Origin of the sequence: Halostella salina (genome assembly GCF_003675855.1) — an archaeon.
Lineage (GTDB): Archaea > Halobacteriota > Halobacteria > Halobacteriales > Natronoarchaeaceae > Halostella > Halostella salina.
The window spans coordinates 1-109,550 of the sequence record NZ_RCIH01000010.1; the positions used below are offsets into that span (position 1 = coordinate 1).

Annotated in this window: 115 protein-coding genes and 1 pseudogene; 56 read left to right on the forward strand and 60 right to left on the reverse strand. The window is 68.7% G+C overall.

Going from position 1 to position 109,550, the window contains the following annotated elements; translation table 11 throughout:
* From D8896_RS17225 to D8896_RS17260, 8 genes and pseudogenes are all read left to right on the forward strand, one after another.
* Positions 1-239 (forward strand): annotated as a pseudogene (locus D8896_RS17225) (IS6 family transposase); the annotation flags it as partial.
* Positions 240-753: 514 nt separating this feature from the next.
* A complete protein-coding gene (locus tag D8896_RS17230) occupies positions 754-1,938 on the forward strand; it encodes an orc1/cdc6 family replication initiation protein (RefSeq protein ID WP_121823347.1) in 1,185 nt (394 codons plus the stop codon).
* Positions 1,939-2,122: 184 nt separating this feature from the next.
* The gene (locus tag D8896_RS17235; RefSeq protein WP_121823348.1) at positions 2,123-2,746 is read left to right on the forward strand and encodes an RAD55 family ATPase; all 624 of its coding nucleotides are present in this window, start codon (positions 2,123-2,125) and stop codon (positions 2,744-2,746) included.
* Between the two features lie 117 nt (positions 2,747-2,863).
* Positions 2,864-3,061 (forward strand): glycine zipper 2TM domain-containing protein, encoded by a 198-nt coding sequence (locus tag D8896_RS17240; RefSeq protein WP_121823349.1) that lies wholly within the window; start codon positions 2,864-2,866, stop codon positions 3,059-3,061.
* A 118-nt stretch (positions 3,062-3,179) separates the two neighbouring features.
* On the forward strand, positions 3,180-4,256 hold the full coding sequence (gene gfo6 / locus D8896_RS17245; RefSeq protein WP_121823350.1) for a D-xylose 1-dehydrogenase Gfo6: 1,077 nt from the start codon (positions 3,180-3,182) through the stop codon (positions 4,254-4,256).
* A gap of 153 nt (positions 4,257-4,409) precedes the next feature.
* Positions 4,410-6,344 (forward strand): DUF1565 domain-containing protein, encoded by a 1,935-nt coding sequence (locus D8896_RS17250; protein WP_121823351.1) that lies wholly within the window; start codon positions 4,410-4,412, stop codon positions 6,342-6,344.
* A gap of 132 nt (positions 6,345-6,476) precedes the next feature.
* Positions 6,477-7,229 carry an SDR family oxidoreductase gene (locus D8896_RS17255; protein WP_121823352.1) on the forward strand — a complete coding sequence of 251 codons (753 nt, stop codon included), beginning with the start codon at positions 6,477-6,479 and terminating at the stop codon, positions 7,227-7,229.
* 656 nt (positions 7,230-7,885) lie between these two features.
* Complete coding sequence (locus D8896_RS17260; protein ID WP_121823353.1) at positions 7,886-9,193, forward strand: Cdc6/Cdc18 family protein; 1,308 nt, start codon at positions 7,886-7,888, stop codon at positions 9,191-9,193.
* 79 nt (positions 9,194-9,272) lie between these two features.
* Here the strand turns inward: D8896_RS17260 and D8896_RS17265 are convergent, their stop codons facing one another.
* Positions 9,273-10,457 carry an MFS transporter gene (locus D8896_RS17265; RefSeq protein WP_121823354.1) on the reverse strand — a complete coding sequence of 395 codons (1,185 nt, stop codon included), beginning with the start codon at positions 10,455-10,457 and terminating at the stop codon, positions 9,273-9,275.
* Between the two features lie 112 nt (positions 10,458-10,569).
* Positions 10,570-11,589: an aldo/keto reductase gene (locus D8896_RS17270; protein WP_121823355.1), complete on the reverse strand. Its 1,020-nt coding sequence runs from the start codon at positions 11,587-11,589 to the stop codon at positions 10,570-10,572.
* A gap of 331 nt (positions 11,590-11,920) precedes the next feature.
* Between D8896_RS17270 and D8896_RS17275 the strand changes: the two genes are divergently transcribed.
* Entirely contained in the window at positions 11,921-12,184 is a 264-nt protein-coding gene (locus tag D8896_RS17275; protein WP_121823356.1) for a hypothetical protein, read from the forward strand.
* 118 nt (positions 12,185-12,302) lie between these two features.
* Here the strand turns inward: D8896_RS17275 and D8896_RS17280 are convergent, their stop codons facing one another.
* Complete coding sequence (locus D8896_RS17280) at positions 12,303-12,557, reverse strand: glutaredoxin family protein (protein WP_121823357.1); 255 nt, start codon at positions 12,555-12,557, stop codon at positions 12,303-12,305.
* Between the two features lie 117 nt (positions 12,558-12,674).
* On the opposite strand from D8896_RS17280, the gene D8896_RS17285 reads away from it, so the two are divergent.
* The 4 genes from D8896_RS17285 to D8896_RS17300 all read left to right on the forward strand — a co-directional run bounded on the left by D8896_RS17285 (position 12,675) and on the right by D8896_RS17300 (position 14,930).
* Positions 12,675-13,160, forward strand: coding sequence for a hypothetical protein (locus tag D8896_RS17285; RefSeq protein WP_121823358.1), 486 nt, complete (start codon positions 12,675-12,677; stop codon positions 13,158-13,160).
* Positions 13,160-13,513 carry a hypothetical protein gene (locus D8896_RS17290; protein WP_121823359.1) on the forward strand — a complete coding sequence of 118 codons (354 nt, stop codon included), beginning with the start codon at positions 13,160-13,162 and terminating at the stop codon, positions 13,511-13,513. Before D8896_RS17285 ends, D8896_RS17290 begins: the two co-directional genes overlap by 1 nt.
* Before the next feature lie 47 nt (positions 13,514-13,560).
* Entirely contained in the window at positions 13,561-14,076 is a 516-nt protein-coding gene (locus tag D8896_RS17295) for a gamma carbonic anhydrase family protein (protein ID WP_121823360.1), read from the forward strand.
* 74 nt (positions 14,077-14,150) lie between these two features.
* Positions 14,151-14,930 carry a DUF502 domain-containing protein gene (locus D8896_RS17300; RefSeq protein WP_121823361.1) on the forward strand — a complete coding sequence of 260 codons (780 nt, stop codon included), beginning with the start codon at positions 14,151-14,153 and terminating at the stop codon, positions 14,928-14,930.
* Here the strand turns inward: D8896_RS17300 and D8896_RS17305 are convergent, their stop codons facing one another.
* Entirely contained in the window at positions 14,931-15,335 is a 405-nt protein-coding gene (locus D8896_RS17305) for an acyl-CoA thioesterase (RefSeq protein WP_121823362.1), read from the reverse strand.
* 41 nt (positions 15,336-15,376) lie between these two features.
* Complete coding sequence (locus D8896_RS17310; protein WP_121823363.1) at positions 15,377-15,571, reverse strand: DUF7501 family protein; 195 nt, start codon at positions 15,569-15,571, stop codon at positions 15,377-15,379.
* Positions 15,572-15,776: 205 nt separating this feature from the next.
* Here D8896_RS17310 and D8896_RS17315 point away from each other — a divergent pair, with 205 nt between their 5' ends.
* Both D8896_RS17315 and D8896_RS17320 read left to right on the forward strand, forming a co-directional pair.
* Entirely contained in the window at positions 15,777-16,364 is a 588-nt protein-coding gene (locus tag D8896_RS17315) for a DUF420 domain-containing protein (protein ID WP_121823364.1), read from the forward strand.
* 143 nt (positions 16,365-16,507) lie between these two features.
* A complete protein-coding gene (locus tag D8896_RS17320; RefSeq protein ID WP_121823365.1) occupies positions 16,508-16,729 on the forward strand; it encodes a winged helix-turn-helix transcriptional regulator in 222 nt (73 codons plus the stop codon).
* A 28-nt stretch (positions 16,730-16,757) separates the two neighbouring features.
* Here D8896_RS17320 and D8896_RS17325 read toward each other — a convergent pair whose 3' ends face one another.
* Positions 16,758-17,183, reverse strand: coding sequence for a hypothetical protein (locus D8896_RS17325; RefSeq protein WP_121823366.1), 426 nt, complete (start codon positions 17,181-17,183; stop codon positions 16,758-16,760).
* Between the two features lie 212 nt (positions 17,184-17,395).
* Here D8896_RS17325 and D8896_RS17330 point away from each other — a divergent pair, with 212 nt between their 5' ends.
* The 3 genes from D8896_RS17330 to D8896_RS17340 all read left to right on the forward strand — a co-directional run bounded on the left by D8896_RS17330 (position 17,396) and on the right by D8896_RS17340 (position 20,313).
* Positions 17,396-18,706 (forward strand): 5'-deoxyadenosine deaminase, encoded by a 1,311-nt coding sequence (locus D8896_RS17330; protein WP_121823367.1) that lies wholly within the window; start codon positions 17,396-17,398, stop codon positions 18,704-18,706.
* Between the two features lie 397 nt (positions 18,707-19,103).
* Positions 19,104-19,928: a ParA family protein gene (locus D8896_RS17335; protein ID WP_121823368.1), complete on the forward strand. Its 825-nt coding sequence runs from the start codon at positions 19,104-19,106 to the stop codon at positions 19,926-19,928.
* Positions 19,921-20,313 carry a hypothetical protein gene (locus D8896_RS17340; protein ID WP_121823369.1) on the forward strand — a complete coding sequence of 131 codons (393 nt, stop codon included), beginning with the start codon at positions 19,921-19,923 and terminating at the stop codon, positions 20,311-20,313. The genes D8896_RS17335 and D8896_RS17340 overlap by 8 nt, the downstream gene beginning before the upstream one ends.
* Here the strand turns inward: D8896_RS17340 and D8896_RS17345 are convergent, their stop codons facing one another.
* Positions 20,314-21,153, reverse strand: a complete 840-nt coding sequence (locus tag D8896_RS17345) for an aldo/keto reductase (RefSeq protein ID WP_121823370.1) — start codon at positions 21,151-21,153, stop codon at positions 20,314-20,316. It abuts the gene before it with no gap.
* A gap of 296 nt (positions 21,154-21,449) precedes the next feature.
* Here D8896_RS17345 and D8896_RS17350 point away from each other — a divergent pair, with 296 nt between their 5' ends.
* Complete coding sequence (locus D8896_RS17350; protein ID WP_162991638.1) at positions 21,450-23,123, forward strand: hypothetical protein; 1,674 nt, start codon at positions 21,450-21,452, stop codon at positions 23,121-23,123.
* A gap of 64 nt (positions 23,124-23,187) precedes the next feature.
* The gene (locus D8896_RS17355; protein WP_121823451.1) at positions 23,188-24,657 is read left to right on the forward strand and encodes a flippase; all 1,470 of its coding nucleotides are present in this window, start codon (positions 23,188-23,190) and stop codon (positions 24,655-24,657) included.
* A gap of 110 nt (positions 24,658-24,767) precedes the next feature.
* Here D8896_RS17355 and D8896_RS17360 read toward each other — a convergent pair whose 3' ends face one another.
* A complete protein-coding gene (locus D8896_RS17360) occupies positions 24,768-26,588 on the reverse strand; it encodes an asparagine synthase-related protein (RefSeq protein ID WP_121823372.1) in 1,821 nt (606 codons plus the stop codon).
* A 379-nt stretch (positions 26,589-26,967) separates the two neighbouring features.
* On the opposite strand from D8896_RS17360, the gene D8896_RS17365 reads away from it, so the two are divergent.
* Positions 26,968-29,277, forward strand: a complete 2,310-nt coding sequence (locus tag D8896_RS17365) for a right-handed parallel beta-helix repeat-containing protein (RefSeq protein ID WP_121823373.1) — start codon at positions 26,968-26,970, stop codon at positions 29,275-29,277.
* A gap of 154 nt (positions 29,278-29,431) precedes the next feature.
* On the opposite strand, the gene D8896_RS17370 is transcribed toward D8896_RS17365, so the two are convergent.
* Together D8896_RS17370 and D8896_RS20045 are read right to left on the reverse strand one after the other, a co-directional pair.
* Positions 29,432-29,734 (reverse strand): HalOD1 output domain-containing protein, encoded by a 303-nt coding sequence (locus D8896_RS17370; protein ID WP_121823374.1) that lies wholly within the window; start codon positions 29,732-29,734, stop codon positions 29,432-29,434.
* A gap of 160 nt (positions 29,735-29,894) precedes the next feature.
* A complete protein-coding gene (locus D8896_RS20045) occupies positions 29,895-30,026 on the reverse strand; it encodes a hypothetical protein (RefSeq protein WP_259372658.1) in 132 nt (43 codons plus the stop codon).
* 221 nt (positions 30,027-30,247) lie between these two features.
* Here D8896_RS20045 and D8896_RS17375 point away from each other — a divergent pair, with 221 nt between their 5' ends.
* Positions 30,248-31,063, forward strand: a complete 816-nt coding sequence (locus D8896_RS17375) for a hypothetical protein (RefSeq protein ID WP_121823375.1) — start codon at positions 30,248-30,250, stop codon at positions 31,061-31,063.
* 7 nt (positions 31,064-31,070) lie between these two features.
* Here the strand turns inward: D8896_RS17375 and D8896_RS17380 are convergent, their stop codons facing one another.
* From D8896_RS17380 to D8896_RS17390, 3 genes are all read right to left on the reverse strand, one after another.
* Positions 31,071-31,445, reverse strand: a complete 375-nt coding sequence (locus tag D8896_RS17380; RefSeq protein WP_121823376.1) for a DUF5789 family protein — start codon at positions 31,443-31,445, stop codon at positions 31,071-31,073.
* 241 nt (positions 31,446-31,686) lie between these two features.
* Positions 31,687-32,394 carry a hypothetical protein gene (locus tag D8896_RS17385; RefSeq protein WP_162991639.1) on the reverse strand — a complete coding sequence of 236 codons (708 nt, stop codon included), beginning with the start codon at positions 32,392-32,394 and terminating at the stop codon, positions 31,687-31,689.
* Positions 32,395-32,853: 459 nt separating this feature from the next.
* On the reverse strand, positions 32,854-33,027 hold the full coding sequence (locus D8896_RS17390) for a YHS domain-containing protein (RefSeq protein WP_121823378.1): 174 nt from the start codon (positions 33,025-33,027) through the stop codon (positions 32,854-32,856).
* A gap of 162 nt (positions 33,028-33,189) precedes the next feature.
* Here D8896_RS17390 and D8896_RS17395 point away from each other — a divergent pair, with 162 nt between their 5' ends.
* On the forward strand, positions 33,190-33,732 hold the full coding sequence (locus D8896_RS17395) for a hypothetical protein (protein ID WP_121823379.1): 543 nt from the start codon (positions 33,190-33,192) through the stop codon (positions 33,730-33,732).
* 47 nt (positions 33,733-33,779) lie between these two features.
* Entirely contained in the window at positions 33,780-34,388 is a 609-nt protein-coding gene (rdfA, locus tag D8896_RS17400; protein ID WP_121823452.1) for a rod-determining factor RdfA, read from the forward strand.
* 178 nt (positions 34,389-34,566) lie between these two features.
* On the opposite strand, the gene D8896_RS17405 is transcribed toward rdfA, so the two are convergent.
* Both D8896_RS17405 and D8896_RS17410 read right to left on the reverse strand, forming a co-directional pair.
* Complete coding sequence (locus tag D8896_RS17405; RefSeq protein ID WP_162991640.1) at positions 34,567-34,881, reverse strand: HalOD1 output domain-containing protein; 315 nt, start codon at positions 34,879-34,881, stop codon at positions 34,567-34,569.
* Between the two features lie 127 nt (positions 34,882-35,008).
* Entirely contained in the window at positions 35,009-35,383 is a 375-nt protein-coding gene (locus D8896_RS17410) for a DUF7344 domain-containing protein (RefSeq protein WP_121823380.1), read from the reverse strand.
* Positions 35,384-35,579: 196 nt separating this feature from the next.
* Between D8896_RS17410 and D8896_RS17415 the strand changes: the two genes are divergently transcribed.
* Together D8896_RS17415 and D8896_RS17420 are read left to right on the forward strand one after the other, a co-directional pair.
* Positions 35,580-36,029, forward strand: coding sequence for a hypothetical protein (locus D8896_RS17415; RefSeq protein ID WP_121823381.1), 450 nt, complete (start codon positions 35,580-35,582; stop codon positions 36,027-36,029).
* A 188-nt stretch (positions 36,030-36,217) separates the two neighbouring features.
* Positions 36,218-37,351 (forward strand): alpha-D-ribose 1-methylphosphonate 5-triphosphate diphosphatase, encoded by a 1,134-nt coding sequence (locus D8896_RS17420; protein WP_205596881.1) that lies wholly within the window; start codon positions 36,218-36,220, stop codon positions 37,349-37,351.
* Positions 37,352-37,422: 71 nt separating this feature from the next.
* Here D8896_RS17420 and D8896_RS20050 read toward each other — a convergent pair whose 3' ends face one another.
* A complete protein-coding gene (locus D8896_RS20050) occupies positions 37,423-37,548 on the reverse strand; it encodes a hypothetical protein (protein WP_259372659.1) in 126 nt (41 codons plus the stop codon).
* 473 nt (positions 37,549-38,021) lie between these two features.
* Between D8896_RS20050 and D8896_RS17425 the strand changes: the two genes are divergently transcribed.
* From D8896_RS17425 to D8896_RS17440, 4 genes are all read left to right on the forward strand, one after another.
* Positions 38,022-38,606 (forward strand): DUF7344 domain-containing protein, encoded by a 585-nt coding sequence (locus tag D8896_RS17425; protein WP_205596879.1) that lies wholly within the window; start codon positions 38,022-38,024, stop codon positions 38,604-38,606.
* Between the two features lie 222 nt (positions 38,607-38,828).
* Positions 38,829-40,682, forward strand: a complete 1,854-nt coding sequence (glmS, locus tag D8896_RS17430) for a glutamine--fructose-6-phosphate transaminase (isomerizing) (protein ID WP_121823383.1) — start codon at positions 38,829-38,831, stop codon at positions 40,680-40,682.
* Positions 40,683-40,695: 13 nt separating this feature from the next.
* A complete protein-coding gene (locus D8896_RS17435) occupies positions 40,696-40,983 on the forward strand; it encodes a hypothetical protein (protein WP_121823384.1) in 288 nt (95 codons plus the stop codon).
* Positions 40,984-41,074: 91 nt separating this feature from the next.
* Complete coding sequence (locus D8896_RS17440) at positions 41,075-42,487, forward strand: sulfatase (RefSeq protein ID WP_121823385.1); 1,413 nt, start codon at positions 41,075-41,077, stop codon at positions 42,485-42,487.
* 100 nt (positions 42,488-42,587) lie between these two features.
* On the opposite strand, the gene D8896_RS17445 is transcribed toward D8896_RS17440, so the two are convergent.
* Both D8896_RS17445 and D8896_RS17450 read right to left on the reverse strand, forming a co-directional pair.
* Complete coding sequence (locus tag D8896_RS17445; protein ID WP_121823386.1) at positions 42,588-44,381, reverse strand: hypothetical protein; 1,794 nt, start codon at positions 44,379-44,381, stop codon at positions 42,588-42,590.
* Complete coding sequence (locus D8896_RS17450) at positions 44,378-45,469, reverse strand: glycosyltransferase family 4 protein (RefSeq protein ID WP_121823387.1); 1,092 nt, start codon at positions 45,467-45,469, stop codon at positions 44,378-44,380. The genes D8896_RS17445 and D8896_RS17450 overlap by 4 nt, the downstream gene beginning before the upstream one ends.
* A gap of 163 nt (positions 45,470-45,632) precedes the next feature.
* Here D8896_RS17450 and D8896_RS17455 point away from each other — a divergent pair, with 163 nt between their 5' ends.
* Together D8896_RS17455 and D8896_RS17460 are read left to right on the forward strand one after the other, a co-directional pair.
* Complete coding sequence (locus D8896_RS17455; RefSeq protein ID WP_121823388.1) at positions 45,633-46,574, forward strand: hypothetical protein; 942 nt, start codon at positions 45,633-45,635, stop codon at positions 46,572-46,574.
* A gap of 3 nt (positions 46,575-46,577) precedes the next feature.
* Positions 46,578-47,921: a sulfatase-like hydrolase/transferase gene (locus D8896_RS17460; RefSeq protein WP_121823389.1), complete on the forward strand. Its 1,344-nt coding sequence runs from the start codon at positions 46,578-46,580 to the stop codon at positions 47,919-47,921.
* A 61-nt stretch (positions 47,922-47,982) separates the two neighbouring features.
* Here D8896_RS17460 and D8896_RS17465 read toward each other — a convergent pair whose 3' ends face one another.
* The 5 genes from D8896_RS17465 to D8896_RS17485 all read right to left on the reverse strand — a co-directional run bounded on the left by D8896_RS17465 (position 47,983) and on the right by D8896_RS17485 (position 54,651).
* The gene (locus D8896_RS17465; protein WP_240452079.1) at positions 47,983-48,255 is read right to left on the reverse strand and encodes a hypothetical protein; all 273 of its coding nucleotides are present in this window, start codon (positions 48,253-48,255) and stop codon (positions 47,983-47,985) included.
* A 2-nt stretch (positions 48,256-48,257) separates the two neighbouring features.
* On the reverse strand, positions 48,258-50,945 hold the full coding sequence (locus D8896_RS17470; RefSeq protein WP_121823390.1) for a right-handed parallel beta-helix repeat-containing protein: 2,688 nt from the start codon (positions 50,943-50,945) through the stop codon (positions 48,258-48,260).
* A 391-nt stretch (positions 50,946-51,336) separates the two neighbouring features.
* Entirely contained in the window at positions 51,337-52,998 is a 1,662-nt protein-coding gene (locus D8896_RS17475; RefSeq protein WP_121823391.1) for a hypothetical protein, read from the reverse strand.
* Between the two features lie 90 nt (positions 52,999-53,088).
* Positions 53,089-53,631, reverse strand: a complete 543-nt coding sequence (locus D8896_RS17480; RefSeq protein ID WP_121823392.1) for a metal-dependent hydrolase — start codon at positions 53,629-53,631, stop codon at positions 53,089-53,091.
* A gap of 3 nt (positions 53,632-53,634) precedes the next feature.
* Positions 53,635-54,651, reverse strand: a complete 1,017-nt coding sequence (locus D8896_RS17485) for a DUF1616 domain-containing protein (protein WP_121823393.1) — start codon at positions 54,649-54,651, stop codon at positions 53,635-53,637.
* Positions 54,652-55,228: 577 nt separating this feature from the next.
* On the opposite strand from D8896_RS17485, the gene D8896_RS17490 reads away from it, so the two are divergent.
* Positions 55,229-55,468, forward strand: a complete 240-nt coding sequence (locus D8896_RS17490) for a hypothetical protein (RefSeq protein ID WP_121823394.1) — start codon at positions 55,229-55,231, stop codon at positions 55,466-55,468.
* Between the two features lie 36 nt (positions 55,469-55,504).
* Here D8896_RS17490 and D8896_RS17495 read toward each other — a convergent pair whose 3' ends face one another.
* On the reverse strand, positions 55,505-56,770 hold the full coding sequence (locus D8896_RS17495) for a prenyltransferase/squalene oxidase repeat-containing protein (RefSeq protein WP_121823395.1): 1,266 nt from the start codon (positions 56,768-56,770) through the stop codon (positions 55,505-55,507).
* Between the two features lie 280 nt (positions 56,771-57,050).
* Here D8896_RS17495 and D8896_RS17500 point away from each other — a divergent pair, with 280 nt between their 5' ends.
* Positions 57,051-58,172 (forward strand): DUF354 domain-containing protein, encoded by a 1,122-nt coding sequence (locus tag D8896_RS17500; protein WP_121823396.1) that lies wholly within the window; start codon positions 57,051-57,053, stop codon positions 58,170-58,172.
* A 25-nt stretch (positions 58,173-58,197) separates the two neighbouring features.
* On the opposite strand, the gene D8896_RS17505 is transcribed toward D8896_RS17500, so the two are convergent.
* The 8 genes from D8896_RS17505 to D8896_RS17540 are packed head-to-tail and all read right to left on the reverse strand — an operon-like array spanning position 58,198 to position 66,236.
* Positions 58,198-59,199: a GNAT family N-acetyltransferase gene (locus tag D8896_RS17505; RefSeq protein ID WP_121823397.1), complete on the reverse strand. Its 1,002-nt coding sequence runs from the start codon at positions 59,197-59,199 to the stop codon at positions 58,198-58,200.
* A gap of 10 nt (positions 59,200-59,209) precedes the next feature.
* Entirely contained in the window at positions 59,210-60,181 is a 972-nt protein-coding gene (locus tag D8896_RS17510; protein ID WP_121823398.1) for a polysaccharide deacetylase family protein, read from the reverse strand.
* A complete protein-coding gene (wecB, locus tag D8896_RS17515) occupies positions 60,174-61,235 on the reverse strand; it encodes a non-hydrolyzing UDP-N-acetylglucosamine 2-epimerase (RefSeq protein ID WP_121823399.1) in 1,062 nt (353 codons plus the stop codon). The genes D8896_RS17510 and wecB overlap by 8 nt, the downstream gene beginning before the upstream one ends.
* A complete protein-coding gene (locus tag D8896_RS17520; protein WP_121823400.1) occupies positions 61,232-62,236 on the reverse strand; it encodes a glycosyltransferase family 2 protein in 1,005 nt (334 codons plus the stop codon). The genes wecB and D8896_RS17520 overlap by 4 nt, the downstream gene beginning before the upstream one ends.
* 2 nt (positions 62,237-62,238) lie before the next feature.
* Positions 62,239-63,603, reverse strand: coding sequence for a nucleotide sugar dehydrogenase (locus D8896_RS17525; protein WP_240452080.1), 1,365 nt, complete (start codon positions 63,601-63,603; stop codon positions 62,239-62,241).
* Entirely contained in the window at positions 63,600-64,577 is a 978-nt protein-coding gene (locus D8896_RS17530) for a Gfo/Idh/MocA family protein (protein ID WP_121823401.1), read from the reverse strand. Before D8896_RS17530 ends, D8896_RS17525 begins: the two co-directional genes overlap by 4 nt.
* Positions 64,570-65,655 (reverse strand): DegT/DnrJ/EryC1/StrS family aminotransferase, encoded by a 1,086-nt coding sequence (locus D8896_RS17535; RefSeq protein WP_121823402.1) that lies wholly within the window; start codon positions 65,653-65,655, stop codon positions 64,570-64,572. The genes D8896_RS17530 and D8896_RS17535 overlap by 8 nt, the downstream gene beginning before the upstream one ends.
* Positions 65,652-66,236, reverse strand: coding sequence for an acyltransferase (locus D8896_RS17540; protein ID WP_121823403.1), 585 nt, complete (start codon positions 66,234-66,236; stop codon positions 65,652-65,654). Before D8896_RS17540 ends, D8896_RS17535 begins: the two co-directional genes overlap by 4 nt.
* 390 nt (positions 66,237-66,626) lie before the next feature.
* Here D8896_RS17540 and D8896_RS17545 point away from each other — a divergent pair, with 390 nt between their 5' ends.
* The 4 genes from D8896_RS17545 to D8896_RS17560 all read left to right on the forward strand — a co-directional run bounded on the left by D8896_RS17545 (position 66,627) and on the right by D8896_RS17560 (position 70,448).
* Positions 66,627-67,178 (forward strand): DUF7344 domain-containing protein, encoded by a 552-nt coding sequence (locus tag D8896_RS17545; protein WP_121823404.1) that lies wholly within the window; start codon positions 66,627-66,629, stop codon positions 67,176-67,178.
* Between the two features lie 155 nt (positions 67,179-67,333).
* Positions 67,334-68,965 (forward strand): alkaline phosphatase family protein, encoded by a 1,632-nt coding sequence (locus tag D8896_RS17550; protein WP_121823405.1) that lies wholly within the window; start codon positions 67,334-67,336, stop codon positions 68,963-68,965.
* Complete coding sequence (locus D8896_RS17555) at positions 68,962-69,966, forward strand: lipid II:glycine glycyltransferase FemX (RefSeq protein ID WP_121823406.1); 1,005 nt, start codon at positions 68,962-68,964, stop codon at positions 69,964-69,966. Before D8896_RS17550 ends, D8896_RS17555 begins: the two co-directional genes overlap by 4 nt.
* Before the next feature lie 200 nt (positions 69,967-70,166).
* Positions 70,167-70,448 carry an ArsR family transcriptional regulator gene (locus D8896_RS17560; protein WP_121823407.1) on the forward strand — a complete coding sequence of 94 codons (282 nt, stop codon included), beginning with the start codon at positions 70,167-70,169 and terminating at the stop codon, positions 70,446-70,448.
* A 231-nt stretch (positions 70,449-70,679) separates the two neighbouring features.
* On the opposite strand, the gene D8896_RS20055 is transcribed toward D8896_RS17560, so the two are convergent.
* Together D8896_RS20055 and D8896_RS17565 are read right to left on the reverse strand one after the other, a co-directional pair.
* On the reverse strand, positions 70,680-70,802 hold the full coding sequence (locus tag D8896_RS20055) for a hypothetical protein (RefSeq protein ID WP_259372660.1): 123 nt from the start codon (positions 70,800-70,802) through the stop codon (positions 70,680-70,682).
* A gap of 255 nt (positions 70,803-71,057) precedes the next feature.
* Positions 71,058-71,378 carry a HalOD1 output domain-containing protein gene (locus D8896_RS17565; protein ID WP_240452082.1) on the reverse strand — a complete coding sequence of 107 codons (321 nt, stop codon included), beginning with the start codon at positions 71,376-71,378 and terminating at the stop codon, positions 71,058-71,060.
* A gap of 511 nt (positions 71,379-71,889) precedes the next feature.
* On the opposite strand from D8896_RS17565, the gene D8896_RS17570 reads away from it, so the two are divergent.
* Positions 71,890-72,504, forward strand: a complete 615-nt coding sequence (locus D8896_RS17570; RefSeq protein ID WP_121823409.1) for a hypothetical protein — start codon at positions 71,890-71,892, stop codon at positions 72,502-72,504.
* 106 nt (positions 72,505-72,610) lie between these two features.
* On the opposite strand, the gene nirK is transcribed toward D8896_RS17570, so the two are convergent.
* Positions 72,611-73,678, reverse strand: a complete 1,068-nt coding sequence (nirK, locus tag D8896_RS17575) for a copper-containing nitrite reductase (protein WP_121823410.1) — start codon at positions 73,676-73,678, stop codon at positions 72,611-72,613.
* 407 nt (positions 73,679-74,085) lie between these two features.
* Between nirK and D8896_RS17580 the strand changes: the two genes are divergently transcribed.
* Positions 74,086-75,291: a hypothetical protein gene (locus D8896_RS17580; RefSeq protein WP_121823411.1), complete on the forward strand. Its 1,206-nt coding sequence runs from the start codon at positions 74,086-74,088 to the stop codon at positions 75,289-75,291.
* Positions 75,292-75,328: 37 nt separating this feature from the next.
* Here D8896_RS17580 and D8896_RS17585 read toward each other — a convergent pair whose 3' ends face one another.
* The 11 genes from D8896_RS17585 to D8896_RS17635 form a co-directional block, all read right to left on the reverse strand.
* Complete coding sequence (locus tag D8896_RS17585) at positions 75,329-75,628, reverse strand: cupin domain-containing protein (protein ID WP_121823412.1); 300 nt, start codon at positions 75,626-75,628, stop codon at positions 75,329-75,331.
* Between the two features lie 52 nt (positions 75,629-75,680).
* Positions 75,681-77,087: a hypothetical protein gene (locus D8896_RS17590; protein ID WP_121823413.1), complete on the reverse strand. Its 1,407-nt coding sequence runs from the start codon at positions 77,085-77,087 to the stop codon at positions 75,681-75,683.
* A gap of 78 nt (positions 77,088-77,165) precedes the next feature.
* Positions 77,166-77,603, reverse strand: coding sequence for a hypothetical protein (locus D8896_RS17595; RefSeq protein ID WP_121823414.1), 438 nt, complete (start codon positions 77,601-77,603; stop codon positions 77,166-77,168).
* Positions 77,604-77,606: 3 nt separating this feature from the next.
* Entirely contained in the window at positions 77,607-78,161 is a 555-nt protein-coding gene (locus D8896_RS17600) for a DUF7342 family protein (protein WP_121823415.1), read from the reverse strand.
* 53 nt (positions 78,162-78,214) lie between these two features.
* Positions 78,215-79,498 (reverse strand): P-loop NTPase, encoded by a 1,284-nt coding sequence (locus D8896_RS17605; protein ID WP_121823416.1) that lies wholly within the window; start codon positions 79,496-79,498, stop codon positions 78,215-78,217.
* A gap of 1 nt (position 79,499) precedes the next feature.
* Positions 79,500-80,159 carry a hypothetical protein gene (locus D8896_RS17610; RefSeq protein ID WP_121823417.1) on the reverse strand — a complete coding sequence of 220 codons (660 nt, stop codon included), beginning with the start codon at positions 80,157-80,159 and terminating at the stop codon, positions 79,500-79,502.
* Positions 80,156-81,058, reverse strand: a complete 903-nt coding sequence (locus D8896_RS17615) for a HEAT repeat domain-containing protein (RefSeq protein WP_121823418.1) — start codon at positions 81,056-81,058, stop codon at positions 80,156-80,158. The genes D8896_RS17610 and D8896_RS17615 overlap by 4 nt, the downstream gene beginning before the upstream one ends.
* On the reverse strand, positions 81,055-82,014 hold the full coding sequence (locus tag D8896_RS17620) for an ethylbenzene dehydrogenase-related protein (RefSeq protein WP_121823419.1): 960 nt from the start codon (positions 82,012-82,014) through the stop codon (positions 81,055-81,057). Before D8896_RS17620 ends, D8896_RS17615 begins: the two co-directional genes overlap by 4 nt.
* An 80-nt stretch (positions 82,015-82,094) precedes the next feature.
* Positions 82,095-82,793 carry a TorD/DmsD family molecular chaperone gene (locus D8896_RS17625; RefSeq protein ID WP_121823420.1) on the reverse strand — a complete coding sequence of 233 codons (699 nt, stop codon included), beginning with the start codon at positions 82,791-82,793 and terminating at the stop codon, positions 82,095-82,097.
* A gap of 19 nt (positions 82,794-82,812) precedes the next feature.
* Entirely contained in the window at positions 82,813-83,994 is a 1,182-nt protein-coding gene (locus tag D8896_RS17630; protein ID WP_121823421.1) for a 4Fe-4S dicluster domain-containing protein, read from the reverse strand.
* Positions 83,994-87,173 carry a molybdopterin-containing oxidoreductase family protein gene (locus tag D8896_RS17635; protein ID WP_121823457.1) on the reverse strand — a complete coding sequence of 1,060 codons (3,180 nt, stop codon included), beginning with the start codon at positions 87,171-87,173 and terminating at the stop codon, positions 83,994-83,996. Before D8896_RS17635 ends, D8896_RS17630 begins: the two co-directional genes overlap by 1 nt.
* Positions 87,174-88,177: 1,004 nt before the next feature.
* On the opposite strand from D8896_RS17635, the gene D8896_RS17640 reads away from it, so the two are divergent.
* The 3 genes from D8896_RS17640 to D8896_RS17650 all read left to right on the forward strand — a co-directional run bounded on the left by D8896_RS17640 (position 88,178) and on the right by D8896_RS17650 (position 90,529).
* A complete protein-coding gene (locus D8896_RS17640; RefSeq protein WP_121823422.1) occupies positions 88,178-89,380 on the forward strand; it encodes an orc1/cdc6 family replication initiation protein in 1,203 nt (400 codons plus the stop codon).
* A gap of 251 nt (positions 89,381-89,631) precedes the next feature.
* Positions 89,632-90,186: a hypothetical protein gene (locus D8896_RS17645; protein WP_121823423.1), complete on the forward strand. Its 555-nt coding sequence runs from the start codon at positions 89,632-89,634 to the stop codon at positions 90,184-90,186.
* Positions 90,187-90,205: 19 nt separating this feature from the next.
* Positions 90,206-90,529, forward strand: coding sequence for a putative quinol monooxygenase (locus D8896_RS17650; protein WP_121823424.1), 324 nt, complete (start codon positions 90,206-90,208; stop codon positions 90,527-90,529).
* Positions 90,530-90,575: 46 nt separating this feature from the next.
* Here the strand turns inward: D8896_RS17650 and D8896_RS17655 are convergent, their stop codons facing one another.
* Both D8896_RS17655 and D8896_RS17660 read right to left on the reverse strand, forming a co-directional pair.
* On the reverse strand, positions 90,576-90,878 hold the full coding sequence (locus D8896_RS17655) for a DUF7521 family protein (protein ID WP_121823425.1): 303 nt from the start codon (positions 90,876-90,878) through the stop codon (positions 90,576-90,578).
* Positions 90,875-91,243 (reverse strand): winged helix-turn-helix domain-containing protein, encoded by a 369-nt coding sequence (locus D8896_RS17660; RefSeq protein WP_121823426.1) that lies wholly within the window; start codon positions 91,241-91,243, stop codon positions 90,875-90,877. Before D8896_RS17660 ends, D8896_RS17655 begins: the two co-directional genes overlap by 4 nt.
* A 199-nt stretch (positions 91,244-91,442) precedes the next feature.
* On the opposite strand from D8896_RS17660, the gene D8896_RS17665 reads away from it, so the two are divergent.
* Positions 91,443-92,372 carry a halocyanin domain-containing protein gene (locus tag D8896_RS17665; RefSeq protein ID WP_240452084.1) on the forward strand — a complete coding sequence of 310 codons (930 nt, stop codon included), beginning with the start codon at positions 91,443-91,445 and terminating at the stop codon, positions 92,370-92,372.
* Positions 92,373-92,644: 272 nt separating this feature from the next.
* Complete coding sequence (locus D8896_RS17670; protein WP_121823428.1) at positions 92,645-92,917, forward strand: hypothetical protein; 273 nt, start codon at positions 92,645-92,647, stop codon at positions 92,915-92,917.
* 36 nt (positions 92,918-92,953) lie between these two features.
* Here the strand turns inward: D8896_RS17670 and D8896_RS17675 are convergent, their stop codons facing one another.
* Complete coding sequence (locus D8896_RS17675) at positions 92,954-93,751, reverse strand: ZIP family metal transporter (RefSeq protein WP_121823429.1); 798 nt, start codon at positions 93,749-93,751, stop codon at positions 92,954-92,956.
* Between the two features lie 140 nt (positions 93,752-93,891).
* On the opposite strand from D8896_RS17675, the gene D8896_RS17680 reads away from it, so the two are divergent.
* Entirely contained in the window at positions 93,892-95,046 is a 1,155-nt protein-coding gene (locus D8896_RS17680) for a pyridoxal phosphate-dependent aminotransferase (protein ID WP_121823430.1), read from the forward strand.
* A 220-nt stretch (positions 95,047-95,266) separates the two neighbouring features.
* On the opposite strand, the gene D8896_RS17685 is transcribed toward D8896_RS17680, so the two are convergent.
* The 3 genes from D8896_RS17685 to D8896_RS17695 form a co-directional block, all read right to left on the reverse strand.
* On the reverse strand, positions 95,267-96,565 hold the full coding sequence (locus tag D8896_RS17685; protein WP_121823431.1) for an O-acetylhomoserine aminocarboxypropyltransferase/cysteine synthase family protein: 1,299 nt from the start codon (positions 96,563-96,565) through the stop codon (positions 95,267-95,269).
* A 92-nt stretch (positions 96,566-96,657) separates the two neighbouring features.
* A complete protein-coding gene (locus D8896_RS17690) occupies positions 96,658-97,116 on the reverse strand; it encodes a type II toxin-antitoxin system VapC family toxin (protein ID WP_121823432.1) in 459 nt (152 codons plus the stop codon).
* Complete coding sequence (locus D8896_RS17695; protein ID WP_121823433.1) at positions 97,113-97,394, reverse strand: AbrB/MazE/SpoVT family DNA-binding domain-containing protein; 282 nt, start codon at positions 97,392-97,394, stop codon at positions 97,113-97,115. The genes D8896_RS17690 and D8896_RS17695 overlap by 4 nt, the downstream gene beginning before the upstream one ends.
* 147 nt (positions 97,395-97,541) lie before the next feature.
* Here D8896_RS17695 and D8896_RS17700 point away from each other — a divergent pair, with 147 nt between their 5' ends.
* Both D8896_RS17700 and D8896_RS17705 read left to right on the forward strand, forming a co-directional pair.
* Positions 97,542-97,841 (forward strand): Htur_1727 family rSAM-partnered candidate RiPP, encoded by a 300-nt coding sequence (locus D8896_RS17700; protein WP_121823434.1) that lies wholly within the window; start codon positions 97,542-97,544, stop codon positions 97,839-97,841.
* Positions 97,838-99,043, forward strand: coding sequence for a TIGR04347 family pseudo-SAM/SPASM protein (locus D8896_RS17705; RefSeq protein WP_121823435.1), 1,206 nt, complete (start codon positions 97,838-97,840; stop codon positions 99,041-99,043). Before D8896_RS17700 ends, D8896_RS17705 begins: the two co-directional genes overlap by 4 nt.
* Before the next feature lie 131 nt (positions 99,044-99,174).
* Here D8896_RS17705 and D8896_RS17710 read toward each other — a convergent pair whose 3' ends face one another.
* From D8896_RS17710 to D8896_RS17725, 4 genes are all read right to left on the reverse strand, one after another.
* A complete protein-coding gene (locus D8896_RS17710) occupies positions 99,175-99,705 on the reverse strand; it encodes a halocyanin domain-containing protein (RefSeq protein ID WP_121823436.1) in 531 nt (176 codons plus the stop codon).
* A gap of 91 nt (positions 99,706-99,796) precedes the next feature.
* Positions 99,797-100,126 (reverse strand): hypothetical protein, encoded by a 330-nt coding sequence (locus D8896_RS17715; protein ID WP_162991641.1) that lies wholly within the window; start codon positions 100,124-100,126, stop codon positions 99,797-99,799.
* A 2-nt stretch (positions 100,127-100,128) separates the two neighbouring features.
* Positions 100,129-101,301, reverse strand: coding sequence for a TIGR04053 family radical SAM/SPASM domain-containing protein (locus D8896_RS17720; protein WP_121823438.1), 1,173 nt, complete (start codon positions 101,299-101,301; stop codon positions 100,129-100,131).
* A gap of 4 nt (positions 101,302-101,305) precedes the next feature.
* Positions 101,306-101,611, reverse strand: a complete 306-nt coding sequence (locus D8896_RS17725; protein WP_121823439.1) for a CGCGG family putative rSAM-modified RiPP protein — start codon at positions 101,609-101,611, stop codon at positions 101,306-101,308.
* Positions 101,612-101,699: 88 nt separating this feature from the next.
* On the opposite strand from D8896_RS17725, the gene D8896_RS17730 reads away from it, so the two are divergent.
* Positions 101,700-101,963 (forward strand): DUF2249 domain-containing protein, encoded by a 264-nt coding sequence (locus tag D8896_RS17730; protein WP_121823440.1) that lies wholly within the window; start codon positions 101,700-101,702, stop codon positions 101,961-101,963.
* 193 nt (positions 101,964-102,156) lie between these two features.
* Positions 102,157-103,500, forward strand: coding sequence for an RNA-guided endonuclease InsQ/TnpB family protein (locus D8896_RS17735; protein ID WP_121823458.1), 1,344 nt, complete (start codon positions 102,157-102,159; stop codon positions 103,498-103,500).
* A gap of 89 nt (positions 103,501-103,589) precedes the next feature.
* On the opposite strand, the gene D8896_RS17740 is transcribed toward D8896_RS17735, so the two are convergent.
* The gene (locus tag D8896_RS17740; protein WP_121823441.1) at positions 103,590-103,823 is read right to left on the reverse strand and encodes a DUF2249 domain-containing protein; all 234 of its coding nucleotides are present in this window, start codon (positions 103,821-103,823) and stop codon (positions 103,590-103,592) included.
* A 68-nt stretch (positions 103,824-103,891) separates the two neighbouring features.
* On the reverse strand, positions 103,892-104,119 hold the full coding sequence (locus D8896_RS17745; protein ID WP_121823459.1) for a DUF2249 domain-containing protein: 228 nt from the start codon (positions 104,117-104,119) through the stop codon (positions 103,892-103,894).
* A 133-nt stretch (positions 104,120-104,252) separates the two neighbouring features.
* Between D8896_RS17745 and D8896_RS17750 the strand changes: the two genes are divergently transcribed.
* The 3 genes from D8896_RS17750 to D8896_RS17760 are packed head-to-tail and all read left to right on the forward strand — an operon-like array spanning position 104,253 to position 105,581.
* Positions 104,253-104,888: a helix-turn-helix domain-containing protein gene (locus D8896_RS17750; RefSeq protein WP_121823442.1), complete on the forward strand. Its 636-nt coding sequence runs from the start codon at positions 104,253-104,255 to the stop codon at positions 104,886-104,888.
* Between the two features lie 46 nt (positions 104,889-104,934).
* Positions 104,935-105,312, forward strand: coding sequence for a winged helix-turn-helix domain-containing protein (locus tag D8896_RS17755; RefSeq protein WP_121823443.1), 378 nt, complete (start codon positions 104,935-104,937; stop codon positions 105,310-105,312).
* Positions 105,309-105,581, forward strand: a complete 273-nt coding sequence (locus D8896_RS17760) for a DUF7521 family protein (RefSeq protein WP_121823444.1) — start codon at positions 105,309-105,311, stop codon at positions 105,579-105,581. Before D8896_RS17755 ends, D8896_RS17760 begins: the two co-directional genes overlap by 4 nt.
* Here D8896_RS17760 and D8896_RS20200 read toward each other — a convergent pair.
* On the reverse strand, positions 105,560-105,790 hold the full coding sequence (locus D8896_RS20200) for a hypothetical protein (protein WP_162991642.1): 231 nt from the start codon (positions 105,788-105,790) through the stop codon (positions 105,560-105,562). The genes D8896_RS17760 and D8896_RS20200 overlap by 22 nt on opposite strands.
* Before the next feature lie 55 nt (positions 105,791-105,845).
* Here D8896_RS20200 and D8896_RS17765 point away from each other — a divergent pair, with 55 nt between their 5' ends.
* Positions 105,846-106,556, forward strand: a complete 711-nt coding sequence (locus D8896_RS17765; protein WP_121823445.1) for a halocyanin domain-containing protein — start codon at positions 105,846-105,848, stop codon at positions 106,554-106,556.
* Between the two features lie 67 nt (positions 106,557-106,623).
* Here D8896_RS17765 and D8896_RS17770 read toward each other — a convergent pair whose 3' ends face one another.
* The gene (locus D8896_RS17770; protein ID WP_121823446.1) at positions 106,624-107,049 is read right to left on the reverse strand and encodes an SRPBCC family protein; all 426 of its coding nucleotides are present in this window, start codon (positions 107,047-107,049) and stop codon (positions 106,624-106,626) included.
* Between the two features lie 113 nt (positions 107,050-107,162).
* On the opposite strand from D8896_RS17770, the gene D8896_RS17775 reads away from it, so the two are divergent.
* Complete coding sequence (locus tag D8896_RS17775; protein ID WP_121823447.1) at positions 107,163-107,489, forward strand: DUF7521 family protein; 327 nt, start codon at positions 107,163-107,165, stop codon at positions 107,487-107,489.
* A 76-nt stretch (positions 107,490-107,565) separates the two neighbouring features.
* Positions 107,566-109,506, forward strand: coding sequence for a DEAD/DEAH box helicase (locus tag D8896_RS17780; RefSeq protein ID WP_121823448.1), 1,941 nt, complete (start codon positions 107,566-107,568; stop codon positions 109,504-109,506).
* The last annotated feature ends 44 nt before the right edge of the window (positions 109,507-109,550 follow it).

Below are 109,550 nucleotides of genomic sequence, written 5' to 3' on the forward strand. Positions count from 1 at the left end.
ACGACGTTGACGACGCCGTGTTTCTCATCGATGGCTCACTCTCGCTGAAAGACGCCTGTTCACGACACGGCCTCGATTTCCGATACGAAAAACATGGAAATCGGAACAGTGTCGAACGTGTCTTTCGAGAAGTAAAACGACGAACATCTTCGTTTTCAAACTGTTTTAGCAATGCCGACGCAGACACAGCTGACGACTGGCTCAAATCGTTCAGCTTCGCATGGAATCAGCTAATCTGAACACTACCGATGAGTGTAGGGAAGTTTCACAGAGGACCGCTAGCGCTAGCGACACTGCTGAACAGCGGAAGCGGTGGTGTGTCTCCTGTAGCTTGAACTGCGCACCTGCTGTGGATGGAGTATCCTCACGCGTTCGTTCGCCGGAACGGAACCGACGGTGTGAGCTGGCCATCGCCACGTCGATCGTCGCTGAACAGCGGAAGTAGTGGTGTGTCTCTCTCGACTAACAGCGGAGCCTGTGGTATAAAGACCACTAGCCATGTCGGCTTGTTGCTGAACAGCGGAACCAGTGGTGTGGGGGAGTCATGGGGACAACGGAACCGTCAGTGTGTGGGACCGACCAGAGACAGCGGAAGTGGCGGTGTGTCCGCCGTGCTGAACAGCGGAAGTAGTGGTGTGAGTGGTGGTCGAGCAAAGACAGCGGAACCGGTGGTGTCCGGAATTTATAAATAAAACGGGACAACGGAATCAGCGGAACCAAAGGTTAAGACCGATGCCTGTCACCCTGTCCAGTATGGACGACGAATTCACGTTTGATCGGAAGGATTCGATCTTCCGCAATCGGAACGCGCTGACCGAGCATTGGACGCCGGACGAGCTGGTCGGACGCGACGCGGAACTTCGGGAGTATCACACCGCACTTCAGCCCGTGATTCAAAACGAGATCCCGAGTAACGTCTTTCTGTACGGGAAAAGCGGTGTCGGGAAAACGGCCGCGACACGGTTTCTCCTCCAACGGCTCGAACGGGACGCAGCCGACATCGAAGGATTGGATCTACACACAGTCGAGATCAACTGTGACGGGCTCAATTCCTCGTATCAGGCGGCGGTCCAACTCGTCAACGAACTCCGGGAGCCGGGCGAGCAAATTTCCGACACCGGGCATCCCCAGGCGGCGGTGTACCGATTTCTGTTCAACGAACTCGATGCGCTCGGCGGGACCGTACTGCTCGTCCTCGACGAGGTCGACCACATTGAGGACGACTCCTTGCTGTACAAGCTCCCGCGTGCGCTGTCGAACGGTGACGTGGAGGACGTGCAACTCGGTGTCATCGGGATCAGCAACGACCTGACGTTTCGGGAGCAACTGTCCTCGAAGGTTCGGTCGTCTCTGTGTGAAAAGGAGGTCTCGTTTTCGGCATACAATGCGACCGAACTCCAGCAGGTGTTGCGCCAGCGCGAAAAAGTAGCGTTCAAAGAAGGCGTTGTTGACGACGGCGTGATCGAGTTATGTGCCGCTTTCGGTGCGAAAGACTCCGGGGACGCCCGGCAGGCGCTTGACTTGTTGCTGGAAGCCGGCGACATCGCCCGTTCGGAGAACGCCGAGAACGTGACGGAACGTCACGTCGATCGCGCCCGGACGAAACTGGAGACCGATCAGGTTGAACAGGGAATTTCGAACCTCCCCGAACACGGGCAGTACGTTCTCTACGCGCTGACGCTGCTACACGAGGACGGCGACACGCCAGCCCGGACGAGGGACATCCACGACGTGTACGGGCTCGTCTGTGAGCGGGAAGGTGTCGAGCCCATATCGATGCGGTCCGTTCGCGAGCATCTCGCGGAGTTAATCCAACTCGGGATCGCTTCGTCGACGGTCAAAAACCGCGGTCAGGACGGCGGGAAGTTCAAAGAGCATACGCTGGACCAGTCGGTCGCCAGCGTTCAGGCCGGGCTGACGACGGTCCCCGAAGACTGATCCTCACACCACGGGTTCCGCTGTTCGACGGATCGGTAATCGCACACGGGATGGATGTATCCTATTCGATTCTCGTTCTTTTCGACTCCGTATTCTCCTCACGTCCAGTCGAAAAACGTACAGTCACCCCGACTACAGTCGAACCGTCGATACGATTATATCACAGGCGCGTCAACTGGAACCGATGGCAAAGCGGCTCTCGACCGGCGTCACCGCCATCGACCGGAACCTCGACGGCGGCGTGCGCGCCGGCAGCGTGGTCGCGCTGCTGGCTCCGCCCGATAGCCAGAGCGAGCCGCTGCTACACGAGTTCATGGAGGAACGTCCGACCGCCTACATCACGACGCTGCGGACCGAGCCGGCCGTTCGGGACGACCTGGAGCGCGTGCTCCGGACGGACGACTACTCGATCCAGTACGCCGGCATCGACACGCCGATCGACAACGCCGGCCGCGTCGTCCAGCAGGTCGACGGGCAGGCAAACGTCGTCGTCGACACGCTGAACCCGCTGGAGGAGACCGGCGAGCGCAACCGCTACGTCAACTTCCTCAACCAGTTCAAGACCCACCTCACCAACACGGGGGCGGTCGGCTTGCTCCACTGCACGGCGATGGACCCGCCGCCGCTGCGCGAGACGACGCTCACCATCGCGGACGTGGTGTGGGAGCTACAGACCGACGTGAAGGGGAACTCGATCGAGAACTTCCTCCAGGTGTCGAAGTTCCGCGGCGGTCGGCCCGCCGACGAGACGATCAAACTGGACCTCGGCGAGGAGGTCGCGGTCGACACGAGCCGCGACATCGCGTGACCGGCGGCCCTCGATCGATCTCCGGCTTCGCTTCGCGGTGATCTCCCCGGGACCACCGTGTGTCGACGTGCCCGGGGGAGTACGTTTATTCGTGCCGACAGTGTACCCGGACGTACCATGTCACGACTCAAACGCGCGCTGAGCCGGTCGCGCCACGCCGCGATCGGTGCCAGCATCGGGGCCGCCGTCGGCGGCCTGTTCAGCCGGAACGCCGCAAGCACCGGTGCGGCGGTCGGGGGACTCGTGGGAGCGATCATCGGCGAGAAGCGGGTGTCGGCCCGCACCCGGGTGGACGAGATGGTCGAGGAGACGTAGCCGCGACCAGCAGTTCTCCCGCGGTTCCAGTTCGCCGGCCACTGCTTCCCTCCCGACAGCGACGGCAGTCCTCGCGGAGTGCGGAATCACTATGGCGTCCCGGCTACCCGATCGTACCATGGAACTTGAGGGCTACTCCGACGAGTTCACGCGGCGCGACTGGGAAGCCGAGACCGACGACGGCCCGATCCGGTTTGCCATGATCGGCGTCGGCTGGTGGACACGGGACATGGCCATCCCGGCGGTACAGGAGTCGAAGTACTGCGAGACGACGACGCTGGTGAGCAGTTCGACCGAGAAGGCCGAGGACGCGGCCGAACTCGCCGACACGATCGAGCACGGGATCACCTACGAGGAGTTCCACGACGGGAAAGCCAGCGACGCGTACGACGCCATCTACGTCGTCACGCCGAACGCGCTCCACCTGCAGTACGTCGAGACCGCCGCCGAACTCGGCAAGGCGGTGCTGTGCGAGAAGCCGATGGAGGGCGACGTGGAGCGCGCCGAGCAACTGGTCGCCGCCTGCGACGAGGGCGACGTGCCGCTGATGATCGGCTACCGGATGCACACCGAGCCGGCGGTCCGCCGGATGAAGGAACTGATCGACGACGGGTTCATCGGCGACCCGGTGCAGGTCCACGGTCACATGTCCCAGCAGCTGCTGGAGATGATCCCGGACCCCGACCAGTGGCGGCTGAACGACGACCTCTCGGGCGGCGCGACGGTGATGGACATCGGGCTCTACCCCCTCAACACGACGCGGTTCGTCCTCGACGCCGACCCGGAGCGCGTGCTGGCGTCGACGATCTCGACCGACGAGGCCTTTGCCGACGTGCCCGACCAGTACGCCTCGTTCATCCTGGAGTTCCCGGACGACGTGCAGGCGGCCTGCACCGCCACGCAGAGCGGCTTCGAGACGGGCCACCTGCGCATCGTCGGCGAGCGCGGCGAACTGCTGCTCGAACCCGCGTTCTTCAACCGCGACGCCGCGTCGCTGACGCTCAAGCGCGGCGAGAGCGAGGCGTCGATCGAGTTCCCCGACGTGGACCAGATGGAGGAGGAGTTCGACTACTTCGCCAACCGCCTGCTCACCGACGGGGAGATCGAACCGGACGGGGAGCACGGGCTGGTCGACATGCGCGCGATGGACGCCATCTACGAGGCCGGCGAGACGGGGCGCGCCGTCGACCTGTAGCGTTGTGCTCGATCCGGGCGCGAGCTTCGGAACCCCACCACAGTTGCGAACCGGTTAGAATACACGGTTCCCAGAGATCACATGTTCTCACCGACATCGGTGACCGACTGACAGTGCCACAAACGATATGATAGTTCTTCACAAGGATGCGGTATGGCTCCGGACCGTTTACGCCGACGCGACCTGCTTGCAGGCGTGACTGGGGCAGTCACTGCGATCTCGGGGTGTTCCAGCACCGACTCCGACCAGCCGACGGAGACTGACACTGATTCCGCTCCGTCCACGGGAACTGCCACCGACGCCGACCCCTCCGAGACGACGGCGGAATCGGCCACGATCAGCCTCGATGCGACGATACAGAACGACAGCGTTCTCGTCGGCGAGACGGTCAGGGTCGGCGTCGTCGTCGAGAATCAGGGGACGGCGGCCAGCCAACGTACCCTCGTTCTCACGGAGGACGGCCTCGAGGCCGATACGGCGACCGTCACGGTGCAAGGCGGCGGCGAGGAGACGGCAACGCTGACGTTCGTCACACCGTCGGAGCCGGGCACGGTCTCGCTCGAACTCAACGGGGAACGTATCGGCGAGGTCACGGTCATCCACCGCACACGGCTCCACGTCGCTCCCGACGGTTCCGACGACGCCGTCGGAACCCCGGACGACCCGGTCAGAACGATCGGGAGGGCGCTCGAACGAGCACGCCCCGGTACCACGGTCCAACTCGCCCCCGGCGAGTACCGCGAACTGCTGCGGACCCGACGGGACGGCGAGCCCGACGCCCCGATCACGGTTACCGGTCCGCCGGAGGCGGTCATCCGACCCCCGCTGGGCGTCTACAACGCGGTCCGGATCGACCACAACCACTTCCACCTCCGCGGCGTCACGATCAACGGGTTAGTCGATCCGGAGCGCAAGTACGAGGACTACCGCGTCTGGATCCCCTGGTGCGTGTCCATCACGCCCCTGAGACGACGTGACGAGGGCCTCGAATACCTCCGGGACATCGTCGTCGAGCCGTCGAGAATCGGCAACAGTGCCCAGGGACTCATACAGGTCGAGCGTGTCCGGAACGCCTCGATCGGGAACTTCGAAGTCATCGGCCCCGCGGGGATGCAGTTCGATCCGCGGGTCGACAACCACGAGGTCGGCCACATCCGGGAGATCGTCTACGTCGGCAGCCCGGAGGTCCACCGCGGCGAGGACCACTACAAATACGAGACGCTGGACCGCAGCCGGGACATTCGTATCCACCACATCGACAACAGCGAGGGGTACGCACACAACGAACTCGTCGACGTGAAACTCGGGAGCAGCGACATCACCGTCGAGTACTGCACGGACCGGAACGCGGGACACAACTCCGAGGGCGTCGTGAACGCGGCTATCGACGTGAAGGGCAACGACTGTACGGTCCGCTGGAACGATATCGGGGAGTGTCCACTCCCCGTGAGCTTCGGCGCGTGGGCACCCTCGGAGGACGTCGACGGGGGCGACTGGAGTCGGAACAACGCGGTCTACGGGAACCACATTCACGACTTCATCGCGGGGCCGTTCCGCCTCCGGAACGAGGGTGACATCGGACCGGTCTCGTTCGATGACCAACGCACCCTCTGCGGAAACCGGATCGAACGCGGCGAGCTCGACGTCGAACCGTGGATGGCTGACGCAAACGGGTTCGACGGGCTCGTCGACCGACGCGGGACCGACGAAGTGACCGTCGAGGTGGGGACTGGACCCGACGGACGCGCACTCGACCCGGCTGCCGTTATCGTCGACCGGGGGACGACCATCACCTGGGACTGGGTCGACGGCAGCGGGAGCCATTACATCGTCGACCGCCTCCGTGTCGCTTCCGACCCCGAATCCGTCCCCGATCCGAGGCCCGCGCCGTACTCCGAGTCCAAGACGCTCGATCTGGTCGGAATGACGCGGTTTGCGTGCTACGCACACCATCAGGAGGGGATGATCGGGGCCGTCGTCGTGGCCGACGACCCGGACCGGTATGCCTTCGCGCAGGCGGCCTGCGACGGGGACGTGCCCGACGGTGACGGTGTCGGGCACGCCGGTGGCGACGGTCGCTGGTCGTAAGCCCGCGCTCCGACACGTGCGAAACCAGGTGGTCCGGCCGAACGTCACCAGTCCTGCAACGACCGCCGGCAGCCGTCACATCGGGACGGGGCAACCCCTATCATCTTAGCATCGGGCCGCGAAAGGCCGGGTATGCCACGCGACAACCCCCTCGACGGCGACGTTGCCATCGTCACCGGCGCGAGTTCCGGCATCGGCGCGGCGACCGCACACGAACTGGCGGCCGACGGCGCGAACGTCGTACTGGCCGCACGGAGTGCGGACCGCATCACAGAACTCGCCGACTCGATCGAGGCCGACCACGGCGTCCGTGCGGAGGCGGTACCGACCGACGTGACCGACGAGGACGCCGTCGACGCGCTCGTGGAGACGACCGTCGAGACGTTCGGCCGCCTCGACGCGGTCGTGGCGAACGCGGGCGTCGGTCGCTCCGGGTCGGTCGAGGGGATGGCGACCGAGACGTACCGGACGATGCTCGGCGTCAACGTCGACGGCGCGTTCTTCACCGCCCGCGCGGCGCTGCCCCACCTCCGGGAGACCGAGGGAACGCTCGTGTTCCTCGGCAGTTTCGCGGGGCAGTACCCCCGTCCCGGTAATCCCGTGTACGCCGCGACGAAGTGGTGGGTCCGAGGGTTCGCGCTCAGCCTCGCGGGGAGCGTCGGCGGCGACGGTGTCGGCGTCAGCGTCGTCAACCCGACCGAGGTGCGAACGGGGTTCCTCTCCGAGGACGAGGACGCCGAGGGGTTCGACGAGCGCTTCGCCCCCGGCGAGGTGACCGAGCCGTCGGAGGTGGCTGCCGCGATCGCGTTCGCCGTCCGGCAGGAGTCGCCAACTGCGACGACGGAGATCGACCTGTTCCGGCGGGACAAGTTCGAGCACTTCTGACTGGGTTACTCAACTTTAACCAATCCAAAACCTCGATCGAACACGTTGTCCTCTCCATTGAGACTGTTGAACCGTGGACAGGGCGAACGCCCCCACCCCACGTTTCCGCTGTAGATCGGTAAGGGTCTGACCCTCTTCGTGGCCCTTTCAGGTGGAACTCTTGGTGGCAAGGATGGACGAAGATACGGTGAGCTGGTCGCTCGAAGCTGCGCTTCTCGCTTTCTACTAACACGAAGAAGTGCAGTACGGAAACGTTCATAAGATAGGTATAAAAAGTTATCTATAGAATCAGGATAAGAACCTTCCATGTCCATCAGTAGCCAGTCGGTATCGTTCATCTACAGCGGAAATACGGGGTGGCCGGGACAGAGTTACCGATGTAAATAGACTGTACTGAATAATATCGGCATATTTACAGCGGAAACCTGGTCCATCCGGTGACGGTGAACGAGAAACTTGATGCCGATGATCGGGAAAATCGTTTGGCCGTGGACTTGGATGAGTGGTGTCATCTACAGCGGAAACAAGGTTGTTACATAAGATGTATTTCATTACGGTGGTATGCTCTCAAACGACTATTTCGAACCTATTTACAGCGGAAACGTGGGGTGGGTGTGGCCTTCATCTTTATATTCCATCGTTCCAATCCTCCGAATATGGACGATTCGCAGATCGACTCGTACGACGACGCCGACGACCAGAAGTCGGCACTAGCCGCGGCTGCTTCGGAGCTGTTTCCGGACGAGCATCCGATCTTTGCCGATAAACAACTCCTCCAGATCGGCCACATCCCGGATGGCGACCGGATCGTCGGGCGGGACAGTGAGATACGGTCACTTGCCGATCAACTCGTTGACGCAACCGACGGCAACTCTCCGGAGAACGTTATCATCTACGGCAAGCCCGGCACCGGCAAGTCACTCGTCTCGAAGTACGTTACGCAGTTGACCGAGGTCAAAGCTCGGACGAGCGGGCACGACGTGGCGACTGCCTACATCGAGTGCAACGAGGACAATACCGAAACCCAGGCCGTTGCAACGATCGGTCAGACACTCAATCGCGAGGGGTCAAGTGTGACCGTACCGGATACCGGGCTGTCGACGAGCCGGTACTACAAGCGCCTGTGGGACCTGCTTGACGCCGAGTACGAGACAGTCATCGTGATCCTTGACGAAGTCGACCTACTGGAGGACGACAGTGTCCTCATGGAACTGTCCCGCGCGGAGGAAGCCGAGAAGACGACCTGCAACATCGGGATCATCGCCATCTCGAATAAGACGAAGTTCGTGGAAAATCTCGGGCAGCGGACGACCTCGAGTTTGCAGGAGACTGAACTGTTCTTCCCCCCGTACGACGCCGAGCAGCTGCAGGCGATCCTGCGGAACCGAACTGATGCGTTCCGTGAGGGCGTGCTATCTGACGGCGTGGTTGAACTCTGTGCCGCGCTGGCCGCCCGGGAACACGGCGACGCCCGGAAGGCCCTGGATATACTTCGGAACGCCGGAAAGATCGCCTACGAGGAAGGTGATGATCGTGTAACCGAGGCTCATGTCCGTAACGCCCAGGAACGCGCCGAAATCGACCGATTTCGAGAGATGATCGCCGACTCGACGGTCCAGAGCCAGGCCGTCATCCTGTCGTTGGCGCTACTAACGCAGCACGGCGATGGTGACGTCTTCACGTCCGGCGATATCTATCCAGTATACGAGTTCGTATGTGAGCAATGTGATCTTGACTCCCTAACCGAACGCCGGATCCGGGACCTCCTCAAGGAACAGGATTTCCTCGATATCATCCAGTCGACGAAGCGCTCGCGGGGCCACGCTCGCGGGATCGGACGCGAGCATCGGCTGATCGACGATGCCACGATCGTCCGCGAAACGATCCTGTCCGAGCCCCGGTTCAGCGACCTGTTCGAAAGCGTGTCGGAATCGCAGTTCGCGACCGCGATCGCTCGATCCTGACGCTACCTCCCATGGCATCCGCTGATTAGCCGTGAAGTACCACTTCTGACCGTCCCCGGCCGGTCCCGTCACACCGACCTCACGTCCGGGCGCGCAACACCACCAGCACCCCGACCAGCGCCGCCGCGAGCGCCGCCTCGGCGTACATCGCCGTCCGCATCGTCGCGGCGGACGCGACCGCGCCGATCGCCGCCGGGAAGACGAAGAACCCGGCCTGCCCGGCGGTCATCGCGACGGCGTTGACCGGGCCGCTGTACTCCGGCACCCGGTCGGTCGCCCAGGCGAGCAGGGTGGGGAACATCCCGGACACCAGTAGCCCGGCGCAGAACGTCGCCGCGAACAGCGGGACCTCGCCGTCGACGGCGACGACCGCGTACAGCACGGGCACCGACAGCGCCGCGCCGGCGGTCACGATCCGGAGGTAGCCGAACCGCTCCGCGACCGCCCCGAACCCGAGGCGGCCGGGGACGTACGCTGCGAGGTAGACCGACAGCAGGAGGTTCGCCCGCGACCGCGGGAGGAAGCCGTTCGCGTAGTACGGGAGCCAGGTGAAGATCCCGCCCTCGATGCCGACGACTAGCATCATCGCGGCGCTCAGGCCGAGCATCGACGGTCTGCGCAGAAGTGCCCGCACGTCTGCAAGCGACAGCGACTGCTCGTTCTCGATCCCCTCCGGCGCGGGAAGCCGGGCGATGAAGCCGGCGACGACGAGGAAGAGCCCGGCCATGACCGCGTACGCGATCCGCCAGTCGCCCCAGCCGAGGACGAGCGTGGCGAACAGCGGGCCGGCCGTCGCGCCGACGGCCCACGCCATCGTCTGGAAGTTGAACACCCGCCCCCGGCTGGCCGGGTAGAGATGGCTGAGCACCGGCCGCCCGAGCGCGCGGAAGCCGCCGGTGGCGAACATCCGGACGAACACGAACGCGAGCAGCAGGAGGAACGTCGGCGCGAAGCCGACGCCGACGAGGCAGACGCCCGCGGCGGCCAGCCCGAGCGCGACGAACCGCTGGACACGGAGGCGGCCGACGACCATCCCGACGCCGAACAGCGTCAGCACGTAGCCCAGCGCCGACACCGGGGCGATCAGCCCCAGCTGGGCCTCGGTGAGGTCGAACGCCGTCCCGAAGCTCGGCAGCATCGCGCCCCGGACCTGCAGGGAGAGCCCGACGAGCGCGGAGAACGCGAAGATGGCCACGGTCCACCGCCGTCGCTCCGCGGGTCCCCGCCGTTCGCCCGTGTGCTCCCGTCCCGTCGGCTCCGACATGCCCCCGAGTTTCAGACCGGCGACCTAACCCGTGTCGATCACGTCCCGGGTCCCCGCGTCGCGGTCGGCGCGGTCGACGCCAGTCGGCAGCTCCGGGCCGACGCGACCGCGCTCACTCCCGGTGGCCCCAGCGCCGCCCCTCCTCGTCGTACCGGGCCTCGGCGATCCGGTCGTGCTGGTCGGCGGAGAGCGAGACCGTCGTCGCGCCGGCGTTCTCGTCCAGTTGCTCGGTCGTGCGCGCGCCGACGATGGGGACGCAGGTGAACTTCTCCTGCTCGATAAGCCAGCGCAGCGCGACCTGTGCTGGCGTGGCGTCGAGTTCGTCCGCGACGGCGCGGATCTCGTCCAGCACCTCCCACCCGCGGGCCGACACGTAGTACTCGTCGAACTGCGGGTCGATGGCTCCCCGGGAGTCCTCGGGGGCCTCGACGCCGTCGTCGGTGCGCTCGTACTTGCCGGTGAGGAAGCCGCCGGCCAGCGGCGAGTACGGGCAGACCGCCAGGTCCTGGTCGGCGCACACGTCGAGGTAGTCGACCACGTCGTCGCGGTAGGCGGCGTGGAACAGCGGTTGCGTCACCTTGAACCGCTCCAAGCCCTCCACGTCGCTCGTCCAGAGCGCCTTCGTCAGCTGCCAGGCGGCCATCGTGCTCGCGCCGAGGTGGTGAACCTTCCCCTCGCGGACGAGGTCGTTCAGCGTCCGCAGCGTCTCCTCGATCGGCGCGTCGTCGTCCCAGCGGTGGATGTAGTACAGGTCGAGGTAGTCCGTTCCGAGGCGGTCGAGCGTCCCCTCGATCTGGCGGCGGATGTGCTTGCGGCCGAGGCCGGAGTCGTTCGGGCCGGGCTCGCCCCAGCCGTCGAACGGGAAGTACACCTTCGAGGCGAGCACGAAGTCGTCGCGGTCGTGGTCCTCCAGCCACTCGCCGATGAAGCGCTCGCTCTTGCCGTTGGGCGTGCCGTACACGTTGGCGGTGTCGATGAAGTTGATCCCGCGGTCCCACGCCGCGTCGAGCAGTTCGTGGGCCTCCTCGCGGTCGGTCTCGACCACGCCGTTCGTCTCGCGGCCGAACCGCCACGTGCCGAAGCACAGTTCCGACACCGTCGTCCCGGTCGATCCGAGCGTCGTGTACTCCATGCTCCCATCTGCTCCGGGGAGGCGAATAAGGGTTGAGGCAGCGGAAAGCGACTGGCGGGTCGCGCGGCGGCGGCGCTCGCGCGGTTCCGCCGTCGGCTCGTTCGACTCGCGCCGTCGCGGCCGAACCGCTCGGATCTCTCTATATTTCTCCGGATCCCGGAGTTATCGGCTTAGAACTAGTTATAAAGTATTATCGGTTCTCTGCAACAGTCGTAAAACGTCACTCGTCTCGACATATCCGGCTAAAATCGTCCGAAATCGTCCGAAGCCTCGGCCCGTTATATGACCGTGTAGCCACAAGGGTGGAGTAGACTCACCGAGGTGTCAACCAATGTCTGCCCCCTCCGCACACAACGACGACATCGCCGACGGCGCGACCAGCGCCGCCTCGTCGATTCGAGCACAGCTCGACGACCACGCGCTCACGACGCCGTTCCAGATGGCCGGGTTCTGGATGGCCGTCGTCCTGCCGTTCCTGCACGTCCCGCTGCTGGCGACCGGCCTGTCGACCCCCTCTGAGACGATGACGTTCCTCGCGCTGCTCGCCCTGAACCTCGTGGGCCTGGTTGTCGGCCACACGTACAATCGCAACTGACCACGACACCCGGCGTACTGACGCGTCGCACGACCTTCCCGCCGTGTGGTGCGTCACGGTCCCCGCCGTGTGACACCCACCCCCGCCCCGCCTGCTCCCCGCTACACCGTCCTTCTCGCTACGCCGCCTCGATCATTTCCCGCAGCGCGTTCTCGTCCACCTCGAACTTGAACTTCGGCGCTCCGTCGACCAGCACGTACGGCACCCGGTCTCCGTAGCGCTCGCGCAGGTCAGGGTCCTCGTCCACGTCGACCACGTCCACGTCGACGGGCCGCGCCGCCGCGTCGCTCGCCCGGCGCACCGCCGCGATCGCGTCGTCACAGAGGTGACAGTCCTCGCGCGTGTACACCGTGACCGTCGTGGCCTCGCTCATGGGTCGTCGTTCGGCCCCGCCGCCCTTACCGCCGTCGGGTCGTCGGCGCGGCCGCGCGGCGCGGAACCTCGCCGCGCTCGGATAGTTTCATTACGGCCGAGCGTATCCACGGCGACCATGGAGAGCATCGACGTCACCGACGAGCAGTACGAGCGACTCGACGACATCCGGGAGTCGCTGGCCGAGGACGTGTCCTACGGCCACGTCCGCGCACGGGACGCCGTCCAGTACCTCCTCGACGAATACGACGGCGACGGGCCGGACGTCTCGGCCGATTCGACCGCCGTTGACGGGACGGACGACGATGATTCGGACGACGAACCGGAGGCGGACGAGAGCGGGAACGGCGACGGCGGCGATGACGACGGCGAAGACGACGACAGCGAAGACGACGCGGATGGTGACGATGCTGACGACGGTGACGATGCCGACGGTGACGACGACCGCCTCTCGGCGATGATGAACCTGCTCGACACGCACGACGACAAGTGGGAGCAGGCCGACTCCGAGGAGACCCGCTACGTGGTCGACCTGCCCGACGGCGGGACCGAGGAGGTCCAGACGAAAGACGACGTGAAGGCGATCCTGTTCAAGAACTACTGATGGGACTGCTCGCACGGGTCGCCGCCGCGGTTCGCTCGGTCTTCGGCGGATCGGCGGACGACGGCGACGCGAACGCCGACGACGGGGGCGCTGATGCGGACGCTGCTGGCCCCCACCCGGACGATCCGGACGCCCGATCGGCGGAGACAACCGACACGCCGTCCGGACCGGCGACGACCGACTGTTCCGTCTGTGGCACGACGTTCGAGGCTGACGACGACGCGTGTCCGCTCTGTGGCACCGCGCCGGGGGCCGACGATGGGGCCGACGCCCCCGGCCCCGAGACGACAGCGACGGACGGGACGGCGACCGACGACGCCGCGGACCGCCTCAGTGACCTCCGCGACGAGTAGCCGTGGTGTGAGTTAACACTTTGAGGCCGGCGGTCGAACGACCCGGTATGGACAGCAGACGCTACGGGTTCGAGGGGTCGACGCCGGCGATCCACGACGACGCGAGCGTCAGCCGGGAGGCGACGCTGGTCGGGGACGTCGAGGTCGGAGCCGACGCGAGCGTCTGGCCCGGGGTCGTTCTCCGGGGCGACGTCGCTCCGGTCCGGGTCGGGCGGCAGGCACACATCGGGGACACAGCCGTGCTCCACGCGAGCACGGCGGGGGAGCGCGCGATGGTCGGGCACGGGGCGGTGCTGAACGACGCGGTCGTCGAGGACGGCGCGCTCGTCGGGTTCAACGCGACGATAAACTCCGAGGTGCGGGTCGGGGAGGCGAGCATCGTCGCCTCGGGGACGACGGTGCCGGAGGGGTACGATATCCCGCCGGAGTCGTTCGTCCGGGGCGTGCCGGCGACCGTGACGGCGCTCTCGGAGACGACGATCGACCCGGCGGAGATATTCGACGCGCACTCCTCCGGGGCGTACACGGATCTGGCGGCGCGCCACGACGACCTCTTTCGGTAGATCGGACGGTCTCAACGCCCGGCTACCGGGTTCGAACCCCGGGAATCTTGGTCCCCCGCTGCGAACGATGGCGCATGTCTGGTTCGAAGGTCGGCGACGACGGACGCGGCTGGCTTCGGCGGGCGTTCGTCACAGGGACCGCGATCACCGTTCCGACGATCATCACCCTCATTCTGCTCGGCGCGGTGCTTGACTTCGTTTCGAACACGATCTCCCCTGCGGTGGCGGCTCTCGGACTGGTCCCGGGGACCGACAGCCTCCCCGAACCGGCGCTCGAACTCCTCACGGTCGGCGTCCTGCTCACGGTCGTGTTCGTCGTCGGGTTCGTGGCCGAGCGCAGCGGCGGGGGACCAAGCAACGATAGCACCGGCGGCTACACCCGCGAGTTCGACGAGTTCGTCGCCGCCATCCCCGGCGTCGGCACCGTCTACTCCAGCGTTCGCAAGATGAGCGACGTGTTGCTCGAGAGCGACACCGAGAGCTTTCAGGAGGTCAAACTCGTCGAGTTCCCCCATGACGAGACGTACATGCTCTGCTTTCTGACCTCCCATCCGCCGGACGCGATCCGGGAGACCGTCGGCGAGTCGGAGATGGAGACGCTGTTCCTCCCGCTCGCGCCGAACCCGGTGATGGGCGGGTTCCTCATCAACGTGCCCACGGAACGGGTCCACGACGTGGACCTGACCGTCGAGGAGGGCGTCAGGGCGATCGTCACCAGCGGCGTGGCCACGGGCGAGGAGGTCGACGACATCTCGCCGGACGGGTTCGACGACATCTCCCCGACGCAGTTCGGCGAGGCGATCGTCGACAAAGTCGCCGGCGCGGGTCCGGGCGACGACGACGCCAAGAAGTAGCTACTTCAGCCCCTCGTGGGCCGCGATGTCCGCCCGAACCCGGTCGGCGATGGGGCGGGTCTCCTTCGTCTTCGGGTCGACCGTCACCTGTACGGTCTCGGCCGTCGCGGCCACGTCGCCGTCGACCCGGATCTCGTACTCCATCGGCAGGCTCGACTCGCCGATCTCCGGCACGCCGAGCGCGACCGTGGGGTCGTGGTCGATCGTGATCGGCGTTCGGTAGTCGATCTCGACGTGCGCGAGCACGGAGTCGATGTCCGACAGCGGCACGTCGAGCACGTCCGAGAAGTAGTCGACCCGGGCCTCCTCCAGATACGTGGCGTACACCGCGTTGTTCACGTGCCCCATGAAATCGATGTCGTTGACTCGCACGTCCAGCGTCGTGGTGTAGGAGAACTCGTCCATCAGCGGTCCCTACCGGCCCGGCGTAGTTCGGTCTGTCGGAACTACCCGGCCCACTCGCCGCCGATGTCGCTGCTGACTCGGTCACGCCACAGCTCGAAGCTGGTCTCGCAGGCCTCGCTCGTCTGCAGGTGGTCGATAAAACCGGCTCCCGGGTCGGCGAGGTCGCCGTCGCAGAACGGACAGGTGTTCGGGTCGCTCCAGGTCGGGGCGCTCGGGGAGTGGTCACTCGGTACCATCGTGTCCGGTCGGACCACGGCCTCGGTGATAAAGGTGAGTCTATTATATATTGCTCGAATATAATGTGGTTAACCACCACTTCGACACGACCCTGGACGGACGGAAGTTTTCCCCGACTCGAACCGATCGCACGTTCATCCGGATCCCGGACGCGGTCCGCCACGGATCGAAAGCGCCTATCCGTCCCCGTCCGAAGAGGGAGACATGTCAACGGTGAACCCCCGGCAACGGGCCAGGGAACGGCCGCTCGCGGCGACCGTACTGCTCTCGGCGATCGGGTACGCCCTCGTCGTCGCTGCCTTCTCGGGCGCTGTCCCCATCTTCCCGGACATCGGTCGGGAGACGGTCGACCTGATCTCCCACGCCATCGCGGTCGTCAACACCCTCGCCACGATATCGCTCGCGCTCGGCTGGTACTGGATCCGGCAGGGCGAGGTGCGCAAACACCGGGCGGCGATGCTGACGGCGTTCGCCCTCATCCTCGTCTTCCTGCTCATGTACCTGCCGAAGGTCGGCGGCGGCGGCGAGAAGCATTTCGTCGGTCCCGAACTCGTCCGGATCGGCTACCTGATCATGCTCGCGATCCACATCGTACTGTCGGTCGTGGCCGTCCCCGTCGTGCTGTACGCCGTCGTGCTCGGCCTGACGCACACCCCCAGCGAACTCCGGAACACCGCCCACGCCCGGGTCGGTCGAATCGCAGCAGGGACGTGGATCCTCAGTCTCACGCTCGGCGTCGTCACGTACGTGATGCTCAACCACCTCTACGACTCGACGTTCGTTCCGGCCTGAGACGGGTCGCTGGTACTGGTTCCGTACGACCGTACGACACCGTACGGTCGGCTCGGACCCCACCCCAGCGACTCGGAACGGTCGTGTGCGCTCGCGGCACGTCCGCGGTAGTCGTTTGACCCGTCCGCACCTGTCTTCCCACAATGGCTCCTTCCGAACCGGTCGCCGACCTCGCGCCGAGCGCCAAACTCGTGTACAAGGTGCTGGAACACAACGGCCAGCTGACACAGCAACAGATCGCCGAGGAGTCCCTCCTCCCCGCCCGGACGGTCCGCCACGCGCTCTCGGAACTGGAGTCCGTCGACGCAATCGAGGAGCGGATCCACTTCCAGGACGCCCGGCAGCGACTGTACGACCTGCAGTAGTCCCGGCCCGGCGGTCCCACCGCCCCCCTCACCCGAGCGCCTTCACCGTCACGTCCCGACTCCCTTCCTCCCCCGGCAGTTCGACGCTGTCGACCAGCGACGAGCGCACCGTCGCCCGCCAGTCCTCGACCGCTTCGACGTGGCGCTCGCGGTGCCGGTCGGTGGTGTACTCCGCGTCCGCGGCGGCCCGGATCTCGTCCTCGGTCGTCGCCGGGTCCGGGTACGGTGGAACGGACTCGATCAGGTCGGCGGGGTCCAGATGGACCGGGTCGCCCTCGCCGACGAACTCGCCGGTCCCCATCTCGTGGAGGCGGGCGCGCATCCGACCGCTGAACGGGGGTGTCACTCTGAGCACGGTCCGGCCGTCGCTCCGCAGGTTCGACTCCAGCGCCGTCACCACGTCCTCCCGGGTCACCGCGACCGACCGGATCGCCGACGGGTCGTCCGACGCCATGCGATCCGATCCGGACCGCGGGGTGTTCAGCGTCACGGTCGGGTGGGAGTCGCTCGCTTGACCGGACCCTTCGCATGGCCCGTAGTGTCCACACACGACGCGTATCGAACACTTTCTACAAACTCTACACTGTCTACACATTCTACACATTGTAGATACCCGCGCTGGCGAATATCACGGGTTACTTGAGCGTTCACCGCGCACGGACGGGTATGCTACTTCGCGGAACCGTCGTCGCGGACGCGTCGACGGTGTACGAGGACGGCGCGGTCGTGGTCGACGGCTCCCGGATCGCGGCGGTCGGCGACGCGGCCGACCTGCTCGACCGGTACCCCGACCACGAGCGGCGCACGTACGACGTGTTGCTCCCGGGCCTCGTCGGTGCACACGTTCACTCCGTCCAGAGCCTCGGCCGTGGGATCGCCGACGACACGGCGCTGCTGGACTGGCTGTTCGACCACGTCCTCCCGATGGAGGCGTCGCTGACCGCCGACGAGATGGAGGTCGCGGCGAAGCTGGGCTATCTGGAATGCATCGAGAGCGGCACGACGACGGTCGTCGACCACCTCTCGGTCGCCCACGCCGACCGCGCCTTCGAGGCCGCCGGCGAGATGGGGATCCGCGGGATCCTCGGCAAGGTGCTGATGGACAAGGACTCGCCGCCGGGGCTGCTGGAGGACACCGACGCCGCCCTCGCCGAGACGGAGGACCTGATCGAGCGGTACCACGGCGCGTTCGACGACCGGATCCGGTACGCGGTCACCCCGCGCTTCGCCGTCAGCTGCACCGAGGAGTGTCTCCGCGGTGCACGCCGGATCGCGGACCGCCACGACGGCGTCCGGATCCACACCCACGCCAGCGAGAACCGCGACGAGATCGCACAGGTGGAGGAGGACACCGGCATGCGCAACGTCGAGTGGCTCCACGAGGTCGGCCTCACCGGCGAGGACGTGGTGCTCGCCCACTGCGTCTGGACGGACGACGCGGAGCGGGAACTGCTCGCCGAGACCGGCACCCACGTCACGCACTGCCCGTCCTCGAACATGAAACTCGCCAGCGGCGTCGCCCCGGTCGTCGACTACCTCGACCGCGGGATCAACGTCGCGCTCGGCAACGACGGGCCGCCCTGCAACAACACGCTCGACCCGTTCACGGAGATGCGGCAGGCCAGCCTGCTCCAGAAAGTCGAGGAGTTGGACCCCGAACTCGCCCCGGCCCGCGCCGTCTTCGAGATGGCGACGCGCAACGGCGCGAGGGCGGCCGGCTTCGACGACGTGGGGAAGATCCGCGAGGGGTGGCGCGCCGACGTGATCGGTCTCTCGACGGACCTCACCCGGGCGACGCCGCTGTACGACGTGCTCTCCCATCTCGTGTTCGCCGCCCGCGGCGACGACGTCGAGTTCACGATGGTCGACGGCGAGGTGCTGCAGGACGACGGCGAGGTGACCGTCGCCGACGCCGACGCCATCCGGACGCGCGCCGGCGAGATAGCGCGCGACCTGGACCTCGGCGCGGAAGCGTAGCGGTCTCTCTCCCCGAGCGGTTTTCAAACCGTTCACATGTTTCGAACCGTGAGCAGTGTTGGCACCGTGTAGAATGTCTACACATTCTACAAATTCTACGGCCACTTGGGATCTGGAGATTAAAAGACATTCTACACATTGTACGATGTGTGTACTTTTAGCCTTGATACGGGCGATATACAGCACCATCTGGATAGGTTGACTCCAAGAAATTCTACAATGTTTACAATGTTTAAAACTTTCAAACACTCTCGGCAGTTTGAAATACCTGGACTGTGAGGAAACGGCGTGTGAGCGTGCACAGTTCGAACTCTTCACACATTGTAGACATTGCAAGCATTCCGGGGAGTGTGGAACAGCCACACCGTTCGAACTGCTCGCGCGACGGAGGACACCCATGGTAGACACCAACGCAGTGAGCGTCGCCCTCCAGAAGGGCGGCGTCGGGAAGACGACGATAGCGATCAACCTGGCCGAACGGCTCGCGAACCGCGGCCACGAGGTGTTGCTGGTCGATCTGGACCAGCAGGGCAACGCGACGGAGGGTGTGGGACTGGCCGACGCCTACGAGGCCGAGACCCATCTCGGACACCTGCTGGACGACGACGACCCGACGACGCTCGCCGACGTGGTGCGCCCGGCCGGCCCGTTCGACCTCGTCCCGGCGAACGCGGACCTGGACGAGGTGGAGAACACGATCCGGAGCAACACGTTCGGCGCGCTGTGGATCCGCAACGAGGTGGTCGAACCGGCCGTCGGCGGCGACTACGACTACGTCGTCGTCGACTCCCCGCCGGATATGGGGCCGCTGTCGGACGCGTCGCTGATCGCCACCCAGAACGTCGTCGTCCCGATGCGGATGAGCGAACAGAGCGCCAGCGGCTTCGAGCGGATGTTCACCCAGCAGGTCGGCCCGATCCGCGAGGAGATGGACGTGGACGTGCTCGCGGTCGTGCCGAACGCGCTGGAGGGTGACAACGAGGAAAAGCGGATCATCGCGGACCTCGAAGCCTCCCGGTTCGGCGAGTTTCTGCCCGATTTCGCTGGCTCGGACCACTTCGACGACCCGGACTCGCCGGGTCCGGGGATCCGCAAGCGCGTGGCGCTGAAACGGGCGTGGCGCGACGGTCAGCCGCTCGCGGAGTACGACCCGGACAGCGACATGCTGGCCCGACTGGACGAACTCGCCGACATCGTCGAGGAGGGGACGACCGATGCCTGACGAGAACCGGTTTGCCGGTATCGGGGAGGCCGTCGAGGGCGACGGCGAGCCGTCGTCCGACGCGGATCCGGCGGACGAGACCCCCGCGGACGAGGACTCGACGAACGCCGACGAATCCGTTGACGAGGAGTCGGCGAACGACGCGACCGACTCGCCGGCCGAGGCGGCGTTCCCGTTCGACGACACCGTCCAGAAGTCGGTGTACGTCCGCCCGGAGACGTTCGAGGCGCTGGAGGACGCCGAGGCGCTGGTCGACGCCCGCCTGCGGACCGACCACGACCTGCGGGACCTCACCCGTCGGGAGTTCTTCGACGCCGTCTTCCGGGAGGCGGCCGCGGACACCGACCAGCTGGTCGAGCGCATCCGACGGATGCGCGAGGAGTAGCTACTCGGCGAGCCGGCGATACTGCTCGTCAGTCAGGTCGATCGCCGACGCGGCGACGTTCCCCTCCAGGTGATCGACGCTCGACGTACCGGGGATCGGGAGGATCACCGGTGAGTGGTTGAGCAGCCATGCCAGCGCGATCTGCTGGGGCGTGGCGTCGTGCGCGTCCGCGACCGACGCGACGGTCTCCGCCTTCTCCCCGAGGTCGCCCGCGCCCAGCGGGAACCACGGGATGAAGCCGATCCCGTACTCCTCGCAGGCCTCCAGCACGGCCTCGTCCTCGCGGTTGCCGACGTTGTACTCGTTCTGTACCGTGGCGACGTCGACGATCTCGCGGGCCGTATCGAGCTGTTCGACGCTGACGTTGCTGAGCCCGACGTGGCGAACCAGCCCGTCGTCCTGCAGTTCCGCGAGTGCGGTCACCGAGTCCTCGAACGGCGTGTCGGGGTCCGGCCGGTGGAGCTGGTAGAGGTCGATGGCGTCCGTCCGGAGTCGGTCGAGACTACAGAGCACCGCGTTCCGGAGGTAGTCCGGGTCGCCGTGTGGGAGCCAGTCCCCGTCTGCGTTCCGGAGCAGGCCCCCTTTCGTCGCGACCAGTACGTCGTCCGTGTCGCCCAGCGTCTCCCCGATCAGCCGCTCGCTGACGCCCGGGCCGTAGGAGTCGGCCGTGTCGATCAGGTCCACGCCGAGATCGATGGCCCGCTCCAGCAGGTCGCGGGCAGCTGCCTCGTCCGCGGGCGGGCCGACGATGTCGTCCCCCGTCAGCCGCATCGCGCCGTAGCCGAGCCGGTGGACCGTGTCCTCGCCGCCGAGTTCGAACGTGTCGCTCTCGTTGTGCACGTAGGGGAGAGGGCCCGGACGGCAAAAGGGCTAGGAGTAGCGGATCCCCCCGGTCGCAGTTTACTCGTGCTTACTGAGATAAGCACAAGTATCGCTTGCCACCGAGAACTGGGTTCTTTGGCGCTGAAACGCTCCATACCGGCGGAAACGGTATCGATATATCGAATATCGATATATAAATTTCGAAGGTCGTTCCGACGACGGTTCGGTCGGAGCGCCCTCCGCCCCCGTCCGCGCTGGCCGCGGCGGTCACAGTAGGCGGTCCATTCTTATTGGACAGATCGGGCAACTCCCTGGTGAGTGTGAATCGAAGGACGTATCTCGGGCTACTGGGGGGAGCGGTCGCAACCCTCGGCGGCTGTACCCATCGGGATACGAACGCACGGGGGAGCACCGTTCGCTCGACCACCGGGGACCGGAACCGAACGACCGACACGTCGACGGAGCGGACGGAGACGCCGGGCGACGACGCGGAACCCGACCCGCCGGCGCTCTCGTTCGACGAGCGCGTGAACGTCGTCGAGGCGTTCGACTGCGACCCGACGGGCGAGACTCCGTGTGACGAGCAGCTCCGGCAGGCAACCGCGGAAGGGCGGCTGCTGGTGTTTCCCGAGGGGGCGTACCGGCTCGACGAGCCGCTGACGATCACCGGCTACGACCGCGTCGGACTGCAGGGGGTCGGGGACGTCCGGCTCGTCCCCCCGTCGGGGTACAACGACGTCATCGTCGACGTCGATGTCGCCGAGTTCCTGCTCCAGAACGTCGATATCGACATCCGGGCGTCGAACACCAGCGCCGGGATCCAGGCGCTGACCGACACGACCCTGCACGTCGAGCGCGTCGAGTACCGCGGTCGCGGCCTGCACACCGGCTCGGCCGGCGTCCACGGGCTGGTACCGGTCGTCCGCGACCCGGACGGCGTGGCGACGATCAAAGAGTACGTCGCCGAGCGCGGCGCGGCGTGGGGCCACTACGGCTGGGGCAACGGCCGCGCCGGCATCTACGTCGGCCAGCTGAACCGGGGGACGGTCCGCATCGTCGACGCGCACCTGGAGGAGTTCGGCGGCTCCGGGATCTACGCGACGTCGACGCCGGGGGACGTCCACGTCCACGGCGGGACCTTCCGGAACAACAACGTCGCGTCGATCCGCATCGGCGGCGCGGGGAGTTTCGTCGAGGGCGCGACGGTCGAAGCGAGCCTGTCGGCGTACGAGGGACCCCGAACGCAGGAGGAGGGCGCGTTCCGTCTGCGTGGGATCGTGATCAACCAGAAGTCGGCGTACGTCGACAAGCCGCCGGGGGCCCGCGTGGCGGACTGCGACATCAGCATCGACGGCGACGTGCCGAGCCCCGGCCCCGGGATCACGATCCAGGGACCGGCGAAGACGGCAACGGTTCGGAACACCGCGATCCGCGTCGACGCGGACGACACGCCGGCGGTGTCCCGCGTCGGGAAGACGGCGTTCGGGAACCACCCGCCGTCGAGCGGCCCGCGCTGGGTGGAACTCGACGGCGTGCGGATCACCGGCAGCGGGTCGGGCGCGGCCGCAGTCGTGATCGAGGACGCGCCCGGGTCGACGCTCCGCGACGCGACCGTTCGGCTCACCGGACGGCGTCGCGACGGCGTCCGACTCGTTCGGTCGCCCGACGCCACCGTCGACGGCGGTTCGGTGGTTTCAAAGGGGTATCCGCTCGTCGTCGATGTCTCCGACGCCGGCGACGCCGGCGACGTGCTCGTGACCGTCGACGACCGCCCGATACTGCGACGGGTTCCGTGTGGACCCAGGGCCGAACTGCCCGAGGACGCGGCCGCCGGGACGATCCGGTCGTCGTTCCGGCCGTCGGGGAGCGCCGACGGCGACGCCGCTATCGTGCTCCCGGAGTCGGACGCCGACGACTTTCGCATCCTCGTCTCGGACCTGACCGCCGACCGGCTGACGGGCCGTATCGTCCGGGAGGGCGCGTCATGACGGCGATCCGGTGGCGAGCGACGGTGAGCCGTCGCCCGGTCGGCACGACCCGGGAGGTGAGCCGATGAGCGTCGGCAAGCGGATCGCGAAGGGCGCGTCCGCGCTCATGCTCGGGCAGGTCGCTCGCATGGCCGCACAGGGGGCGATCGTCTACCTGCTCGCCGGGCGATTTCTCACGGCCGACGAGTACGGCACGCTGTTCTACGCCGTCTCGATCCTCGGCATCGGCGTGCTCGTCGCGAGCATGGGCTTTGCGAAGTCGGCCGCCCGGTACGTCGCCGAGTACCGCGAGCTGGATCCGGCACAGATCCCGCATATCATGCGGTCCGCGCTGACCTACAACGTCGTCGGCGTCGTCGTGGTCGCGGCGGTGCTGGCGGCGTTTCACGACCGCCTCGCGGCCCTCCTCGGGCAGCCCGGGATCGGAACACTGCTGCTCGTGGGGGCGGCCTACGTCGCCGCGCGCTCGCTGCAGAAGGCGTCGACCCTCCTCCTGCAGGGGTTCAACCGGGTCGACCTGAGCGCGGTCGTCAGCGTCGTCGGGAACGTGAGCCTGCTGGCGTTCATCGTCGTCTTCCTCCTGCTCGGCTGGGGGCTTCCCGGCGCGATGCTCGGCTACACGGTCGGCTACGCGCTCGCCGCGCTGGTCGGTTTTGCCGTGCTGTACGTCCGGTTCTACCGCCCCCACGTCCAGGGGGAGCCGGCGGAGGAAGGGCTGTACCGGCGGGTGCTGGAGTACAGCGTTCCGCTGGCGGTGACGCGGGGGTCGAACGTCCTCGACAACCGGGTCGACACCATCCTCGTCGGCTACCTGCTGAACCCGGCGGCCGTGGCGTACTACACGCTGGGCAAGCAGATCAGCGAGTTCGTGATCGCCCCGGCCAGCTCGCTCGGCGTCGCCGTGTCGCCCACCTACGGCGAGCAGAACGCGAGCGATAGCCTCGACCGGGCCGCCCGCCTCTACGAGACGACGTTCGAGTACACGCTCGCGATGTACCTCCCGGCGACCGTCGGCGTGCTCCTCGTCGCCGACCCGGCGATCCGCGTCGTGTTCGGGCAGGAGTACCTCGGCGCGATCCCCGTCCTCGAAGTGCTGAGCGTGTTCGTCCTGGTCAAGGCGCTCGACAAGATCACCAGCGACGGCCTCGACTACCTGGGGCGGGCCAGGGCGCGGGCGCTCGCGAAAAGCGGCGCGTCGATCGGGAACTTCGTCCTCAATCTGCTGCTTATCCCCGCGATCGGCGTCGTCGGGGCCGCGCTGGCGACGGTCGTCACCCACTCGCTGATGCTCGCCGTGGAACTGGTCATCGTCTACCGCCAGCTCGGCCTCTCGCTGCCCCGTCTGCTCCGGGCGACCGGCGTCGTCCTCGCCATCACCGCCGGGATGGGGGTCGCGGTCGCGCCGCTCGTCGGCTACGTCACCGGGATCCCGTCGCTCGTCGCCGTCGTCGGCGCAGGCGTCGTCGTCTGGGCGGCGCTCGCGGTCACCACCGGGATCGTCGAGGTCGACCGCATCCGGGCGGTACTCACGTAGAAAACGGGACGGAGCGTCGCGCTCCGGTCATAGTGTTTGCTCTCACTGTTTATCGGTGGTCGACCACACCGTTACCGTCGACCACCGGCAATTGGCGAGAGCAAACACTATCAGTCCAGCGTCGCCCGCGCCGACGGCTCCGGCTTCGTCGTCCGGTCGTCGACGTGCCGCCGGAACCAGGATTCGAGCGTCGTCACCGGCGCGATCACGTCGATGTGGTTCCCCTCGCCGAGGTGGTGGGCGGCCTGTAGCTCCCGGAGGCGGTCGCCGTCGAACAGCTCCCGGTCGCACGCCGAGTCGATCAGGTCGTCGATCTTCGCGCGGAGCGCGTCGTTCTCCCGGTACCACTCGTCGATGAGCCCCCGTCCGCCGTACGTCGCCCGCGCCCGGAGCCGCGCGAGCGCCGTCGATCCGAGGAAGCCGGCCACCTGAACCGGCCACGGGTACTTCGGGGGCAGTCCGGTCCGCTCGTACCGGATCTCGGCGAGCTCCGGGTGGAGTTCCTGCAGGAGCCAGAACTTCGGCTTCGTCGTCCCGTACGGGATGCTGTTGTCGGTAAACGGGACCGTCCCCATCCGGTACTGCAGGGGGAGCTTCGCCGCGTGTTCGAGGAGGTCACCGTCCGCGTACGTGACGCGCGTCCCGACGCGCGCCCGGGGCACCTGGTTGCTCGCGTGGGCCATCCGAGAGAAGTAGTTCTGGAAGTGCGCGTCGAGGATCTTCCCGGCCTTGGTCGTCTCGTCGGTGAACGCGGTCTCCGCACGGAACGAGTCGAGGGGGTCGACGCTCGCAGTCAACACCTCCCTCACGGTGCCCACGTCGTTGACGGCCTCGCTCCGGTACATCGACTCCACGGGGGATGCGCAGTCGGTGAAGTGGTGGCGGCCGAGGTGGTGGCCGACCAGGGTCCCCTCTAACCCCTCCATGATGACCCCGGGCGGGTCCGCGACGTTGAACACCGCCGCGAGGTTCTTCGTCGTGTTCCAGCGGACCATCCCGTCCGTGAGGTCGATCACCTCCTCGAACCGGGGGGCGAACGTCTCGGCGGACAGTTCGACGAGTTCGTTCGGCACGCCGAGGGTCGCCGCCACGTCGCGGGCGGGTTCGACGTTCTCCCCCGGCGGGTTCGCGTCGTAGGTGTACGTTCGCAGGTCGAACGAGTCGTCCCGGACGGCGTTGCGCTGCAGTTCGGCCGCGGTCATGCGGCTGTCGAGGCCGCCGGAGAGCCAGAGTCCGGCCTCGCCGTCCAGCGTGGTGCTCACCCGGTCCATGGAGCGCTGGAAGCGCCGCTTCAGCTCCCGGAGGTAGGGCAGTCCGGGCTCGGCCGCCTCGTAGTCGGGCTTCCAGTAGCGTCGAACCGACGCCTCGCCGTCGGCGTACTCCAGGTAGGAGGCGGGGCGGAGCGCGCTCACCCGCTCGACCAGGGTCCGGTCGCCCCACATGTGTCCCATGAGCAGCATGTCGCTGACGCCCTGTCGGTCGATCCGGACCTCGTCGAGTTCGTCGAGCAGGGCGCTCACCTCGGAGCCGAACACGAGGCCGTCGTCGGTCGCGTAGTAGCACTGTCGGGTGCCGATCTTGTCCTGTGCCAGCACGACCCGGCGCTCGGCGGCGTCGACGGCGGCGATGGCGAACGACCCCTCCAGTTCGGGGAGGACCTCGTCGGGTCTGTCGAGGACGCCCTCGATCAGCTCGCGGTCGGAGAGCGACAGTTCGTCCCGGTTCGACACCGCGCCGTTGACGACGCCGAACCGGCTCCCGCCGTCCCACGACGTGTGGCCCGCGGGGTCCCGGTCGCCGTGGTGGTGGAAGCCAAGTCCAAACGGTCCGTGCGCGAACCGCTCCGTCTCGAACCACTCCTCGTGATGCAACTGCCCGAGCAGGCGCGGGAGCGCGTTGCCGTCGACGGTCCCGCCGATGATACCGGACATACTATGCCGGGGAGGACAGGACAGACGGTTATCAGTATGTGCTGGCTTACAGGTACCGGAACCGACCCGTCCGATCCCGGAGGGAGACGCTGCGACCGGCGTGTCGCGTCGCCGACCTGTCCGCGGTCCGTGGGCGCGCTCCAAGCGCCGAGTCCGGCGGTAAGATGGCCTTACTGGCGCGTCGCTGGCCGTTTTCGGCCGCCGATCGGGGCGGTGAACGGCGGTCCGAGGGTGTGGCCGGCGCTACCAAGCGGACGTTTTACAGTAGCAACCGAATACGGTGGTCGTAACGGTAGCGTAAAGATCTGGTAAGTAAGTGCCCACGAAAATTAACCAAGCGTGAAACACGCTTTTGAGGGTAAGGTTCACCTACCCGAGCATGGGAAACGACAAGCGATCCGAGAATACCGACACCGATGACTTTCCCGAGCGGGATCACGAGAAAGTGGATCTTACCGGAGACGAATCGGCCGGCAACGGGAGCGCGGCGGACAGCGTCGACCGGCGTTCGTTCCTGAAGGTCGCGGGGACGGCGACGGCCGCCGCTATCGGATTCTCCGGAAGCGCGGCCGCGGCGACGACGGTCGAGGGGATCGAGTTCGACCGCGTCGTGAACGGCGTCGAGGACCTCGGGATGGACCCCGAGGGGAACGACTACGTTCACACCGAGATCGAGGAGGCGCTTTCCCAGTCGGGGACGCTCCTCGAACTGCCGCCGGGGACGTACAGGGTGCCCGGCAACGGCCACACGCCGAGCGTCACCGTCTCGTCGAACCGCGTCGGTATTCGCGGCACCGGCGACGCGCGCGGCGACGTGCGGTTCGTCACCGACCAGGGGCAGTACGCGCGGTGGCTGAACTGGTCCGGCAGCGACTTCCTGCTGTCGAACCTCGTGTTCGACCAGTACGACTCGTTCGACACGATGCTCGGGGCGCTGCTCTCGCCGAACGGCGGGGCCTGCAAGATCGTCGGCTGCGGCCTCGAAGGGTCGGAACCGTCCCAGCGCTCGGTCGGCGGGTTCAGTCAGAACCGCGACCCGATGCTGTTCCAGTTCGTCAACAGCGGCGGTCACATCGTCGTGCAGGACTGGGTAGACCTGACGCCGGTGCAGTACGACGACTACCCGAACAACCGCGCGATGTTCTGGGGCGCGGCGGGAGCGACCGGGAGCGCCGAGTTCCGCGACATGTGGGTCCGGGGCGGCTCCGGCTCCGTGATCTACTTCGGGAAGGACCGGATGGCCCCTATCGAGGTGGCGAACTGCCACTTCCGGCACGTCCACGACAAGGCCGTCCGGGTGACCGGCAGCGAGACGACGATCCGCAACTGCACCTGGTGGTACGACGACACCCAGTGGCACCCCGACTCGCACGTCCGCGGCGGCGGCACGCCGTCGCAGGCGTCGACCCGCTCGCTCTGGGCGCAGACGAACTCGTCGTACGCCCGTGCCGGCCCGACGGTCGAGAACTGTCACGTGAAGGTCGACAACCTCCAGTGGGGGGACGGCGGCATGCACTGGAACCGGTACACAAGCGGCGGGACGGTCCGCAACAGTCGGTTCGAACTCAACGCCGGCGGGGCCGCGGTGCGTGCCGGCAGCGGGTCCAGCACCGTCACCGTGGAGAACTCCGCGTTCACCGGCAGCTCCGGGACCGTCGCCAGCGGCGGGGGCGTCGAGGTCCGCCGGGTCTGCAACTCGCTCGACGGCTCGGGGTCGGGCTGTGCCGCCCCGGAGATCCCCGAGGAGTTTCCGGGCGAGTCGGTGAGCAGCCCTGACTCCGGGTCCGGTTCCGAGGACGGATCAGGGAGCGACACCCTCGACCGGACGCTGACCGTCGAGAGCACGGGGGAGGCCCGCGCGTCCTACGAGTTCAGCGTCACCGAGGCGCTCGAAGCCGGGTCGAACGCCAACACGTCGAACGCCGAGTATCTCGACGCGGTCGACGGCACGACCGGCTCCGGCTCGGTCGCGCTGTACGGCACCGACGACTACCGGTTCGCCGGCGAACTGGAATCCGCCGTCGTCGACGGCCCGGCGAACGTGTTCGTCGACGGCGAGCAGGTCGAGACCGAAGCCCCGGAGCCGGAGCCGACGCCGAAGACGCTCGAACTGACGAGCACGGGCGAGGCCCGTGCCACCTACGAGGTCGCCGTGACCGGCGGGATCGAGGCGGGCGACCGCGCCAACACGTCGAACGCCGAGTATCTCGACGAGGTCGGCGATTCCACCGCGTCCGGCTCGGTCGCCGTGTTCGGCACCGACGACTACGAGTTCACCGGCGAACTGGAGTCCGTCGTCGTCGACGGGCCCGCGGCGGCGTACGTCGACGGCGAGCAGGTGGAGACGCAGGCACCGTCGGAGGAAACCGACGGCAGCGATGGTGACGGCGAGGAGTCGAACGACGACGGCCAAACGGCCGAGCCGACGAAGACGCTCGAGGTGTCGAGCACCGGTTCTGCCCGCGCCACCTACGAGTTCACCGTCACGGGCGAGATCGAGGCGGGCGACCGCGCCAACACGTCGAACGCCGACTTCCTCGACGAGATCAGCGGCTCCACCGCGTCCGGCTCGGTCGCGCTGTACGGCACCGACGACTACGAGTTCACCGGCGAACTCGACAGCATCGACGTCGACGGTCCCGCCGAGGTGTACGTCGACGGAACCATCACCGACACCGGGGGCGAGTAGCCCGCAAGCGCCGGCCGGCGGCGTCGGTCAGCAGTTGTCGGCGTGGCGTCGGCCGCCGCTGAAGCGGTCGCGGCGAACCGCCAGTCGGTGACGCGCTGACGGAGCCGTCGCTGGTCGGGGTGGGATCCTTCGAACCGTATCGAGCCCGCCTCGATCACTCCCCCGGAACGGGGGGTGCGGACGGCTCCGTGCCGGTGTCCGGAGCCTCACTGACGACCACGCGCCGGTCGTCGTACACGACGACGTCGCAGCCGGCGACCGAGAAGCCGATCCGGCCCTCGAAACTGTCCGAATCGAGGATGCGCTCCAGCGCGTCGGGGTCGATACTGTCGTACAGCGGAACGTCGATGTCGAGCGGGTCTACGTCTTTGGCTTCGGCGACCGCCCAGACGATCGCTTCGGTGATCGGTTCGTCCCGTGCGGTTCGTTCGACGGGGGATGTAGGGTACGCGCTCATCACTGTCTCCCCGTTACGCGCCCGGGGGTTTGTGTCGCGTGGCTACAGTCATACAGGGCGCCCGCTAGCGGGGGCTATATGTATACATACGCGTTCCGACGACCGACCTTCAACAGTCGGCTCGTCGGGAGGGCCGTGACCCGCGTCCGCTGGAACCCGGTCAGACGCTGGCGATCGGTGACTCCCCGCAGGCGATACAGACGTACTCGTCGCCCGTCGTCTCGACGACGGGGGCGTTACACTCGACACACTTCATGCGCGCGCTCCGCGCCGCGCGTGGATAGCGTCCCATGGTTCGACTGTCACTCCCCGGAGGCGTAAAACGGCCCGACCGTTGACGGCGGTTCACGGCCGTTGCTCGGCGTAACCCTCACCTTCCGGCCGGCGCGTCGAAGACGCTAGCCGGCCCCGTGACCAGGCCGCGCTTACCCCATCCGGAAGCGGTTCCTAACGGGTATCGGTGTTTGACAGGTAGCACAACACGTTAGCACGCCGGCGACGTGGCGGACGACGATGAGCACCCCGACCGTCACCGACGACGACATCGCCGTCCTGCGGGCGCTGTCTGACGGCCTCGCGGACCCGGACACCGTCACCGAGAGGGCGGGGGTCGACGACGCGCCGATCCGCCTCGACGCGCTGGCCGAGGCGGGACTCGTCCGGCCGACGGCCGACGGCTACGCGCTCACCGACAGCGGGGAACGGTTGCTCGCGTCGCCCGACGACCCGCCGGCCGACTCGCACCTCGACGCCCCGCCCGATGTGACAGCGGCCCTCGACCGGCTGGGGCTGCGACCGGACCACGAGGACGCGGTGCTGGCCGTGTACGCCTTCCTCAGTCACTGGGGCGAGGCGACCCGCGCCGAGGCCGTCGACGCCGTGTTCAGCGAACACCCGCTCGGCTACGTCGACGGCGACGACTGGTGGGACGAGACGATACGCGACGCGCTCGCGGCGCTCCCGGGGATCGAGCACGACGGCGACCGCTGGCGGCACGCCGGCGGCGGGATCGTCGACGAGACGGGGGACGGCCGCCGGCCGTTCGGCTCCGCCGACCGCGAGCGGTTCGGGAGCGTCAAGCACGCGCTGGAGTCGCTCGACGTCGACAGCCGGCAGCGGACGGCAGTGGTCGCGGCGTTCGAACTGCTCCGGTCCCCCGGCGGCGCGACGACGGCGGAACTGCGGGAGCGCGCCCACGACGCGGTGTCCGTCGAGGCGTCGGCCGGCACCTGGTGGCGTGACGGCGTCGAACCGGTGTTCGAACGGCTCCCCGGCGTCGAGCGTGGCGGGGACAGACGCTGGCGGTACGTCGGCGACCGGAGCGACTGACCGACGGTCACTCCGGCGGCCGCCCCGACGCCTCCTCGTCGTCCAGATCCGACAGCGCGCGCTCGTCGTTGTACTCCTCGGAGCCCGCCGCCTCCCCGGTCAGTTCGTTGAAGATCGCTTCCCGCGCCTCGTCGGCGGAGCCGAAGCGCTCGTCGACCAGCCGGTCCAGGGCGTCGCCGACGGACTCGGTCTCGTTGGCGAGGGCGATCTCACGGTCGCCGTACTCCGCGGCGAGTTCCTCGCTCGTCGCGGGATACTTGTGCTCGTCGAGGAAGGCCGCGCCCGCGTCGGCCGACATCCGCTCGACGCTCTCGGCCCGCTCCCGGCGGCGCTCCCCCGCGCGTTCGCTCACGTCCTCGGCGTCCGGCTGGTCCCGTGTCATGGTCGGCCGTACCGTCGTGACGCGGAAAAGGCTGGGTCCCGGTTGGTTGCCAGCTGGTGACGTCGACCGGTGCCGACCGGTGCCACGGGGGTGAACTCCATCCATGCGCCGTACCGGCCGTCGTCACAGTACCCCGGGAGGGCGTGGTACGTACTTCCGAGAACGATCTGGTACAGCGGCGAAAAGAAGCGGACACGGTCCAGGTGTCCGAGTATCCAGCCGGTCGTGCCGACAGGCTACGTTACCACTGCTGAGGCTGCTGCATGCCGCCCTGCTGTGGCTGCTGGGACTGCTGTTCCCGTGGCTGGTGTGACTGCTGACCGCCCTGCGGTTGCTGGTGTTGCTGCATCCCGCCCTGCTGCCCCTGCTGGCTCATCTGCCCGCCCTGACGGTCACCCTGAACTGCCGGGGCGGGCTGCTTGGTCCCCTGGAACTGCGCCTGTGCCTGCTGGAGTCCCTGCTGCACCTGTTGGATGAGCTGTGGCTCGCCGAAGGATTCCAGAAGCCGGTAGGTGCTGTCGATCGCCCGGTTCACCGCCGCCGCCGTCTCCTGACAGTGGGGGTTCCCGTGGCGCTGTATCTCCTCCAGACCGTCCTCGGCGACGGAGGCGAACAGCATCGCCGCCTCCAGCCCGTAGACGGAGTCGCGGGCGATCAGCCGGGCGTTCAGGTCCGCCAGTTCGCCGATGTCCTGGCAGACGCGGATGCAGGTCGCCATCCCCGGCCCCTGCTCGATCATCTGGTCCACGCACCACTCCGTGATGTCCGTGACCGTCTCGAAGTCCTCCAGCGCGGTGCGGAGTTCGCCCGTCAGGTCGCTCTCGAAGTCCCGGCCACGCTGCCGGAGCAGGTCGGCCTGCTGTCCGTGCTGGCTCATCTGCGTCGGCTGTCCGCCCTGTTGCATTCCTGTTCCCTGTGCGCCCGTCCCTGGCAGCTGTTGTTGTGACATTGGAATCACTCCTTGGTCGTTCGTCGCGGGCACCGGTCCCGCGAGGCGAACCGGGCTACATCGGTTCCGAGGATAAACCGGCCCGGTCGTTTCTCACGGTTCCCCCGGTAACGGGCCGTTTCCGCCGGAGCCGGCCGGGCACAGCCGACCCGACGGCGTCGTTTCAACCGGGCCAAAGCACGGCTTACTCGGGTCACCCGGCGGTCATCCGTCCCGGTTCCCGAGCGCTCTGCGGAGGTCGGCCGTGATCGCCGCCACCTTGCTCCGGTCGTACAGCGCCGCAGCGGGATGGAACGTCGGCCGGACGGTTCGCCCTGTGCGACCTCGTCACAGCCGGGAGCCTCGCCGACGAGCACCGCGTCGGCGTCGGACGAGCCGACATCGGGGACGAACCGCTCGCGGTCGAACTGCTCGTCCGGCACGGCCGCGAGTTCGCCGGCGAAGGCCCCGGGAAAGCCGTCACGCGTACTCCTCGGGCGACGCCTCGAACCGTCGCTTGCAGTCCTCGCTGCAGAACCGGTACGTCTCGCCGTCGTACTCGGCTTCGGCCGGCGCGAACGCCTCGTCCTCGTAGTCGGTCTCCGTCGGGTTCCGGGCCTCGATCCCCTGGCCGCAGACTGGACAGGTCTCCATAGACACGGTTCGACGGCGGCGAAGTAGAGTGTTGGTCTCTGCGATTCGACACACCGGGGGATCGCCGGCTCAGGGGAACCCCGGTTTTGAAGCCGATTTCCACCGTACTGATGATGGTGTACGACGCCCCGCGTTTATTGAACTCGGCGTCGTCGGTCGGCCATGGTCGAACGCAGCGATCGCGTCCTCGACGCCTTCGGGCACCGCGGCGACGCGCTGCTCGCCGACGAGTTCCTCTCGCTCATCGAACGCCACCACCCGACCGACGGCCCGGGCGTCGACTGGGCGGTGGTCGAGGCGTACGCGGAGACGCTCGACGAACGGGGCATGAGCCAGCTCGACGGCGACGTGGTGCTCGAACGGATCGACTCGAAGCGCACGGCCAGCGAGACGTGGGTGGACGACGGGGCCATCTACGACCTCGGCGACGGGCGCGTGAGCAAGTACCCCGCCGAGTGGCACGACCGACTCGGCGGCTCGACGGACCTCGTCGCGGTCGTCGAGTTCCTCGCCGACGCCGAGGCGTCGATCGGGCAGGGCGGGGCCGGGAGCGGCGTGCCCGAGGAGTTCCTGCTCGACACCGTCGCCGTCGTTGGCGGCCTCGACCGCGAGGACGCGAAGGCGCGGCTGGAGGAGCTACGGCGGTCCGGCCCGCTCGCCGAGGACGCCGACCAGCACCCGAACCCGCGGGTGCGGCTGGAGTGATCCCGAACGAGGAAGGTTTAAGCGACTGAGAACCCATCATGAACACGATGAGTCGGACCGAGACGGTGACCGTCGACTGCAACTGCAAGGTCGGCCGCGTCGTCGACCGGTACGGAGTGCCGGATCTACACGAGGAACTCGCCGAACGCTGGGGGGAGGAGAGCCTCCGCGAACTGGAGCGCTACGTCAACGAGCGACTGCTCGGCGCGGCGATGCGCGACGCCGGGATGGAACTGCTCGACGGCGAGGTGGAGAACTTCTACGACCTGCTGGTCGACGACGACACGAGCGAGGGCGTCCGGGTCGAGGTCCGGAAACGGCTTGAGCGCGCCGACGTGGACGTCGAGGCGGTCAGGGACGACTTCGTCTCCCACCAGTCCGTCCACAGCCACCTCCGCGACTGCCTCGACACGACCTACGAGGACCAGCGCGACGACGAGGACCGGATCGAGTCGGCGGAGAACACCGTGTTCGCGCTCCAGAACCGGACGGCGGCGGTCACCGAGGGGACGCTCTCGCAGCTCCGGGACGCGGACGCCGTCGCGCTCGGGGAGTTCGACGTGTTCGTCGACGTGAACGTGACCTGCCGCGAGTGTGGCCGCCATCTCGACATCGGAACCCTGCTGGAGCGAGGCGGCTGCGAATGTCAGCAGTAGATTACACACATAGGAGTGTAAGTTATGCGGGATGCCAGCCCCGACGGCGCGAGAACTGAAAATAAATTGAACATTTAAAACGAGTGAAAGTCGTTCGAGAAAACCGGGCGGAGCCAGCGTCGAGCGTTCGAACTGCCGACCGAACTCGGATCGGTAAATCCGTGACCCATTTCTCCGCTCACGGGCGGACGACGATCTCCCCGTCGGGGTAGACGGTGACGCGGTAGCCGGCAACCGCGAGTTCGAGACGGCCGACGTTCGCGCGCCGGATCCCGGGGTGCGGTCGGAACAGGTCGTCGAGCGCGTCCGGGTCGACGTACGAGTCGAGCGGGTCCATGTCCGTCGGGTCGCTGTCGGAGACTTCGGCGAGCGCCGCGACGAGCGTGACGCTCAGCGACGCGTTCCGATCCCAGTCGTGTTCGGCGTAGTAGGCGTCGGCTTCGGGGTCGTACGTGACCGTATCGTCGGGTTGAGAAATCCCCGACCGGGTCATCGTCCCCCTCCCGAAGCGCTCGACCCGTTCCCCCGTACACGATGTGTACTTACAGACATCAGTAATCGGACGTGTGCGGGACCACTAAAAGGATCAGGAACGGGACGGTACTTTCCGGTAGCAGCGGTCAACGCTCCAGTTCCGCGGCGCGGGTGAGAAACCGGTCGACGACCGGGTCCCCGACGTACGAGACGCTGCTGTCGGCGCGGTCGTAGTCCACGACGTCGGCGTCGGCGAGTTTCGGGAGGTGGACCTGTCCGAGCGAGATGACGACCCGCTCGCGGTGGCGCTCCGGATCGGCCGGCGACGTGCTCCCCCGGTCGATGACCGCGTCCGCGAGGTCGGACACCGACACCGACCCGTCGCGTCCACGGAGGCAGTACAGCGCGTGACGCCGCCGTTCCACCGACAGAAGGTCGAACGCCGTATCGATCGCACCCGGTGTGACGTGGTCGTCGTCGGCCACCGTGCGACCGTCGCCGGGCGTCCAGTCCTCGTCCATCGAGAACGAAAGGGACAGCCGTTCGGATAAGTATAGTCTCGTTACGGACCGGTACGCATCGTTTACGCGTGACAGGGGCAGGGGGTTGGGCCGTCAGCCGTCGGGTGCTGTGCGTAACCACCAATCCGACGGTAGACGGGGTGAAACCGGAGTATCGGACGGCTACTTAACTCCGCCGTCGTGGTAGCCGGACCGGATGAACGGGACGACGGGCGACGGACCGGACGCCGACGTCCGGCGGTTCGGGCCGGCGTACACGGCGGCGCTCGCCGGCTGTCTCGTCAGCTCGGTGCTGACGTTCGCCTACGTCGGCGGGCCGGCGCGCGAACTCAACCCGGTGTTGCGGGCAGTCATCGACGTGATCGGGCTCGAACTGATGGTGCCGCTCCGGGTCGCCGTGGCCGCGGTCGGCTACTGGGCGTACTTCGTCGTCGCCCAGGTCTCGGACACGGGGCGGGCGGCGGTGGCGCTCGGCTGGCTGACGGCGCTCGTGTACGTCGGGGACGGCCTCCACGACCTGCGGGTCGCGGCCGCGGCGGGGCCGCCCGACCCGGGCGTGGCCGCCGTCGGTGGACTGTTGCTCGTGGTCGCGGCGGCGCTCGGCGTCGCTCTCCGCCCGCCGACCGTCGTCCGCGGTAGCGCCTGAACGTCGTTGACCGTCGGGCCTCCGGAAACGACGCGACCGGTGTGAAACCGTTGCAGGCGCTACTATAGGTGGGGTATTACAAAGCGTTCGACTGCCGTCCGATAGGGAACACCGGACAGCCGTATGCAACGTACGCAACCACCAACCATTGCCCGCCCGCACCGACCCGCGCGGCGCGCTCCGTGACGATGGCCACCGTCATCGCGAACGCGCGGATAGTGACCCCGACCGCCGTCGAGCGCGGCAGCGTCGTCGTCGAGGGCGACCGGATCACCGCCGTCGCTCCGTCGGACCCCCCCGAGCACCCGGAGCGCCGGATCGACGCCGACGGAAACTACCTGCTACCCGGTCTCATCGACCTCCACGGCGACGACGTGGAGCGGCACGTCTTCCCGCGCCCCGAGGCGCGGGTGCCGACCGACGAGGCGCTCGCCGCGTGCGACAGGGCGACGGTCGCCGCCGGCATCACGACGAAGTTCCACGCCGTGGCGTTCGAGGAGACGCCCGACGAGAACCGGTCGCTGCATCTGGCCCGGGAGCTTCGGGACCGGATCGCCGACGCCGACGGGCAGCTCGCGCGCCACCGCTGCCACGCGCGCTGCGAGGTGAGCGACGCGGACTGCGTCGAGACCGTCCTGCGGGCCGTCGACGGCGGGGACGTGTCGCTCGTGTCGCTGATGAACCACGCCCCGGGCGGGGCGCAGTTCGACGACGTGGACTCGTTCGAGCGGCGGTACGCCGACGGCAGCGGGACGGCCGACTGGGACGTCGACGCGTTCGCCGAGCGGCGCGACTGCGACGAGTCGGTCCGCCGCGAGCGGACGAAGCGCGTGGTCGAACGCGCGCGGGCGGCGGGGATCCCGGTGGCGTCCCACGACGACGAGACCGCCGAGGACGTGGAGCGCGTCCACCGACACGGCGTGGCGATAAGCGAGTTCCCCACCACGGCCGCCGCGGCCGAACGGGCGTCGGACCTCGGAATGACGACCGCGATGGGCGCGCCGAACCTCGTGCGGGGCGGGAGCCTCTGGGACAACCTGGACGCGAGGACGGCGGCGGCGGCGGACGCTCTCGACGTGCTCTGTAGCGACTACCGGCCCGAGTCGCTGGTGAGCGCGGCGTTCGTCGACACGGGCGAACCGCTACCGGAGCGCGTCGCCCGGGTGACGGCCGCCCCGGCGGACGCCGTCGGACTCGACGACAGGGGACGTGTCGAACCGGGGACGCTGGCCGACCTCGTGCTGGTCGACCCGACGCCGCGGCCCACCGTCCGGCGCGTGTTCGTCGGCGGACGGGAGGTGTATCGCATCGGGAGTCGGTGATCCGGACGAAAGCGTCCCTTACCCGGACGTTACGACATGAAACCCGCCCGAACAGTAACGCCGTTTTATTCCTATTTCGTCCGATGGATCGCTCGCTGGTGGCGGCTCGCGACGGCGGCGGGGACCGCGGCGACCGACCCGTGGACGCGGCGTGCGACGGCCCCGCCGTGCCGGCTGGGGACCGGCGTGGCAGCCACACACCGGCCGCGACCGGGGGACGCGGCCGGCGGGACCCCGCCACCAGCCCGGGGCAGCGTGCCGATGGACGGATGTCCATATAAAGGTCGATACCTGATCGACGGGCGGCGTGGACATCTGACGGACCGGATCGAGAGCACCGTCTTTTATCCGTAGTTTGTCTCGGGAAAATAGCACGACTGGTCCGCGGACGACCGCAAGCCGATCCTACTCCGATCACAGGTTCCGCCTGTCGAACATATATCCTCAGGTACATGTATAATTATATATTAGTTAACTTTATACAATGCGGTGTCATCTATTGCGTTGAATCGACACGAAGAACCGTACGGGCCCCGGAAGGGTGGGGGACCGACTCATGACCGCCGCAACACCGCACACGCATGTCACGAACTGGGGAACACGATAGCCGGGGAGGATCGTCGACGAACGAGCAGTCCGGGGAGAGCGAACCGACGGAGGTGACGCGACCGTGAGCGTCTCGCAACCGGTCGGCGAGGGGGAGCAGGTAGAGGAGGTGTCACAGGAGTCGACCCCCGACGAGCAGGAGCAGACGGAGTCGGAGACCGAACTGTCGCTGGACGTGATGTTCGAGATCCTCAAAAACGAGCGGCGGCGGTTCGTCCTGCAGTACTTCGAGGACCGCGAGGGCCCGGTCGCGCTGGGGGACCTGGCCGAGCACGTCGCGGCCAGGGAAAACGACAAGCCCGAGCGCGAACTCACGTCCGGGGAGCGAAAGCGCGTGTACGTCGGGCTGTACCAGTGCCACCTGCCCAAGATGAACGACGCCGGCATCGTCGACTTCAACCGGGACCGGGGGCGGATCGAACTGGGTGAGAACGCCGACCTGCTGACGGAGTACCTCGACACGGACGAGACGACCGAACGGCCCTGGCCGCAGTACTACCTCGGCATCGCCGCCGCCGGCGGGACGCTGTTCGGGCTGGGCCAGTTCGGCCTGTACCCGGTCCCCTGGCTGACGACGGTGGTGGCCGCCGTCGTCATCGTCGCCTTCGCCGCCTGCGCGCTGGTCCACGACCGGGCGGTGGCCGAGTAACGTCGCCGCCGAAGTGCCCTCCTACCGGAACTAAGTTCGTTCTGCTACCGCGCCAACAACTCAATAACAAAGGGTTGCCCCGGGCAACCCCGTGTTACTACGTGACACTTCGGCCCCCGAGGCCGAACGGACAGCACGGGTAACCGACATGAAAGACGCAACTGACATCGGGGGAGCGAGTCGCGGGTGGACCGCGACCGCGCCCCGCGAACCTGACCAGCTATGTGTGGAATAACCGCTCACGTCGGCAGCGACGAGGCCGTCGAGGACCTGCTCACCGGACTGGAGAACCTGGAGTACCGCGGCTACGACTCCGCGGGGGTCGCGGTGAAAAACGGCGTCGGCATCGACGTGTGCAAACGCCAGGGCGAGATCTCGAAGCTCAAGGAGCGCATCCGGGGCGAGGTCGACGGCGGCGGCAACGTCGGGATCGGCCACACGCGGTGGAGCACTCACGGGCCGCCGACCGACGAGAACGCCCATCCCCACACGGACTGCACCGGCGACGTGGCCGTCGTCCACAACGGGATCATCGAGAACTACGAGGGGCTCAAGCGCGAACTGGAGCGGGACGGCCACGAGTTCGACAGCGACACCGACACGGAGGTCGTCCCCCATCTCGTCGAGGCGTACCGCGATGAGGGGCTGTCGCCGGAGGCGGCGTTCCGGCGCACGGTCGGCCGGTTGGAGGGCAGCTACGCGGTCGCCATGGTCGTCGAGGGCGTCGACGGCGTGTACGCCACGCGGAACGGCTCCCCGCTCGTGCTGGGCGTGGCCGACGACCGGCGGTATCTGGCCAGCGACGCGCCGGCGTTCCTGAAGTTCACCGACCGCGTCGTCTACCTCGAAGACGGGGACGTGGTCGCGCTCGAACCCGGTGACCACCGGATCACCGACCTCGACGGCAACCCGGTGGAGCGCCCGCCCGAAACCGTCGACTGGGTCGCCGAGGACGCGGAGAAGGGCGGCTACGACCACTACATGCTGAAGGAGATCCACGAGCAGCCGACCGCCCTCGCCCAGACGCTCCAGGGACGGATCGGCGGCGGACAGGGTGCCGACGGCGCGTCACCCCCCGCGGGGAACGACGCGGTCGAACTCGAGGAGTTCCCGCCGGGGGCGTTCGGCGGCGTCGAGTCGGTCCAGTTCGTCGCCTGTGGCACCTCCTACCACGCCGCGCTGTACGCCACGCGCGTCCTCGCCAGCCGCGGGGTCGAGGCGTCGGCGTACCGCGCCGGCGAGTACGCCACCAGCCCGGCACCCATCGGTGACGGGACGCTCGTCGTCGCCGTCACGCAGAGCGGGGAGACGGCCGACACGCTCGAATCGCTCCGCGTGGCGAACGAGCAGGGTGCCCGGACGCTCGCCGTGACAAACGTCGTCGGGAGCACGGCCGCCCGCGAGAGCGACGACGCGCTGTTCATCCGGGCCGGTCCGGAGATCGGCGTCGCGGCGACGAAGACGTTCTCCTCGCAGGTGGCGACCCTGACGCTGCTCGGCGAGCGGATCGTCCGCGACCTGACGGGGCTGGCCAGCGAGGGCGTCGGCGACCTGCTCGACTCGCTGGCCGCGCTCGGCGGGAACGTCCAGCGCGTCGTCGACGAGAGCCGGGCACAGGCGGTCGCGGAGACGTACGCCGACCGGCCGTCGTACTTCTTCATCGGCCGGGACGTGGGCTACCCCGTCGCGCTGGAGGGCGCGCTGAAGTTCAAGGAGATCACCTACGAGCACGCCGAGGGGTTCGCCGCGGGCGAACTCAAGCACGGCCCGCTGGCGCTCGTGACCGAGGAGACGCCGGTGTTCGCCGTGTTCACCGGCCGCCACGACGGGAAGACGCTGAGCAACGTCGAGCAGGTACAGGCCCGCGGCGCGCCGGTCATCGCCGTCGCGAGCGAGGACCACGACGCCGCGCTCGACGTCGCCGACGAGACGCTGACCTACCCCGAGGCGGCCCCGGAGGCGGCGGCGGTCCTCGCGAACGTCCAGCTCCAGCTGGTCTCCTACCACGTCGCGAAGGGGTTAGACAGGGCGATCGACAAGCCGCGGAACCTCGCAAAGAGCGTGACCGTCGAGTGATGGTGGTGTGACGATGTCGAACCGCACCGACGACGGGCCGGACGAGCCGAACGAGGTACGCGTCGACTGGTACAGCGGCGGCTCCGAGGACCGGATCGCGGTCGGGATCGACGCCGGGGACGTGCGGCTGGCGGTCACGTTCCCGGTGACGGCGTCGCGTGCGGAGCTGGAGAGCGTGTTCGCGGAGCGCGACCGGGAGCTGGACCACTACTTCGAGTCGCTGGCACGGGTCCGCAGCGAGTCCCGGCAGCGAACGGTCGAGGTCGACGGCGGGGACACCACGACCGTCGAGGAGCGATGATCCGCGGTTCCAGCCGATTCGGAGCAAGCGCCCGGCGGCCGGCGGCGTAGGCCGGGCATTACTAACCCCCGATACGGCGACGGGCAACGGGATGGCAGACCGGCCGAACATCATCTGGCTCACGATAGAGAGTACGCGAGCCGACCACACGTCGCTCCACGGGTACGAGCGGGATACCACCCCGGAGCTTCGTCGGATCGCAAGCGGCCCGGACGGGCGGGCGTTCGGGGAGTGTTTCGCGCACGGCGTCTGGACGCTCGCGTCCAGCGCCTCGATCCTGTCGGGGACGTACCCGTCGCGACACGACACCGGGATGGAGAGCGACGCGTTTCCCGAGGAACTGGACACCGCCCCCGAGCGCCTCCGGGACGCAGGCTACCACACCGCCTGCCTCTCGCCGAACTCCCACCTGAGTTCGGCGACGGACCTGGACCGCGGGTTCGAGCAGTTCGAGTGGCTGAGCAAGTCGTCGCTGTACGACGTGGCCGGCCCGCGGACGCTGGCGAAGTACGCCGCGAACCTGTGGCGGCACAGCGCCGGGCTGACGACCGACACGGCGAAACACAGCACCGGCTACGTGATCACCGACGTGGTCAAGCGCTGGCTGCGCTCGTTTGCGGGCGACGACGAGCCCTTCTTTCTCTACGCCCACTACGGCGACCCGCACCACGCTTACTACCCGCCGCTGCCGTACCACGACGCCTTCACCGACGACATCGAGTTCAGTTCCGGCGAGGCCGCCGAACTGGCGCTCGACCACCACGACGACCTGAACGAACTGATCGCCCGTGGCTGTCCCTTCTCGGACGACGAGTGGGAAGCGCTGCTGGCGATGTACGACGCGGAGATCGCCTACACCGACCGGCTGATCGGCCACGTGTTCGACTACGCGACCGACCGGCTGGACCTGGACGACACGGTGTTCGTGATCACCGCGGACCACGGCGAGCTGTTCGGCGAGGGAGGGATGCTCGCGCACAAGGTCGTCGTCGACGACGCCGTCACGCACGTCCCCGCCGTCGTCCACGGGATGGACGCGCTGACCGACCACGACGGCGAGCTGTTGCAGCACGCGGACCTGATGGAGACGATCCTCCGCGAGGTGGGAGCCGACACGGACGGGATGCAGGGGATCGACATGCGGTCGGAGACCCGCGACCACGCCGTCCTCCAGCGCGGGTGGAAGCGAGCGAAAAAAAACGTCGAGACGTTCCGCGAGTTCGACCCCGAGTTCGACGCCGACCGGTACCACACCGGGCAACTGCACGCGCTCCGCACGGCCCGGTTCAAGTACCAGCGCGGCGACGACGGCGGGGAGCTGCTCCGGCTCCCGGACGAGGAGCGGGACGTGACCGCCGAGCATCCCGAGGTCGCCGCCGAGATGGAGGCGACGCTCTCGGAGTGGCTGGAGACGGTCGGCCAGCCGGTCTCGGACGAGCAGCGCGAAGGGTCGTTCTCCGACGAGATGCGCGACCAGCTCGCCGACCTGGGCTACATCGAGTGAGAGTGTGTATTCTCACTGTTTACCGGTGCTCGCCGGGACCATACGGGCGAGCACCGGTAAACAGTGAGAATACACACTATGACCGGCCGCGCCGGGCGCGTCAGCTGTCGCCGATGTAGTACAGGTCGACCTCGCCGTTCGAGCGGACGCGGTGGACGCCGTCGTACGCCTCGAACCGGGCCAGGTCGCGCTCGCTGTACTGGATGCCGCGGTACGCGACCGTCTCGCGCTGCCGGTCGTACTCGGTCAGCACGACGTGGCGGCCGTCGCCGTAGTGGGTCGTGAGGTTGGTCCGGAGGACGGGCTGTGAGACGGTCGCGCCGCTCCAGTTCACGCCCGTCGGGCCGTAGACGGCGTGGCGGTACCGCCACGTGTCGTAGCCGACGCCGAGCACGTCGGCGTCCGACTCGACGGTCTCGAACGTCGCCTCGTACCCCTCCATCTGCATCGCCGTCTTCTGCTCGCTGGGCTGGTAGATGAAGGGCGAGGCGAACAGCGTCGCGCCGGACAGCGCGAGCAGGACCAGTATCGCGAGCCCGACGGCCGCGAACCGGCGGCCGGAGAGCACCTCCCGTCGCCCGCTCAGTCGGGTGATCTGGACCGCCCCGAGCACCGAGGCGGCGACCATGATCATCGCGAAGTACCGGAAGAACAGCGACGAGAGGTTGCCGACGAAATGCAACCCGCCGAACACGCCGAGCGTGAGCAGCCCCGCGAACAGGTACCGCACCGCGCGGTCGACGGACGGGCGGTCGATCCGTCCAGCGAGCATCGCGAGGAAGAGCAGACCGGCCAGCGCCGACACCACCGCGCTGACGAAGAACAGCTTGACGAAGATCTCGCCGATCCCCGACCCGACCGAGGTGAGCGACGCCCCGCGGTCGCCGACGACGGCCCCGACGGACTGGTCGCTCGTGCCGAGGAGGAACCCGCCGATCCGGGTGGCGATCGACCGCATCTGTCTGGTGATCGCGCCGTGGAACGGGAGCCACACGGCAAACGCCGTCGCGGCGACCATCGTCTGCCCGAGCAGCGGCCGCCCGGGGTCGGCGTCGCGGTACCGGCCCCGGACGAACTGCAGGGCGGCGACCGTCGCGAAAAAGAGCACGACGACCGCGGACTGCTGTGGGTGGTACAGGACGACGCCGACGGAGGTGAGCGCGAGCAGCGCGCCGACGCCGGCGAACGTGCCCCGGTCGGCGCTGCCGAGCGCGTACTTCGCAAGCAGGAACAGGACGAGCGCGAAGAACATGCTCGCCTGCGTTATCGGGTGGGGGTTCAGCCCCGTGACGATGTGGTTGATCGGGAGCAGGAAGAACGCCGTGAAGCCGCCGAGGACGGCACCGACGGTCGTGTCGGTGAGCAGTCTGACGGTGAGCGTGACGAAGACGAGATACAGCAGGGCGAAGACGAGCACGACGAGCATCAGCGAGTGCGTGACCTCGAAGCCAGCCACCTCCGTCAGGAGCACGCCGAACGTGTGGATCCCGGGGTAGATGATCTCCAGCGGGCTCAGGTCGCCGGCCAGGACTTCGCGGGTCCAGCCGAGGTGGGTCAGCGAGTCCGCCCCGCCGTAGAAATGGTAGCCGCGCACGACCGGCAGCCCCGCAAGCAGCGTCGTCGTGCCGACGCCGAGCGCGATCGCCGCACCCCGCAACCGCCCTGCGCCGGCGAGGAGCGCGACGACCAGGGCGACCGCGAACGCCACCTCGATCCCGATCCAGACGGCGGTCGGTGTCCCCGCGTAGACGGACTGCTCGTACCCGGTCGCCGGGGTCCGGTGCGCGACCAGCGCGGCGGCCGCGAGCGCGAGAAACCCGACCGCGAGCGCCGACTTCAGGAGGATCCGGTCGTCCCCCCGACGAGCGTCCGCGGCCCGTGCGGCCGCCGTCATCCGTCGCCCTCCCCGGGGATCGCCGCCCGGTACGTCTCGGTCAGCCGGTCGACCGCGGCGGGCCAGGAGTACCGCTCCCGGACGGCCTCGCGGTTCGTCCGGCCCATCGCCGCCGCCCTCTCGGGGTTCGCGACGAGCTCCCCGATCGCGTCGGCGAGGTCGTCGCTGTCGCCGGGGTCGACCAGCAGGCCGTTCGTCTCGCCGACGACCTCCGGGATGCTCCCGACGCCGGTCGTCACGACCGCGTTGCCGCCCGCCATCCCCTCCAGCAGGGCGATCGGCAGCCCCTCGCCGTGCGTCGGGAGGGCGTATATCGACGCCGAGTCGATGAGCTCGCGCTTCTCGGTCTCGGAGACGTAGCCGAGGTAGTCGACGCCGTCGTGGCGCGCCGCCAGGTCCTCGGCCCGGTCGGAGAGCGGGCCGTCCCCGGCGATGCTCACGCGGAACTCGGGCGCGCCGTCCCGTTTCAGGTCGTCGACCGCGTCGGCGAGTTCGCCGATCCCCTTGCGTTCGACGTGGTTCGAGACGAAGACGACGTGCGGGTCGGCGTCGAACTCGGGGCGGTACTCGTCGGCGTCGACCGCGTTCGGGACGACGACGAGCTTCTCCGGCGACGCCCGGTGTGCGAGCACGTCGCGCCAGTACGCCGAAAGGACGATGATCCGGTCGCAGGCGTCGAACACGGCCGACTGGAGCAGGCGGACGGGGAGCGAGGCGTCGACGACGAAGTCGTCGAACGAGGAGCCGTGGATGTGGAGAACCACGGGGCGTTGCCAGACCAGCGCGGCGAACAGCACGTAGAACGACGCCCGATAGAAGGCAAAGCCGTGTGAGGAGTGAACGTGTACCGCGTCCGGGCGGGAGCGGAACGGGAACAGCACCGCTGCCCGCAGGGAGACCAGCAGGGCGGCGAGGAACCACCGCAGCCCCTCGCCCCGCGGCGTTCCGACGTCGTACACCCGGGGGTCGACATCGTCCGGGAGTCGCGCCCGCTGTTCGGTGACGTACCGGGCGACCCCACCGGTCGCGCGGCTCTCCGGCCCGACGACGAGCAGGTCGATCGTGTCGGCGTTCGCTTCGGCATCCATGCGTTGTGCCCCGTTGGCCGGGGGTGGACTTATTAAAAAACAGCCTACTCCGGCCCCCGACAGGTCAGGTCGTCCCGGCCGCGGCTCCGGCGGGCGCGACCACGCCCCGGGTCGGCGTTAACTACACATTTACAATGACGACGGTGCCCCAACGGGACCACTGATGTACTCGCTCTCGCAGGTGCGGCGAGGGGTTCGACGCGGGCTCTCGAACCCGTCGTTTTTCGGACGGGAACTGAACCGGCTGTACCATCGTCGACTGTATCAACGCCCGTACAACACCGACGGCGTCGACGTCGTCGCCGAGGACTGGGACACGCTGCTCGTGCTCGACGCCTGTCGGTACGACATGTTCGAGCGGCTCCACGACCTGCCCGGCCGGCTGGAGCGCCGGGAGTCGCGGGGGTCACACACCTCGGAGTTCCTCATCGCCAACTTCGGCGGGCGGACGCTCCGGGACACCGTCTACGTCACCGCGAGCCCGCAGCTGTACAACTGGCGCGACGAGATGGACGCCGAGTTCCACGCGGTCGTCGACGTCTGGCGCGAGGCGGGCTGGGACGACGAACACGGGACGGTGACGCCGGAGACGATGGCCGACCACGTCCGCCGCGCCGTCGAGGAGTACCCGGAAAAGCGGATCGTCGGCCACTTCCTCCAGCCACACTACCCCTTCATCGACGGCGACGACCGGCTCAACGCCCGCACGTTCGACGGCGACGACGAAACGGAGTCGCCCGACGTGTGGGCCCAGCTGATGCGCGGCCGGCTCGACGCCTCGACGGACGCCGTGTGGCGTGCGTACCTCCGGAACCTGAACGCCGTCCTGCCGGAGATAGCGGCGCTGCTCGACGAACTCGGCGGCCGAACCGTCGTCACGTCGGACCACGGGAACATGGTCGGGGAGCGGGCCGCGCCGGTGCCGATCCGCGAGTGGGGCCACCCGCCGGGGATGTACACGGACCAGCTCGTCACCGTGCCGTGGCTCGTACACGAGAACGGTCCGAGACGGAAGATAACCGAGGGGGAGCCGGACGCCGCCCCCGACGCCGTCGCCGACGACGTGGTCGAGGACCGCCTGCGGCAGCTGGGGTACGCCGACTGACCGATGCCCCGAAACACCGACGCACCCACGGCCGGCGGGACCGACCGGGCCGCGACGAGCGCCAGCGGGACCGCGACCGACGACGCGCGGGACGTGGTACTGGTCACGATCGACTGCTGGCGGCACGACGCGCCGGCGCGGATGCCGGCGCTCGACGCGCTGACCGACGGGTACGAGCGCCGGGACGCGGTCTGTCAGGCACCGGCGACGCGGGGGGCGTTCCCGGCGCTGCTCGCGAGCAAGTACTACCCGCAGGCGTACACCGGGTTCGACGCGGTGGACGACGACGTGCGCTCGCTCCCCGCCGTGCTGTCGGACGCGGGCTACGCGACCTGCGGGATCGTCGGGTCGAACCCGTTCCTGAGCACCTGGGCCGACGACTTCGACCGCTTCTGGAACGACGGGATGGACGCCGAGTCCGACGGGTCGGAGCTCCGGGAGTCGGTCCGCGCCGGGGCGTCGACGCTCCGGCACGCGCTGAACTACGTTCGGCTCCGGAGTCGCGTGCCGGCGTCCGAGGTAGCCTCGCGCGCGAGAGAGTGGTACGAGCGCGAGTCCGGCCCGCGGTTCCTCTGGATGCACCTGATGGACGTACACGTCCCCTTCTTCCCGGGGCTGCGGAAGGGGGTCGACGAGGGGCTGCTCGACGGCTACCGCTCGCACCTGCGGTTCATGCGGGACCCCGAGTCGCTCTCCCCCGCGGAGTACGAGACGCTGGAACGCTTCTACTGGCGCTCGGTCGAGCGGCTGGACGAGCAGCTTTCGGACGTGCTCGGCTTCCTCGACGACGACGCGCTGGTCGTGCTCACCGGCGACCACGGCGAGGAGTTCGACCACGGCGAGTTCGGCCACGCGCGCCCGTACGACGAGTGCGTCCGGGTGCCGTTGCTCTCCAGCCCCGGACTGTCGGCCTCGTTCGGCGACCACGGGGTGCTCCGCCACCTCGACGTGCCCGCCTCGATCCTCGACGCCGTCGGCTGTTCGGTGCCGGCGGGGTGGGAGGGGTCGCCCGGCCGCGAGGCGGAGCCGTTCCCGGCGTTCACGCTGAACCACTCCCCGCAGTTCGGGCGCACGTACGGCAGCATCCGGACGGAGCGGCACAAGCTGTTCAAGGCGTTCGACGAGGACACCGACGCCGTCGTCGCCACGGAGGCGTACGACCTCGAATCGGACCCGGGGGAGACGCGGAACCTGTACGACGGGGACCCGCCGACGAGAGTCCGGACGCTCGAACGCCAGCTCGACGAGTTCCTGTCGCGCGACGACATCCGGGGCGGCGTCCACGAGGACCCGCGGGACGCGCCCGAGGTGGTCGAGGACAGACTGCAGGCGCTCGGGTACAAGTAGCGCGGCGGGGTACGGAAAAGCGAAACGTGGAGGGAGAAGCGTCAGCGGGGCGGTCGCGCCGTCAGCACCAGTCGCTCACGTCACACACCGTCTCGGCGTCCGCGACGACGAAGGCGTCCTCCTTCAGCAGGTCCTCGTCCGCCGGCAGGAGAAGCACGTCGCCGGAGCCGTTGTTCGTGCGGACCACGTCGAGTTCGATCAGTTCGTAGCCGAGGTCGGCGTCCAGGTCGGGGTCGGCGTCGAGGGACTTCAGCTCCGACGCCGAGGGGTCCGGAGCCGTCTCCCGGCCCCGGACGTTCGTCGACCGGTTTCGTTCGTCGCCGTTCTCCGACATGGCTACTCCCCGTTCTCGAAGTCGACGGCCGCGGTTCCGGAGAGCAGGAACGACGTGATGTCGCCGGAGAACCGGTAGGCGTCGACGCCGCCGACCACCTGCCCGGTCGCGGAGCGGTCCGAGACCACGTCGTCGGATTCGACCGAGCCGGTGTCGGGCGCTTTCTCCAGGTCGCCGCTGACCGTGAAGGAGTACTCGGTCGTCGCGTCCGCGCCCTCGCCGTCGATGACCAGCAGGTTCGGGTACGTGGCGTCGCCCGAACCGCCGGTGTCGTCGAACTGGGCGGGGTCGACCTGCTCGCCGTCGACGAACACGTCGGCCGGCCCGTCGACGGTGAACGCGGTGATCTCGCCGGCGAACCGGTAGTCGTCGCTCCCGTACACCGCGACCGAGCCGGACGCAGTCGTCCCCTCGACCGCGTCGGGGTACTCCGCGCCGGAGAGGTTGGCGCTGTCGCCGGGTTCGACGACGTCGGTGACGGCGAACTCGTAGTTCGCGCGGTCCTCGCCCGTGCTCTCGACGGTGACAGTCCGGGACGGCTCGGGCGACCCGTCGTCGGGTTCGGACACGTAGTCGGCGGGGTCGACCTGCTCGCCGTCGACGAACACGTCGGCCGGGCCGTCGACCGCGAGCGCGGTGACCTCGCCCGCGAAGGCGTAGGTGTCCGCCCCGTAGAGCGCGACGGAGCCGGAGCCGTCGGTCCCGTCGACCGCGTCCGGGTAGTCGGCGCCGGAGAGGTTCGCGCGGTCGCCCGGCTCCAGCGCCTCGCTGACGCTGAACTCGTAGCTCGCGCGGTCCTCGCCCGTGCTCTCGATCCGGAGCATCCGCGAGGGATCGGGCGACTCGGAGCCGTCACTCGTCGAGTCGTCACCGGAGCCGTCCCCGCTGGAACCGTCGCCGCCGGAGCCGTCGTCCGAACCGCCGTCGGACCCGGAGTCGAACTGCGCGAGGTCTATCGCCTCGCCGTTGACCAGCACGTCGGCCGGGCCGTCGACGGCGAAGTCGGTGATCTCGCCGGCGAACCGGTAGTTGTCGCTCCCGTACTGGGCGACGGAGCCGGTACCGGTCGTCCCCTCGACCGCGTCGGGGTACTCCGCGCCCGAGAGGTTGGCGTCCAGGCCGGCCTCTAGCGTCTCGCTGACGCTGAACTCGTAGCTCGCGCGCTCGGTGCCCGTGCTTTCCACCGTGACGGTGTTGTCGAGGTCCGACCCCCAGGACCCCTCATTCGGATTTCCCGAACCACCGTCCAGGGACGGTGCCGGGCAGGAGTCGCCGTTCGTGATGTTCGCCGTCTCGACGCCGCTGCTGCTCACGTCGACCGCCTCCCCGGAGACGTTGATGTTGCAGTCGCGGACCGTGCTGCCGTCGGAGCCGCTCAGGACGACGCCGCTGCGGTTGGAGCCGGACTGCTCGATACAGCAGTTCCGGACGACGGAGTCCGGGGAGTTGGAGGCGTTGACCGCCGCGCCGCCGCTGGCGTTGCCGGTGATGCTGACGCCCTCCAGCTCGATCGGGTGGCCGTTCGGTTCGCTCCGGACGGCCGCCATGCTGTCGAGGTCGTGCTGGATCCGCGTGTTGCGGACGGCGAGCGAGGTGGAGTTGTCGGACACCCGGATCGCGCTGTTCGGGGCGGGGTGGTCGCGCACGACGATGTCGCAGTCGCGGACCTCAGCGCCCGGCTGCTTGTCGAACTTCCGGCCGTTGATCCAGACGGCGCGCATGCCGAACGCGTTGCGCTCGTGGCTGTCCTCGCGCGGGCCGTCGTACTTCTCGGGGTCGATCTCGATGGTCGCGCCCTCGACGTAGTTGCCCTGGCCGCTGATGCGGACGCTGGCGACGTTGTTGTTCCGGAACGTGCCGCCCTCGATCTGGACCTTGCCGCTGTGCCGGGAGGCGTACATCCCGTTGTTCCCGAACTCCTCTAGCTGGCAGTCGATGACTTTCAGCGTCCCCGAGTGGGGCTGGAACACGCCGATACCGATGCGGCCGTCGCCGCTCTTGTACCGGGCCCAGCTGGACCCCTGCGTGGCGACGACGTTCCTGACGACGCCGGTGGCGTCGGCGTTGCTGATCGTGACGGTCAGCGCGTTGGCCACGCTCCCGCTGGAGTGCGTGCCGCGGCCGACGTACTCGACGTCCTCGACGTGGACGCCGTTCTGCGTGTTGAACCGCAGGCCGGTGACCGTGTTGTCCGGGCGGATGTCGAAGTCGATGCCCTTGAACAGCACCTGGTTCGCCGGGCTGCCGACGCCGCTGGCGAACATGCTGAAGTTCGACCCCTGAGGCGGGGCGAACACGACCTCGCCCTCGCCGACGAAGCCGATGTTCGCGCCGCTCGGCAGCCGGTGGCTGTTCGCGATCTTGTACGTCCCCTCCGGGAACCGGATGAGGGTCCCGCCGCTCATCGCCTCGTTCAGTTCCCCGTCGATGGCCTGGCTGCCGGAGTTGTCCGCGCCCAGGTCCTCGACGATGTCGACGGTCCGGTCGAAGGAGATGCCGTCGACGGAAGTCTGTGCACCCGCGCTGCCCGCGGCCGCTGCCGTACCGAGCGCCGCCGCGGCGGCGCTGCCGGTAAGCTTGAGATACGAGCGTCGGTCGAGCGTGCCGCGACCGGTAACGCTCCCTTTCTCGGCGTCGGTCCCGGTAACGTCGTCTTTCGCTCCACGGTCGGCGTCGTTGTCTGGTGCCATCGACGGGTAAGCGGCAGGTAACCTGATTAAGGGTTCCGACCGATTGTACTCCAGTCGACTCCACTAGCGTTGCGATGCTCCCCCCGTTGCTACCGGTTACTTGCCATCGGCGGCAACACTGTCCTACTCTGCGGTAATACACCCTTACCGAGAGCGAGCACGCAAACGGAGCATGTGTCAGAGTCCCACACCCTCCGGTTCGCGCGGTCGATCCAGCCGGGACGGGAAGTAAGGCCTGCTTACGCGGCGGATAGCGGACAGTGAGAGAACACCGGTGCGGATAACGGCGGCCTACCGAGTTGGCCGCGTCACCACAGCGTAGCGATCGCTCGGGAGTTCGTGCTGGTCGTACCGCGAGCGTGCGCCCCGGGTGAGAAGCGGTCCCGGGGGGTTACGAGTCGAGCGAGCGGCGCGAGATGACCTCCTTCAGCACGTCGCCGCCGCGGATGTCGGTCAGCGCGATGACGGGGTCGGTCACCCCGCCCATGTCCGCGTAGTCGGGGTCGACACACAGCGTGCGGGAGCCGCCGAGGTCGACCGGGAGCCGCCGGAGGAGGTCCTCGATGTCACCCGTCGTGCCGAGGAACTCCGTGGTGTCGAGTCTGACCAGACAGTCGCCGGTCGGCTCCTCGGTCGGCTGGAGCAAGACCGGATACCGGCCGGTCAGGAGCGAGCAGTCGCTGACCGTGCAGTTCGGGGACCGCGACAGGTACAGGCCGTCGCGGCGCTCGCCCGCCTGGTCGACCCGGAGGTTCTCGAACGTGGTGTCGCCCCGTCCGATGACCCAGACCGCGTGGCCGGTCGCGGACTCGCCGAGGATCCGGACGTCGGTGATGGTGCCGCTGTGTGGCTTCGGCGGCGGGTCGTAATGCTGGCCCCCGGTCGGGGCCTTCGCGAGGATCCCCGTGCTTCCGTCGGCGTCGACGCGGACCCGCGTGGATTCGATCGTGAAGTCGCCGCCGTTGGTCCCGACGGCGATCCCCGGCGATGCGGGCGCGGCGAACATCCTGACGTCGGCGTCCCGGACCGTGACCCCGCCGGGCGAGCGCCCCGCGTTGGATCCGGCCCGGCCACTCTCGATCCGTATGCCCCGGGGGTTGAGGTAGTCGGCCGGAGCGTTCGGCCCGCCCACGTCCTCGATGTCGACCTCGACGGTCGTCCCCTCCACCACGCTGCCCTCGCTCCCGAGCCGGACCTGGGAGATGTCGTTGTTCCGGAACGTGCCGCCCTCGACGTGGACGACGCCGGTGGTCCGGCTCGCGTAGACGCCGTTGTTCGGGAACTCCGCGACGTGGCAGTCGACGAGGCGGAGCGTCCCGGCGTGGCTCGGCCCGACGTAGATACCGACGCGCCCGTCGCCGTGGTTGTACGTCCCGATCCGGCCGCCCTCCTGTGCGACGAACCGCCTGACGACGCCCTCGCCGTCCGGCGACCGGACGATGGGGAGCAGCGCGTTCCCGACGGGGACGTTCCCCCCTTCGCCCTCGGGCGCGCTCCCGTCGCGGGTGCCGCGGCCGACGACCCGCACGTCCCGGACGTCCAGCCCGTCCTCGACGCCGAGCTGGAGCGTCGGCGCGCAGTTGTCGGCCGACGCGTCGACCGTCACGTTCCGGAACAGCAGGTCCCGGCCGCCGTCGATCACGATCCACTTGTCGTTGTGGCCGGCCGGTGCCTCGAACGTCACGTCGCCGTCGCCGACGACGCCCAGGTTCGTCAGCCCGGAGAGGCGGTTCGTCCGCTCGAACCGGTAGGTTCCGGCGGGGAACCGGAGCAGCGTGTCGGCGGCGGCGGCGTCGCGGAAGGCGGCGTCGCACGGCTCGTCGCCGTCCGGGTCACAGCCCGCGTCCGCGACCATGTCGACGACGGTCCCGTACTCGTCGGCGAGTTCCTCGGTATCCGGGTCCTCCGGAGGAGGTGGCGTCTCGGGCGGCCGGCGGGTTGGGGCGTCCGTCGTCCTGCGGGGGCCGTCGCCGTCCGGACCGTCCCAGCAGCCGGCGAGGGCCGCGAGCGCGCCGGTTCCGGCGAGCGACTGCAGATACCTGCGACGGTTCATCTGTGGCTATACGACAACTAATCGGCTTGCGCGTCATTGTTATGTTGGGTGTTCCCCGGGTAACGCAACACTTCCCCGGGCCGTCCGGCGCTATCGCCGAACGCCCGGAACGCCGTCGGCGACCCACAGCGCGAGCGCCAGCGCGAGGACGGCGGCCTCGACCAGCAGGTAGAGCCGGCCGACCGGCGTCCCGAGGAACAGCCGGAACGACCCCCACAGCTCCGCGACGCGGGCGAGCAGCGCCGTCCCGCCGTCGCTCGCCCGGGAGACCGCCGGCCAGAAGAGGAACCCGACCCGGAGCGTCCCGCCGAGCGAGTTGAAGATCACGTCGCCGAGGAGATGCGAGAGGTAGCCGACGCCGAACGCGACGCCGACCCCGGGGACGCCGGCACGGCTCGTGAGCGCCAGGGCCGCGGCGACCGCGGGGACGGCGAAAAACACCGAGTGGCCGAGCGAGAGCCCGCTCGGGAGCACGCCCAGCCACCAGGCCAGCGGCTTGTCGATCAGGTCGGGGAGCTGCGTCGCGACGGCGAGCACCGCGGCCTCGACGCCGGTCGGCGTCCGGGCCGCGGACAGCCGGACGGTCGGGGAGAACAGCAGGTAGCCGACGGCGAGGTGTTCCCAGGGCCACACGCGTCACGCCCCCCTGTTCACGTCGACCGAGAGGTACGCGCTCCGGTAGGCGGTGTCGGCGTTCACCGCCTCGGGAACGTCGCCGCGGTAGAGGTAGTAGTGGAGGCGAATGCGGTCCCCGACCAGGTCCGGCACTGCCGCGTGGGTCCGCCGCCACGTCTCCCCGGGTCCGACGGCCGCCTCGAACCGGTCGAGTTCCCGCTGTTCGAGCACTCTGACCCCGTCGGCGGCCGGTTCGACCCGCTGGACGACGGCGACAACGGTGTAGTTCGTCTCGGCGCCCTCGTTGTTCTCCACGCTGACGACCAGTTCGGCGGGGTCGCCGGCCGTGAGGTTGGTCGGGTAGTCGGTCGCCTCGAGTTCGCCGGACTCGTTCTCCGTGAGGAGGGCGATGGAGCTGTACGACTCGCCGTCCTGTGGCACCGCGAGCGCGTACCCCATCGTCGCCGTCGCGAGGAGCACGCTGACGACCAGTGCGGCGTTGACGAGCCCGGCGTACCGCCGGTCGGTGCCGAACAGGCCGGCACGGAGGTCTGCGACCCAGCGCCCAACCGGCACGCGATATCGGCGGTGTCGGGCGAGCCGTGCCCGGCGCACCGCCGCGGTCACCGCGCCGACGCAGATCAGGCCCACGAAGGCGGCGACGACTACGGGACGGGAGAGCGGGAACGGCGACGCGGCGACGGCGACCGCCACCACCGGCAACAGCGCCACGCTCATCCCGAAGGAGAGCGCCGCGCGCTCGACGCCGTCGACGGTCGCCGCCGGGTCGTCCGGCGACGGGTCGAACGGCTGGTCGGACGCGGCCGTGTCGGCCGACCCGGGGAACGCCACCGCGACGACGACGTACCCCGGCAGGAACAGGAGAAGCGGCACGCCGACCGCCGCGCGGAGCAGCGAACCGTCCCAGATGAACAGCACGACGGTCCCCGCGAGCGCGAAGGCAACCGCGGCGGCGAGGTCGAACGGGAAGAACGCGAGCCGGCTCCGCCGGGAGCCGTTTGACTGCTCGTACTTCATCCGGCCCCGGTCGTCGACAGCGAGCGGTAGCGGAGCTGTACGGGCGCTTCGGCGACGTGTCCCGGCATACTGTACTCGTGTCCGCTTGCGCCGTCGTTCCCTTTGTTATACTGACCCTACACTCGCCCGACAACTGCGCCAGTCTCGATCCCGGGCGGGCGCGCAGCGGGGTCGGCCGACCCGGCAACGGCCGCGACCGTGCCACGGCAGTCCGGGGCCGCTCCGTCGGTAGGACGGCGTTACCGGCGACCGTCGGTCCGACCGCAGGCTACAACGTCGCCTTACTGCCGGCCCGTCGGGGGTGTGCCGCGAAGCGATAGGGACGGAACGAGTAAGCCGATCTTAGCGAATGTTGGTAACTACTCGAAACGTATTCGCAGGTATCCGGCTATGAACTGGCTATGATGCCGACCGTCGTGGATGGTACTCGGTCGCAAACGTTATTCAGGTAAGGTGCCCCTGCCGTAGACGTGATGGGAACGCTCGGGCGCGACGGACCGGGGAACGAGGGTCCGACCGAACGGTACAATGAGCTTACTGACCGCGGCGCAGCCGGACGAACCGGGGTGGCGCGCTGATGTCGAAGCGCGCCGCGGGCGAGGAGGAATCGGTGCGGGTCGAGTGGGCACAGCAGGACGCCGACCCCGACCTGACGGGGGACCTCGACTACCGGCTGGACGACTGGGAGGTCGTCGACGCGCGCTCGGCGGGCAACGAGCAGCTGATGTTTCTGCCGAACGACGAGGACCTGATCAAGGAGGAGGCGTTCATCGTCGCCGAGCCGGACGCGGTCCGGAACCTCGGCGACAGCGTGTGATCGGGTCGCGGGACCCGGCCGACAGTGCGCCGCGGCCTACAGCTCCGACACCGGCGCGCCGGAGAGCCGCTGGGCGGTGAGATACTCCGACATCGCGTAGGCCATCCACGCCTGACACCAGCGCATGAGCGTGATCCGCTTCGTGTAGAACCGCCCCTTCCGGAAGTAGAACCGGCCGTCGCCGGCGTAGAGGTTGTCCAGCGTCCACCGGAGGATCCGCTCGGCGACGTCCAGGTCGCCCGAGTAGGTGAACACGAGGATCCCCTGGGCGGCGGCGTGGATGTCCCGGGGGTAGGCGTTCGCCTCGTCGAAGCGCGGCGCGCCGTCGGACTCGAACAGCCCGCGATAGAACGACAGCGCGCGGTCGAGCGTGTCGCCGTAGCGCGCCGAGCCGACCAGCGAGTGGTACTGCTGGAACGCCTCGACGACGAACCCGTTGTGGTGGCTGTCCATCGAGAGATGGGAGGCGTCCGCCGGGTCGCGGTAGTGCCAGCCCCCGAGGTCGGTCTGCAGGCGCGCGATGTGGTCCAGTATCTTCGTCGCGCGGTCCAGCAACACCTGCTCGCCGAAGAAGTCGTACAGTTCGACGAGGATGCGAGCGCCGAGCGCGCCGGCGTTGATCGTGTAGTAGTCGTCCGAGTGGTTCATGTGGTAGTCGATGACCGCGCCGTCGCCGCCGTCGACCTCGCGGTAGTCGAGGTCCTCGGTCACGAACGCCGCGGCGGTGCGGGCCATCTCCGGGTAGCGGGAGTCGAGATCCGCGCCGGCGAGCAGGGCCTTGACCGCGTAGGAGGTCGACACCACGTCCGGGTCGTTCGGCACGCCGCGGCCGTCGAGGTGCTGGATCTCGTGGTTGTGGCCGCCGCAGAAGCCGCTGTACCCGGTCGACCGCTCCTCGACGAGCCAGTCGAGCAGGTCGCGCGCCTCCGACAGGTAGTCGGTCCCGTCCTCGGGGTCGTAGTCGATGTCGGTCGTGAGGCGGTGGAAGTTCAGGTTCGTCATGGCGAACAGCGCCGTCCCCTTGTAGTTGCGGCGCTGCTCGACGAGGAACAGCGGGCGGACGTTGACCGGGGCGCGCTTGATCGTCTCCTGGAAGGCGATGTTCACCCACTTGTTGTCGAACGGGAGCGCCCGCCGGATCCGGCTCGACATCCCGTCGCCGTAGTCCCAGCCGGTGTAGTCGCGCCGACGCGCGTACGTCAGCGTGTCCCGGAGGACGCGGAGGACGGTCGGCCCGTTCTCCAGCGGCCGGTCGGCCGCGCGATGCTGGTCTGCCGTGGCGTTGGGGGATTGCAGAGTCATATACGGTGGAGGGTGTGGCCGTTCAGGGGACCGTCCGTCCGAAATCCGGGTCTCATGACGGTTCCCTACGGCAGCAACCGGGTTTGTAATGGACCTCTTAGCTGCCGCGACGCGCTCCAGCGCCGAACGCGACCGGGACGGCGGCGCGCCGGCCCCGGCGGGAGGCGGCACCGACGGCTCGGACCCGCCGTCTGTTTCGGGCGTTATCCGGTCCGAACCGGTGCGGGGCAGCGGCACAAGTTCCGGCTAACAAAGGGTCGAGACGGCGGACGTACCACCGATGAAACAGCTGTTTTTTACGAACACCCCGGCGCACGTCCACCTGTACAAACACGCCGTCCGGCGGCTCCGCGAGGCGGGCCACGACGCGCGGATCCTCGCGCGGGACTACGGCTGTACGATCCCGCTGCTGGAGTGGTACGACCTGCCCTACGAGACGTACGGCTACTGCGGGACGAGCAAGTTCTCGCTCCTGCGCAACGTCGTCGACCACTACCGGAACATCCTCTCCTCCGCCGTCCGGTTCGACCCCGACCTCGTGTTCGGGATGGGCGCGTACGCGGCCCACGCCGGGGCGGTGACGCGGACGCCGGTCGTCCTCCTGCTCGACTCCGAACCGACGACGCTCGACCACCGGATCTCCGCGCCCTTTGCCGACGCCATGCTGACCCCCTCGGCCTTCCGGAAGGACCTGGGAGAGAAGCACTACGAGTTCCCCGGCTTCAAGGAGTCGGCGTACCTCCACCCCGACGCCTACGAGCCGGCCGGCGACGTGCGGGCGCGCCTCGGCCTCGCCGACGACGAGCGGTTCGTCCTCCTGCGGTTCAACGCCTTCGGGTCCCACCACGACGTGGGGAAAGGTGGGTTCAGCCCGGCACAGCGCCGGGAACTGGTCAAGACGCTGGCCGCGGAGGCGACGGTGCTGCTCTCCGACGAGGGCGACGCGGTCGACGTGGCGACGCTCCCGGCCCGCGAGTTCGACTGCCACCCGGCGCTGCTCCACGACGCGCTGGCCGAGGCCGACCTGCTGGTCGCGGACACCCAGACGATGGTGACGGAGGCGGCGCTGCTCGGCACGCCCGCGATCCGGTCGAACTCGTGGGTCGGCGAGGACGACATGGGGAACTTCCTCGAACTCGAACGGCGCGGCCTCGTCCGCAACCTGCGGTCGTTCGACGACGTGCTCGACGCGGCAACTGAACTGCTGGCCGACGAGGACGCGCCAGCGCGCTGGGCCGAGCGCCGCGAGCGGTTCATGGCCGAGACGGTGAACCTCACCGACGTGATCGTCGACGTGGCGACCGACCCCGAATCGATCGACGCCGTCCCCGGACTGTCGCGCCGGCTGTCGACCGACCGGACGGAACTCGCCGACGCCGAGGCGGGCGCGACGCGGCCGTGAGTACGGCCCGGACGCGGCGGCCAGTTTAGCTGACGAGGTTGTACGCGCTCTTGGCGAGGCGCATCCCGGTCCCGCCCGACTCGACGACGTAGTAGGGCCGCAGGTCCGCGCCGAACTTCGCCTTGTAGCGACAGAGCCGCTCGGTGTTCGCGCCGACCAGGTCGTACTGGTGGACCGAGTCGAGCGCCGGGTCCTCGACGATGTCCCGGATGATCCCCCAGTGAAGCAGCCCGTTGACGCCGGTGCCGTCGTACTCGGCGCGCGTGCCGCCCTGCCAGAAGTAGGCCGAGTCGTTCGAGTAGAGCGCGACGATGCCGCTCAGGAACTCCCCGTCGGGGGCGCGGGCGACGTACACGCGACAGCGGTCGCCGAGCCGGTCGACGAGGTCGCGCACGAACGGCCACGAGACGGGGAGCGACGAGTCGGTGTCGTCGTAGCGCTCGGCGGTGCGCTCGAACACGCGTTTGGCCGCCGTCCGCCCCTCGACGGCGAGTTCGGCGTCGGACGCCTGCGCGTCGCGGATCTCCCGCCGGAGGCTGCTGCTGAAGGAGCCGAGCACGTCGTCGAGCGAGCGGCCGTCGAGCGGGAGCCGGTACGTGAAGGAGGGGTCGACCGAGAGGTCCGACCAGTCGAACGGCCGCGGGTCGTCGTAGTCGGGGGTCGTGACCGTCCGGAACAGGGTGTTCGAGGCGGTCGCGTCCAGTTCGTCGACGACCCCCTCGGCGAAGCGCCGGTTCAGCTTCTCCCGCTTGCGTCGCTTGGGCGAGTTCGGCATCAGGATCGGCCCCATGTGAGGGACGCTCATCGACGGCGGCGGGGAGGTGACGACGCGGCCGATGGAGCCGTCGCGGACGAACGCGGGGAACAGCGCGACCGCCTGCTGGCCCTTGAACCCGCCGAGCAGCCGGAGGTCCGCGACGGTGTGGTCGTCGAGCGCGCGAAGCGCCTCCGGCGTGTGAAACACGTCGAACCCGGCGGACGGCAGTGCGTCCCCCCAGTCGTCGAGGGAGAGGTGTTCGATGTTCATTCGGTGTCCGTCACTCGTCGGACCGGGGCTTTGTTATCCGCCGTATACCCTCGTCGGGGGGCGCGGCGTCGCCGTCCGCCGGAGCGAGGGTTCGGTACAGCTGGCCGGGCGGACCGACCCACCCGGACAGCTCCTGCGCTCGCTCTATCAGCCGGCGGTACAGCCGACAGTAGCCGGGGAACTCGTCCTCGTTGAAAAACCGGGGGTGCCAGAGGACGGTCATGACCGCGTCGTTGGCCGCCGCCTCGAACAGCAGGTCCTCGCAGGCGTCGAACGCGCGGTCGAACGACCGGCCGGGGTCCGGGAGCGCGACCTCCATCGCGGTCAGCGGGAAGACGACGAACTCGTCGTCGAACGGCCGGACCGGGTCGTAGCCGTGCCGGAAGCCGTACTCGCTGGCCGACCCGAGGCTGGCGTCGTACCGGAGTCCGGCCTCGGTGTGGTGCCGCCAGGTGTCGGGGACGTCGAGGTTGAGGTAGTGCTGTCGCCCGCCGACGACGGGGTGACCGAGCACGTCCTCCAGCACCGCCTTCTCGTGGCGGAGCCGTTCCGGGTCGCGGTACGACCCGTAGGAGCCGTGCAGGCCGACCTCCCAGCCGTCCCCGTCAAGCCCTCTGATCGCGTCGGCGATCGCCGGCGACTCGATATCGTACCGCCCGAGGTGCTGGATCCACCGCTCCGGCCGGAGCCACTCGCGGGGCGGCTGGTCGCGGAACAGGTGTGGCTCGTTCAGGAAGTAAAACGCCGACCGCACCCCCAGATCCGACTCCAGGTCCCGGATCTCGTCGAACTGCCAGTACGGGTTCCGACCGGGGAGCGCGGTCCGCAGGTGGTAGCCCGGGCGCTCCTGGAGCGCGTAGTAGATCGACTGGTACGTCTTGTACGGCCGGTCCACGTCGTGGGTGAGACAGAGCGCGAACTCGTGGCCGTCGGGGACCGCGTCGCCGTCTCCGCCGTCCGGCCCGGCGTTCCCGTCAGGCACCGTCCAGCACCTCCCGGACCGTCTCGGCCGCGGTCCCGTCGCCGTACAGCGGCGGCCGGTCGGGCGGGGCGAAGTCCGCGGCGAGCGCCTCCCGGATCGCCGACTCGGCCGCCCCGACGAGCACGTTCCAGCCGCAGTCGACCGTCTCGGTCCACTCCGTCTCGTCCCGGAGCGTCACGCAGGGCGTGTCGAGGTAGAACGCCTCCTTCTGGACGCCGCCGGAGTCCGTGGCGACGCGCTCGGCCCCGTCGAGCAGGCGGACGAAATCGAGGTAGCCGACCGGCTCGATCAGCCGGACCTCGTCGGCGTACGTCTCCCAGAGGCCGTGCTCCTCCAGTGCGCCGACGGTCCGGGGGTGGACCGGGAACACGACCGGCCGCGGCGCGGCGGCCAGCCCGGACATGATCGCGTCGAGGCGGTCGGGGTCGTCGGTGTTCCCGGCGCGGTGGACCGTCGCGAGGACGTAGCCGCCGTCGTCGACGCCGAGCTCGTCGAGAATAGACGACTCCGCGGCGGCTCGCTCCCGGGCGTGGAGGATCGCGTCCTGCATCACGTCGCCGGTGACGGTGACCCCGTCGGTGAGCCCCTCCGCGCGGAGGTTCGCCGCCGCGTCCTCGCTGGGCGCGAACAGCAGGTCGGCGGCGTGGTCGGTGAGCACGCGGTTGACCTCCTCCGGCATCGCCCAGTTGCCGCTCCGGAGACCGGCCTCGACGTGGGCGACGGTCGCGTCCTCCTTCGCCGCGACGACCGCCCCGGCCAGCGTGGAGTTGGTGTCGCCGTAGAGCAACACGGCGTCGGGCTCCTCGGCGTCGACCAGCCGCTCGATCCCGGTCATCATCTCGGCGGTCTGGGTGGCGTGGGAAGCCGAGCCGACGCCGAGGTGGTGGTCCGGCTCCGGGATGTCGAGTTCCTCGAAGAACACGTCCGAGAGGCCCTCGTCGTAGTGCTGACCGGTGTGGACGAGCACCTCGTCGTGGCCGTCCCGGAGCGCACGCGAGACGGGGAACGCCTTCACGAACTGGGGGCGCGCGCCGACGACGGTGAGCACCTTCATCGCCCGTCACCCCACGCGCCGCGTTCGAGGCTCTCGTTGTGTCGTTTGTCGAAGATCATCGCCAGCGTGCAGAGCGTCCCGCCGAGCAGCAGGAACAGCAGCCCGACCGCGCCGCCGACGAGTCCCGCGCCGGCGGTCACCGCGGCCCCCGCGAGCGCGAGCCCCGAGACCCCCCCGAACACGCCGAGCGCGTACAGGAACACGAGGGGGTGGAAGTCGTACACGAGGTATCTGGTCTTGAGCCGCCAGAGGAACCCGGAGAGCAGCAGCGCCGACAGCCGGGGCACGAACTCGGTGTACCGGATGCCGCTCTGCTCGTCGCCGTACACAGCCTCCATCGGCACGTCCGCGACGCGCAGCCCCCGCGTGTTGAGCTTCACGAGGATGTCGTTGCAGAAGCCGTACCGGTCGTAGAGGTTGTCGAAGTCGAGCCGCTCCAGCGCCCGCAGGGAAACCGCCGTGTAGCCGTTCTGCGGGTCGACCATCCGCCAGTAGCCGCTCGCCACCTTCGTGAGGAAGGTGAGCACCGAGTTGCCGAACAGCCGCCAGCGGCTCATCCCGTCCCAGTGCTCCGGCGAGATGAGCCGGTTCCCCTTCGCGTAGTCGGCCTCGCCCGAGACCACCGGCTCGATGATCCGGTGGAGGATGTCCGGGTCCATCTGCCCGTCGCCGTTCATCACGGCGGTCACGTCGAGCCCGTCCTCCCGGGCGCGCTCGTAGCCGGTCTTTATCGCCGCGCCGACGCCGCGGTTCTCCTCGTGGCGGATCGGCACCACCCGCGGAGTGAAGGCGACGCCGCCGTCCGCGACCGGCGGGTCCGCCGGCCGGGCGTTCGCCGTCGCGGCGTGTCGCCGGATCTCCGCCCACGTGTCGTCCGTCGAACGGTCGTCGACGACGTACGCGCGGTCGACGAAGGCCGGGAGCGTGTCGATCACCTCGCCGACGAACCCCGCCTCGTTGTACGCCGGCACGACGACGCCGACAGTTTTGCCCCGGTACATCGTTATCCGCTCCCGACGGTGTAGACGTGGTGGTCGGTGTCCTCAAGGTCGAGCGCGTCGCGGCCGTCGACCACGACGAGGTCGTCGTCGAACGCCGTCCAGTCGATCCCCTCGAACTCCTCGTGGTCGGTGACCAGGACGGCGGCGTCGAGGTCGAGTTCGGTGAGCGAGTCGACCGACGCGCCGTAGGCGTCGAACTCCGAGAAGTCCTCGATCATCGGGTCGGCCGCGACGACCGTCGCGCCGAACTGGTTCAGCTTCTCGGCGATCGGCCTGGCGGGCGTCTTCCGCGTCTCCTTGACGCCCGGGCGGTAGGTGACGCCGAGGACCAGCACCGCCGCGTCCTCGACGTGCGTGCCGACGCGCTGCAGCCCCTCGACGAGCTTGCGGACGGCGAAGGTCGGCATCCCGTCGTTGACCTCGCGGGCCGTCCGGAGCAGCGGCGCGTCGCTCGCCAGCTCCCGGATCAGGAAGTACGGGTAGTAGGGGATGCAGTGGCCGCCGACGCCGACGCCGGGGTCGTGGATCTCGCAGAACGGCTGCGTGTTCGCCACCTCGATGGCCTCGTTGACGTCGATCCCCAGTTCGTCCGTGAACGTCGCCAGCTCGTTGGCCAGCGCGATGTTGACGTCGCGGTAGACCCCCTCGAACACCTTCACGCACTCGGCGGTCGTCGCGTCGCTCACCGGCACCACGTCGTTGACCGTGAGTTCGCCGTAGACGGTTTCGGCGACCGCGGTGCTCTCGGCGTCGGTCCCGCCGACCACCTTCGGGTACGCGCCGCGGATGTCCTTCAGCGCGCGGCCGCTGGAGGTCCGCTCCGGGCAGAACGCCAGCCCGAACTGGTCGGCCGCGAGGCCGCTCTCCTCGACCAGCACCGGTTCGACCACGTCCTCGCAGGTGCCCGGCGGCACGGTCGATTCGACGAACACGGCGTCGCCCGCCTCCAGCCCGCTGGCGATGTCGCGCACGGCGGTCCGGAGGTTCGAGAGGTCCGGATGCTGGTCCTCGCGGAGCGTCGTCGGCACGATGACGACGTGGACGCTGGCCTCGCTCGCGGCCGCCGGAGGGTCGGCCGAGGCGCGGAACGCCCCGGCGTTGACCGCCGCGGAGGTGAGTTCGGGCAGCCGGGGTTCGCCCTCGACGTGGCAGTCGCCGTCGTTGATCCGCGCGACGACCTCCTCGTCCACGTCGACGCCGACCACGTTGCTCGTGACGCCCGCGTACACGACCGCCAGCGGCAGGCCCATCTTGCCCAGCCCGTACACCGCGACCGGCACGTCGCCGTCGACAAAGGCGTCGCGGCGCTCCGCGAGCGACGAGCCGACGCCGTACAGCTTCGCCGCCCCGTCCTCCCTGAGCTTCACGCCTGACGCACCTCCTGTTGCCGCTCGACCCGGTCAGCGGCGGTCCCGTCGATGCGGTTGGCGATAGACAGCGCCCGGAGCCCGTCCTCGCCGGTGACGACCGGCTCCCCGCCCGTCTCGACCGACTCGGCGAACGCCGCCAGCTCCTTCTTCAGCGGCTCGCCGTTGTCGACGGTCGGGCGCTCGATGACCGTCTCGTTGCGGTAGCGCACGTCGCCGTCGCGTTCGACGTACTCGGGGAGCGAGTGGCGGTGGATGCCGACGGTCTGTTTCATGTAGTCGACGTTCACCTGACACTCCCGGGCGGTGATCGAGAGCTGTCGGACCCGCTCCTGCGTGACGCGGCTGGCCGTCAGCGTGCCGACGACGCCGCCGTCGAACTGGAGCGAGGCGGTCACGTAGGGGTCGTCGGGCGACCGGAACGCCTCGACGGTCGAGAGGTCGTCGTCGACCAGCGACAGCACCACGTCGATGTCGTGGATCATGAGGTCGAGGACGGCGCTGTCGCCGATCTCGCGGTCGACCGGCGGCCCGAGGCGACGCGCGTCGACGGCGAGCACGTCGAGGTCCGGGACGATGTCCTGCAGCGTCCGGACCGCCGGATTGAACCGCTCGACGTGGCCGACCTGCAGCGTCAGGCCGGCCGCCCGGGCGGTCTCGATGAGGTCCCGACCCGCTTCGGGGTCCTCGACGAACGGTTTCTCGACGAGGACGTGGGTGCCGCGGTCCATCGCGTCCTTCGCGACCGCGTAGTGGTACTCCGTGGGGACGGTCACCGAGACGGCGTCGACGGCGGTCAGCACGCCCTCAGTCGAGAGGACGCGGGCGTCGTAGTCCTCGGCGACCGCCTCGGCACGCTCCGTGTCCTGGTCGGCGACGGCGAACAGTTCGACGTTCGGTAGCTCGCGATACACCCGGGCGTGGTGGCGTCCCATACTGCCGACGCCGATGACTCCGGCTCTGATCTCAGACATTGTCGTAGGTGTGGAGGCTGTCGGTGATCCGGCGCAGGTCGCTCCCGTCCAGCCCCTGGTGGACGGGCAGCGACAGCACTGTCTCGGCGGCGCGCTCGGCGTTCGGGGCGTCCGCGTCGGCGTCCGCGTACGCCGGCTGGTCGTGGATCGGTCGGGGGTAGTACACCGCGGTGTCGACGCCGCGGTCGTCGAGGTGGCTCCGCAGCGCGTCGCGGTCGGCCGTCCGAACCGTGTACTGGTGGAACGCGTGCGTCCGGCCGTCGGGTTCGACGGGTGCGGTCACCCCCTCCACCTCGCGGACCGCGTCGGTCAGCGTCGCCGCGTTGGCTCGCCGCGCCTCGACGTTGTCCGGCAACTTCGTCAGCTGTGCCCGGCCGATGGCCGCGGCGATGCTGGTCATCCGGAAGTTGTGGCCCACCTCGGCGTGCTCGTACGTGTCGGTTCGGCCGTGGTTGACGAAGCGGGCGGCGCGCTCGGCCACGTCCTCTCGGTCGGTCGTGATCATGCCGCCCTCCCCCGTGGTCATGTTCTTGGTCGGGTAGAACGAGAAGCAGGCGGCGTCCGCGAGCGAGCCGACGGGGTCGCCGCGGTACTCAGCCCCGTGTGCCTGCGCGGCGTCCTCGACCAGCGCGAGGTCGTGCTCGTCGGCGATCCCGCGGAGGCGGTCCATCTCAGCGGGGAGGCCGTACAGGTGGACCGCGAGGACCGCGTCGACGTCGCCTTCGCGGGCGATCCGCTCGACTGCGTCGGGGTCGAGGTTGTACGTCCGGGGGTCGACGTCGGCGAACACCGGCTCCGCGCCGGCGAAGCGAACGGCGTTCGCGCTCGCGATGAAGGAAAACGGCGTCGTGACGACGCGGTCGCCCTCGCCGATCCCGAGCGCCTCGAACGCCGCGTGGAGCGCGGTCGTCCCGTTCGAGGTGGCGACCGCCCGGTCCGCGCCGCAGTACTGGGCGAACTCGGACTCGAACTGCCGGACGAGGGGGCCGTCCGCGACGTAGCCGTCGTCCAGCACGTCGGCGACGCGCCGCTTCTCCTCCTCGCCGATGTCGGGGGCTGCGATGGGGATCGAACTCATGCTATCGCGTTCCCCTCCTGCAACGGCTCGGGTAGCGGCCCGAACTCCACCGGGACGCCCATCGCCAGCGTGTCGGGCGGGACGTTCCGGTCGACGACCGCGCCGGCGGCGACGAACGACCCCTCGCCGACGGTGACGCCGGGCAGGATCGTCGCGTTCGCCCCGACGGAGACGCCGTCCTCGATCGTCGGCCCCTCCAGCTCCGTCGTCCCCCGAACCGGGTAAGCGTCGTTCGTGAGGACGGCCCGCGGCCCGAGGAACACGTTGTCCCCGACCGTCGTCTCCGGGGGCACGTACACGCCCGTCTGGACGCTGACGTGTGACCCGACCGTGACCCGGCCGTCGACGACGGTGTCGGTGCCGACGACCACGTCGTCGCCGAACGTCGAGTCCTCGCGCACGAGGACGCCGTGGCCGGTGACGAACTCGTCGCCGGCCTCCACGTCGCCGTACACGATCGACCCGTGACGGACGACCGAGTCGTCGCCGAGCACCGTCGGCCCGGGGTCGTCGCAGTAGTCGTAGCCGACGGTCGCGCCGTCGTCGATCCGCGTGCCGTCGCCGGTCACGACCGACGCCACGGGATCACCTCCGGCGACGGTTCCCGACCCGCCGGTGGCGGGCGCTGTTCGGACGGTCCGTTGCTGGTTGATGACGTATGCCGGGCAGTACGCCCCCGGACACCCTGTGCAAGCGGCATGAAAGGCTACTCCCTGCTTATCAGGCGGTCACCTTTGTTATTGAGCGCCTTTCCAACAGGTATGAGCGCCCTTCACGCCGCCCGTGGCGGTGCGCGGCGCGAGCGACGCCCTTCCGGCCGTTCGGTCGACTGCCGGGGTACACTGGCGTATAGCATTGTTACCGTGACTGTAACCGGTATGTAACAAAGTGGTGATACCCGGATACCACGCTCTAGGAGTCGTCCGAACGGGCATGTGGCAAGATCAGCGACGACAGACCGCGTCCAATTAATGTCTCAATCCGACACCAGCGAACTATCGCAGGACATCGTGTTCGACCTTCTCAGCAGCCCCAGACGCAGGTTCGTGCTGTACTACCTGCGGCAGGAGGGCGAGCCGGTCGAACTCCGGCAACTGGCCGACGAGGTGGCCGCCTGGGAAAACGACATGCGCGTCGAGGAGCTCACGAGCCAGCAGCGAAAGCGAGTGTACGTCTCGCTGTACCAGACGCACGTCCCGAAACTCGACGAGGCGGGGATCATCGAGTACGACCAGGACAGCGGCATGGTCGCGCTCGCCGCACGCGCGGACGAGCTGGGAAGCTACCTCGGCACGGACGAGTCCGAGGTCCCGTGGCAGATGTACTACCTGGCGGTCGCCGTCGTCGGCGCGCTGCTGTACACGCTCGTCGCGTTCGACGTGTCCGTCTTCGCCGCGGTGCCGGAGAACGTCGCGTTCGTGGCGATCATCGTCGCGTTCGGGCTCTCGGCGGTCGCACACTACCTCTACAATCGGTTCCGCGAACCGGACATCGACGCCGACCTCGTGAACGTCAACCGGTAGGCCGGCCGGGACGACCGCCGCCTCCGTACGGTCACCGTGCCGTCGGCCGCGATCGACTGGGTCGGCGGTTCGGTGCCGGTATCGGCGGCTTAACCGCCGGCTCGGCGCGACCTATACGCGACATAACAAAGGGAACATCGGGGGACATCCCGGGTATGGAGAGCCGGGAGCGGACCGGACCGTCGACGGTGCTGGTCGGGATCGACGCCGCGTGCCGCGGCGTCCTCGACCCGCTCGTGGACGCCGGTGCCGTACCGAACATCGCTGAGCTGCTCGAGGGCGCGAGCGGGCCGCTCGAATCGCAGGTCCCGCCGTGGACGCCGAGCGCGTGGCCGTCGCTGTACACCGGGACGAACCCCGGAAAACACGGCGTGTTCGACTTCCTCGCGTTCGACGGCTACGACTGGGACGTGGTCAACGCGACCCACGTCGACGAGCGGCCGCTGTGGAGCCACCTCGACCGGACCGGTCGGTCGAGCGTCGTCGTGAACGTCCCCGTCACGCACCCGCCCGACGAGTTCGACGGCGCGCTGGTGCCGGGGTACGTCGCGCCGGAGGACCCCGACTGCCACCCGCCGGGACTGCTCAGGGAACTCCGCGACGCGGTCGGGGAGTACCGCGTCTATCCGGAGACGGTCGACGGCGACGCGGCACAGCGGCGGGCGTACGCGCGGACCGCGCGGTCCCGCGGCGAGGCGTTCCGGTATCTCGTCGACCGGCTCGACCCCGACTTCGGCTTCGTCCAGTTCCAGGTCACCGACACCGTGTTCCACGAGCGCCCGGGCGACCGCGAGGCGGTCCGGGCGGTGTACGAGGCGGTCGACGAACAGGTCGGCGCGATCCGGCGGGAGTGTGACCCCGACACGGTCGTCCTCGCCAGCGACCACGGGATGGGCCGGTACCGGGGTCACGAGTTCCGCGTCAACGAGTTCCTCCGGAAGTCGGGCGACGTGCGCGCAGTCAGGGGCGGCGACGGGATGCCGACGTGGGCAACCGTCCGGGACGGACAGTTGAAGGCGGGGGAGGCGGAAGTGGAACGCGAATCCACCGCGGCCGACGGCGTGGCGGCCGCCGCGATGGCGGGGCTGGCGAAGGTCGGCCTCACCAGCCAGCGGATCGAGCGCGCGCTCGACGCGGTCGGACTCGCCGACGCGGTCGCCGAGCGCGTTCCGTCGGCGGTCGCCAGCGCCGGCACGGAGCAGGTCGACTTCCCGGCCTCGCGGGCGTACGTCCGCTCGCGTATCGAGTGCGGCGTCCGGATCAACTTGCAGGGCCGTGAGCCGTCCGGCGTCGTCCCGCCCGACGAGTACGAGGCCGTCCGCGACGACCTGATCGAGCGGCTGTCGGCCGTCCGGACGCCCGACGGCGAACCGGTGTTCGAGGACGTGGCGCGCCGCGAGGCGTACTACGAGGGGCCCCACGTCGACAGCGCGGTCGACGTGGTCACCGTGCCGGCGGCGTTCGACCACTTCCTGTCGGCCCGGCTGGCCGGGTCGCAGTTCGGCGAGCCGTCGGAGCCGTGGAACCACAAGCGCGACGGGGTCGTCGCCATCGCGGGCGACGGCGTCGACGAGTCGGCGTCGCTTTCGGACGCCCACCTGTTCGACGTCGCGCCGACGGTGCTGGCGACGATGGGCGTCCCGGCAGCCGACCGGATGGACGGGTCGGTCCTCCCGGCCGTCGACCCCGTCGGGGACCGGAGCTACCCGGACTACGGCAGGCGGACGGCAACCACCGCGGACGACGCAGTCAAGGAACGCCTCGCGAACCTGGGGTACATGGAATGAGCATCGACATCCGCACCGTCGACGACGAGGAGGAGTGGAACCGCTACGTCGAACGATCCGACGGGACGACCCCGTTTCACCGCTACGGCGCGCTCGCCGTGCAGGCGGAGTACGCCGAGGCGACGCTGTACCCCTTCGCGGGGTTCAAGGGACAGGAGGCGGTCGGCCTGTTCCCCGTCTTCGAGATCCGGAAGGGGCCGGTGTCGACGGCGTTCTCGCCGCCGCCCGACATCCGGGTCCCCTATCTCGGGCCGGCGACCCTGAACGTGGACAAGTTGAAGCGGCGCAAGCGCGACCGCCGCGTGAAGCGGTTCGTCGAGGGCTGTCTCGACCGGGTCGAGGAGGAGATCGGGCCGAAGTACGCGCATTTCCGCACCGACGGCCGGTTCGAGGACCTGCGCCCGTTCGGCTGGAACGACCACGACGTGACGCCGGAGTACACGTACCTCGTCGACCTGACCGCCGACGAGGAGACTGTCAAGAGCCGGTTCAGCAGCGACGCCCGCAGCAACATCCGGGACGGCGAGGACGCCGACTACACCGTCGAGGAGGGCGGTCGCCCCGCGATAGAGCGCATCGTCGAGCAGGTCCGGAGTCGGTACGAGGCACAGGACGTGTCCTTTCACCTGCCGACCGCGTTCGTCGCCGACCTGTTCGACCGCCTGCCGGCCGGGAGCATCCGACCGTACGCCCTCCGCGTCGACGGCGAGTTCGTCGGCGGGATCCTCGTCGTCGACGACGGTGACCGCGTCTACCGGTGGCAGGGCGGCGTCCGGCCGGACGCCGAGGTCGACGTGGCCCCGAACGACCTGCTCGACTGGCGGGTCATGCGCGACGCGATGGCGCGCGGCCGGTCGGCGTACGACCTGGTGGGCGCGGACTCGCCGCGGATCAACCGGTACAAGGCGAAGTTCGGGCCGAACCTCGAACCGTACTACAGCGTCGAGCAGGGGACGCCGGTGATGAACACGATGGCGCACCTCTACCGGAAGTTCCGCTGACCGCCGGTCCCGGCCGTGCTCGACGCCGGGCGACGGCCGGTACCCCGGTGCGCACGGCGGAGCGAGTGGTAACTGGGACACAACGGTCTGGTAGTTGCGTGGCCGTACCCGACAACGCTCCCGCGCGAAACTGAACGGAATCGGGTAATTCAAACACGACTATAAACACGAGTTAAGGTCGTCAACGTCGTACGGTGGATATGACCGAGGTGTGGGACGAGATCGGGTTCGTCATCAGCTCGCGGTACCGGGTCGCCGTCCTGAAGCGACTGGCCGAGGGACCGGCGACCCCGTCACAGATCGCGACCGACTCGGAGCTCTCGATAGCGCATATCTCCAGGAGCCTCCGCAGGCTCCGCGACCGCGACCTCGTCGAACTGCTCGTCTCCGAGGACCGGAAGAAAGGCCGGGTGTACGGGATCACCGACCGCGGCGAACAGATCTGGGGCCAGATACAGGCCGAGAACATGCTGGAGGAGTAGGCCCGGCCGTCGCGGTCACTGCGGGGTTCCGGCCCGAGTGAGCAACCGCTGCGTCGAACGGAACGGCGCTGCTCCCGAGCGGAGCGACCCCAGTTCCGAACTCCCGGTGGTCGCCGGTACCGGTGCGGGCGACCACCGAAAACGGTGAGATCAACTACCCGCAGTAAAGTTGATGTTTCTAGGAGTTAGCCCCGATGTCGTCGTCGCAGAGCGTCCGAGGCGGGCGGGAGATCACTCCGACTCCTCGTCATCGTCGTTCCCCGGTATCAGCATCTCCGGCTCCCGGTCGTAGGTGGGCGTCTCGGCGAACTGTCGAATGCGTTTCCAGTCGTCTCCTGACAGTCGTCCCGTCATTAGCTCCCGATTTCGCCGCTGTAGATAAAAAGGGCCGCGGTGGTTCACCGAAGTAAGAGCAACAAACCGGTCGCAGGTGTCGGCTACTCCCTCGAAGAGACGGTGTGCGGTCGGTCCGTCGCTTCGGCCAGACGCGTCAGGCACGGTCCGCTCGCTCCGTCGGCCGCCAGCTTTCGCAGTCGGGACTCTACCGCCAGCTCCGGCGCTCGCCGACCCGGCGTCGGCGCGGATCGGTCCACGGCTACGAATGTGGTCTCACTCGTCCGGAGTGACGTGCACTCGACCGCCGTCGAAGACGGTTATCGAACAGCCCCACTCGGAGAACTGAACCGCCACGTCCGAGGGGTCGGAAGCTGAGGCGAAAAGGGAGTCGAGCGCGTCGGGGTCGACGACGTCGAACAGCGCCGGCGACAGGTCCACCGGGTCCGCGTCGAGCGCCTCCGCGACCGCCAGTACGATCGTCGTGCTCAGTTGTTCGTTCGCGGTCGCCGTCCGGGAGACGGTCGTCCGTCGAAGGTCGGGTTGCTGTCCGGTAGCAGACGTCGGCATCATAGTGCTGTTAGTGTCGCTAGTCATGGCTGGGTCGTGTCCAACTCAAGCCGACTACACCGGACCCGAGTAATAAACCTTGTCGTCGATCGATCTGGCACCGAGCCGAGTAGTCGTGAGCGCCGATACGTTCGGGACGAAACAGTCCGAAATCAGTCCGAATGGGTGTTCGAGGCGTGACAGCGGGACGGAGCCGAAAACGGTAGGTACCGATTACTTCGGGAAACCTCGGCTTACTACCAGCGAAACGGAGGCAACTGACGGTAGCCCCGCCGGAACGACTCCACGGCGAACCGTCCCCGGCCCGAAGCCGACGTGCCGGCGACGCCCGATTACAGCGATACGAGTGTAAAGACCAGCCCCGTCGTCCGGTCCTCGCCCACGGCCGACGAACCGCGACGGAAGCGCCCGGAACCGACCCGAACGCTGGAGAACCGTGTGGAACCCGGATGCGAGGGCCGGGCTCACACCCATCACTGCCAGCTACGCCGAACACGTTCGGGAACACGGCGAGGTGGGGCGGGACCGTAGCGCCGATATGCCCGGAATCCCCTCGCCGTTCTCGGACGACGGCGACGACGGCGGCGACACGTTCGACGAGTACGACGAGTTCGTCCCCGACCATCTGCCCGAACCCGGCGCGTTCCTCGACGGCCACGACGTGCTCGCGGGCGACGACCACCTTGCGTTCCACGACATCACGCGGGAACTGTTCGAGGAACGGGGCGTGTACGACATGACGTTCGGCTACAACCTCGCACGGCTGAACCTCGACAGCCGTCACCCGTCGGCGGGGTACCGGTACGCCGAGGAGGCGGCCGACGCCGCGGGACCCGCCGCCGACGGCGACACGGTTCTCCGCGCCGAGTTCACGCCGACGACGGAGTTCTGCCCGCAGAGCGACACGCTCGCCCGCGGGTCGTTCCGGGCGTGGAACGGCCTCGCCGACCGCCACGACTACGACCTCGTTCGGGTGCGCGTCGACGGGATGCACCACAACAGCGAGGAGATAAACGAGGACATGCGAAAGCTGGAGGAGACGTTCGTCGAGACCGACTCCGTGACGCGGGTCTCGGACGACTCCGGCGGCGACGGCACCGACACCGGAACGGGTTCGGCGGGCGGCGGCCGCGGCCCGACCTCACCGTTCTGAGCGGTCGCACCGCCGTCGAGTCGGGACAGCGAAAACGAGTTCGGAGTGGGGATGACAGATCGGATCGGCGGTCGCCGGGGACGGGCCGTCGGTTACCGGGCGCCCGTCACTGCGGCTCCGGGTCGAACACCTCGGGGTTCTCCTCGCCCTCGGCAGTGACGACGCTCATGCAGCCGCGCCGCACGACACGGCTGAGCGCGTGGTCGACCAGTTTGTAGTTCCCGGGCACCGGGAAGTCCATCGTCGCGATGGCGGTGCTGCCCGGCGCGACCGGCTTCGTCTGGATGTGGGTCTGCGGGTCGGTCGTCAGCGACCCCTCGGGGTAGAGCCTCTCCCAGACGTTGCCGATGGGGTGGTAGCTGCTGGTCATGTTCGGGCCGCCGGTGACGAAGTACGTCCGGACGGTCTGGCCCGTCTCGACCGTCGCGGCCGCCCCGTACCTGTCGGGGGTCGTCGCGTACGCCTCGCCGTTCATCACCACGTAGGTCGGCTCCTCGTCGGCCATCGACGCCATGTCGAACTTGTGGTGGCCCTCGGTGCCGGCCTCCTTGTCGGTGTAGATCTCGTGCTGGCCGAGGTACACCTCCTCGTCGACCTCGGGCATGCCGCCCTCCGGTTCGACCAGGATGATCCCGAACATGCCCGCGCTGATGTGCATGTCCATGTTCGGGACGGCGCAGTGGTAGATGTACGCGCCGGGGTACGTCGCCTTGAACCGCAGGTGCGCCGTCTCGCCGGGCGCGGTCATCGTCGCCTCAGCGCCGCCGCCGGGGCCGGCACACGCGTGGAAGTCCACGTTGTGCGGCATCGTGTTCTCCTCGGGGTTCCGGAACGTGACGTTGACCGTGTCACCCCGCCGCACCCGGATGAACGGCCCGGGGACCTGCCCGTTGTAGGTCATGTAGTCGAAGGTGACGCCGCCTTCGATCTCCGCGGTCACCTCGCGGGGGACGAGCTCCACGTCGACCTCGGCGGGCTCGTCGCGGTCGATCGGCCCCGGAATGTCCGTCGGGTCAGCGGCGACCCGGTCGACCTCCGGCGTCGCCGCCTGCTCCATCCGTTCGCGCTGTTCCGTGCGGTCCTGGGCGGTGGGCGCGTTCGCACAGCCGGCCACGGCCGTCGCGCCGCCGATACCCATCGCCTGGAGCACGCGCCGCCGGGAAGTGTCGAACATTGGTGGGTGCCTCCTTGCAGGTGAACGTAGTGGCCGGGACATTAACAAGCGGTTCTACGGTTCTCAGCCCACGAGAACGCGTTTCAGCTCCTGGGAAACCGGGCGAACAGGTACGGGGGCTGTTTTTTTAAGCGGCCGCGGTCCCGTCGAACCGATCCCCGACCAACCGTCTCAGACCGCCTCGACCGTCTCCCGGTACGCCTGCAGGTGGCATCGCGCTCGGGCGACGTGTCGCGCCCGCGGCTCTCGCACCCGCGAGAGCAGTTGCGGCAGGGAGTGCTGGACGCGGGCCGTTCGCCGCGGGGGCGTCGGAACGCATACGGCGGCGTTGGACCGGGGACGCGAAACAGACACTGCCGAACGTGTTCGCATCAACGGCTACCGCGACGGCGGTCGGAAGGGTACACATGAGCACGTCGGGACACGCTTCGACGGCGTCACGGGGGTCGCGCCGGTTCGTCGCCGTCGGGGTCTGCGGGCTCGTCGTCTGGCAGGCCGCGGTGCTCGCGGGCGTTCCGCGCCGGACGAGCGTCGCGCTCGGCGCGCTCGGGTTCGTCCTCCACGTCGTGTTCGGGAAGGCGTACGCCCTCCTGCCGTCGTACTTCGACCGGCGGCTCGCCGCGCCGCGCGCGCCGGCGGTCCACCTCCCGCTCTCGGTCGCCGGCGTCGCCGGCCTCGCGATCGCGCCGCTAGCGGGCGTTCCCGGCGTCGTGGGCGCGGTCGGCGCGACCTGCTGGAGTCTCGGCGTGGCGGTCTTCGTCGGCGTCCTCGCCGTCACGGTCCGGGACAACCCCATCGGAGCCGAGACCGGCACGGGCGAGGCGAACGCCCACCGACGGGGCGTCGACCGCGCGGCGAACGCCGCGCTCCCGGTCGCCGTCCTCTACCTCGCCGCCGGAGCGTACGGGACCGCCGCCGCTGCCGGGGTCGTTCCCGTCCCCGCGGCCCTGCCCGCGCTCGGCCTCGCGGCGACCGCGTCACACCTGCTCGCCGCTGGCGGCGCGGCGCTGGTGCTGTTCGCCGTCGGCTTCCGCCTCCTCCCCCGGCTGCTCGGCGCGTCGCCGCCGCGGCCGCTGGTCGCAGTCGTCCTCCCTGCCGGCGCGCTCGGGCCGGCGCTGGTCGCCGCCGGCGTCGGCGGCGCGGGCACGCTGCGGGCCGGCGCGGCACTGCTCGGCGTCGCAGTCGTCGGGTTCGCGGCGGCCGTCATCGTGCTCGCGGCGACGGCCGACCGACGCCGGGTCGGGGTCGGCGCGGTCGTCGCCGGGCCGGGATTCGGCGTCGTCGGCGTGACGCTCGGCGCTGGCTTCGCGTTCGGCTTCGGCGACGCCGCCCTCGTGCCGGCGCACCTGCGGCTGAACCTGCTCGGCTTCCTCGGGCTGACGGTCGTCGGCGTCACGTACCACTTCTACCCGCCGGCCGTCGGCCGGCTCCCCGGCGTCGGCGAGCGCGTCGCGCGGGCCGCCGCGGCCGGGATCGCCGGCGGGCTGCTGGTCGAGGTGGCGGGACTGTGGACGCGCTGGCCCGCTGCTGTCGTCGCCGGCCGGACGGCTGGGCTGTTCGGCGCGCTGATGTACGCGTGGGTCGTCCTCGGGCTGTTCCACGAGCGAGGGTGACGCGGGGGTCCGTGGAGAAGGGTGGTTCCGTACCCGGCTACTCGGCCGGCGCGAACACGACCAGCGCCTCGGCGTCCTCGACCGCCGCCGGCGAGATCTCCCGCTCGCCGCTGAACTGGACGGCGTCGCCGGACGACACCGCGTACGTCTCGTCGTCGAGCGTCAGTTCGATCTCGCCCGCGATCCCGTACAGCACGATGTCGTGGTCCGGGTGGTGATGGCCCGGCACCGACTCCCCGGCGTCGAGGGCCAGTCGGACGGTCCGGGGCTGCTGCTCCGAGAACACTTCGGCGTGTGGCGATTCCGTCAGGTCGTCGACGCGTGTCAGTTCGGCCATCGGTCGACGGTACGCGGCCGTCGGGTGTGGGGATTGGGGCGAACGTGTTCGGCTACCGGTCCGCGGGCTCCGGGTCGTCGCTTGGGGGAACGCCGACGTCGTCGCCGGCGTCCTCGGCCGTGTCGGCTCCGCCGCCGAGCGACCCGAAAAGCACCGCCGGGAGGGACTGCCGGCCGTGTCGCCGCAGGACGAGCAGCAGGTTGGCGGCGAAGGCGACGCTCCCGGCGAGCCACAACGTCCCGCCGACGGCCCACAGGAACCCCGGCTGGACCGGGAGCGCGCCGGCCACGACGGGGAGTTGTCCCGCGACGATCAGCGTCGCACCGCCGACGAGCGCGGCGAAGTCGGCCGCCGCGAGGCGGTCGTCGTACAGGTCGTCGATCATCGGCACCGGCTCGTAGCCCAGCAGGTCGCTGTACCGGTGGACCCAGACGATGAAGGGGACGACGTGGTACAGCGTCCCGAGCACGACGAAGCCGACGACGCCGAGCGCGAGCAGATGGACGGTGCCGGGCGCGCCGAAGCGCGCATCGACGGCGAGCGGGTCGGCCAGCCACGCCGGGAGGGTCAGCGCGACCCACCCCGCCATCGCCGCGCTGGCGACGGCGTAGCGCGACAGCATCGGCGTCCACTCGACCGCCGTCTCAAGCAGCCGCCGGGCGAGGATGGCAGCGACGGCGAGGACGCTGGCGACGACGAGCACGCCACCGGCGCGGGCGATCAGGGGATCCCGGAGCAGGCGGCCACCGGCGAGCGCGACGACGCCGACCGGGTAGCCGATTTCCTCGACGCCGCGGAGGTAGCGGTCGACGCCGCCCAGTTCCGTCTGCGTGAACATCGTCGCGAGCTGGTAGAGCGCGCCGAACACGGTCGTCAACACCGCGCCGAAAACCGCGAGCGTGGCGTGGGCCGCCACGACGTCGATTCGCGTCACCGGGAGGTCGAGAAAGAGGGGGTTCGTGAACCCGACCGCGAGCGACACGCCGAGGACGGTGAGTGCGAGGAAGTACGCGAGCGCCAGCGCGAAGTGGCGCTCGGTCACGTCGAGCGGCCGGGCCGTCGCCAGCGTCCGGCCGATGTTGTACGCGAACGTCCAGAAGCCGGCCAGCAGCAGGCCGCCGGCGTAGGGCAGCAGGTCGTATCGCTCCGTCAGCAGCGCGGCGGCGAAGCCGGTCAGTCCCGCGGTCACGAGCCATAGCTGTGCCGTCGCGAGCCGCCGCGAGTGGAGTTCGGTGCCGGACCACACCGGGACGAACTGCGTCATCGCGCCCATGATCGTGACACAGACCCACCCCGCCAGCAGCAGGTGGGTCTGTGCGAGGCCGGCCAGCGGCGCGTCGACCGCCACCCCGACCGCGCCGCCGGCGACGAGGAAGCCGAGCGCGACGACGAAGTGGCGGAGCGGCACCGCCATGGGCGGCTGTGCGTCCGTCTCTACCTCCCCCGGAACGACGCTCATGGGCGTGGCTACGTCGCCGCGTTCCCTCGGCGTCTCCCCGAATATGTTCGCCAGGAGGGGGGGGAAGCTACGTCCCGGTCAGGGTCCGTCGTGTAGCTCCTCGACCCGCTCCGCGACCCAGTCGAGAACAGTGAAGCACACGTCGAGATGATGCGGGTCGAGCGGCGACGGCGTCGCCTCCCCGGCGTCCGGCGGCGGGTGGAAGTGGGTCCGCGGCGCGGACGCCTTCGGATGACGGTCCCAGCGACACTCGTATCGACCGCCGTCCTGCGACTCGACGTAGTGGACGGAGTAGTCGTCGGTGACGAACCAGCGGACGTCCAGCCGTGCGGCCTCGACGCTGGGCGGATACGCGTTCCCGTCGAGTTCGATCCGGAGAAGCCGCGGCGACGCGCCGGATGGGTCGAACACCCAGCGCTCGACAAGCGGATGGCTGCCGGCGCGTCCGGCGACGGTCTCCAGCGTCGGAACGTCGAGCGGCCCCGTCGGCGTTGGGTCGCCCGAACCGTCGGTCATCGGTCAGACCGACGCGCCGTCGCGCGTCCCGCGCTCGTCCCGGCCCGCGGCGCGATGGGCCGCCCGCTGGAGGACCCGCAGGTCGCGGCGGACGCTCCGCCACTGCGTCAGCGCCTCCCAGCGGTCGTGAACCGCGGACCGGTCGCCGCCGTCGAACGCTCCCGGGGAGACGGCGTCGGGGTCAGGTACACCGAACCGCTTCTGGAGCGCCTCGTCCTCCTCGACGAGCGCGTCGACCCGTTCGCGGAGCTCGGCCGCCGTGTGCTCTTCGGCCAGCCGCTCGACCCGTTTCCACCGGAAGTACGCGTCGTTCCGTCGGTACGTCGCCGGGCGGCCGTCGCGCTTCTCCGCGACCCCCATCTCGACGAGCTGTTCGAGCGCCGAACGAGCGCCGTCGGCGGAGCAGTCGGCGCGGTCGCCTATCTCGTCGGCGGTCGCCGGCTCCGTCGTCCCCGTCACCACGTCGTAGACGCGCTGGAACGTGGTTCTGTCCGCCCGCCAGCGCGACCGGGCGTCGCCTCCGTCCGCGGGGACGGGGCCGCGCGGTTCCTCGCTCATGGAGCGTCCTTGCACCGCCAGGAGGATATATTTTCGGTGTAGAGTAGATATGTCTACACGGGCACGGCGGGTCGGGACACCGCCAGCACCCACTCGTCGGGGGCCTGCCGGCGCACGTCGTAGCGCTCGAACGCCTCGTCGGGCGACTCAGCGTCGCCGACCACCTCGGCGAGCATCGCGGCCAGCGGCGACGGGTCGTGGTCGTTGACGAGGTAGAACGTCTCGCCCGGCTCCAGCGCCCTGAACTCCTCGACGGCCTGCTCGTGGCGGACCTGCGGCGGGAGGCCGCGGACGTCGAGCGCGTGGTCGGGCACGTCCACGTCGTGTACGTCGTCGAGCCGGGCGGTCACGCGCCCCGCGAGCGCCCCGAACGCCTCGGGGACGGGACCGTCGACCGCGCGGACGCGCTCGTCGAACGGCAGGTCCGCGAGGACGGGCGCGTCGAGTTCGGACTCGAGGTCGGCGTCGGGGAACAGGTCGTGCTCCCGGCCGCAGTCGCAGGTGAAGCCGTCCATGTTGACGACGGTCCCGAGCACCGGGACGGCGTTCTCCTCAAACAGCGTCGCGCTCCGGCCGGTGTCGGCCACGCTCGTCGGGTACGGCGTGCTGACCAGCACAGCGCCGTCGACCGGGAGGCCCTGGAGCGCCGTGAGCACGATGTCGCCGGTTCCCGGGGGCAGGTCGACGACGAGCGTGTCGAGGTCGCCCCACGCGGTGTCCTCGAACAGTTCGGTGACGGCGTCGTGTGCCATCGCGCCGCGCCACGCCAGCGGCGCGTCGTTGGCGATCAGGCCGACGCTCATCGCGACCAGCCCGTCCGTCTCGATGGGCCGGGCGTTCCCGTCGTCGTCGGCGGTCACCGGCCCCTCGAGGTCGAGCAGTTCGGGCACGTTCGGGCCGTACAGGTCGGCGTCGAACAGCCCCACGTCGCGGTCGTCGTCGGCCGCCAGGGCGCGGGCCAGCTGGGTCGACACGGTCGTCTTCCCGACGCCGCCCTTCGCGCTGGCGACGGCGATCACGGTGTCGACGCCGTCGGGTCGGTCGACGCCGTCGTCCACCCCGTCGGGCGTGTCACCCTCGACCTGCGCGCGCTCGACGCCGGGGGTCGACAGCGCTTCGCGCCGGAGCGCCTCCGTGACCTCCTCGGCCGTCTCCGGGTCGAACCCCGCGAGGTCGACCGTGATCGTCGCCACGCCGTCGGCGACCGTCACGTCGGTCACGAGCCCGGACTCGACAGCGCTCGTCCCGAGGTCGGGGTCCTCGACGGCGGCGACGGCCTCGCGGAGGCGTTCGGAGGCGTCGTCCCTCCGGTCGGCGTCGGTGTCGGTTCCGGTCATGTTACCAGGCCTCGAACTCCTCGGCGTCCTCCTCCGGTTCGTCGTCGGTCATCAGCGTCCCGCCGTACGGCCGGAAGTCCAGGTCGTAGGCGTTGGCGACGGCGTCGAGCGAGTCCTCACGCTCGGCGATAGTCGCCGTGTCGAAGTCGAAGGACTCGACGGCGTCGACGAGCGCCCCGTCGCCGACGTACCCCTCGTCGTAGGCCGCGGCGATCCCGTCGCGGAGGGTGTCGGCGTTGCGTCGGAGTCGCTTCGCCTCCTCGAACCGCTCGCGCATGTCCTCGGTCGGACTGCCACGGTCCAGCGGGATCGAGTCGAGTTCGTCGACGGCGCGTTCGTCGAAGCGGTCGGCCAGCTTCAGCAGTTCGACCACCTGCTCGCGAGGCGACAGCGACGCCCAGGCGTCGCGGGCCTCGTCGGCGACGACGGCGTCGACGGCCTCGCCCCACGTCGTGTCGCGCTCGGCGTCCTCGAACGCCTGCGCGACGAACGCGCCGACGTGCTCGTCCGGGATGGTGACGCCGAGGGACTCCTCCAGTCCGCCGGCCGCGTCGCCGTCCGTCACACGACCGCTGTGGCCGTCGTCCGGAGTGTCGTCCTGCACCTGATCGTCCGCGCGGTGCGCCCCGCCTGTCGTGTCGAGGTCGTATGCGTCGGTCATCGGTTCTCACGCTGTCCCTGGGTCAGTCCGTCCGTGACGCCGGCCATGCCCGGCCCGCCCGGACCGCCACCGGGACCGTCCGGCCCGTCGCCCGTCCGCGACCCGGGGCCGCCGCCGGGCGCGCCGGGGTCGTCGAGTCCGGCGTCGATCTGCTTCGGGTCGACGCCGCGGGCGGTGGCGAGCGCGCGCTTCGCCGACCGCCGCACGTCGTCGCTCCGGTCGTTCAGGCCGTGCCGCTCCAGCGCCTCCTCGGCGCGGTCGGTGCCGAGGTCGCCGAGGCTCGCCGCCGCCTTCGCGCGGACGAACGCCTCCGGCTCCCGGGCCAGCACCGCCGCGAGGATCCGGACCGCCTCCGCCGTGTCCGCGGCGTACTCCCGGAGGAAGTCCGCGGCGTACTCGCGGACGGCGGGGTGGCGGTCGGACTTGATCCGCTCGGTGAGCAGCTCCTGTGAGGCCGCGCCGGTCTTCGACAGCGCGACCACGGCGTTCCGCCGGACGTAGCCGCTCTCGTCGTTCAGGGCTTCGCGGAGCGTCGCCTCGTCGTCGGGCGCGGCGCGGGACGCCGCGACGACGGCCTCCGCGCGAACCCAGTCCTCGTCGTCGTCGAGCGCCGTCCGGATCGCCGTCTCGGCCGCGCCCTCGCCGTCGGCCCCCTGCGCCGCGAGACCGAGCGCCTCGACGGCGAACTGGCGCACGTCCGCGGCGTCGTCGTCGGTCGCCCGGCCCGCCAGCCGCGCGACCGTCGACGGCTGCAGGGAGCCGCCGTCGGCGATGTCGACCAGCCCGAGCGCGGCGTCGCGACGCTCGCGCTCCAGCGCCGACAGCAGTTGCTCGCGAAGCTGTGCCTCGTCGTCCGTGCGCGCCCGTCCCCGGGCGCTGCGGTTGGCGTACTCGGTCATCGTCTGAGCCTCCAGTAGCTGACGAGCCACGCCGCCGCCGTCGCGAGAACGAGCGCCGTGACCCAGTTCGTCGCCGAGCGGGCGAGCCACATCGCCGAGTCGCCCGCGTCGCCCGCCGCGCCGGCTGCACCGCCACCGTCGCCGCCGTCGCCGGAGCCGCCACCGCCGGCCTGTGCGGCGCTCAACTCGCCGTTCTCCGTGTCGAGGACGGTGTAGCGGAGCGTGATCGACTTCTGGCCGTTCACCTCGTCGGCGCTGCCGTTCCACACCGCGAAGGCGAGATACATCTGGTCGGCCTCGTCGAACGCCGCGTCGAACTGCCCCTCAGCGCCGCGCTCGCGGACGAACACGACCGACCAGCCGTCCACCGTGCGCTCGGCGTTGGCCGCGACGGTCTGGCTGGGCGCGTGGGAGAGCGAACCGTACCCCCGCGCGTAGTAGTTCTGTGCGAACCGGTCGTAGCTGGACTTCGAGAGCGGGTTGCCGGCCGCCCGACCCGGCTTGGTCCGGTTGTCGGGGTGCGGGTAGGTGTACATGTCGCCGCCGGGGTCGGACTCGGCGAACTGCCAGCTCGCCCGCCAGTACCAGATGTCGACGGGGTCGCCGCTGGCACCCATCGTGATCGGGGGTTTGCTCCCGCCCCGGAGCATGATGGCGGCGGCGTCGCTGTACGCCCCCGGTTCGCTGATGTTCGTGTCGCGGGTCGGGTCCTCCCACTCCAGCCGGAAAGCGACGTGCGTGTCGTTCGTCACCGACTGGACGGTCATCTCGTCGACCGTGCCGCCGCCGTGGGGGAGCGCCATCTGCTGCTCGCTGAGCGTCACGTTCCGGGTGGGCGCGTCCGCCCACTGCCCGGCGTCGGGCTGGGCGGGCACGCGGTCGACCGCCGTCATCTCCTGATGGCCCGCGGTGACGACGCTGATGAACGCCACCTGCCCAACCATCATCAGGCACATCACGACAACGGCGAGCTTCGTCGCCTGCCTGGCCGCCGGACGGTCCAGCGACGGCCGCGACAGCAACCGGAGTCGCGGGATCACGGCGCTTCACCCCCGTCGGCGTTCGCGGCCGTCCCCGCGGTCGGTTCGGGGTGTTTCCCGTTGTCGTAGGTGACCAGCTCCTCGACGAGGTCGGCGGCCGCGAGGTACAGCGGGTGGTCCGCCGTCTGCCGCACGTCGTAGCAGAGCGCCGGGACAAACTCGACGAGGTGGTCGTCCAGCACGGTCGCCTCGGCGTGCTCGACGCGCTCGGCGGCCGCGCGGTCGCCCTGCTCCAGCGCGACGGCGCGCTGGCCGGCGAGGACCTGCGCGAGTTCGAGTTCGGCCGCGACGTGGTCCTGGCGCTCGGCGAAGTCCTCGCTCGGCTCGACGCCGAACTCCTCCAGCAGGCCGACGACGGTCGCGATCCGGCGCTGCTCGATGCTGAGTTCGTCGCGGGTGGTGTAGTGGGCCTCGTACGGCACCACGGCGTACGTCCCCTCGTCGTCGGGCACGCCGAACAGGTCGTTGTACGCCGACTCGATGTCTTCGCGCGGCGTGGACTCGACGGCGTCGAGCAGGCGCTCGGCCTCGTCGGCGACGGTGAGCCGTTCGGCGGCCTGTTCGATCCCGGCTCGCGCCTCCGGGTCGGTCAGTTCGCTGACGGTGCGCTCGTCGGGGTACGTGAACGCCGCCGCGGCGGCGCAGTACAGCGTCGCCCGGGCGGCGTGGTACTCGGGGTCGGTGTTTCGGCTCATTGGTTGGATGTGGGGTCGGTTACGGCTGGTTGGTCCACATCTCGCCCTCGCGGACCTCCATCTCCTCCTGGAACGGGATGTCGACCACGAGCTTGCCCTTGCGGTCCCAGCCCTTCACGCGGTGTTCCTTGACGTTGTACGTCTCGATGAGCCGGGTGGTCGCGCCGAACAGCTGGAGGATGCCGAGCACGTGGTGGCTCGGGTTCCGGGCCCGCTCCTGGACGATCTTCACCGACTCCTCGTACGTGCTGCCCGGCCAGTCGTTGTGCTTCTGCTCGGTGTTGGGCGTGAACATCTGCGTCAGGAACTCCGGCGGCACGTGGTACGGCGGCATGTAGAACACCTGCGGCCGCGTGCCGAACTGCGGGTACAGCGGGAGCGCGACCTTCTCGTCGCTCTTGGCGAGGTAGTTCGTCGGGCTCCGCCCGGCCGCCGCCGACTGCTTGCCGTTGGGGTGGCCGGCGTCGGGACCGCGGTTGATGTTGCCGTGCAGGCGCGTCTTCCCGATGCAGGAGGAGACACAGCGGGGGACGTTCCCCTCCTCGATGCGCGGGAAGCAGCCGACCGGCTTCTCCGAGACGCCCGTCTCGGGGTTGTACATCGGCTTGTGGTACGGACACGCCTTCACGCACTTGCGGTAGCCGCGACAGCGCTCCTGGTCCAGCAGGACGATGCCGTCCTCCTGGCGCTTGTAGATCGCCTTCCGCGGGCAGGCCGCGAGGCAGGCCGGGTTCTTGCAGTGGTTGCAGAGCCGCGGCAGGTAGAACTGCCACATGTCGTGGTACTCGTCGTTCTCCAGGTCGCTCTCGACGACCTCGCCGGTCGGGTACTCGCCGTGGGCCTGGTCGTCGCCGAGCGCGGGGTACTCCCACTCCTCCTTCTCGGCGACGTAACCCCGGACCTGCTCGCCCTCGTCGGCGGCCTCGAAGATGGTCTGGTCGGGGCCGAGGTCGTCGAGCAGGCGCATGTCCCAGCCCATCGGGTAGCCGCCGTACGGCTCCGTCTCGACGTTCATCCACCACATGTACTCCTCGCCCTCGCCGCTGGTCCAGGTGGACTTGCAGGCGAAGGAGCAGGTGTTGCAGTTGATACACCGGTTCGTGTTGATGATCATCCCCCAGTGCCAGTCCCGTTCCTCCTGGCGGTGCTCGTAGGGGTAGCTGTGCTCGCGGCCGAGCTGCGGGTTGTGTGTCTGTGGCATCAGCTATCGCCTCCCTGCAGGCTGCCGTCGATGTAGTTCCGGACGAGGTCGTCGCGGCGCGCGTCGCCGGGCCACCAGTCGGCCTCCTCGTACTTCTCGACCGTCACGAGGTCGTCGCGGTTCGTCCCGGTCGGGGCCCACACCGTCTCCTCGTAGCCGGCCTCCAGTTCGGCCCCGTGCCAGGCGATCGATTCCTCGACCTCCTCGGAGATGTTCGGGTCGCCGAACACCGCCTTGTGGACGAGGTCGTCGGTCTCCTGTGCGGGGTCGAGCCAGATGTTCGTCGTGACGTTGTACCCCTTGATCGAGTCGTCGTTCTCCTCGTCGTCGGGGAAGTGTTGGGGCCACCAGCCGTGCCAGATGGTGAGCTGGCCCATGTCGCCCGCCGACCGGGGGCGCTGGCGCTCGCTCACCATGGCGCGGACGACCAGGTCGCCGCGCTTGCCGGTGATGCGGACGTAGTCGCCGTTCTCCACGTCGATGTCGGCGGCGTCCTCGGGATGGAGTTCGACGAACGCCTCGCCCAGCGGCGGCGCGTCCTCCGTCTCGCCCTCGCCCTGCGGGAACGAGAAGTCCTCGACGAGCCGCTCGGTGCCCTCGGGGTCGGCGTTGGTCGACCCGAAGTCCCGCGACGACCAGATGAGGTTCCAGTCGGTCATCCCCCACGAGGAGTGGGTCCGGTACTTGGGGTGGGGCGTGTTGTAGTAGAACTGGTACTCCTCGTCGTGGTACAGCGGGTTCTCCTCCTCCTTCGCCTCGTCCCACTTCTGGTTCACGCCGTACGGCGTCCCCTCCGGGCTCTCGATGTGGTCGAGGTCGGCCCGGTCGAGTTCGAGGAGTCGGTCGTTCTCCTTGTGGAACTCCATCCGACCGGTCTTCGTGTAGAACGGCCGGTCCTCGTGGATCTGCGAGTAGAACGGGACGCGCGGGTACGTCTTGAGCTGCAGGCGCTCGGGGCCGTCCTCCAGGTCCTCGACGTCGATGTCGCGGGTCGTCATCCCGGCGTCGAGGGCCTCCTGAATGTAGTTGCGCACGTCGCCGTCCTCGTCGAGGAACTCGGCGAAGTACTCGCGGTAGGAGTCGACGTTGCGCTCCTCGGGCGGGATCTTCTCGTCCAACTTCTCGGCGACGCGGGCGCACACCTCCCCGTCCTGCATCGTGTCGTAGATGGGGTCCATCACGCCGCTGTCCATCTGGAGGAACGGGTTCTCCGGCCCGACGGTGATGTCGGGGTACTCACACTCCAGCCAGGAGGGTGCCGGGAGCACGATGTCGGCGTGTCTGGCGGAGTAGGTCATATGCAGGTCCGAGACGATGAACAGCTCGTTGCCCGTGTCCGGGTGCTTGACGAAGTTCTCGATGACGTGCTCCTGGTGTTTCGTCTGGTTCAGGAGGTTGCAGTTCATCGTCCACAGCACCTCGGGCCGGGACATCGTGTACGAGTCAGCGCCCTCCGGGATCACCGGCTCGTCGGCGTCGCCCTGCGGCACGAGGTCGAGGTCGCCGTCGAAGTCGCCGCGCACGTCGTGGGGGTCCAGCGACTCGCCGCCGAAGAAGGCGAAGGCGTACCCGGGGTACATCCCGTGGGCGGCGTTGCCGTCGGGGTTGACGTACGCCGGATAGCCGTCGAGCAGTTCGATCTTGTACTGCCCGGAGTAGTTGTAGTAGCCCGCGCCGCGCTCGCCGACGTTGCCGAGCATCGACTGGACGAAGAAGATCGTCCGCTGGAGCGCGTCGTTGGAGTGGAACCAGTGGTTGATCCCCTCGCCGGTGAACCACTGGCCCTTCTCGGCGTCGGCGAACTCGCGGGCGGTCTGCCGGAGCTTGTCGGCGGGGATCGTCGTGATCTCCTCGACCGTCTCCGGGGCGTAGTTCTCCATGATGTTCGCCTTCTGCCGGGTGAAGTCCGTGTGGACGGCGACGGACTCGCCGTCGGCCAGGTCGACCTCGGTGTCGACTTCGAGTTGGGGTGTCGCCGGCGTCTCGTCGCCGACCTCCTCGCGGGTGACCGGGACGAGGGTCCCGTCCCGGTCCAGCGCGACGAAGTCGCCCCAGTCGTCGCCGCCGCCGTGGTGGGCGATCCCCTCCTGACCCTCCGTACCGCCCTCCGGCGGCTCGTGGTCGGGGAACACCTCGTGGGCGCGCAGGTACTTCCCGTTGTCCTTGCGGACCAGCAGCGGAAGGCTCGTGAACTTCCGCATGAACTCAGGGTCGTACAGCTCCTCGTCGATGATGACGTGGGCGACCCCCAGCGCGAACGCGGGGTCACTCCCGGGCCGGATCGGGAGCCAGCGGTCGCATTTCTGGACGGTCGGCGAGTAGTCGGGGTAGACGCCGACCATCTCGCCGCCCCGCTCGCGGCTCTCCTGGAGCCAGTGGTTGTCCGCGAGCTTGTTGTGGATGAGGTTCTTCCCCTGCATGATCGTGTAGTCGGCGGCCCGCCAGGCGGACGCGTCGGAGTCGCTGGTCTGGTAGCCGGTCGTCATCACGTGGCCCGGCGGGAGGTCGGCGTACCAGTCGTACTCCGTCCACTCGCAGCCGCCGAAGATGGAGGCCAGCCGACGGCCCGCGCCGTGGCGGGTGATCAGCCCGTCCGCCTTGATCGCGTTGAAGATGTGGAAGTTCTTCTCGTCCTCCAGGCTCGCCATCTTCTCGGCGATGAGGTCGATGGCCTCGTCCCAGGAGACGCGCTCGAACTCGTCCTCGCCGCGCCCCTCGGGGCTGGGGTCGTCCGGATCCCAGCCCTTGCGGACCATGGGGTACTTGATCCGGCTCGGCTCGAACGTCCGCCGGTGGAGCGTCAGCCCCTTCATACAGCCTCGTGGGTTCCAGTGGCGGCTGACGTTCGCCTGCTGGTACCCGCCGGGGCTGCCCGGGCCGGGGCTGCCCTCCTCCTCGTGGTAGATCTGCTCGGAGCGGATCGGCACCCCGTTTTTCATGTAGAAGTTCAGCGCACACGACTGCGTGCAGTTGGGGTGACACACCGTCCAGTCGACCTCGTCGTAGGCGTAGATGTCGTGGTACACCTCCTCCCAGTCCCGGTTCGGGTAGGACTTGAGGGGGTTGTCGACGGACGTGACGGGGTCGACGGCTTCGGTCGCGTTCCACGCGGACCCGACGAGAGTTCCCACCGCACCCGCGCCGGCGGCCGCGAGGAAGTCACGCCGCGAGAGGCTCACCGCGAACCACCTCGCGTGGCGGATCGTTCGGGTAGCATACACGGTGGCCTAACCGCTGCCCTCCGTTCAAACGGCGCGCAGGTTTTCAACGCCTGGGAACGTCCGCGAACGTGTTCGTCCGGGGGTTGACGGGCCGAAAAGCAGGCCTGACCACGGAGCAGGTTGATCCCGAAGTAGGTTGATCCCGAAGCAGGTAGCAGGGGCGATCACGGGCGAAAAGTCGAGCACGCACACCCCACGGAACGAGTGAAAGCCAGGATCAGTCAGGGTCCCGGACGGCGGACACCTCGGACCGAGTGAAGTCGGTGGAGGACACCCCGGAGACCGAGTGAAAAACAGCCGCAATATCGGTTCTAACGGGTGATTGGGCGATAGAAGGACGGAAACGAACTGGATACACACCCCGGAAACCGAGTGAAAACAGGGGATAAACGGGTAACACGCACACCCCAGAGACCGAGTGAAAACGGAAACAGGAGCCCCCGTGGGGGAGGGGTGGTACGTGGTTGTGAGTGGTCGAAGGCTATGGAATTGGCCTCCAGAAAAACGTCGTTCTACACCACCTACACAGGACTTTTCTATTAGTTATCAACTACACTTACTGATCGCTCTAGTCTGAAAACAGCCCAATCTAACAATTATTACACATTTACAACTAGGAACTATCTCTTCGAGTTATTATATATCTAGGTGTACAAGCAATACATACATACATAAGATAGAGTAGAAACTACGCTAGAGTGCTCTAGAAGATAGATCTAGCCAAGATATAGATATAGAACACTGACAACGAGGACGGCTTTATATACGACCGATCATCCACACCGCTCGACCGACCCCTCCCCCCACCCCGCCGATCCCGTTTTCACTCGGTCTCTGGGGTGTGTGTCTCCCACCATCCCGAGCCTGCTCTGTCCTACCAACGCCGATACCGGGTTAATTTCGGGTTTTCACTCGGTCCGAGGTCCCATAGCTTTATCCCGGTCGTCGGTGATGTCCCGGATATGACCGACGACGGCCGCTCCGCGCACGCCGACGCCGACCTGTTCGCGACCGGCGACATCTTCCGCCGCCGCGAACTCCTCCGCGTCGGTCACGTCCCCGACAGGGACCGTATCGTCGGCCGGGACGACGAACTCCAGAGCGTCGGCCAGGCCCTCGGTCCGGCGACCGACGGCGGACCGCCCTCGAACGTGGTGATCTACGGCAAGACGGGGACCGGAAAGAGTCTCGTCGCCCGGCACGTCACGCAGCGAGCGAGCCGGACCGCCGCGGAGAACGGTGTGACGTTCTCCCACGTCTACGTCGACTGCTCCGACGCGGACACCGAGACGCGGGTCGCTCGCGAGATCACGACGAACCTCGCGGCAAACACGGACGATGCCCCTGACATCCCACAGCAGGGGATCGGCGCGAACGAGTACTACCGCTACCTCTGGGACCTGCTCGAATCGCGGGACGTCTGTATCGTCCTGCTCGACGAGATCGACATCCTGCGGGACGACGACGTGCTGATGCAGCTCTCCCGTGCCGAGGAGACCGGGAAGACGGACTGTTACCTCGGCGTCATCTCGATCAGCAACAAGATCGAGTTCCGCGACCGCCTCAGCGAGCGGATCGACTCCAGCCTGCAGGACGAGGACATCATCTTCCAGCCGTACGACGCCGGACAGCTCCGGAACATCCTCGAGAACCGCCGGGACGCGTTCAAGGACGGCGTTCTGGAGGACGGCGTGATCCCGAAGGTCGCGGCGCTGGCCGCCCGGGAGCACGGCGACGCGCGGAAGGCGATAAACATCCTCCAGAAGGCGGGGGAACTCGCCGAGCGCGAGAACGACGACCGCGTGACAGAGGCCCACGTCGAGCGCGGCCAGCAGAAAGCCGAGGTCCAGCGCTTTCAGGAACTCGTCTCCGGGTCGACGCCCCACGTCAAATACCTGCTGCGGGCGCTCGCCCGGCTGACCCAGGAACGGCAGGCGGACGCGTTCGCGACCGGCGAAATATACGAGGAGTACCGCTCGACGGCCTCGAACGAGGGGAGCGACCCCCTCGGTCAGGACCGGGTGTACCGGCTGCTCAAGGAGCAGTCGTTCCTCGGCGTCACCGAATCGCGCCACACCGGCGGCGGGAAAAGCGAGGGCAGCTACCTCGAACATCAGCTCATGCGCGAGACGGACGTCGTCCTGCAGGCGCTCGCCGAGGAGTGACGGACGGGCTGCCGGGGAACGACCGACTGGTCACCGGGAACGACTGACTCCCTCCTGGTTACCAGTGCCCGGCCGAACGTTCGTCCCTCTATCTGAATGCGTCCCGGATGAGACCGTATTTCCGATGGAACTGCATCTCGGATGGCAACGCCTCCTGGGTGGGAACGCATCCTTGGTAAAAACGCATCTCGGAGTGGTGTTGGCTCTTCTACCCCAACACATATACTGTTGGCCCGATAACGCCAACTCGGATGACCGATGACGACGACCCGACGCTGTGGGACGAGGACGGGCCGGACGAGTCCCTGCTGGCCGACCTCGCCGACCGCGGGGAGTTCGACGTCGACGTGAGCGGGGCCGACGCACGCGCCGCCTCCGACGGTCTCGACGTGGACACGCCCGCCGGCAGGCTCCGGTTCGAAGTGCCTCCCGTCGCGGACTACGGCGGGAGCCACGAGCGCCACGACCCGGCCGACGGCGTCCACGTCAACCGCTGGTTCCACGACGGCTACGCCGTGATCCACGTCCACGATGTCGACGCCGACGCCCACACGGTGCTCGTCCGCGAGCAGTACCCCGACGAGCGGGCGATGGAACTCCGCGACCACGGCGTCCCCGAGCGCCGGGCGGAGATCGTCGCGCTCCGCGAGCGGGGACTGAGCTACGGCGACATCGTGGAGGCGACCGGTGACCGCGGCCCGAACCACAGGGGCGACGTGTCGAAGCACCTCCGGAAGTTCAACGCTCAGGTTCGCGACGCGAAGTGGCTCGCACGCAATGCGGACGCAGTCGAGATGGGGTCCTGACCCCGCCGACCGCTCAACCATGATCTACGTTCACACCACTATCCCGTTCGACCCCGAACGCATCGACGACGCGAAGGACCTCGTCGCGGACCTCGCGGAGCGGTCGCGCGACGAACCCGGAACCGTCCGCTACCGGGCGATGACCGACCTCGATGACGACAGCACGATACGGTTCTTCGAGCAGTACGAGGACGAGGCGGCGTGGCGAGCGCACACGGAGACGGACCACTACCGACGGTTCGTCGACCGGCTCCCGGACCTGGTCGACGGGTCCATGGAGTCGATCAACGTGTTGACCGACGGCCGGCCCGAGGTACACGAGTTCGGCGTCGACGACCTCTGAACGGAGGTCTGTGAGCAGCCCTCCGGAACCCAGAAGCCGACAGTGTCTACGGAGTACGACCCGAAGTTTTGCTCGTCAGATACAACGAGTATCCGATAACGGCGAAGCCGACCACCGTTAGCCCGTGTTCGACGACGAGGGCGCTGGCCGTATCGAGAAACAGGAACCGGTCCGCAATGCCGCCGAGAAGCGACCCGAGCGTTACGATACCGAAGCCGACCGCGAGATGCGAAAGCCCGCTCCACGGGGACGTTCGGGCCGCGATCGCAGCAATGTACGTGATCAGCCCACCAATAACTAACGTCACTACCTTGAACGCGATGACGATAGGGGGAATATCCGTGTTCATAGCTCCTCGCTGACCTGCGACCAGAGCCTTGCAAGTTGCCGGTCCGGGCTCGACACCTCGGAGACGAACTCGAACTCGACGCCGCTGTCGTCGTCTATCAGTACCAGTACGCCCGAAACGTCGCGTTCGTATGTTTTGATGTGATGGCCGTCGCTACGAACCTTCGTCCCTTCAGCGATGAGATCGGCCGCCGACAGCGATTCGAGTTTCCGGTAGGTGCTGGTCTCCGGGAGGTCACACCGTTTGGCTACCTCCTGAAAGCTTCGTGGCTGGTCGAGTTCGGAGAGGATTCGGCGGCAGTCCGGGTCTGCGAGCGACTCAAGGACGGACTGAAGGCTGTCTTCCGCGGATGTGCCGCCGGTCATGGTGGCCGGCCGTCCAGCGAGGACAGTATCCGTGAGGGAGGGCGGTGCGTATCCGGCGGGTCGAAGTCGGTACTCGGTCGGGGATGATCCAACATCGTTTGCCAACTGAGATGAGCGCGTCTCGGTGCTATTCATCCGTAGTCAGGGACGGATACGAGTCTGTTCAGAATTTACAGGGTAACTGTATAAACCATCGGCTTTGCTTTCCAGAATCTGGAAAGCGTTCTCGGAAATTATTACTTCTCCCTCCGATACTCCGGACGCGATGAAACGGTCCCCAACCCGCAGACAGATCCTGCAAAGCTCCTCGCTGCTCGGTATCGGTGCGGTAACCAGCCGCCTCTCGCTGGGTGATATCGGCCAGAGCGGTAACCCCCCGTCCGGCAGCGATCCAACTCCCGAGCCCTCCTCCGAATCACTTGAGGAGTGGCTCGAAGACGCAAACGGATACCGTGGCGAAGTGAAACGATTCGGCCCGCGGACCCGGCCACTCATCCACGTCGGCATGGAAACGGACGACGGGTTCGCGTTCTCACCGCCCGCGATCGAGGTGCCGCCGATGACAAGCGTCGTCTGGGATTGGACCGGGCAGGGCGGACAGCACAACGTCGTCGCCTTGGACGGGACGTTCGACAGCGGTCGAACCAACGCACAGCCCGGGACTATGTACCAGCACGTATTCGAGGAAACAGGTACGTATCGGTTCGTCTCGGAGCCCGACCGGGACGATGGCATGAAAGGCGTAGTCGTCGTCGCGGAGCCACCGGCGACCGGGAACGACGCCATTGACGAATGGGTCGTCAACGCGGATAACTTCGATGGCACTGTCACCGACCGAACCGGGACCCGACGGACGACGATCGCTGTCGGTAGCGAGGGGCCCGAAGACGACTTCACGTTCTCCCCGCCGGTGTTGAAGGTATCGGCCGGGACCACGGTCCGGTGGGAGTGGATGAGCCCCGGATCGCCCCACAACGTCGTATTCCGGGACAGGGAGATCGGTATGGACGGTCTCGCTACGGAAGCGGGCGTGAACTTCGAGCACGCGTTCGAAGAACCGGCAACATACCTGTACGCGTGTGAACCTCACAGCGCTCTCGGGATGCGTGGTGCCGTCATCGTCGAGTAAGCCAACGGAAGAAAGTCATCGCAGTCATCGAAGGGTCTCGTAGTGACCCGATCTGCTCCCCTCCCGACTCGATCGGAACCAGAACGTCCGTGCCGTGGTTCCCGGGTGTGCTCGGGGACCGTCGTCGGATGACGGCGTTCCCCGCTGACACCGTTTTCTGGTGGCGTCCCATGTACCTCGGGAGCGTCTCCGGTGGGCCTGCCCTGTGCCAGTCCCGGTCCATCGACCGACCGAGAGCCAGAACTAATTGACCCCTGACCGAATGGCCGGGCATGAGCGACGAGACGACGCGCGTCTGGCTGGTCGAGCGGACGTTCGTCCGGGACGAGCTCGGCCTCGTGTCGCTGGTGTACGCCACGCCGGACGGGGAGCGGTACTACCAGCGGCAGATCTCGGCGAGCGGCCACACCGGTGCCGGTGCCGACGTGACCCGGGAGGTGTCTACCGCCGACCTCCAGCACGTCGACGACGAGGAAACGGCCGAGCGGTACGCAAGCGAGGTCGACCGCATGCAGGAACACCACGACCCCGAGGATACGGTCTGAGACTTGCCGTCCTGCGCCGCCCCACGGCCGTGGCGCTCACACGAACGCCAGCGGGGTCATCAGGACGACGCCGGCCGCGATCCCGCCGACCAGTTCCCGGCGGCCGCCGCCGGGCAGGTCCGCGCCGGTCTCCAGCGCCTCGGGGACGAACTCGGCGGCGACGAGGTAGATCATCGCGCCGGCGGCGAAGCCGAAGCCGGCGGGCAGGAACTCCCGTGCGGTCCGGACGAAGTAGAAGGCCAGCACCGCGCCGACCGGTTGCGGGAGGCTGGAGAACACGGCCCACCAGACCATCTTCCACTTGCTGACGCCCATGGCCCGGAGCGGGATCGAGATGGCGACGCCCTCCGGCACGTTGTGGATCGAGATAGCGACGGTCATAAACACCGCGAGTAGCGGGATCGTAAAGCCCAGCACCGCCGGCCCCTGCCCGATGTTGAGGTCCGCGAAGGAGACGCCGACGGCGACGCCCTCCGGGAAGCTGTGGACGGTGAGGACGCCGAGGATCAGGACGAGCTTCCTGTAGTCGGCTTCCTCGTACTTCCGGGGGTGTAGCTCCACCCCGCTGATGACGCGGTGGCTGACGACGACGAGGACGACGCCGGCGACCAACCCCGGGACCACGTCCCCGATGGTCCCCTCGGCGAGCCCCTCCATGAGCAGTCCGAACAGCGACGCCGACACCATGATCCCCGAAGCAAGCCCCCAGAGGATCACGTTCCAGCGGTCGCCCACGTCGTCGACGAGGAAGAACGGGACCGCCCCCAGCCCGGTCGCGAGCGCGGTGACGAGACCGGCGACGAACACCAGCGCCAGGTTCCCCAGCAGGTCCATGTGTGTGACTTGTCGCCTGCGTCTGATAACTCTTCAGCCGACCCCCCTCGACCCCCGGTGTACGGTTCGGCCTCCCCGGCGAAACCGGCGGATGCATCACCGACCCGAACGTTATTCGTTCACCGCGCCCACCGGAGCGTATGACCGGTTTAACCGAGCGGGTGCAGCGCGTCGACCGCTCGTCGATCCGCGTGATGTACGACATGGCCGAGTCGGCCGACCGCGACCTCGTGCGGCTCGAAGTCGGCGAACCTGACTTCGACACGCCCGAACACGTCGTCGACGCTGCCGCCGAGGCGGCGCGCTCGGGGGATACGCACTACACGGCCAACGCGGGGCTGCCGGAACTGCGTCGGGCGATCGCCGACCGAATGGCCGCGGACTTCGACATCCAGACCGAGCCGGACGGGGTCGTCGTCACCAACGGTGGGATGGAGGCGCTCCACCTCGCCGTCCTCTCGGTGGCCGCCCCCGGCGAGGAACTGCTCTACCCGACGCCCGGGTGGCCGAACTACGCGTCGCAGGCGTACCTCGCCGACGCCGAACCGGTCGAGGTGGCGATGCCCGCCGACGAGGGCTACCCGCTCGACGCCGACCGCGTCCGGGCGGCGATGACCGACGACACCGCCGCCGTCGTGCTCTGCTCGCCGTCGAACCCGACGGGTCGGGTGTACGACGAGGACGAAATGCGCGACGTGGTCGCCGCCGCGGCCGACCACGACGCGTACGTGATCGCCGACGAGGTGTACGGCGGCCTCGCCTACGACCGCGACGTGACTGGAATCGCGGCGCTCGCCGACCACCCCGAACACGTCCTTACGGTGAACTCCTGCTCGAAGACCTACGCGATGACGGGGTGGCGCGTGGGCTGGCTCGTCGCGCCGCCGGCTATCGCCGACGAGGTGGCGAAGATCCACGAGAGCACGACCGCCTGCGCCGGCAGCGTCGCCCAGCGCGCCGCGATAGCTGCGCTGACCGGCCCGCGGGAGCCGGTCGAGGAGATGTGCGAGCGGTTTCGCGAACGCCGCGACTACGTCGTCGACCGCGTGGCCGACATCGACGGACTCACTTGCCCGCGCCCGGAGGGAGCGTTCTACGCGTTCCTCGACCCCGCTGTCGAGGGGTCGAGCCTCGAGATCGCCGAGGAACTGCTGGCCGACTACGGCGTCGTGCTCGCGCCCGGCGACGGCTTCGGCGACGCAGGTGCCGGCCAGCTACGGCTCAGCTTCGCCAACAGCATGGACCGCATCGAGACGGGGTTCGACCGGATCGAGCGGTTCATGGCCGACCGCTGACGGGATCAAGCGATCCATCGCTGACCGCTGACGGCCACTTCCCCCGCGTTTCGGACACTCGACACCGCCGCTTCCGCTGTCTCCCCACACGCCACCGTTTCCGCTGTCTCCCCACACGCCACCGTTTCCGCTGTTCCCCCACACGCCACCGTTTCCGCTGTTCGCCGGAGTGCCAGTCCGCCGCAGCTGGAGGATCGTCGGACCGATACCGCGCTCTCGCTTACTGCACCGACTCGATCGCGGCGTCGAGGTCGGCGATCACGTCGACCGGGTCCTCGATGCCGACCGAGAGGCGGACCATCTCGGGGACGACGCCGCTGGCGGCCTGTTCCTCCTCGGTCAGTTGCTGGTGGGTCGTGCTGGCGGGGTGGATGATCAGCGTCTTGGCGTCGCCGACGTTCGCCAGCAGGCTCGCCAGTTCGGTCTCCTCGCACATGCCGCGGGCGGCCTCGTAGGCGGCGTCGCCCTCGCCCGCGAGGCCGAAGGTGATCATCCCGCCGTAGCCGCCGTCGAGGTACTCCGTGGCCTCTTCGTGGGTTTCGTGGGACTCAAGCCCGGGGTAGTTCACCCAGTCGACGGCGTCGTGTTCCTCGAGGTACTCGGCGACGGCCATGGCGTTCTCGCAGTGGCGCTCCATCCGGAGCGGGAGCGTCTCGACGCCCTGAAGCGTCTGCCAGGCGTCGAACGGCGACTGCTGGTTGCCCAGGTCGCGCAGGCCGCGGGCGCGGGCGGCCATTGCGAACGCGGCGTCGCCGAAGCGCTCGCGGAAGTCGACGCCGTGGTACGCCGGGTTCGGCCCCGCTATCTCCTCGTAGTCGTGCTCCTCCCAGGGGAAGGAGCCGCCGTCGACCAGCACGCCGCCGATGGTCGTGCCGGAGCCGTGGAGCCACTTCGTCGTCGACTCCCAGACCAGGTCCGCGCCGTGCTCGATCGGCTTGCAGAGGTGGGGCGTCGCGAAGGTGTTGTCGACGAACAGCGGGACGCCCGCGTCGTGAGCGATCTCCGCGAGGCGGTCGAAGTCGGGCGTCACCAGGGCCGGGTTGCCGATCGTCTCGCAGTGGACGAACGCGGTGTCCTCGTCGATCGCTTCCTCGTAGGCGTCGTAGTCGAGCGTGTCGACGAACCGGGCCTCGATCCCCCGGCGGGCGGCGGTGTGTTCGAGGTAGGTGTACGTGCCGCCGTACAGCGACGACGCCGAGACGACGTTGTCGCCGACCGAGGCGAGCATCGTCGTGGCGAGGTTGAACGCGGCCATCCCGCTGGAGGTCGCGACTGCGCCGGTGCCGCCCTCCAGGCTGGCGAGGCGCTGCTCCAGCGTCTCGACGGTCGGGTTGCCGATCCGGCTGTAGATGTAGCCCGCCTTGTCGAGCCCGAACTGGGCCGCAGCATCGGCGGCGTCGTCGAAGACGTAGGACGTGGTCTGGTGGATCGCCGGCGCACGAGAGCCGGTTGCCGGGTCCGGTTCCTGGCCGTCGTGGAGGCTACGCGTCTCGAAGCCGCGGTCTGAGTCGTCCGTCATCGACGGGACGTTCGCTTCCGACCCCCTTACAGCTTCCCCGAACCGAGATGTCGGAAAGTATTGCGACTGCGTGGGGGTCGGTCGTCGATCCGTCACCCGGCGTCGTGGAACTCGGCGAGGACGGACTCGGGGACCGGATTGACGTAGTCGAACGGCTCGTCCGCACAGAGGCGCTCGAAGTCGCGGTCGGTCGTGACGAGCGCGTCGACGTCCGCGGTTCTCGCCAGCGCCAGGTAGAAGCAGTCGTAGACGTCGTGGTTCTTCTCGGCGCTGATCTCGAAGGCGTCGAGCGTCGTCCGTCCATCGACATCGACGAACTCCATCGGGTACCGGAGCAGCGAGGAGACGGCGTTTCGGGCCTCGACGGCGTCGAAACCCAGGTCCTCAAGCACCCACTGGACCCGGAGCGGCAGATAGCCGAAGACGACGAGGGTCCCGTCGCCCTGCAGCGCCGGCACCAGTTCCTCCGCGACGTACGGATGGCCGGGGTGGTCCTCGACGAGCTGGATCGCCAGCGCGTTCACGTCCGGCAGCACGCGGCGGCCCGTCATCGCTCGCCGAACGTCGCCGCCCCGGCGTCGCGGAACGTCTCGTCGCCCCACTCCCCGTCCCGGGTCAGCGTCTCCAGTTCCGGCAACTGCCGCACGAGCCGGATGTCACCGCCCTCGCGGACGACCCGGAACTCCGTGCCGCCCTCGATCCGGAGGTCGTCCCGCAGGGGCTTCGGGATCGTCAGGCGGCCGCGGTCGTTGACTTCCGCGGTACCGTACTCCTCGGCATCGTCCGGGGACTCCTCGGCGTTTCCGGGGTCGCCGTCCTCCGTGTTCACTGTATCACCTCAACTGGATCGAACGAACCTGATCACCATAAATTGCGGTGACCACATCGTTCGCATTTCGATCGCCCGCGTCACTCGCGTTCCCAGCGACTGGGAACGCCCGGCCCCGGTTTTGTGCGTTCGGCCGAACGTACAGGTATGGTCGAGAAGGCACGACGGAACGAGGTCGGCGACCATCCCCGCGGCGGCGACGGGCGCGAGTGGGAGGTGTTCGTCCGCGAGGACGAGGACGACCCGATGCGACACGTCGGGAGCGTCAGCGCGCCGTCGCCCGAAGTCGCCCATGAGCAGGCGACGCGGCTGTTCGCGTGGTTCGCGACGGACGTGTGGATCTGCCCCGCCGACGAGACGCACCGGTTCTCGACACACGACCTGGACGACGAGGCGACGCCCGCGCCGCACCCGGACGAGGGGGAGGGCCGCACCCACGAGCTATGATCTCGGTCAGCAAACTCCTCTGTGACATGGACGCCGAGGGCGACGGCCTGCGCTACGACGCGGCCGACGAGTCCGACGCCGACCAGATCCGCCGGCGGAAACAGCGGCGGCCGGTCGTCGTCTGGAACACGACCAAGCAGTGCAACCTCTACTGCGAGCACTGCTACGCCGCGGCGACCGAGGAGGCCGCCCCCGGCGAACTGTCGACCGCCGAAGGCAAACGCCTGCTGGACGATCTGGCCGACTACGGCGTCCCGGTCGTCCTCTTCTCGGGCGGCGAGCCGCTCGTCCGCGACGACCTGACCGAACTCGTGGCTTACGCCGCGGACAACGGCATCCGGCCGGTCCTGTCGACGAACGGGACGCTGATCACCGAAGAGCGGGCGGCGGACCTCCGTGACGCGGGCCTGCAGTACGCCGGCGTCTCCGTCGACGGCCTCGCCGAGCGCAACGACGCGTTCCGCGGGCAGGAGGGCGCGTTCGACGCCGCCGTCCGCGGGATCGAGGCCTGCCTCGACGCGGGGCTGAAAACCGGCCTGCGCTACACGATCACCGAGCGGACCGCCCCGGACCTGGAGGACGTGGTCGACTTCCTCTACGACGTGGGCGTCGACCGCTTCTGCTTCTACCACCTCGACTACGGCGGCCGGGGCGCGGCCATCCGCGACGCGGACCTCGCCCCCGAGGAGAAGCGCCGGGCGGTCGAGCGCGTCTGCGACATGACCCGCGAGTACCACGAGCGCGGCGAGGAGATCGAGACGCTGCTGGTCGGCAACTACTGCGACGCCGCGTACCTCGTGGAGTACGCCCGGGACCGCCTCGGCGACGCCCACGCCGAGCGCGTCCGGGAGTACCTGCGGCGCAACGGCGGCGACCCCGCGGGCGAGCGCGTCGCCGACGTGGACTACCAGGGCAACGTCCACCTCACGCAGTTCTGGCAGGGGTACTCGCTGGGCAACGTCCGGGACCGCTCCTTCGGCGCGATGTGGGAGGACGAGTCGAACCCGCTGCTCCGGGCGCTCCGCGAGCGCGAGGACCACCTCACCGGGAAGTGTGCGGGCTGCCAGTACCGTGACGTCTGCCGCGGCGCGTCGCGCCTGCGCTCGCTCGCCGCCCACGACCACCCCTTCGGGCCGGACCCGCAGTGTTACCTCACGGACGCGGAGGTCACGGGCGACGTGGCGGGGTCGACGGCCGACTGACGGGGTCGACGGCCGACTGACGGGTTCGGTCACCGGCTCTCGATGACTGCGCCGTCGTGACTGCTCGTACCGTCGCAGTCAGGTAGCAAAAAACGGACAGCGCGTGGAACCCGGAACCGACGGGTCCGGGACTACTCCTCGACGACGACTGCGCCCTTCATCCCGAGCGTCTCGTGGGGCGTGCAGTAGTAGAGGTAGACGCCGGGCGTCTCGAACGTGTGCTCGTGGCTGTACTCGGGCGTCTCGATGGCCTCGTCGCCGCTCCAGTCGGCCCCGTCGGGCGTGGACTCCACCGCGACGTTGTGCGACCCCTGCACCCAGTTCCAGGTGATCGTCGTCCCCGTCGAGACGCGGACCGCCGCGGGCCCGTACGCGTTCGCGCCGTTCGCGCCGACGGACACTTCGACGGAGCCGGACCCCGTCTCGTCGACGACGCCGCTGTAGTTGTTCGCCTCGCTCAGGTAGTCCTCGACCGCCGAGGGCGCGCCGCCACCGCCGCCGGAGTCACCGTCGCCACCACCGGAATCACCGTCACCGCCACCACCGGTGCCGCCACCGCTGCCGCTGTCGGAGGAACAGCCAGCCAGCAGCACTGTGGACGCGGTCGCTCCAGCCGTTACCGTCAGGAACCGACGCCTGTCGAGGTCGTTGTGTTCGGTCATTGGTCGACAGTCGAAACGTAGGACTGCACCCTTTTACGTAGCCGGACCGCCCCAGGGCGATGGGAACCGTCCGAAGATTTAAATACAGCCGTCAGCCGCTCCCGTCGCCGAACAGGTCGAGCGCCGTCGCGACGGCGTCGTCGTCCTCGGCGGAGCGCAGGGCCTCGGTCGGCGCGTCGACGAGCGTCCCGGTGATGCGTTCGGACATGCGGACGACCGCGCGGCGCTGCCCGTCCGTGAGTTCGCCCGCCGCCTCCAGCCGCCGGAGCGCGGCGGCTACCTCCTCACGACGGATCGCCTCGGCACGGCGGCGGACCCGGTCCGCCGCGGCCGCCGGATCCGGGTCGGTGGCGACCACCGGGTCGCGGTCCGTGACGGTCTCCGGGTCGCGCTCGTCGGCCATGGTTGCGTCGCCGGACATGGTCAGTCGGCGGAGGTCGGTTCGGTCTGCGAGTCCCACGGGAGCGGTCCGTCGTACTCCTCTGGCACGTACGAGCAGAGCGGGTCGCTCGCCAGCGGGTCGCCGGTGTGGGCGTACGCCCGCGAGCGACTGCCGCCACAGACGGTCCGGAACGGGCACGCGCCGCATTTCCCGCGGAAGCCGTCCGGGTCGCGAAGCGACTCGAACAGGTGCGCGTTCCGGTACACGTCGACGAGGTCGTCCTCGCGGACGTTGCCCGCGGACTCGGGGAGGAAGCCGGAGGGGTACACCTCGCCGACGTGGCTGACGAAGGCGAAGCCGTTCCCGGCCCGGATCCCGGAGCGGCGGCCGATCGCGTCGGCGTCGGGCGCGGCGGTGCCGTCGCGGGGTGTGTCGGAGCCATCGCGTGGCCCGCTGGAGCCGTCGCCGCCCGGTCCCTCGCCGGCGTCGGCCGCGCGCTGGAGACCCACCCGGCGGTAGTGGGGTGCCTCGGTCGTCTTCACGCCGAAGCGGGCCTCGTCGCTCACCTCGTGGAGCCACTCCATCACCCGTTCCGCCCGGTCGGGTGAGATGGGATCCAGAACGCGCCCCCGGCCGACCGGGACGAGGAAGAACACCGACCACAGCACAGCGCCGAGATCGGCGACACGCTCGCGGAGCGCCGGCAGCTCCTCGACGGTCGTCTCGCAGACGGTCGTGTTGATCTGGAGCGGCAGCCCCGCCTCGCGGGCGGCCTCGGCGGCCGCGACCGTCTCCTCGAAGCTCCCCGTCTCGCCGCGGAACGCGTCGTGTGCTTCGGCGCTGGCTCCGTCGAGCGAGAGCGCCATCCGCTGGAGCCCGGCGTCCGCGAGGTCGGCGATCACCGCGGGCGTCAGCGACGAGGTGCCGCTGGGCGTCAGCGTCATCCGGAGGCCCCGCTCCGTCCCGTACTCCACGAGTTCGACGAGGTCGTCGCGGGCAAGCGGGTCGCCGCCCGAGAGGACGACCAGCTGGCCGTCGCCGAAGTCGGCGGCGTCGTCGAGCAGCTCCTTCCCCTCGGCGGTGGTCAACTCGTCGGGGTGACGGCGCGGCTGGGCGTCCGCCCGGCAGTGCTCGCAGGCGAGTTCGCAGGCCTGGGTCACCTCCCAGACGAGCACGAACGGTCGCTCGTCCGTGTCGACGGCGCTTGGCCGCACGGCGCTACTCCTCCACGGTGGCGCGGGTGACGTGGCCCCCGCAGCCGCACTGCTCGACGTACTCCAGGCCCAGCCCGTCGAACGCCGCCCGGAGGTCGTCGTACAGGTACGTCTCGGGGTGGCCGTGGTCGCCGTGGGTGACCAGGTTGACGTGGTTCCCCGGCGCGGTGTGCTCGACGGCCTCTTTGGCCTGTGCGACGACGAGGTCGCGGTCCTCGCCGTGGTGCGGCTTCTCCAGGTTGGCCGACCAGGAGTTGTCGTGGACGCGGTCGGTGACGGGCTCCACGTCGTCGTGAGACACTGATCCCATACACGACCGTTGTCGCTACCCACCGGAAACGGGTGCGCCGAATATGTTCGGGGCAATACCCTGCCCCGCCGCGGTCGTACGGTCACGTATGCCCGACCTCGAAACGAGGCTGGCCGGGACGGACGTACCGGGAGACCGCCCGCGGGAGACGCTGGACGCGCGGGACCTCCCGCCGCCCCAGCCGCTCCAGCGGACGCTCGAGTTGCTCCCGGAACTCGACGACGGGACGGTGCTGGTGCAGTTCAACGACCGCGCGCCCCAGCATCTCTACCCGAAGCTCGGTGACAGGGGGTACGAGTACGAAACGGTCGGCGAGGACCCCGTCGTCACCGCCATCTGGCGGCCGGAGTGAGACCCCGGAAGCGTCGCCTACTTTCAACAGCGAGAGAGTCCCGCCGTTCACGGCGGACGTGAATCGCGTAAACTGAGTTAGCGTACCGCCACGTTACTGCTGGTCTTGAGTCTCCAACGAAACGGGCCGAGTTTTACTTTCACCAGGGATGGCCGACGTTCAAGTCCGTAGAGAGCGTATGTTGGAGTGGCTGATGAGGCGTACCAACACGTTCGCCGTGCGCCCGCTCTCTGACACCGGAGAGCAACTGCTACGGGACCTGTTGGACGCTTCCGCCGCTCTCTGGAACGAAGTCAACTATCAGCGCCTCATGCGGTACAACGATGAAGACGGCTTCGAGGGCGACGTGTGGGACGCCGATACTGGCCGATTCGAAGGCAAATACAAAGGCATTCTCGGCGCGTCCACCGCTCAACAGGTGATACGGAGGAACAGCGAAGCGTGGCGCGGGTTCTTCCGCCTGAAAGACCAGTATCACGACGAGTCGAACACCTCGGTTACGGAACATCCGGAACCGCCGGGCTTCCGTGGCAATGAAGACAATGGACGCCAACTCAAGACCGTCATTCGCAACACGTCGTACACCGTCGAATGGGGCGACCGGTCCCGACTTGAGATACTGGTCGGGAGCGAGCTGAAAGACCGATACGACCACACCGGGCGTCTCCGGCTGGAAATCGCTGGCGACCCGACTTGGCCCGACTACGAGACACAGGGCCGGTTGGACCTGTGGTACGACGAGACAGACAGCACCTTCCGAGCTTCGCAACCCGTGACTGTTTCTGACGATGCACGGGACACTCCACTGGCTTCCGAAACAGCCGCTCTGGACATTGGTGCGAACAATCTCGTCGCCTGTACTACCACGACCGGCGAGCAATATCTGTACGAAGGTCGGGGCCTGTTCGACCGCTTCCGCGAGACGACACGAGAGATCGTCCGGTTACAGTCGAAACTCGAAGAAGGCCAGTACGGTAGCAAGCGCATCCGCCGACTGTACCGGAAGCGAACCCGTCGCCGCGACCACGCCCAAGAGGCACTGTGTCGTGACCTGCTGGAACGACTGTACGAGGACGGCGTGGACACGGTGTACATCGGTGGCTTGACCGACGTGCTGGACACGCACTGGTCGGTCGAAACCAACGCCAAGACCCACAACTTCTGGGCGTTCAAGCAATTCACCGAACGACTCGCCTGTACCGCTGAAGAATACGGTATCTCGGTCAAGGTTCGGTCGGAAGCGTGGACCAGCCAAGAGTGCCCGCAGTGCGGGGGGACAGACCGAACGACACGGCACCAGAACACGCTGAACTGTCCGTGTGGGTTCGAGGGCCACGCCGACCTCACGGCGTCAGAAACGTTCCTAAAGCGGCACGTAGACCAAGCAGTCAGGCCGATGGCACGGCCCGTGCGGTTCGAGTGGGACGACCACAACTGGTCGGGGACACCACACCCTCACGAACGTCCCAAAGAACAGCGCACAGACCCGAGTACCGTCCACCGTGGCGGGAATGTTGCCTCCGGGGAATCGGCATAGCCGAGACTCCCACGGAGGAAACCCCGTCGTCGGGCGAAGCCCGACTGCCTGAGGGACGTAGTCCCTCTCTGTTCACGACGGGGAGGATGTCATGCCTTCGGGAGCGTGGCGACGAACTCGTTGGCGTCCCGGCGTTCGACCTCGTACCCCTCGGCGTCGAACGAGTCGACTTCGGCTTTCATCTCGTAGAACAGCGGCTTCGGTTCGTGGTCGTTGACCAGCGTCAGCGCCTCGCCGCTCTCCAGGTCCTCGAAGGCGTCGTGGATCTTCGGGTGGCGCTCCGGCGGCGGCACGTCGCGGAGGTCGAGCGTTCGTTCCGTCATACGAGTGCACCTCGTCCTGCCGTGCGGGAGGCGATTACCCCGAACGTGTTCGCGGGAACGACATCCGATCAGGCGTGTTCGATCTCGACCTGCCACTCGTCGTCGGCGACCCGTTCGGTCTCGTAGGTGAACCCGCGCTGTTCGAGGACGTCGTACAGCGGCTCCGGCTCGAAGCTGTTGACGAGGACGAACGTCTCGTCGTCCCCGAGCGCGTCCAGTTCCGCCACGATGTCGCTGAACGGCTCGCCCTCTATCTGCCTGGCGTCGAGCGAACGGTCGGCCGTATCGGTGCTCATCCCGGTTCGACGTTCGACGTTCGTACCCCTGTCCGTTCCCCCGACCATGTTCGTCCCGGACCCCCGTCGACCGCCATTCAAACCGAATATGTTCGCCAATACTTATTGTCGTCGGTCGTCCCAACATCCGCACATGCCCCAGGCGCAACTCACGCTGACGGTTCCCGAGGAGACGTGGATCGGGGAGCTGTCGCGCTCGTACCCCGACGCCCGCGTCCGGATCGTCGCGGCGCTGGCGGACGAGGCGGCCGGCGTCGGCCTCGCCGAGATCGCCGCGCGGGACCTGCCGGACCTGATCGGCGACATGGCCGCGTACGACGAGGTGATCGACCTCGAACTGCTCCAGGAGTACGAGGACGAGGCGCTGGTGCAGTTCGAGACGACGATGCCGCTGCTGCTGTTCGCGGTGCAGGACTCCGGCGTCCCCCTCGAAATGCCGTTCGACATCGTCGACGGGAGCGCCGAGTGGACGGTGACCGCCCCGCAGGACCGGCTGTCGGAGCTGGGCGAGCAGCTCGACACGTTCGGCGTCACCTACACCGTCGACTACGTCCAGCAGACCATCGACTCCGACCAGCTGCTCACCGACCACCAGTTCGACCTCGTGCGGACGGCGGTCGAGGAGGGGTACTACGACACCCCCCGGACCTGCTCGCTGACCGAGCTGGCCGAGGAGTTGGACATCGCCAAATCCACCTGCTCGGAGAGTCTCCACCGCGCCGAGGAGAAGATCGTCAAGCAGTTCCTGGAGGACGCGACGGCGAAGTGAGCCGAACCCGAACGAACTATACGTCTCACATGACGCATATCCGCTAATGGTGCGGGACCCTTTCGGTGACGACGACACTCCGGAACTCCAGGCAGTTCTGGACGCGCTGGACGACCCCGACTGCCGCGCCATCATCACGGAACTGGACGCGCCCATGACTGCAAGCGAACTCTCCGACGCGGCCGGCGTACCGCTGTCGACCACCTACCGGAAGCTCGACCTCCTCACCGAGGCGTCGCTGCTCTCCGAACGCACCGAGATACGCTCGGACGGCCAGCACACGACGCGGTACGAGGTCGCGTTCGACGACGTCCGGATCGCTCTGGACGAGGAGCGCTCGTTCGACGTGGGGATCACCCGGCCCGACCGCTCGCCGGACGAACAGCTCGCCGCCATGTGGTCGGAGGTGCGCAAGGAGACATGACGCACCCGTTCCTCATCGTCGGCCTCAAGACTGCGACGCTGTTCCTCGGCGGCATGATCACCTTCTACGCCTTCCGGGCGTACCGACGCACCCGCTCCCCGGCGCTCCGGGCGCTTGCGATCGGATTCGGGGTGGTCACGTTGGGCTCGCTGTTAGCGGGCGCGATCGACCAGGTACTGATGGTCGACCGCGAGCTGGCGCTTATCGTCGAGTCCGGCCTCACCGCAGTCGGGTTCGCCGTGATCCTCTACTCGCTGTACGCGGAGTAGGCCGCCTGCCAAGGGAGGAGGGGATCGTCGCCGGCATCTCCTCTGGTGCGGCGCTGGCCGCGGCCGAGCGCGCCGTCGAGCGCGGTCCGGACGGTCCCGTCGTCACGGTCCTCCCGGACTCCGGCGAGCGGTACCTCTCGACGGACCTGTTCGAATGACTGCGGCGGGATCTGACGGCCATCCGCAGGGGGTCGTCCCCAGGTTCCCACGCCGTGAGAATTTCGGAGACGGTATTAGTGCCCCGCCTCCAATTGTCGACACGTGATGACCGAGAACGACACGCCCGCCGGCGTCAGCCGCCGGCGACTGCTCAAAGCGACCGGTGCCGCCGGGGTCGCGGCGGCCGCGCCAGCCGCGGCGTCCGGTCGCGCCGCCGCACAGGAGAGCGGGTACGCCGACTGGCTCAGCGACGTTCCCAACTACGACGGGCTCGATGACATGAGCGACCAGGACGCCGTGACCGTCGAGGTCGGTCCGGGCGGGAACAACGTGTACGAATCGCCAGCGATCCGCATCTCCCCCGGAACGACCGTCACCTGGGAGTGGGTGCAGGGCTCGCACAACGTCGCGGTCGAATCCACACCCGGCGAGGCCGACTGGAGCGGCGACGAGTCCATCGAGACGGCCGAGTACAGCCACGAGCACACGTTCGAGACGGAGGGCGTCTACCTCTACTTCTGTACCCCCCACCAGAGCCTCGGGATGAAGGGTGCTGTCGTCGTCGGCGACGTGGAAGTCGACGAGGAGGCCGCAGGGAGCGGCGGTGGAAACGGCGGTAGCGGTGACGGCGGTGGCGGCGGCAGCGGCGACGAAAGCGGGAGCGGCGGAAGCGGCAGCGGCGGCGGCTCGAACGCCATGACGCTGCTCGGGGCCAGCCTCGTCGCGGCGTTCCTCTCGCCGATCGCGTTCGCCCTCTTCCTGTTCACGCGGAACCGGGACCAGCCGAACAACGGGCCGCCGCTGCCCGAGCAGTAGCGGTCACTGGGACCGGCGAGGTCCCCACTCGCCGTCGCGGCTCAACTGATCGCCGGCTGTCGAGGGCTTACCCGCCACCCTCTCCGTCGAGGTACGCCAGCTGGCCTTCGAGTTCGGAGCGTCGCTGGCGGGTGATGACGGTGGCGTCCAGCAGGTCGCCGACCAGCGCGGTGCCGAGCGCGAACTCGGTCGTGATGGTGACGGCCGTCCGCTCGTCGTCGGCGGTGTCGTCGGGCTCTAGCTCGTACCGGGTCATCATCTCATCGAACATACCGTCGACCTGTTCGTAGGCCAGCGCGGCGTCCGAATCGACCACTTCGACGGTGAGTTCCAGCGTTGCGAGCCCGACCGCGTTGACGACCCGGATCCGGTCGTCGTCGACGTGGACCTCGTCGAACCCGGCCGACTGCATCAGCGCGTCGAAGTCGTAGAGTCGGTCCTCCAGGACGGCGGGCGGCCCGTCGACTGTCCCGGAGACCGTGACGGTTTCCATGGCTACCCGTTCCCCCTCCGGTCGCTTCAATCTCTCGCGCCGTTCTCAGCTACTGATAACGCACACCGGATTATATCGCTGCGACCGTCGGAGTAACGAGTGACGATGTGCCAATGCTCCCACAGGACCTACTGATCGTCGCGAGCAAGACGACGACGCTGCTCTGTGGCGGGTTCGTCGCCTCGCTCGCCTACCGGGCGTACCTCCGCACCGGGTCGCCGGCCCTCCGCGCGCTCGCCTACGGCCTGGCGTTCGTCACGGTCGGCGGGTTCGTCGCCGGCGCGCTCCACCAGTTCGCCGGCGTCACCATCGAGACCGGCGTCGCGGTCCAGAGCACGTTCACCGCGGTCGGCTTCCTCGTGCTCGCGTACTCGCTGTACGCGCGGACGCCGGACGGCGAGGCGGACCGCTCCGTCCCGGACGGCGGCGTCGGTCGCTGACCGGCGCGGACAGACCGTCGGTTCGACCGCTCGTGACCCGCAAGCCGTTTGTCCCCGCCGCCGTTACCGCGCGGTAGTGACCGACCCCGACGAACGCGACACGCCGCCCGCCGACCCCGACGACCCGGAGACATCCCCTGCCGACTCTGACGAGCCGGAGACGCAACCTTCCGAGCCTGCTGCGTCGGCCGACGACTCCGACGTGCCCGATGACGCCGGAACGGTGTCGCTGGACGCGTTCCACGACGCGCTGGAGGACGCGACCCGCCCCGTCGTGACGGCCAGCGAGGTGGCGCGGACGCTCGGCTGTTCGCAGGCCGAGGCGACCGAGGCGCTTGCCGACCTCGCGAGCGCCGGGGACGTGGAGCGCCTCGACGTGGAGACCGACCCGGTCGTCTGGTTCCCGTCGGACTGGGCAGCCGTCGCCGAGCGCGAGCGCGTCACGCTCTTCCCCGAGCGCCGGGAGGTGGTCGTCGACAGCCCGACGCAGTTCACCCGGGCGCAGCTGTCGCAGTTCGCCCACCTCACCGACGCGAACGGCTCCGGGGGGTACCTGTACGAGATCCGCCGGGAGGACGTGTGGCAGGCACCGTACGAGGCGCTCGACGACCTGCTCGGGACCGTCCGCCAGGTGCTCCCCGAGCCGGCCCCGGGCCTGGCGGAGTGGATCGAGGACCAGTGGAAGCGCGCCCACCAGTTCGTCCTCCGGACCCACGAGGACGGCTACACCGTGCTGGAAGCCGCCAGCGACGACCTGATGGGCAACGTCGCCCGGCAGCGCCTCGACGACGGCCAGTTGCGCGCCCCCATCGAGGACGACGTGAGCTGGGTGGCTGAAGGGCGCGTCGCCGAGGTCAAGCGCGTCCTCTACGAGGCGGGCTACCCGGTGCAGGACGAGCGCGACCTGGACGAGGGGGACGACCTCGACGTCGACCTGCGCGTCGACCTCCGGGGGTACCAGCGCGAGTGGGTCCGGGAGTTCACCGACGTGAAGTCGGGCGTGCTCGTCGGGCCGCCGGGGAGCGGCAAGACCGTCGCGGCGCTCGGCGTGCTGGAGGCGGTCGGCGGCGAGACGCTGATCCTCGTGCCGAACCGCGAACTGGCGACCCAGTGGCGCGACGAGATACTGGCGCGGACGACGCTCTCCGAGGCGCAGGTCGGCGAGTACCACGGCGGGAAAAAGGAGGTCCGCCCGGTCACGATCGCGACCTACCAGACCGCCGGGATGGACCGCCACCGCCAGCTGTTCGACGAGCGGCGCTGGGGGCTGATCGTGTACGACGAAGTCCACCACGTGCCGGCGACGGTGTACCGGCGTAGTGCGGATCTCCAGACCAAACACCGCCTCGGCCTGTCGGCGACGCCGATCCGCGAGGACGACCGCGAGAAGGACATCTTTACGCTGATCGGGCCGCCGATCGGCACCGACTGGGACGCGCTGTTCGACGCCGGCTTCGTGCAGGAGCCGGAGGTGGAGATCCGGTACGTCCCGTGGGACAGCGACGAGCGCCAGCGGGAGCACGCGAGCACGAGCGGCCACGACCGCCGGCAGGTCGCGGCGACGAACCCGGCGAAGCTCCGGGAGGTCCGCCACCTGCTCGCGACCCACCGCGACGCGAAGGCGCTGATCTTCGTCGAGTATCTGGACCACGGCGAGGCGCTCGCCGAGGCGCTGTCGGTCCCGTTCCTCAGCGGCGAGACGCGCCACGCCCGCCGCGAGAAGCTGCTCTCGGAGTTCCGCCACGGCCAGCGCGACACGCTCGTCGTCTCCCGGGTCGGCGACGAGGGGATCGACCTGCCGGATGCGGATCTGGTGGTCGTCGCTTCCGGTCTCGGCGGCTCCCGTCGGCAGGGCGCACAGCGGGCCGGCCGGGCGATGCGCCCGGCGGGCAACGCGCTGGTCTTCGTGCTCGCCACGCGGGGCACGACCGAGGAAGAGCACGCACAGCGACAGCTCCAGCACCTCTCGGCGAAGGGGATCCGCGTCCGGGAGCGGGACGCGGAGACGCTCGACTAGCGTCGTATATTGTAACTGGTGTTATATGTAATGGCTCCGGCGAA

Bases quoted from the DNA above. Each gene is read 5' to 3' on its own strand.
- D8896_RS17230 (WP_121823347.1), top strand. From the start codon at position 754: ATGGACGACGAATTCACGTTTGATCGGAAGGATTCGATCTTCCGCAAT.
- D8896_RS17235 (WP_121823348.1), top strand. From the start codon at position 2,123: ATGGCAAAGCGGCTCTCGACCGGCGTCACCGCCATCGACCGGAACCTC.
- D8896_RS17240 (WP_121823349.1), top strand. From the start codon at position 2,864: ATGTCACGACTCAAACGCGCGCTGAGCCGGTCGCGCCACGCCGCGATC.
- gfo6 (WP_121823350.1), top strand. From the start codon at position 3,180: ATGGAACTTGAGGGCTACTCCGACGAGTTCACGCGGCGCGACTGGGAA.
- D8896_RS17250 (WP_121823351.1), top strand. From the start codon at position 4,410: ATGGCTCCGGACCGTTTACGCCGACGCGACCTGCTTGCAGGCGTGACT.
- D8896_RS17255 (WP_121823352.1), top strand. From the start codon at position 6,477: ATGCCACGCGACAACCCCCTCGACGGCGACGTTGCCATCGTCACCGGC.
- D8896_RS17260 (WP_121823353.1), top strand. From the start codon at position 7,886: ATGGACGATTCGCAGATCGACTCGTACGACGACGCCGACGACCAGAAG.
- D8896_RS17265 (WP_121823354.1), bottom strand. From the start codon at position 10,457: ATGTCGGAGCCGACGGGACGGGAGCACACGGGCGAACGGCGGGGACCC.
- D8896_RS17270 (WP_121823355.1), bottom strand. From the start codon at position 11,589: ATGGAGTACACGACGCTCGGATCGACCGGGACGACGGTGTCGGAACTG.
- D8896_RS17275 (WP_121823356.1), top strand. From the start codon at position 11,921: ATGTCTGCCCCCTCCGCACACAACGACGACATCGCCGACGGCGCGACC.
- D8896_RS17280 (WP_121823357.1), bottom strand. From the start codon at position 12,557: ATGAGCGAGGCCACGACGGTCACGGTGTACACGCGCGAGGACTGTCAC.
- D8896_RS17285 (WP_121823358.1), top strand. From the start codon at position 12,675: ATGGAGAGCATCGACGTCACCGACGAGCAGTACGAGCGACTCGACGAC.
- D8896_RS17290 (WP_121823359.1), top strand. From the start codon at position 13,160: ATGGGACTGCTCGCACGGGTCGCCGCCGCGGTTCGCTCGGTCTTCGGC.
- D8896_RS17295 (WP_121823360.1), top strand. From the start codon at position 13,561: ATGGACAGCAGACGCTACGGGTTCGAGGGGTCGACGCCGGCGATCCAC.
- D8896_RS17300 (WP_121823361.1), top strand. From the start codon at position 14,151: ATGTCTGGTTCGAAGGTCGGCGACGACGGACGCGGCTGGCTTCGGCGG.
- D8896_RS17305 (WP_121823362.1), bottom strand. From the start codon at position 15,335: ATGGACGAGTTCTCCTACACCACGACGCTGGACGTGCGAGTCAACGAC.
- D8896_RS17310 (WP_121823363.1), bottom strand. From the start codon at position 15,571: ATGGTACCGAGTGACCACTCCCCGAGCGCCCCGACCTGGAGCGACCCG.
- D8896_RS17315 (WP_121823364.1), top strand. From the start codon at position 15,777: ATGTCAACGGTGAACCCCCGGCAACGGGCCAGGGAACGGCCGCTCGCG.
- D8896_RS17320 (WP_121823365.1), top strand. From the start codon at position 16,508: ATGGCTCCTTCCGAACCGGTCGCCGACCTCGCGCCGAGCGCCAAACTC.
- D8896_RS17325 (WP_121823366.1), bottom strand. From the start codon at position 17,183: ATGGCGTCGGACGACCCGTCGGCGATCCGGTCGGTCGCGGTGACCCGG.
- D8896_RS17330 (WP_121823367.1), top strand. From the start codon at position 17,396: ATGCTACTTCGCGGAACCGTCGTCGCGGACGCGTCGACGGTGTACGAG.
- D8896_RS17335 (WP_121823368.1), top strand. From the start codon at position 19,104: ATGGTAGACACCAACGCAGTGAGCGTCGCCCTCCAGAAGGGCGGCGTC.
- D8896_RS17340 (WP_121823369.1), top strand. From the start codon at position 19,921: ATGCCTGACGAGAACCGGTTTGCCGGTATCGGGGAGGCCGTCGAGGGC.
- D8896_RS17355 (WP_121823451.1), top strand. From the start codon at position 23,188: ATGAGCGTCGGCAAGCGGATCGCGAAGGGCGCGTCCGCGCTCATGCTC.
- D8896_RS17360 (WP_121823372.1), bottom strand. From the start codon at position 26,588: ATGTCCGGTATCATCGGCGGGACCGTCGACGGCAACGCGCTCCCGCGC.
- D8896_RS17365 (WP_121823373.1), top strand. From the start codon at position 26,968: ATGGGAAACGACAAGCGATCCGAGAATACCGACACCGATGACTTTCCC.
- D8896_RS17370 (WP_121823374.1), bottom strand. From the start codon at position 29,734: ATGAGCGCGTACCCTACATCCCCCGTCGAACGAACCGCACGGGACGAA.
- D8896_RS20045 (WP_259372658.1), bottom strand. From the start codon at position 30,026: ATGGGACGCTATCCACGCGCGGCGCGGAGCGCGCGCATGAAGTGTGTC.
- D8896_RS17375 (WP_121823375.1), top strand. From the start codon at position 30,248: ATGAGCACCCCGACCGTCACCGACGACGACATCGCCGTCCTGCGGGCG.
- D8896_RS17380 (WP_121823376.1), bottom strand. From the start codon at position 31,445: ATGACACGGGACCAGCCGGACGCCGAGGACGTGAGCGAACGCGCGGGG.
- D8896_RS17385 (WP_162991639.1), bottom strand. From the start codon at position 32,394: ATGTCACAACAACAGCTGCCAGGGACGGGCGCACAGGGAACAGGAATG.
- D8896_RS17390 (WP_121823378.1), bottom strand. From the start codon at position 33,027: ATGGAGACCTGTCCAGTCTGCGGCCAGGGGATCGAGGCCCGGAACCCG.
- D8896_RS17395 (WP_121823379.1), top strand. From the start codon at position 33,190: ATGGTCGAACGCAGCGATCGCGTCCTCGACGCCTTCGGGCACCGCGGC.
- rdfA (WP_121823452.1), top strand. From the start codon at position 33,780: ATGAGTCGGACCGAGACGGTGACCGTCGACTGCAACTGCAAGGTCGGC.
- D8896_RS17405 (WP_162991640.1), bottom strand. From the start codon at position 34,881: ATGACCCGGTCGGGGATTTCTCAACCCGACGATACGGTCACGTACGAC.
- D8896_RS17410 (WP_121823380.1), bottom strand. From the start codon at position 35,383: ATGGACGAGGACTGGACGCCCGGCGACGGTCGCACGGTGGCCGACGAC.
- D8896_RS17415 (WP_121823381.1), top strand. From the start codon at position 35,580: ATGAACGGGACGACGGGCGACGGACCGGACGCCGACGTCCGGCGGTTC.
- D8896_RS17420 (WP_205596881.1), top strand. From the start codon at position 36,218: ATGGCCACCGTCATCGCGAACGCGCGGATAGTGACCCCGACCGCCGTC.
- glmS (WP_121823383.1), top strand. From the start codon at position 38,829: ATGTGTGGAATAACCGCTCACGTCGGCAGCGACGAGGCCGTCGAGGAC.
- D8896_RS17435 (WP_121823384.1), top strand. From the start codon at position 40,696: ATGTCGAACCGCACCGACGACGGGCCGGACGAGCCGAACGAGGTACGC.
- D8896_RS17440 (WP_121823385.1), top strand. From the start codon at position 41,075: ATGGCAGACCGGCCGAACATCATCTGGCTCACGATAGAGAGTACGCGA.
- D8896_RS17445 (WP_121823386.1), bottom strand. From the start codon at position 44,381: ATGACGGCGGCCGCACGGGCCGCGGACGCTCGTCGGGGGGACGACCGG.
- D8896_RS17450 (WP_121823387.1), bottom strand. From the start codon at position 45,469: ATGGATGCCGAAGCGAACGCCGACACGATCGACCTGCTCGTCGTCGGG.
- D8896_RS17455 (WP_121823388.1), top strand. From the start codon at position 45,633: ATGTACTCGCTCTCGCAGGTGCGGCGAGGGGTTCGACGCGGGCTCTCG.
- D8896_RS17460 (WP_121823389.1), top strand. From the start codon at position 46,578: ATGCCCCGAAACACCGACGCACCCACGGCCGGCGGGACCGACCGGGCC.
- D8896_RS17465 (WP_240452079.1), bottom strand. From the start codon at position 48,255: ATGTCGGAGAACGGCGACGAACGAAACCGGTCGACGAACGTCCGGGGC.
- D8896_RS17470 (WP_121823390.1), bottom strand. From the start codon at position 50,945: ATGGCACCAGACAACGACGCCGACCGTGGAGCGAAAGACGACGTTACC.
- D8896_RS17475 (WP_121823391.1), bottom strand. From the start codon at position 52,998: ATGAACCGTCGCAGGTATCTGCAGTCGCTCGCCGGAACCGGCGCGCTC.
- D8896_RS17485 (WP_121823393.1), bottom strand. From the start codon at position 54,651: ATGAAGTACGAGCAGTCAAACGGCTCCCGGCGGAGCCGGCTCGCGTTC.
- D8896_RS17490 (WP_121823394.1), top strand. From the start codon at position 55,229: ATGTCGAAGCGCGCCGCGGGCGAGGAGGAATCGGTGCGGGTCGAGTGG.
- D8896_RS17495 (WP_121823395.1), bottom strand. From the start codon at position 56,770: ATGACTCTGCAATCCCCCAACGCCACGGCAGACCAGCATCGCGCGGCC.
- D8896_RS17500 (WP_121823396.1), top strand. From the start codon at position 57,051: ATGAAACAGCTGTTTTTTACGAACACCCCGGCGCACGTCCACCTGTAC.
- D8896_RS17505 (WP_121823397.1), bottom strand. From the start codon at position 59,199: ATGAACATCGAACACCTCTCCCTCGACGACTGGGGGGACGCACTGCCG.
- wecB (WP_121823399.1), bottom strand. From the start codon at position 61,235: ATGAAGGTGCTCACCGTCGTCGGCGCGCGCCCCCAGTTCGTGAAGGCG.
- D8896_RS17520 (WP_121823400.1), bottom strand. From the start codon at position 62,236: ATGTACCGGGGCAAAACTGTCGGCGTCGTCGTGCCGGCGTACAACGAG.
- D8896_RS17530 (WP_121823401.1), bottom strand. From the start codon at position 64,577: ATGTCTGAGATCAGAGCCGGAGTCATCGGCGTCGGCAGTATGGGACGC.
- D8896_RS17535 (WP_121823402.1), bottom strand. From the start codon at position 65,655: ATGAGTTCGATCCCCATCGCAGCCCCCGACATCGGCGAGGAGGAGAAG.
- D8896_RS17545 (WP_121823404.1), top strand. From the start codon at position 66,627: ATGTCTCAATCCGACACCAGCGAACTATCGCAGGACATCGTGTTCGAC.
- D8896_RS17550 (WP_121823405.1), top strand. From the start codon at position 67,334: ATGGAGAGCCGGGAGCGGACCGGACCGTCGACGGTGCTGGTCGGGATC.
- D8896_RS17555 (WP_121823406.1), top strand. From the start codon at position 68,962: ATGAGCATCGACATCCGCACCGTCGACGACGAGGAGGAGTGGAACCGC.
- D8896_RS17560 (WP_121823407.1), top strand. From the start codon at position 70,167: ATGACCGAGGTGTGGGACGAGATCGGGTTCGTCATCAGCTCGCGGTAC.
- D8896_RS20055 (WP_259372660.1), bottom strand. From the start codon at position 70,802: ATGACGGGACGACTGTCAGGAGACGACTGGAAACGCATTCGACAGTTC.
- D8896_RS17565 (WP_240452082.1), bottom strand. From the start codon at position 71,378: ATGACTAGCGACACTAACAGCACTATGATGCCGACGTCTGCTACCGGA.
- D8896_RS17570 (WP_121823409.1), top strand. From the start codon at position 71,890: ATGCCCGGAATCCCCTCGCCGTTCTCGGACGACGGCGACGACGGCGGC.
- nirK (WP_121823410.1), bottom strand. From the start codon at position 73,678: ATGTTCGACACTTCCCGGCGGCGCGTGCTCCAGGCGATGGGTATCGGC.
- D8896_RS17580 (WP_121823411.1), top strand. From the start codon at position 74,086: ATGAGCACGTCGGGACACGCTTCGACGGCGTCACGGGGGTCGCGCCGG.
- D8896_RS17585 (WP_121823412.1), bottom strand. From the start codon at position 75,628: ATGGCCGAACTGACACGCGTCGACGACCTGACGGAATCGCCACACGCC.
- D8896_RS17590 (WP_121823413.1), bottom strand. From the start codon at position 77,087: ATGAGCGTCGTTCCGGGGGAGGTAGAGACGGACGCACAGCCGCCCATG.
- D8896_RS17595 (WP_121823414.1), bottom strand. From the start codon at position 77,603: ATGACCGACGGTTCGGGCGACCCAACGCCGACGGGGCCGCTCGACGTT.
- D8896_RS17600 (WP_121823415.1), bottom strand. From the start codon at position 78,161: ATGAGCGAGGAACCGCGCGGCCCCGTCCCCGCGGACGGAGGCGACGCC.
- D8896_RS17605 (WP_121823416.1), bottom strand. From the start codon at position 79,498: ATGACCGGAACCGACACCGACGCCGACCGGAGGGACGACGCCTCCGAA.
- D8896_RS17610 (WP_121823417.1), bottom strand. From the start codon at position 80,159: ATGACCGACGCATACGACCTCGACACGACAGGCGGGGCGCACCGCGCG.
- D8896_RS17615 (WP_121823418.1), bottom strand. From the start codon at position 81,058: ATGACCGAGTACGCCAACCGCAGCGCCCGGGGACGGGCGCGCACGGAC.
- D8896_RS17620 (WP_121823419.1), bottom strand. From the start codon at position 82,014: ATGTGCCTGATGATGGTTGGGCAGGTGGCGTTCATCAGCGTCGTCACC.
- D8896_RS17625 (WP_121823420.1), bottom strand. From the start codon at position 82,793: ATGAGCCGAAACACCGACCCCGAGTACCACGCCGCCCGGGCGACGCTG.
- D8896_RS17630 (WP_121823421.1), bottom strand. From the start codon at position 83,994: ATGCCACAGACACACAACCCGCAGCTCGGCCGCGAGCACAGCTACCCC.
- D8896_RS17640 (WP_121823422.1), top strand. From the start codon at position 88,178: ATGACCGACGACGGCCGCTCCGCGCACGCCGACGCCGACCTGTTCGCG.
- D8896_RS17645 (WP_121823423.1), top strand. From the start codon at position 89,632: ATGACCGATGACGACGACCCGACGCTGTGGGACGAGGACGGGCCGGAC.
- D8896_RS17650 (WP_121823424.1), top strand. From the start codon at position 90,206: ATGATCTACGTTCACACCACTATCCCGTTCGACCCCGAACGCATCGAC.
- D8896_RS17655 (WP_121823425.1), bottom strand. From the start codon at position 90,878: ATGAACACGGATATTCCCCCTATCGTCATCGCGTTCAAGGTAGTGACG.
- D8896_RS17660 (WP_121823426.1), bottom strand. From the start codon at position 91,243: ATGACCGGCGGCACATCCGCGGAAGACAGCCTTCAGTCCGTCCTTGAG.
- D8896_RS17670 (WP_121823428.1), top strand. From the start codon at position 92,645: ATGAGCGACGAGACGACGCGCGTCTGGCTGGTCGAGCGGACGTTCGTC.
- D8896_RS17675 (WP_121823429.1), bottom strand. From the start codon at position 93,751: ATGGACCTGCTGGGGAACCTGGCGCTGGTGTTCGTCGCCGGTCTCGTC.
- D8896_RS17680 (WP_121823430.1), top strand. From the start codon at position 93,892: ATGACCGGTTTAACCGAGCGGGTGCAGCGCGTCGACCGCTCGTCGATC.
- D8896_RS17685 (WP_121823431.1), bottom strand. From the start codon at position 96,565: ATGACGGACGACTCAGACCGCGGCTTCGAGACGCGTAGCCTCCACGAC.
- D8896_RS17690 (WP_121823432.1), bottom strand. From the start codon at position 97,116: ATGACGGGCCGCCGCGTGCTGCCGGACGTGAACGCGCTGGCGATCCAG.
- D8896_RS17700 (WP_121823434.1), top strand. From the start codon at position 97,542: ATGGTCGAGAAGGCACGACGGAACGAGGTCGGCGACCATCCCCGCGGC.
- D8896_RS17705 (WP_121823435.1), top strand. From the start codon at position 97,838: ATGATCTCGGTCAGCAAACTCCTCTGTGACATGGACGCCGAGGGCGAC.
- D8896_RS17710 (WP_121823436.1), bottom strand. From the start codon at position 99,705: ATGACCGAACACAACGACCTCGACAGGCGTCGGTTCCTGACGGTAACG.
- D8896_RS17715 (WP_162991641.1), bottom strand. From the start codon at position 100,126: ATGTCCGGCGACGCAACCATGGCCGACGAGCGCGACCCGGAGACCGTC.
- D8896_RS17725 (WP_121823439.1), bottom strand. From the start codon at position 101,611: ATGGGATCAGTGTCTCACGACGACGTGGAGCCCGTCACCGACCGCGTC.
- D8896_RS17730 (WP_121823440.1), top strand. From the start codon at position 101,700: ATGCCCGACCTCGAAACGAGGCTGGCCGGGACGGACGTACCGGGAGAC.
- D8896_RS17735 (WP_121823458.1), top strand. From the start codon at position 102,157: ATGAGGCGTACCAACACGTTCGCCGTGCGCCCGCTCTCTGACACCGGA.
- D8896_RS17740 (WP_121823441.1), bottom strand. From the start codon at position 103,823: ATGACGGAACGAACGCTCGACCTCCGCGACGTGCCGCCGCCGGAGCGC.
- D8896_RS17745 (WP_121823459.1), bottom strand. From the start codon at position 104,119: ATGAGCACCGATACGGCCGACCGTTCGCTCGACGCCAGGCAGATAGAG.
- D8896_RS17750 (WP_121823442.1), top strand. From the start codon at position 104,253: ATGCCCCAGGCGCAACTCACGCTGACGGTTCCCGAGGAGACGTGGATC.
- D8896_RS17755 (WP_121823443.1), top strand. From the start codon at position 104,935: ATGGTGCGGGACCCTTTCGGTGACGACGACACTCCGGAACTCCAGGCA.
- D8896_RS17760 (WP_121823444.1), top strand. From the start codon at position 105,309: ATGACGCACCCGTTCCTCATCGTCGGCCTCAAGACTGCGACGCTGTTC.
- D8896_RS17765 (WP_121823445.1), top strand. From the start codon at position 105,846: ATGACCGAGAACGACACGCCCGCCGGCGTCAGCCGCCGGCGACTGCTC.
- D8896_RS17770 (WP_121823446.1), bottom strand. From the start codon at position 107,049: ATGGAAACCGTCACGGTCTCCGGGACAGTCGACGGGCCGCCCGCCGTC.
- D8896_RS17775 (WP_121823447.1), top strand. From the start codon at position 107,163: ATGCTCCCACAGGACCTACTGATCGTCGCGAGCAAGACGACGACGCTG.